Here is a 112540-nt window from a genome sequence, read left to right as displayed (position 1 = left end):
TGCGGACGCGTGCCGCAGACCGAGTTCGGCGAAGATCGCGCCGCTGCTCCAGAGCAGGACGAAGAGCGACGTCGCTCCATGCGCGGCGAGCGCGCGTTTGAACGAAACCATGTGAATCCACCTGTCGAACGGATGAGAACGTTCCATGCGCACGCACGCCGCGCCGTGCGTCACGACGCATGAACGGCAGGCAGGCGAATGGAGGGCGGAACGGCGCCGGCGCTCAGCCGGCGAACGCCGCCGGGGGCGGCGGCGCAGCGCCGACGAGCGGCGGTGCGACAGGGGGAGGAGGCGCGGCCGGATGCGCGCACGCCCGCGGCCGCGCGTCGAGCGGTGGCCGTGAAATCGGAAGGGCGGACGGTTGCGAAGGCATCGCGGGCGAAATGCGCTGGAAAGCGGATGAACGTCAAAGGTACCGCAACAGCGGCCTGAGTGGCAATCGGCGCACGGGCGCCACGCGCCGCCCGGCTCGCCATGCGCGCGACGGAAGCGGCCGCCGGAGCGCCGGCGGCAGGATCGCCGGACAGTCACACTCGACAGGGTATGATGGGGGTGTCGCCCATGCAAGCGCGCGGGCGGCGCAGTGGTTGATTGGAGACATGCGACGAAATCGCGGCGCTTTGCCCGCCACTTCCGCTTTTCGCGCTTCGATAAACCGTGAACAATGGGATAAGCGCGGCCGCCATCGCAGCGGCGGCGCATGTCGTGCATTGGCCGGCCGCGCAGGTTGGCCGGATATCAAGATTCAAGAACGAGTGGGGAAACATCATGCATGTCGGGTCGATTGTCTGCACTACCCATATCGCGGTGCCGAAGGGCGCGCGCGGCATCGTCCAGCGCATTCTGGGCGACATGGCGATGGTGACCTGGTACGCGGGCGTGCCGGGCGAGTCGAAGGAACTCAACACCGAGCCGTTCTTTCTCGAGGACCTGATCGACACCGGCGAATCCGTGCTGCCGGCCGGCGCGGCCGTTCATTGAGCGGGCACGTCGCACCGAACGCTCGTCTTTCGGCCCGGCTGGCGGCACAATGCGGGGCATGAACGAAGTCACTCCCGCTCCTTCCGCCCCGGCCGGGCCGCCGTTTGCCGGCCTCACGCCCGAGTGCGTGCTCGACGCGCTCGACAGCGTGCTGATGCCGGCCGGCCTGCGCACCGACGGGCGCCTGCTCGCCCTCAACAGTTACGAAAACCGTGTCTACCAGGCCGGCATCGAAGACGGCCCGCCGATCGTCGCGAAGTTCTATCGCCCGGCGCGCTGGTCGGACGACGCGATCCTCGAGGAACACGCATTCGTCGCCGAGCTCGCCGCGCGCGAGATTCCGGCGGTGCCGGCGCGCACGTTCGACGGCCGCACGCTGCATGCGTTCGACGGCTTCCGCTTCTCGATCTTCGAGCGGCGCGGCGGCCGCGCGCCCGATCTCGACCGCGCCGATACGCTCGAATGGCTCGGCCGCTTCATCGGCCGCATCCATGCGGTCGGCGCGACCCGGCCGTACGTCGCGCGCCCCACGCTCGACATCCGCACGTTCGGCTACGAGCCGCGCGACTATCTGCTCGCGCACGATTTCATCCCGGATGACGTGCGGCCGGCCTACGAGACGGCGGTCACGCTCGCGCTCGAAGGCGTCGAGGCGGCATTCGAGCGCGCGGGCGAGCTCCGCCTGCTGCGCACGCACGGCGACTGTCATCCGAGCAACGTGCTGTGGACCGACGCGGGGCCGCACTTCGTCGACTTCGACGACAGCCGGATGGCGCCCGCGATCCAGGATCTGTGGCTGCTGCTGCCCGGCGACCGCGCGGGCGCGTCGCGCGCGCTGGCCGACCTGCTCGCCGGCTACGAGGACTTCTGCGAATTCGAGCCGCGCGAGCTGCATCTGGTCGAGGCGCTGCGCACGCTGCGCCTGATCCACTACGCCGCGTGGCTCGCGCGGCGCTGGGACGATCCGGCGTTTCCGGCCGCGTTCCCGTGGTTCAACACGCATCGTTACTGGGAAGCGCGCGTGCTCGAATTGCGCGAGCAGATCGGCGCGATGCAGGAAGGGCCGCTCTGGCCCGTGTGACGGACGCGGGCCGGCATGCGGCCCGCGTCGCTCAAAACTTCAGCATCAGCTTGATCAGCGCGGCGAAGCGCGTGCCGTACGGCGGCGCGAGCAGGTTGCGCGCGTTCAGGCGCGCCTGCGTCAGCACCGGCTTCATCTTCGAGAACGTCACGAAGCCGTCGTAGCCGTGATACGCGCCCATCCCGCTTGCACCGACGCCGCCGAACGGCAGGCTGCCGCACGCGATGTGCATCAGCGTTTCGTTGACCGAGACGCCGCCCGAGATCGTTTCGCGCATCACGCGCTCGACCGTGCCGCCGTCGTCGTCGAACAGGTACAGCGCGAGCGGCCGAGGCCGCGCGTTCACGTAGGCGATCGCCTCGTCGAGCCGTTCGTACGGCACGAGCGGCAGCAGCGGGCCGAAGATCTCCTCCTGCATCAGTTGCGATGCGCCCGGCACCTGCGTGAGCGCGCACGGCACGAAGCGGCGCGATGCCGGATCGGACGACGCGTCCGCGAGCGGGTGCAGTTGCGCGCCGGCCGCCTGCGCGTCGCTCGCGAGCTGCTGCAGCCGCGCGAAATGGCGGTCCGACACGATCGTCGTGTAATCGGCGTTGCGGGAGAAATCCGGATACATCTTCGCGAGCCGCGTGCGCGCGCGCTCGATGAACGCGGCTTCCATCCCGCGCGGCAGCAGCACGTAGTCGGGCGCGATGCAGGTCTGGCCGGCGTTCAGCGTCTTGCCCGCGACGATCGCGTCGACGGCTGCGTCGAAGCGCGCGTTCGGCCCGACGATCGCCGGCGACTTGCCGCCGAGCTCGAGCGTGACGGGCGTGAGGTTCTCGGCCGCCGCGCGCATCACGTGCCGGCCGACCTGCGTCGAGCCGGTGAACAGCAGGTGGTCGAACGGCAACGCGCTGAACGCGGCGCCGATTTCCGCGTCGCCGTTCACGACCGCGACGTGGTCGCGCGCGAAGGCCTTCGCGATCAACTGCTCGAACAGCGCCGAGGTGCGCGGCGTCAGTTCGGACATCTTGACGATCGCGCGGTTGCCGGCCGCGAGCGCGCAGATCAGCGGGCCCGCCGCGAGCAGCACCGGGTAGTTCCACGGCACGACGATGCCGACCACGCCGAGCGGCTGCGGAATCACCTTCGCGCGCGCGGGCCGCAGCCATTTGTTCATCGGCTTGCGGATCGGCTTCATCCAGCGCTTGCCGTGCTTCAGCGCCTCGTCGATCTCTTCCTTCGCCATCCAGATTTCCGACAGCAGCACCTCCTGCTTCGCGCGATGGCCGAAGTCCGCGCTGATCGCGTCGGCGAGCGCGTCGGCATGGTCGATCAGCAGCGTGCGCAGCGTGCGCAGATGCTGCGCGCGGGTGTCCCAGTCGGGATACGGCGTGCGCAGGTAGGCGGCGCGCTGGTCGTGCAGCAGCGACGTCAGTGCGGCGAATTCGGGCAGGTCGTTCTTCATGTCGTCTACTCCGGTTTGGCGTGGTGCAACGGCCGGCAGTCGGGCCGCTGGCGCCCGCGCGACGAGCGCGGCGTGGCGGATCGGGGTGGGGGCGTTGCTGCGAGCGTCGCATCCGCGCGACGGTCGATGCGCATCGACGCGCTGGCGCCGGCGATGCGCGTTGGCTGTTTGCGCTGCGTTGCAGCGTACGAAACCGACGCGTGAACGGCCGCATGCGGCGTCGCCGCATGCGCGGGCGCGATGCATCGCGAGACCGTCGCCGCCAGCTTCGGCAGCCTGTCGAGCGGTGCAGACGCGGTGCGTTCCAAACGCGCCGGCGACAGCCGCGTCGTTCGAACGTCGCGCGTCGTTCGCATCGCGGCGCATGCGCGCGCACCGGGCGTCGTTTGAAATGAAATGCCGGGCAGGGGCGGCGCGGCCGGACCACCTGGTCGGCGCACGGCCTGCACAACGTGTCGCTGCATGACGGTCACTCCCATTTCGCGACAGATCGGCTGCTGGCGGCCGGGGGCGTCGCGCCTAGCGAATCCACGCATCTTAAATTTAGTTCACGCGCGCGTTTAGAGGAATCGCTCTTGAATCCGCGCGCCGCTTGCGCGGCGCCGATTCCTACAATGCGCGAACTACAAGACCCGGGCCGCGCGGCCGCGCCGGGCGCCATTCGTGACACGAAGGAGACGTGCATGCAATACGACTACCTCATCGTCGGGGCGGGTTCCGGCGGCGCGAGCCTCGCGGGCCGGCTCGCCGACGCATGCCCCGACGCAACGATCGCGCTGATCGAAGCGGGCGCGCACACCGAGCGCAACCTGCTCGTGAACATGCCGGTCGGCATCGCGGCGCTCGTGCCGTTCAAGCTCGGCACCAACTACGGCTACGAGACCGTGCCGCAGCCGGGCCTCGGCGGGCGCCGCGGCTACCAGCCGCGCGGGCGCGGGATGGGCGGCTCGAGCGCGATCAACGCGATGATCTATACGCGCGGCCATCCGCTCGACTACGACGAATGGGCGCAGCTCGGCGCGACGGGCTGGGGCTGGCAGGACGTGCTGCCGTATTTCCGGCGCGCGGAAGGCAACCAGCGCGGCGCGAACGCATGGCACGGCGCGGACGGCCCGCTCACGGTGTCCGATCTGCGCTTTCGCAATCCGTTCTCCGAACGATTCATCCAGGCCGCGCACGCGGCCGGCTATCCGCTCAACGACGATTTCAACGGGGCCGCGCAGGAAGGCGTCGGCTTCTACCAGGTCACGCATCGCGACGGCTCGCGCTGCAGCGTCGCGCGCGCGTACGTCTACGGCCGCAACCGTCCGAACCTGCATGTGATCACCGATGCGACGGTGCTGCGCGTCGGCTTCGACGGCAAGCGCGCGGTCGGCGTCACGATCGCGCGCAACGGGCGCGTGGAGACGCTCGGCGCGCGCGCGGAAGTGATCCTGTCGGCCGGCGCGTTCAACTCGCCGCAACTGCTGATGTGCTCGGGCATCGGCCCGGCCGACCAGTTGCGCCGGCACGGCATCGCGGTCGTGCAGGATGCGCCGGACGTCGGCGCGAACCTGATCGATCACATCGACTTCATCATCAACACGCGCGTGAATTCGTCGGAACTGGTCGGCGTGTGCGTGCGCGGGCTCGCGAAGATGGCACCCGCGCTCGCGCGCTACTTCTCGAGCCGCACCGGGATGATGACGAGCAACGTCGCGGAGGCGGGCGGCTTCATCAAGAGCGATCCGTCGCTCGAGCGGCCCGACCTGCAACTGCATTTCTGCACGGCGCTCGTCGACGATCACAACCGCAAGATGCACTGGGGCTTCGGCTATTCGCTGCACGTGTGCGCGCTGCGGCCGTTCAGTCGCGGCACGGTGGCGCTCGCGAGCGGCGACGCGCGCGATGCGCCGCTGATCGATCCGCGCTTCTTCAGCGATGCGCGCGATCTCGACCTGCTGGTGCGCGGCGCGCAGGCGATGCGCCGGATCCTGTCGCAGGCGCCGCTCGCGTCGCAGGGCGGGCGCGAACTGTACACGCGGCCGGACCAGACGGAAGCCGAACTGCGCGCGACGATCGTTCAGCATGCCGACACGATCTATCACCCGGTCGGCACCTGCCGGATGGGCACGGACGCGCGCGCGGTCGTCGATCCGGCGTTGCGCGTGCGCGGCGTCGAGGGGCTGCGGGTGGTGGATGCGTCGGTGATGCCGACGCTGATCGGCGGGAATACGAATGCGCCGTCGGTGATGATCGGCGAGCGCGCGGCGGACTTCATCGTCGCCGCGCGCCGGGCGGGCGCGCCGCACGCGGCTGCGGCGGCGCTGCACGGCCGCTGAGCGGCGCGCGCGGATGCTCAGGCAAACGTATCGACGAGGCCGGCGCGGCTTGCGGTCGCGACCGTCGCCGCGGGTTGCGCGGCGTCGAGCGTTGCATCGGCGCCTGACGGTGCGCCGCCGCCGCGCCGCGCCGCTTGCCCGCCGGCGAACGACTGCTGCGGGTTCTGCTGCTGCGAGGCGAAGCCGCCGTCGCTGACGGTCGCGCTGCCCAGGCCGAGGCCGCCGGCTTCCATCGCGTCACGCAGCTTCGGCAGCGCGGCTTCGACCGCGTCGCGCACCTGCGGGTGCTGCGACACGAACAGCGCGTGCGCGTGATTGTCCGCGACTCGCAGCACGACCTGCAGCGGCCCGAGATCCGGCGGATTGAGCGTCAGCTCGGCGCTCTGCTGGTGCGCGTTCGACAGGAACACGACCTTCTGGCTCAACGCATCCGTCCAGTCGGCGGTGCCGACGTGCGGCGCGAGCACGTGCGCGTTCGCGGCGGCGATGCCGTTCGCGGCCGCCGCCACCGGCGCGTTCGCTTGCGCGGCGGCCGTCGCGGCAGCCAGCGCCGCACCGGCCGGAGCGGCGGCGTCCTGCGTCGCCGCGAGCGCATGGGCCGCATCGGGCTTGACCGCATCGGCCTGGACCGGCTGCGTGGGCGACGGCTGCGCCTGCCCCTGTTGCGAGGCGAGCGCGCCCTTCGCGTCGGTCAGCGTCTTGTCGAACGTCGGTGCTTTCGGCGTCGCGGGCACGGCGGCCGCGGTCGACAGGGCCGGCTGCGTGGCCGCACCCGTGGCCGCGCCCGTGGACGGCGTCGCGGCGGCGTTCGCGTCGCCGGTGAGCTTCGCGAGCGCGGCATGCAGCACGTCGCGGCCCGTCGCCGGTTCGTCGGTCGCGGCTGTCGCCTGCGCGTCGCCCTTCGTCGCGTTCGCGGCCGCCGCGAGGGCGGCCGACGCCGCGTCGCCGGCGCGCGGCAGCGGGTCGGTGGACGGCGCGTCGGCCGCGGCAGGCGTGCCGTCGGGACGCGCCTGCAATTGCGCCTGCACCGCGGCCGCGGCGGCGAGTGCGGCGGCATCGGGGTTGACGGCCGCGGTGGCGTCGTCGCGGGTCTTGTCGTCTGACGAGCCGGACGGCTTCGCGTTGCCGGCGACGGTCGACGGCGCGCTCGACGACGTCGAAGGCGCCGTCGGCGTCGACGACGCATCGGCCTGCGCCGACGACGTGCGCTGCGACGCGACGCTTTGCTGCAGCGTCTGCGCGAACGGCAGCGGCGAACCGGCGGCGTCGGCCGCGTTGGCGGGCGCGGACGCGTCCGCGGCGGCCGCCTTGCGGCCGGCCTTGAGGGCGGAGCCGGCCGTATCGATCAGTGCGCCGAGCAGGGACAGGGAGGGCATGGCGTATCTCTCGTTCGATTGCGTTGGACGGTTACGTCGACTTTGCCGCGTCGGCCCGCATCCGCAGGATCTTCGCGGCATGCTCGTCGGCCTCGCGCTGTTCGCGCTTCGCGGTGCGGACCGCTTCCTGCGCGACGCCGCGCGCCTGCAGGATTTCATACGAGCCGACGGTGCGTTTCTTCAGCTGCCAGTGGGGGCGGGCTTCGTCGATGCGCGCGTCGGCGGCGGCCAGCACGTTGCGCTGCTGGGCGATCGCTGCGTCGAGCGTGTCGAGGAAGGCCTGGAAATTCCGCCAGTTGCCGGCGGGCATCCCGTGCTGCGCGGATTGCGCGAAGCGCGCGTGATATTCGTCGCGGTAGCGCAGCAGCGAGTCGAGCTGGTTGGCCGCGTCGGTGCGCTCGCGCTGCGCGACGCCGAGCTGCCGGGTCGCCGAGTCGAGATCCTCGTTGGCGCGGTCGAGCAGGATCTGCAGGGGAAAGCCTTGTGCCATTTAGCGTCAGCCTCCGTGGGTGAACAGCGCATCGAGGCCGGCCAGGCTCGCGTCGTACGGCGCGCATTCGCGAAAGCCCTGCTGCAGGAACGCTTCGATGTGCGGGTAAAGCGCGATCGCGCGGTCGAGCTGCGCGTCGCGGCCGGGCGCATACGCGCCCACCGCGATCAGGTCGCGGTTGCGCTGGTAGCGCGACAGCATCTGCTTGAACTGGCGGACGTGGTCGAGGTGCGTGTCGTCGATCAGCGCGGTCATCGCGCGGCTGATCGACGCCTCGATGTCGATCGCCGGATAGTGGCCGGCTTCGGCGAGCGCACGCGACAGCACGATGTGGCCGTCGAGGATCGCGCGCGCCGAATCGGCGATCGGGTCCTGCTGGTCGTCGCCTTCCGTCAGCACCGTGTAGAACGCGGTGATCGAGCCGCCGCCTTCCGGCCCGTTGCCGGTGCGCTCGACGAGCGCGGGCAGCTTCGCGAACACCGACGGCGGATAGCCCTTGGTCGCGGGCGGCTCGCCGATCGCGAGCGCGATCTCGCGCTGCGCCATCGCGTAGCGGGTCAGCGAATCCATCAGCAGCAGCACGTGCTTGCCCTGGTCGCGGAACCATTCGGCGAGCGCCGTCGCGTACGCGGCGCCCTGCATCCGCAGCAGCGGCGACACGTCGGCGGGCGCCGCGACCACGACCGAGCGCGCGAGGCCGTCCTCGCCGAGGATCTGCTCGATGAATTCCTTCACTTCGCGGCCCCGTTCTCCGATCAGGCCGATCACGATCACCTCGGCGCTCGTGTAGCGCGCCATCGTGCCGAGCAGCACCGACTTGCCGACGCCGGAGCCCGCGAACAGGCCCATCCGCTGGCCGCGCCCGACGGTGAGCAGCGCGTTGATCGCGCGCACGCCGACGTCGAGCACATGGTGGATCGGCTCGCGATCGAGCGGGTTGATCGACGCCGCGGAGAGCGGCGCGTCGACCTTCGACGTGAGCGGGCCGAGATTGTCGAGCGGGCGGCCCGATGCGTCGACGACGCGCCCGAGCATGTCCCAGCCGACCGGCAGGCGCTTGGCGCCCGCGAGCGGATCGGCGACCGGCGCGCGTTCGAGCGGCCACACGCGCGCGCCGGGCAGCACGCCCGCGACGTCGGTGGTCGGCATCAGGAACAGGCGCTCGCCGGCGAAGCCGACGACTTCCGCCTCCGCCACCGGCAGCGTGCTGCCGGGCGGCAATTCGATCGTGCATTCGGCGCCGACCGACAGGCGCAGCCCGATCGCCTCGAGCACGAGGCCCGCCGCGCGGGTGAGGCGGCCGCACGGGCGCAGCGGCAGCGCGCGGCGGCTGCGCGCCGCGAGGCCGTTCAGGTGCGTGCGCCAGTGCGCGAGGTGCGGGTTGTGCGGCGCGCGCGGCGCGGCGTCGGCGGCCGCGGGGCCGGCGCGGGCTCGTGCGGGGCGTCCGGGCCGAACGACGCGAGCGCGAGTTCGCGCTCGAGCGGCGTCATGCCGTCATGCACGAACGATTCGGGCGTGGGCGTCACCATGCGCTCACCTTGCCGATCGCGGCGGCGACGCGCTGCCAGCGGGTCGGCAGCGTCGCGTCGACTTCGCCCGTCGCGGCGTGCGCGCGGCAGCCGCCGCGCTCGATCGTCGCATCGGTGCGCACGCTCCAGCCGAGCGCGTCGAGTTCTTCCTGCAGGTACGCCTCGACGACCGGCAGGTCGGCGGGATGCACCGTGAGGTGCGGCGCGCCCGACAGCGCCGGCTCGGCCGCGAGCACGTCGCGCACCGCGGCGACGAGGGCGGCCGGGTCATGCTTCACGTGCTGGCGCACGACCTGCTGCGCGATGTCGAGCGCGAGCTGCGCGACGTCGGCGGCGAGATCGTGCTCGGCGGCGGCGAGCGCCTCCCGGAACGACGCGGCGAGCGCCGCGAGCTGCGCGGCCTGCTCGCGCACCTCGGCCTGGCCGGCCTCGAAACCCTGCTGGCGGCCCTGCTCGTAGCCGGCCTGGTAGCCGAGCGCCTGGCCCTCGACGTGACCGGACGACAGGCCTTCCGCGTGCGCGGCGTCGCGCACGCGCTGCAATTCCTCGGCGAGCGCGGCCGCAGCCGCTGCCGCGGTGTCGGCCGGCGGCGGGGGAGGCGGCGGGTCGAACGACGCCATTTCCCACCGCTGGTAGGCGGTGAGGTTGCCCGCGCGGTCGCTCGCCGGATCAGACATACGCGTCTTCCGCCTTGCCGCCGAGCACGATCTGGCCGCCTTCGGCGAGGTTGCGCACGATCTGCAGGATGCGGCGCTGCTGCGTCTCGACTTCGGACACGCGCACCGGGCCGCGCGCGTCGAGATCCTCGGCAAGCAGTTCGGCCGCGCGCTGCGACATGTTCGCCAGGAACTTCTGGCGCAGCGCGGGCGGCGCGCCCTTCAGCGCGATGATCAGCGTTTCCGACTCGACTTCCTTCAGCACCAGCTGGATCGCGCGATCCTCGAGGTCGAGCAGGTTCTCGAACACGAACATCTGGTCGATGATCTTCTGCGCGAGGTCCGGATCGTACTGGCGGACGTTCTCGAGCACGCCTTCCTCGTGCACCGACGTCATGAAGTTCAGGATCTCGGCCGCGGTGCCGATGCCGCCCATCGGGCTGCGCTTCAGGTTGTCGCTGCCGGACAGGAGGCCCGACAGCACGTCGTCGAGCTCGCGCAGCGCGGCCGGCTGGATGCCGTCGAGCGTCGCGATCCGCAGCAGCACGTCGTTGCGCAGCCGCTCGGTGAAGCACGAAGCGATCTCGGACGCCTGGTCGCGGTCGAGATGCACGAGGATCGTCGCGATGATCTGCGGATGCTCGTTCTTGATCAGCTCGGCCACCGCGCTCGAATCCATCCACTTCAGGCCTTCGATGCCGCTCGTGTCGCTGCCTTGCAGGATGCGGTCGATCAGCACGCCGGCCTTGTCCTCGCCTAGCGCCTTGGTCAGCACCGAGCGGATGTAGTCGTTCGAATCGAGCGACAGCGCGGTGTGCTGCTCGGCTTCCTTCGCGAACTCGTTCAGCACGCGCTCGACCTCTTCGCGCGTGACGTTGCGCAGCGCGGCCATCGCGGCGCCGATCTTCTGCACCTCGCGCGGCGCGAGGAATTTGAATACCTGCGCGGCCTCTTCCTCGCCGATCGACATCAGCAGGAGCGCGCTCTTGGTCAAGCCTTCAGCGTTCATCGTTCACCCAGCTCTTCACGACGGTTGCGACGATCTTCGGGTCCTGGCGGGCGATCGTGCGTGCGTAGTCGAGGTTGCGCTCGTAGCGGTGCTTCTCGTTTTCGAAGCCGAGCAGCAGCGCGTCGGCGTCTTCGTTCGCGGCATCCTTCTCCGGCGCGGGCAGGCCGTCCAGCACGACCGCGTCTTCCGGCGCCGGCAGCGCGGGCGCGGCCGGCTCGGGCGGCGGGAACGCGCGGCGCATCGCCGGGCGCACCACCGCGAAATACAGCGCCGCCGCGACCGCCGCGATGCCGAGCCACTTCGCGGCTTCCTTCGCCATGTCGATGATGTCCGGCTGGCGGTACCACGGCAGGTTGGCGTACGGGTCGCCGGCGGCCGTGAACGTGCTGTTGACGACGTTCACCGAGTCGCCGCGCTTCGCGTCGTAGCCCATTGCGTCCTTCACGAGCTGCTCGACCTGCGCGAGCTTCGCGGGCGGCAGCGGCTGCATCGTCACGTGGCCCTTCGAATCGGCGACCGGCTGGTAGTTGACGACGACCGCGACCGACAGCCGCTTCACGCTGCCCATCGGCTGCTCGACGTGGCGGATCGTCTTGTCGAGCTCGTAGTTGGTCGTCGAGTCCTTGCGGTCGCTGACCGGCGTCGCCTGCGGCCCGTTCTGGCCGTTGCCCGCGACGATCGGCGCGGAGGCCGGCTGCGGCGGCGTGTTCGACAGCGCGCCCGGCACGCCCGACGCGCCGCCCTGGGCGAGCTCGGTCGCGGTGCTGGTCTGCTGGCTGCGGATCGCGGCCTGCTGCGGCGTGCCGTTCGGGCCGTAGCTTTCCGAGGTCTGCTCGAGCCGCGAGAAGTCGATGTCGGCGCTCACCTGCGAACGCGCGTTGCCGGTGCCGAAGATCGGCGCGAGGATCGCGTCGATGCGCTTCTGCGTGTTGCGCTCGACCTGCTGCACGTACTTGAGCTGGCTCGCGTCGAGGCCGGTCGCCGACGCCGGTTGCGTCAGCAGGTTGCCGTCCTGGTCGACGATCGTGACGTTCTTCGCGGGCATGTCGGGCACGCCGGACGACACCATCCGCGTGATCGCCAGCACCTGGCCCTCGTCGAGCACGCGGCCCGGGTAGAGATCGACGAATACCGACGCGCTCGGCGCTTCCCTGTCGCGCACGAACACCGACGGCTTCGGGATCGCGAGATGCACGCGCGCCGTTTTCACGGCGTTGATCGATTCGATCGTGCGCTGCAGCTCGCCTTCGAGCGCGCGCTGGTAGTTGATCTGCTCGGCGAACTGGCTGATGCCGAATTTCTGGTTGTCCATCAGCTCGAAGCCGACCGAGCCGCCCTTCGGCAGCCCGAGCGCCGCGAGCTTCAGGCGCGTTTCGTGGACCTGGTTCGCCGGCACGAGGATCGCGCCGCCGGCGTCGGCGAACTTGTAGGGAACGTTTGCCTGCTGGAGCGCGGCGATGATCGCACCGCCGTCGCGGTCCGACAGGTTGCTGTACAGCACGCGGTAGTCGGGCGCGCGGGTCCACAGCACGAGGGCGGCGATCACGGCGACCGCGAAGGCGGCGGCGATGATGAACGGCAGCTTCGGGTTGCCGCGCATCCGCGCGATGCCCGGAATCCGTTCAGCGAAGCCGCCGAGCCCGAAGTCCACGCCCGCGCCGCCGGCCCCCGGCAGCGCCGCGGCCGCGGCGGCGCCGGGCGCCGGGCTGGCGAGGCCAGTGCGGGCGTCGGGATTGATCAGCGAATTGGCCTGCGAATCCATGCGTCGAGGTTCTCCGGAGCGGGACGACTGAGCCGCTCGGGCGAGCGGGCGGACAATGACACGATGCGATTATCGTGACGCCGCCCCCGATCCGATCGCCCGAAAAGAGCCGGGTTTCCCCCGTACTTTCGCGGCTTTGCCGGACGGTGCGCTGCTATGCTTTTTCGCGATCCGGTATGGCGGGCGTGCGATACGCGCCGACGGCCCGCCCGGTCCGGCCCGAACGGGCCCTCTTTTCTGGATGGGGAAACAGCATGACGGCGAGCGTCGGCGGAATCGGTTCGGTATTGCAACAGATGCAGGCGATGGCGGCGCAGGCGGCAAGCGGCGCGGCCAGCCCGAGCGCGGCGGTCGCCGGTTCCGGCGCGGCGACGGCCGGCACCTTCGCGAGCGCGATGAAGGCGTCGCTCGACAAGATCAGCGGCGACCAGCAGCGCGCGCTCGGCGAGGCGCACGCGTTCGAGGTCGGCGCGCCGAACATCTCGCTGAACGACGTGATGGTCGACATGCAGAAGGCGAACATCGGCTTCCAGTTCGGGCTGCAGGTGCGCAACAAGCTCGTGACCGCGTACAACGAAGTCATGCAGATGCCGGTCTGACGGAGCCCTCGGTTTCGTCTAAAGCTTTTAACTTCATTTCCGATAACTCCGGGAGTCAGCCGCGTCGCGGGCGCAGGCTATCCAGATCCAACGCATCAACAAGGAGAAGCGCATGTTTTCCCCAGGACACGCTGGAGCCAATGCGTATGCGCGCGTCGGCGTCGAGACGGGGGTGATGGGCGCGTCCCCGCATCGCCTGATCGCGATGCTCTACCAGGGCGCGCGGCAGGCTGTCGCGCTCGCGCGCATGCATCTGCAGCAGGGCAACATCCCGGCGCGCGGCGAGGCGATCGGCAAGGCGATCAGCATCGTCGAGAGCGGCCTGCAGACGTCGCTGAACCGCGAGGCGGGCGGCGACATCGCGGCGCGCCTCGATGCGCTGTACAGCTACATCGGCAAGCGCCTGCTGCAGGCGAACGCGCAGAGCAGCGATGCGATGCTGGTCGAGGTCGACGGGCTGCTCGCGACGCTCGAGGAAGCGTGGACGGGCATCGGCCCGGAGGTTGCGCGGATGGCTGCCCAGCAGGCCGCCCAGCAGGCCGCGGACCAGCAAAGATGAACCGGAAGGAACAGTACTTCGCGCGCTACGAGGCGATCGCGGCCGTGTCCGGCCGGATGCTGCACGCCGCGCGCGGCGCCGACTGGAACGCGCTGTCGGGGCTGCAGGAGGAATACCTGCAGCTCGTCGACGGGCTGAAGGAGGCCGGGCAGGGCATCGCGCTCGACGAGGCCGAACTCGCCCACAAGCTCGACCTGATTCGCCGCATTCTGGCCGACGACGCCGCGATTCGCGATCTCGCGAGCCCGGAGATCGCGCGGCTGTCCGCGCTGTTCGAGACCCAGCGCTCGACCAAGGTGCTGACCGACCTTTACCAAGCGCGCGCGCGCGGCTGACGGCGCGGGTTGCGCCGCGCCCGGCGCCGCCGGTTTCCGAATTCGCATCGATGTTGCATAGGTGAGCAGGTTCCGATCATGACCGGTATCGACACCGTAGCCGCCGCGTTGCTGGCCAGCCGCCTCGACAGCCTGCTGACCGGCGTCGTGTCGCCCCCGTCCGGCGGCGGGGCGGCGGCGCAGGTCGGCGCGCAGGCCACCGGCGCCTCCGCGGCGCCGGCGCCGCCGGTGCCGCCTGCGGCGTCGATCCCGCAAGCGTCCGCGCAGACGGCGCTGTCCGACGTCGGGCTCGTGCTCGACGCGATCTCCCGTTTCGGCGGCGACGCGACGCCGGCGGTCGTCGGCCGCACGCCGCTGCTCGCCGATCCGACCGTGCTGCTGGCCGATCCGGCGGCGCAGGCGCCAGGCGGCGCGCGCGCGGCCGCGCCACCGGACGCGGCGCGCCAGGCGGCGCTCCCGTCCGGCCAGGCCGCATCGTCCGCGCAGGCGGTGCGCGATGCGTCGGCCGCGCCGCCGGTCGTGGCGCTGCGCGCCGCGCTCGCGCAGGCCGTGAGCGAAAGCGGCCTGTTCTACGAATCCCATCTCGCGCAATGGCTGGCCGGACAGCGGCCGCTCGCGGCGCTCGCACGCGAGCCGCAGGCGCGCCTGCTCGCGCCCGCCGACGCGCATCCGCCGGCGGCCGACAGCGTGCTCGACGACCTGCTCGACGCACGCTTGCCGCTGCCGTCGCCCGCGCCTCGCGCGGCGGCCCAGCAGACGCCGGGGCAGGGCGCGCCGGCCGGCGCGCCGCCGCGCCCGCCGGCGCACGACTTTCTCGGGCCCGACGCGGTGCAGGCGCGCGGCGCCGGCGCAGCCGACGCGCGCCCCGAAACCGCCGATTCCCGCTGGCCCCCCGCGCGCGCCGCGCTGGCCGACGCTGCGTCATCCGACGCGCAGGGCGCGGCGCCGGTGACCGTGCATCCGGCCGCCGTGCCGCTCGTGCGCCAGCAGCTCGACGTGCTCGCGACCGACCAGTTCCGCTGGATCGGCGAAGCGTGGCCGGGCGCGCGGCTCGACTGGACGATCGAGCCCGACGACTCGGGCGGGCACGCGGCGCGCGGCGACGACGCCGGCGACGGCATCGCGTGGCGCACGCGGCTCACGCTCACGCTGCCGTCGCTCGGCACGGTCGATGCGGAGCTGGTGCTGAACGGCGAGCAACTCGTCGCGCGGCTGCGCGCGAACGAGATCGGCGCCGGCCGGCTCGCACGGCACGAAGGCGCGCTGCGGCAGCGGCTGGAGGCGTCGGGGCTGCAGCTCGGCGGGCTGTCGATCCGCGCGGTCGACGGCGCGCCGGACGGCTTCGACGCGGTCGCCGCGAAGGCGGCCGCGGCTGCCTATGGGCGCGGCGGCGGCACCGACGACGGAGGCGCGCGATGAGCGGATCGTCCCGCAAGCGCGCGGCCGCGCTCGTCTACGACGCGAAGGGCGGCGACGCCGCGCCGCGCGTGATCGCGAAGGGCTATGGGGCGGTCGCCGAGATGATCGTCGCCCGCGCCCGCGACGCGGGGCTCTACGTGCACACCGCGCCGGAGATGGTGTCGCTGCTGATGCAGGTCGATCTCGACGATCGGATTCCGCCGCAGCTGTACCAGGCGGTCGCGGACCTGCTCGCGTGGCTCTACGCGCTCGAGCGCGCCGACGCAGGGGCGGGCGGCGCACCGCCTGACTTTCCGCTGCCGCCGCTGCGCTGACGCGGCCTGGCCTGCGCGGGCTCGCCGATTGAGCCCCGCCTCAATTTATGTAATGATATCCATTCTCATTTTCATGTCTCACGGGCGGCGCGCTTTACCGGCGCGCCGCCCGTCGTTTTGAACGAATGGAATTCCCTGCGTGAACGCGCCCGAAACGATCGATACGCACCAAGCGGGTACGCCCCGTGCCGGCGTCACCGTGCTGCCCCACCCGGCGGCGGCCCGCCGGCTGACCGGCGACGAGCTTGCCGCGCGCCGCCAGCGTTCGCGCCGCGCGACCTTCATCAAGTGGCTGCGCAAGGTGCACGGCTGGGTCGGCCTGTGGGGCGCGGTGCTGGGGCTGCTGTTCGGCGTGACGGGCATCGTGCTCAATCACCGCGCGCCGCCGCTCAAGATCCCGACCGGCGAGCCGCAGGTCGAGGAGATGCAGCTCGCGCTGCCGAACCCGGCGCCCGCGACGCCCGGCGCGATGACGAAGTGGCTGGCGCGCGAGCTGCGCTTCGACGGCCGCCCGGGCCGGGTGCGCAAGGACCCCGCGCAGCCCGTCGCATGGGGCGACCGGCGCGTGATGCAGCCCGAGCACTGGCAGTTTGGCCTGTTCGGGCCGCACCAGAACCTGCAGGCCGAATACTGGGTCGGCAACGGCTACGTATCGGTGAAGCGCACGGGCAACTCGTTCCTGACGACACTGAACAACCTGCATCGCGGCGTCGGGATGAACCTCGGCTGGGTGCTGCTGATGGACACGATCGCCGGCTCGCTGATCCTGCTGTCGCTGACGGGCGTGCTGCTGTGGACCGAGCTGAACAAGCGCCGCACGGTCGGCGTCGTGCTGGTGGCCGGCTCGGTCGCCGCAGCGCTCGTCGCGGGGCTCGTCTAGAGGCTCGTTCGGCGCCGCAGGGGCCGCGGCTCAGATGCCGCAGGCCTCGCCGCCGCGCGCCGCGATCTCGCGCGCGGCCTTCGCGCCTTCGACCTGCAGGATCGTCGGCAGCGATACGTGGTTCTTCGCGGCCGTGACCTCGGCGAGGATCGAGATCGCGATTTCCGGCGGCGTCCGGCTGCCGATGTAGATGCCGGCTGGCCCGTGCAGCCGCGCCAGTTCCGTGTCGCTCAAATCGAATTCGCGCAGCCGCTCGCGGCGCGCCGCGTTGTTGCGCCGCGAGCCGAGCGCGCCGACGTAGAACGCGGGCGTCTTCAGCGCTTCCATCAGCGCGAGATCGTCGAGCTTCGGATCGTGCGTGAGCGCGATCACCGCCGAGCGCGCGTCGAGCTTCATGTCGAGCACCGTGTCGTCGGGCATCGTGTGCACGACGCGCGTGCCCGGCACGTCCCAGGCGTCCGTGTATTCGTCGCGCGGATCGCACACCGTCACCTGGTAGTCGAGCCCGACCGCGATCTGGCACAGGTAGCGCGACAGCTGCCCCGCGCCGATCACGAGCATCCGGTAGCGCGGGCCGTGAATCGTCACGAGCCGTTCGCCGTCGAACGCGACGCCGTCGGTCGCCTGCGCGGGCGACAGCGACGCGCGGCCCGTCGCGAGCGTCATCGTGCGGGTGACGAGGCGGCCCGCCTCGACCTGCGCGCACAGCGCGGCGACGCCGCTGTCGCGCGTCAGCGGCTCCAGCACGAGCTGGATCGTGCCGCCGCACGGCAGCCCGAAGCGGTGCGCCTCCTCGGCCGTCACGCCGTACTTCACCGCTTCCGGCCGCGCGTCGGGCGCGATGCCGCTTGCATGCACGCGGGCGATCAGGTCGTCCTCGATGCAGCCGCCCGACACCGAGCCGACGACGAGCCCGTCGTCGCGCACCGCGAGCATCGCGCCTTCGGGGCGCGGCGACGAGCCCCACGTCTTCACGACCGTCACGAGCAGCACGCGGCGGCCTTCTTCGATCCAGCGCGCGCTGGTTTTCAGTACATCGAGATCGACGCTTTCCATCATCCGTTTCCCGTTGCTGGACGGTCCCGCCGGTGCGGGCCGCCGTTCGATGGCGGGATTATGAACCGCACGGCGTGCGCGTGCAGATGGCCACGCCGCTCGGCTGGGCGAATCTGGAGGAATGGGCAAGACATCGCGACGATCGGGCAGGAATCGATCGCGGGAACGGCGCGGCGGGGGATGTGCTGCGGGGGCGCATGCGCGCGGCAGCGGATGGCGGCGGGGAAGGGATGCGCCGCGCGCGGGGCCGGCATCCGGTCCCGCGGGGCGTTGCACCGCTGCGCGCGCAATGCCGGCGCGCGCAGCGGCGGCGCTCAGTGCGCGTCGTGACCGTGCGCGAGCTTCGAATGACGGCGCGAGTACACGAAGTAGATCGCGAGGCCGATCACGAGCCACACGCCGAACGCGGCCCACGTGACGGGCGCCAGGTTCAGCATCAGGAACAGGCACGACGCGACCGCGAGGATCGGCACGACCGGCACGCCGGGGCAGCGGAACGCGCGCGGCAGCTCCGGATGGGTGCGGCGCAGCACCAGCACCGCGATCGACACCATCGAGAACGCGGCGAGCGTGCCGATGTTGATCAGCTCGGCGAGCACGTTGAGCGGCACCAGCGCGGCGATCAGCCCGAAGAACAGGCCGACGAGCCAGGTCGTCAGGAACGGCGTCGCGAAGCGCGGATGCACGCGCGACAGCGCCGCCGGCAGCAGGCCGTCGCGCGACATCGCGAAGATGATGCGGGTCTGGCCGTAGCTCATCACGAGGATCACGGTCAGCATGCCGAGCACGGCGCCGAGGTCGATGAAGCCCGCGACCCATTTCTCGCCGGCGATCTGCAGCGCGTACGAGATCGGGTGCGAGATGCTCGCGTACTGCGCGGACGGGACGATGCCCGTCGCGACCGCCGCGACCGCGACGTACAGGCACGCGCAGACGGCGAGCGACGCGATGATGCCGATCGGCAGGTCGCGCTTCGGGTTCTTCACTTCCTCGGCCGCCGACGACACCGCGTCGAAGCCGATGAACGCGAAGAACATCACGGCCGCGGCGCCGAACACGCCGTTCCAGCCGTGCGGCATGAACGGCTGCCAGTTCGCCGGCGTCACGTGGAAGATGCCGACCGCGATCACGAGCAGCACCACCGACACCTTGATGAACACCATGACGTTGTTGATGCGGGTCGATTCGCGGATGCCGATCGACAGCAGCGTCGTGATCACGATCATCACGAGGAACGCCGGCAGGTTGAACCACGTGACGACGCCCGGCACCGCGCCGGGCGCGGCGGTGAGCACGGTCGGCAGCGTGAGGCCGAAGCCCTGCAGCAGCGACTGCAGGTAGCCGGACCAGCCGACCGACACGGCGGACGCGGCAAGCCCGTATTCGAGCATCAGGTCCCAGCCGATGATCCACGCGACGAGCTCGCCGAGCGTCGCATACGAATACGTGTAGATCGAGCCGGCGACCGGAATCGTCGATGCGAACTCGGCGTACGACAGCGCGGCGAGCCCGCACGCGATCGCGGCGATCACGAACGACAGCATCAGCGCGGGGCCGGCCTGCACGGCGCCGGTGCCGGTCAGCACGAAGATGCCGGTGCCGATGATCGCGCCGATGCCGAGGAAGGTGAGGTCGATCGCGCCGAGCGCTTTCTTGAGCCCGGCGGCGTGCGCGCCGGCGATCATGCGATCGACGTTTTTCTTGCGGAAGAGAGACATTGCGGATGGATCGCCGGCGCGCGCGGGCGCGTCGCGTCGACTGAGTGAAAAACCTAAAATTTTAACCGATCTGGCCGAGACGATTCGCCGCGGTGCAGCACCGGGCGGCGGGATCGTCAGGCAAAACAAGCGCCTGGGCACGCCGGCCGGCGTGCCGGCGCGCGTATCAGGCGCCGGATGCGGGCGCCATGTCGACGAGCTGGTTGCTCATCACGTAGAAGGTCAGTTCCGCGTTGTTCGACAGCCGCATCTTCTCGAGCAGCCGCGTGCGGTAGACGCTCACCGTCTTCACCGACAGCGACAGCGTGTGGGCGATGTCGGTGAGCCGCTTGCCGGACGCGAGCATGCACAGCGTCTGGTATTCGCGGTCCGACAGCTTCTCGTGCGGCAGCGGCTCGTTCTCGAACGACACGTATTCGGCGAGCGCCTCGGCCATCGCCGGGCTCACGTACTTGCGGCCCGCGGCGACCTGCTGGATCGCGGAGATCATCTGCGCGGCGTTGACCGTCTTCGACAGGTAGCCGGCCGCGCCGGCCTTCAGCGCGCGCACCGCGTACTGGTCCTCGCGATACATCGAGAACATCAGCACCGGCGTGCGCGGCAGCTTGCGCTTCAGGCGCTTGAGCACCTCGATGCCGTTCATGTCGGTCAGCGAGATGTCGAGCAGGATCACGTCGAATTCGCGCTTGTCGACGGCCGCCATCGCTTCGCCGCCGGTTTCCGCCTCGGTGACTTCGCGGGCCACGCCGCGGTCGATCAGCAGGTGCCGGATGCCTTGCCGGACGATCGCGTGGTCGTCGACGAGCAGGATGTTCAGACTCATGGCGCCCTCACGAAACCGGGAAGGCGCGGCGCGCCGTTGCCGGCGCCGCGAACAGCGCGTCCCACGCGAACCGCGCGGCGAGCCGGGCGCCGCGGCCGGCGGCCGGCGAGGCCAGTTCGAAGCCGCCGCCGAATGCCTCGCAGCGGGCGCGCATGCCGGCGAGGCCGTAGCCGTGGCGGTGAGCGCGCGCGAAACCGATTCCGTCGTCGGCAACGCTCAGCGACAGATGCGTGCCGTCCGCGTCGATCCGCACGTCGACCGACGTCGCGCGCGCATGCTTCGCGACGTTCGACAGCGCTTCCTGTGCGACGCGGAAGATCGCGAGCGCACCCGGGCCGGCGAGTTGCGGCAGGCGCGCGTCGGCGGCGCACACGAAGCTCGTGCGCAGGCCGGTGCGTTCCGCATGGCTGTCGATCCAGGCCGACAGCGCGCGCACGAGCCCGCCGTCGAGCGCCGGCGTGTCCTGCTCGGCGATCAGCCGGCGGTTCGCGTCCGTCGCGGCGTCGAGCGCGCGCTGCGCGAGATCGAGCGCGCGACGGCAGCCTTCGGGCGCGTCGGCGGGCAGCCAGGTGTCGATGTTCGCGAGCGCGAAGCGCGCGGCGGTGAGTTCGGCGCCGAGCCCGTCGTGCAGCTCGCCGGCCAGATGGCGGCGCGCCGCTTCGTCGGCGGCGAACAGTGCGGCGGACAGTTCGGTGATTCGCGCGGCGAGCGCATCGCGGCCGGCGGCGGTCGTGCAAGGCAACGGGGCGGGGGCGCAGGCCGGCGACGGCTGCTGCGACGGGAACGGGGCGTGGGCGCTCTCAGGCGCATTAAGCGACGTATCCATGACTCTCCCTGCTGTCAGAAAGCGATTCAGACACCGGTCGGCGGCGTGTGCCGGAAGCCGTCGAAAGTGCGGCTCCCTGACGGAATTTGTCACCTGTCAGAGTAACAAAAGTTACATCTTGTAACACATAGGTCCGACCCTTCAATGCGCATCCGAATTGCAACCGCGCGCCGCGCATAATATCTCAAAAATTCTTGAAAAGTCATGACAGGCGGGACATATAAGGGTTTTTGTGAACAATCCGAGCGAACCTGTTGTAGGAAAAACACTGACACACGAGCCGCCACTTGCGCCGTGTCCAAATGTAACTATTTGAGATTGATGGTCGTCGATTGTTACGAATTCGCCAAGCGCGGACGAAAAAAAACCGGAGCTTTCGCTCCGGTTCTTGATCGGGCTCAACTTTCGGGGGCAGATCAGTCCACGAACGCGCGCTCGATCACGTAGTGGCCCGGTGCGCTGTTCTTGCCTTCGACGAGGCCGGCCTGCTTCAGCAGGTCGGTCGTGTCCTTCAGCATCGCGGTGCTGCCGCACAGCATCACGCGGTCGTGTTCCGGCGAGAACGGCGGGACGTCGAGATCGGCGAACAGCTTGCCCGTCGAGATCAGGTCGGTGATCCGGCCTTCGTTCTCGAATTCCTCGCGGGTGACCGTCGGGTAGTAGACGAGCTTTTCCTTGATGATGTCGCCCAGGTACTCGTGGCCAGGCAGGTCGTGCTTGATGTAGTCCATGTACGCGAGCTCGCCCTTCAGGCGGCACGTGTGCGTCAGGATGACCTTGTCGAAGCGTTCGTAGATGTCCGGATCGCGGATGATCGACATGAACGGCGCGAGGCCCGTGCCGGTCGACAGCATCCACAGGGTCTTGCCGGGCAGCAGGTTGTCGGCGACGAGCGTGCCGGTCGGCTTCTTGCCGATCAGCACCGTGTCGCCCACCTTCAGGTGCTGCAGGCGCGACGTCAGCGGGCCGTTCTGGACCTTGATGCTGAAGAACTCGAGATGCTCCTCGTAGTTCGGGCTGACGATGCTGTAGGCGCGCGCGAGCGGCTTGCCGTCGACCTCGAGGCCGACCATCGTGAATTCGCCGTTGTTGAAGCGCAGGCTCGGCTCACGGGTGCAGGTGAAGCTGAAAAGCGTATCGGTCCAGTGGTGGACGGATTGGACGGTGGCGGTGTCGTATTTGCTCATGACTGTGAAAACGGACGCGCGTTGCAGACGCGTGCAATGGGCGAAAAACGAGGGCGTCGACCCGATCCGGGGATCGGCCGGCCGGCGCGCCGAACACGCGCCTTCTCGATGACAGACGTTTGAAGAACTGCTTATTTTACCTTGACTGCGCCAATCGCGCGCTTGCCCCCGGCACAGGCGCGGATTTGGCGCAACGTTGCCTTTCGATTCGCTTTCATCGGTCGGCGGCGAGCTTCGCGCCGAGGCCGACGAGCGCGGGCGCCGCCGCGCCGCTCAGGTTTGCGGCGGATCGAGGCGCAGGCGGGCGATGTACGGCAGGTGGTCGGACAGCCATGCGGTCTCGCCGGACGGCGCGTTCCATTCGAGCGGCGTCATCCCGCGCACGAACATCTTGTCGAGCGCGAGCGCCGGCGAAAACGCGGGGAACGTGCGTCCCGACTCGCCGAGCAGCGTCGCGACCTCGGTCAGGCCGATCTCGCCGAACAGCGGAATCGAATCGTTGCGCCAGTCGTTGAAGTCGCCGGCCAGCACGAGCGGGCCGTCCTTCGCGTGGCGCACGATCCAGTGCGCGATCCAGTGCATCTGGCGCAGCCGCGCGGCGCGCGTGAGCGCGAGATGCGCGCACAGCAGCGTGACGGGGCGCGCGCCGGCCAGCGTCGCGCGCGCGACCAGCAGGCCGCGCCGCTCGAAGCGGTGCGCGGAGATGTCCCAGCGCCCGCCGAGGTCGAGCGGATGCGGCGACAGGATCGCGTTGCCGTGCCGCCACGACGGCTTGAACACGTTTGGGCCAAGCGCGATCTGCCAGTCGAGCGCATGCGCGATTTCGGTGGCCTGGCAATGCCAGACGTCGTCGTACGCATCGTTCATCGGCGCGCCGAAGCCGGGCGCGAGCATGGGCCGCGGCAGCCGCCGCGCCATCGCCTCCTGCAGGAAATACACGTCGGCGTGCGTCGAGCGCATCCAGTCGCGCATCGCGTTCCACGCGGTGAAGCCGAGCGGCGTGCGGCCCTTGTGCAGGTTCCAGCTCACCGCGGTGAGTTCGTCGGGCGCGGCGTGCGGCTCGGCGAACGGGACGGACAGGGCATCGGGCGCTTGCATGTCGGCTCAGTCCTTGCTGACGTGCGCGCGCAGGCGGTACACGAGCTGCGGATGCTGCTCGACGAGCGTCCAGTCGGTCCAGTTGTCGCCGCCGACCGACAGCCCCGGATGGCTCGCGACGATTTGCCGCGGCGAGCTCGGCAGGCATGGATCGCTCGGCTTCGCGTCCGGGTCGTCGAGCGTTTCCTGCACGTCGAGCGCGAGCGAGATCGCGTTCGCGTCGACCGCGAGCGGCGCGACGGTGACGGAGCGCGAACGCTCGGTCGGCACGACGCGCGCCTGGTCGCCGCAGCCGACGGGCACGGCGGACGGATAACGATGGGTGTCGGTGCGGGTCTGACCCACGGTGGTTTTCTGCTGGAACGTGTCGATCGTCTGACCGTCGCGCACCACCTGGATCTCCCATGCGACGGCGGCGGGCGCGGGGCTCTGCGCATGGGCGGCGAGCGCGGCGCTCGCCAGCAGGACGGCCAGGCCGTGTTTCAGCATGAAGCCTCTCCGGAATCGCGGTGTAGCGGGAAACGGACGCACATCTTACGCCCGATCGGCATCGGCCGCGATGCGACCGGAGGCGGCGCGACGCGTGTGTCGCGCGATGCGGTCCTGCTTGAAAGGTAAGTGCGCGTTGCGCGTTTTCAAGCAAAAAAAACGCGTGAACGCCGCGCGTCGATCCTATGTGCCGCCGCGCGAACCTGCCGCGCGCGCCGGCTGTCAGCAGCACACGCGCGCGGCTGCTTGCTTGCACCGGAATTCTGGACCGCTACACTGAAATCGAAGGGGTCTGATGGTGCGGCAAGCAAGCGGGTGCGAGGTTGGTATGACGACGGCGATGGTGAAACAGGAACTGGCGGTGGCGTCCTTCAGCACGGTGTATGACCTCGAGCAGGTCGAGACGGCGCTGAACGACCTGAACGACGGCGCGAGCGACGCGTTGCGCGCCACCTACGAGAGGATGCTCAAGACCGGCAATCTGCGCTTTTGCGTGAAGCCGAACCGGATGCCGTCGTTCGACGCGCTCGGCGAGGCGCTGCCCAATTTCACGGAGCCGCTCGGCGACGTGCGCAAGCAGATCGCGCTGTGCCTCGAAACCGACGACCGGCTCGAACTGATGCCGATCCTGCTGCTCGGCCCGCCGGGCATCGGCAAGACCTATTTCGCGAAGGCGCTCGCGCAACTGCTCGGCACGTCGTATCACTACGTGCCGATGAGTTCGCTGACGGCGGGCTGGATCCTGTCGGGCGCGTCGTCGCAGTGGAAGAACGCGAAGCCGGGCAAGGTGTTCGATGCGCTCGTCAACGGCAGCTACGCGAACCCGGTGATCGCGGTCGACGAGATCGACAAGGCGGGCAGCGACGCGCAATACGATCCGCTCGGCGCGCTTTATGCGTTGCTCGAGCATGACACCGCGCGCGCGTTCGTCGACGAATTCGCCGAGGTGCCGATCGATGCGGGCAGCGTGATCTGGGTCGCGACCGCGAACGACGCGCAGGCGATTCCGGAGCCGCTGCTCAACCGGATGAACGTGTACGAGATCGCGCCGCCCGACGCGGCCGGCGCGCGCCGCATCGCGCAGACGATTTACGACGAGATCCGCACGTCGCACGCGTGGGGCCGGCGCTTTCCGGACACGCTCGGCGACGACGCGCTCGACGTGCTCGCCGCGACGCCGCCGCGCACGATGCGGCGTGCGCTGCTGCACGCGTTCGGCGCCGCGCGCCTCGACGGGCGCGATGCGATCGAGGCGCGCGACATCCGCGCGGACGAAGGCGCGACGAAGCGCCGCCCGATCGGGTTCTGACACTCGGGATCACTCGGGATCACTCGGGATACCAGGGAGAGTCGTTGCCGGCGACGCGGGATCGGCGAGAAACATCCGGCTACACATGTGTCCTGCATGCGTGTGGACCGGGACGTACAATCGTCTTCTCTCCCTCGACGCGACAACGACGCGAAAAGCCATGGAGCAGACGGACTGTGTGGTGATCGGCGCGGGCGTCGTCGGGCTCGCGATCGCTCGCGAGCTCGCCGCGCGCGGCCGCGAGACGCTGGTGCTCGAGGCGGCCGACGCGATCGGCACCGGCGCGAGCGCGCGCAGCAGCGAGGTGATTCACGCAGGTCTCTACTATCCGCGCGGCTCGCTGAAGGCGATATCGTGCGTGCACGGCCGCGACCTGCTGTACGAATTCTGCGAAACGCATCACGTCCCGCATCGCCGCGTCGGCAAGCTGCTCGTCGCGACGTCCGCCGCGCAGGTGAAACAGCTGAAGGCGATCGCCGCGCGCGCCGAGGAGAACGGCGTGCTCGACCTGATGCCGCTCACGCGCGGCGAGGCGCAGACGCTCGAGCCCGCGCTCGAATGCGTCGAGGCGCTGTTCTCGCCGAGCACGGGCATCGTCGACAGCCATCAGCTGATGCTCGCGCTGCTCGGCGACGCCGAACGCAACGGCGCCGTGTGCGCGCTGAAGTCCCCGGTCGAATCGATCGACGTGCTGCGCGGCGCGCGCTTCGTCGTGCGCACCGGCGGCGACACGCCGGCCGAGATCGAGGCGGCGTGCGTGATCAACAGCGCGGGGCTCGGCGCGCAGGCGCTCGCGCGTCGCACGCGCGGCCTCGATCCGCGCTGGGTGCCGCCGCTCTATCTCGCGCGCGGCACCTACTTCAGCCTGTCGGGGCGCGCGCCGTTCTCGCACCTGGTCTACCCGATGCCCGAGCGCGCGGGGCTCGGCATCCATCTGACGCTGGACCTCGCCGGGCAGGCGCGCTTCGGGCCGGACGTCGAGTGGATCGACGCGCCGCGCTACGACGTCGATCCGGCGCGCGCGCAGGCGTTCTACGCACCGATCCGCGCGTACTGGCCGGCGCTGCCCGACGGTGCGCTGCAGCCGGCCTATGCGGGCGTGCGCCCGAAGCTCGCGGGGCCGGGCGAAGCGCCCGCCGACTTCATCGTGCAGGGCGTCGCGCAGCATGGCGTGCGCGGCCTCGTGAACCTGTTCGGCATCGAGTCGCCGGGGTTGACCGCGGCGCTCGCGCTCGCGCAGCGGGTCGGCGAAATGATGGCGCGCGGGTGATTTCGCGCGGCTGATGGCGGCGGTGTCGCGGCAGTGTGGCGGCCGCGTGGCGCGACTTTGCGAAATTTCTTATCTCCGGCATTTCGGGCCGCACATTCGCTGGCGTGAGCGTTATGCTGTCACACGGCTGTCGCTAGAGCAGCTTTCATATCGATAACATTGGAGCGAGTCCCCATGAAAACTTCCCGTCGGAGTTTCCTGATCACGAGCGTCGGCGTCGTCTCGGCCATGGCGCTGTCGCGCGAAGCGCTGGCCGCCGATCTGCCGATGCTGTCCGAAAGCGACCCGGCCGCGCAGGCGCTCGGCTACAAGATGGACGCCACGAAGGTCGACAAGGCGAAATTCCCGAAATACGCGGCGGGCCAGGACTGCGCGGCCTGCATGCTGTACCAGGGCAAGAAGGGCTCGGCATCCGGGCCGTGCGGCGCGTTCCCCGGCAAGCAGGTGTCGGCCAAGGGCTGGTGCAACGCGTTCACGAAGATGGCATAACGCCCGCACTGCCCGAACCGCCCGCGCGGCATCATGCGGTGCCGCAATTTCGCGCGAGCCCCGATACGCCCGCCATCGTTCGATGGCGGGCGTCTTTTATTGCTTGAAATCGGTTCCGCGCCTTTCTACACTCGCTGCAAACCGGCGCGTCGCAGCGGCACCCCGCGTCGCACCTCCGCACCGAACCATTTCACGAGGGCGAGACACGCATGGCGACGATTGCGCGTTCAACGAAAACGGTCGGGCCCGAGCGCGCGCTGAACCGGCGCGCGGTGGCGGCGGCGGTCATCGGCAACGCGCTCGAGTGGTACGACTTCACGGTCTTCAGCTTCATGGTGGTCGTGATCGCCGACCTGTTCTTTCCGACGACCAGCGAATATTCGTCGCTGCTGCTGGCCACCGCGACGTTCGGCGTCGCGTTCTTCATGCGGCCGATCGGCGGCGTCGTGCTCGGGCTGTATGCGGACCGCGCCGGCCGCAAGGCCGCGCTGTCGCTGGTGATCCTGCTGATGACGGCCGGCATCTTCCTGCTCGCGGTCGCGCCGCCGTATGCGGCGATCGGCATCGGCGGCCCGCTGCTGATCGTGTTCGGCCGCCTGCTGCAGGGCTTTTCCGTGGGCGGCGAGTTCGGCAGCGCGACCGCGCTGCTGATCGAAGCCGCGCCGTTTTCGAAGCGAGGCTTCTACGGCAGCTGGCAGATGGCGAGCCAGGCCGCGGCGCTGCTGATCGGCGCGCTCGTCGGCGCGGCCGTCACGCACGGGCTGTCGCAGGACGCGCTGCGCGCGTGGGGCTGGCGCGTGCCGTTCATCGTCGGGCTCGCGATCGGGCCGATCGGCGTCTACGTCCGCAGCCATCTCGCGGACTCGGAAGCCTTCCTGCATGCGCAGCAGAGCGCGCGGCGCGCGACGCTCGGCGAAGTGTTCACGCGCCATTCGCGTGAAGTGCTGTGCGGGCTCGGCGCGGTGATCGCACTGACGGTGACGATCTACGTGCTGATCAGCTATCTGCCGACCTTCGCGGTGAAGCAGCTGAAGCTGCCGTATGCGCAATCGTTCCACGCGGTGATCGTCGGCAACCTGCTGCTTACCGTGCTGTCGCCGCTCGCGGGCGCGTGGTCGGACCGCATCGGCCGCAAGGGGCTGTCGCTGTGGTCGCTCGTGATCACGTTCGCGCTGATGTACCCGCTGTTCGCGTGGCTCGACGCCGCGCCGAGCATCGCGCGGCTGATCGCCGTGCAGGCCGCGCTGTCGGTGACGCTCGCGGGCTACTACGGCCCGTTCGGCGCGATGATCGCCGAGCTGTTTCCGGCCAACGTGCGCTCGACCGGGCTGTCGATCGCGTACAACGTCGCGGTGATGCTGTTCGGCGGCTTCGGGCAGTTCATCGTCACGTGGCTCATCAAGGCCACCGGCTCGCCGCTCGCGCCGACCTGGTACGTGATGGCGGGGCTCGCGCTGTCGATCGTCGCGGTCGCGTTCGTGCCGGCGCGCAGCGCGGATCTCGACGCGCGCCGCTGAGCCGCCGGCCGCCACGCCGTGTCCGCCGCAGCGCGGAGAGTGTTTAGTTGACCAAGGAAACACGCGCTGCATCAGCGGAACCGACGCTCGCGCGCCCCCGGGCCGCCGTCATCCGCCGGCAACACCCGTGAACACCCGCGCCGGCGCGCGGGGACGAGTTTTTTCTCCAGCTTGTTGCGCAATCGCTAGCTCAAGTAATATCCGCGTACGCCGGCCCCTGCTGAAGGGGCGGTTCCGATCTGGAGACCTGGAGGAAACATGGAATACAACCGTCTGTTGCATACCCTGCGTGTTACCGCCATGGCAGGCGTGGCAGCGGCATCGTTCGGCATCGCGGGCTCTGCATTCGCACAGATCCCGAACAAAACGCTCGTCTACTGCTCAGAAGGCAGCCCGGCGGGCTTCGATTCCGCGCAATACACGACCGGCGTCGATTTCACGGCGGCCACGTTCACCGTCTACAACCGCCTCGTCGAATTCGAGCGCGGCGGCACCAAGGTCGAGCCCGGCCTCGCCGAGAAGTGGGACGTGTCGCCCGACGGCAAGGCCTACACGTTCCACCTGCGCCACGGCGTCAAGTTCCACACGACCGACTTCTTCAAGCCGACGCGCGAATTCAACGCGGACGACGTCGTGTTCACGTTCCAGCGCATGCTCGACCCGAACCAGCCGTTCCGCAAGGCCTACCCGGTGTCGTTCCCGTACTTCACCGACATGGGCCTCGACAAGCTGATCACGAAGGTCGAGAAGGTCGATCCGTACACGGTGAAATTCACGCTGTCGGAACCGAACGCGCCGTTCATCCAGAACATGGCGATGGAATTCGCGTCGATCCTGTCGGCCGAATATGCGGACCAGCTGTTGAAGGCCGGCAAGGCCGCCGACATCAACCAGAAGCCGATCGGCACGGGCCCGTTCATCTTCCGCAGCTATACGAAGGACGCGACGATCCGCTTCGACGGCAATCCCGACTACTGGAAGAAGGGCGAAGTGAAGATCGCGAAGCTGATCTTCTCGATCACGCCCGATCCGGGCGTGCGCGTGCAGAAGATCAAGCGCAACGAGTGCCAGGTGATGACCTATCCGCGTCCGGCCGACATCGCGACGCTGAAGGCCGATTCGAACGTCGACATGCCGTCGCAGGCGGGCTTCAATCTCGGCTACCTCGCGTACAACGTCGAGCACAAGCCGATGGACAAGCTCGAGGTGCGCCAGGCGCTCGACATGGCGATCAACAAGAAGGCGATCCTCGAATCGGTGTACCAGGGCGCGGGCCAGGCCGCGAGCGCGCCGATGCCGCCGACGCAATGGTCGTACGACAAGAGCCTGAAGATGCCCGCGTACGACACCGCGAAGGCGAAGGCGCTGCTGTCGAAGGCGGGCTTCCCGAACGGCTTCGAGATCACGCTGTGGGCGATGCCGGTGCAGCGCGCGTACAACCCGAACGGCCGACTGATGGCCGAGATGATCCAGGCCGACTGGGCGAAGATCGGCGTGAAGGCGAAGATCGTCACGTACGAGTGGGGCGAGTACATCAAGCGCGCGCACGGCGGCGAGCAGGACACGATGCTGATCGGCTGGACCGGCGACAACGGCGATCCGGACAACTGGCTCGGCACGCTGCTCGGCTGCGAGGCGATCAAGGGCAACAACTTCTCGCGCTGGTGCTACAAGCCGTTCGACGAACTGGTCCAGAAGGGCCGCACGACGAACGGGCAGGACGCGCGCACGAAGATCTACACGCAGGCGCAGCAGATCTTCGCGCAGCAGGTGCCGTTCTCGCCGATCGCGAACTCGACCGTCTACCAGCCGGTGCGCAAGAACGTCGTCGACATGCGCATCGAGCCGCTCGGCTATGCACGCTTCGACGGCGTGAGCGTGAAGTGACGCGACGAGCGTAAGCTGTCACGAAAACCGGCTTGAAATCACCCGGCGGCGAGGGGCCACGAGCTCCTCGTCGCCGGTCGCACATTTCCCACAAGAAAATACGAGACGCATCATGCTCCGATTCGTATTGCGCCGCGTGGGGATGGTGATCCCGACCTTCATCGGCATCACCATCCTCGCGTTCGCGCTGATTCACCTGATCCCGGGCGACCCCATCGAAGTGATGATGGGCGAGCGCGGCGTCGATCCCGTCATGCACGCGGAGGCGATGAAGCGCCTCGGGCTCGACCAGCCGCTGCCCGTGCAGTACGTCCACTACATCGGCCGTGCGCTGTCGGGCGACCTCGGCACGTCGATCATCACCAACACGAGCGTCGCGGGCGAGTTCTTCGCGCGCTTCCCGGCGACCGTCGAGCTGTCGCTGTGCGCGCTCGTGTTCGCGCTCGTCGTCGGCCTGCCGGCCGGCGTCATCGCGGCGCTGCGGCGCGGCTCGATCGTCGACCACGGCGTGATGGGCACCGCGCTCACCGGCTATTCGATGCCGATCTTCTGGTGGGGGCTGATCCTCATCATGGTGTTTTCGTCGTACCTGGGCTGGACGCCCGTGTCCGGCCGCATCGCGGTCGAATACGAGATTCCGCACGTGACGGGCTTCATGCTGATCGACGCGCTGCTCGCGCCGGACGAAGGCGTGTTCCGCTCGGCGGTCAGCCACCTGATTCTGCCGTCGATCGTGCTCGGCACGATTCCGCTCGCGGTGATCGCACGGATGACCCGTTCGTCGATGCTCGAAGTGCTGCGCGAGGACTACATCCGCACCGCGCGCGCGAAGGGGCTGTCGCCGGTGCGCGTCGTCGTCGTGCATGCGCTGCGCAACGCGCTGATCCCGGTCGTCACCGTGATCGGCCTGCAGATCGGCACGCTGCTCGCCGGCGCGGTGCTGACCGAGACGCTGTTTTCGTGGCCCGGCGTGGGCAAGTGGCTGATCGACGCGATCGGCCGCCGCGACTATCCGGTCGTGCAGGGCGGCATCCTGCTGATCGCGACCCTCGTGATCGTCGTGAACCTGGCCGTCGACCTGCTGTACGGCGTGCTGAACCCGCGCATCCGCCACACGAGGTAAATCATGAGCAACCTGCAAAACACCCTGCCGAGCGAATCGGTGCCGGCCGGCGGCCGCACGCTCGCGCTGCGCGAATTCTGGGCCAACTTCTCGCGCAACCGCGGCGCGGTCGGCGCGGGCATCGTCGTGCTCGCGCTGATCTTCATCGCGCTGTTCGCGCCGCTGATCGCGCCGCACAGCCCGGTCGAGCAATACCGCGACTACGTGAAGATCCCGCCCGCGTGGCTCGACGGCGGCAACTGGAAGTTCGTCCTCGGCACCGACGAAGCCGGCCGCGACATCCTGTCCCGGCTGATGTACGGCGCGCGGATGTCGTTCTGGATCGGCTTCGTGTCGGTCGTGCTCGCGCTGATCCCGGGCATCGTGCTCGGGCTGGTTGCCGCGTTCTTCCAGAAATGGGCCGACACGCCGGTGATGCGCATCATGGACGTGCTGCTCGCGCTGCCGTCGCTGCTGCTCGCGGTCGCGGTCGTCGCGATCATCGGCCCGGGCCTCACCAACACGATGTTCGCGATCGCGATCGTCGCGCTGCCCGCGTACGTGCGCCTGACGCGCGCATCGGCGCTCGGCGAGCTGCAGAAGGAGTACGTGACGGCGTCGCGCGTGGCGGGCGCCGGCACGCTGCGCCTGATGTTCTCGCAGGTGCTGCCGAACTGCACGGCGCCGCTGATCGTGCAGGCGACGCTCGGCTTCTCATCGGCGATCCTCGACGCGGCCGCGCTCGGCTTTCTCGGCCTCGGCGTGCAGCCGCCGACCGCCGAATGGGGCGCGATGCTGGCCTCCGCGCGCGACTACATCGACAACGCATGGTGGATCGTGACGATGCCGGGCCTGTCGATCCTGATCTCGGTGCTCGCGATCAACCTGCTCGGCGACGGGCTGCGCGACGCGCTCGATCCCAAACTGAAACGGATGGCCTGAACATGAGCGAGAACCTTCTGACCATCCGCAATCTCGCGGTGAATTTCAACGGCTTGCCCGCCGTCGACCGGATCAACCTGTCGATCGCGCCGGGCGAGGTGGTGGGCGTCGTCGGCGAATCGGGCTCGGGCAAGAGCGTGACGATGATGGCGCTGATGGGCCTGATCGACGCGCCCGGCAAGGTGACGGCCGACGAAGTCACGTTCAACGGCGTGGACCTGCTGAAGGCGTCGCCGAAGGCGCGGCGCAAGATCATCGGCAAGGACATCGCGATGGTGTTCCAGGACGCGCTGACGAGCCTGAACCCGAGCTACACGGTCGGCTACCAGATCAAGGAAGTGCTGAAGCTGCACGAAGGGCTGCGCGGCGACGCGCTCCATCGCCGCGCGCTCGAGCTGCTCGACCAGGTCGGCATCCCCGACCCGAAGAGCCGCATCGATTCGTTCCCGCACCAGATGTCGGGCGGGATGAACCAGCGCGTGATGATCGCGATGGCCGTCGCGTGCAACCCGAAGCTCCTGATCGCCGACGAGCCGACCACCGCGCTCGACGTGACGATCCAGGCGCAGATCATGGATCTGCTCGTGAAGCTGCAGAAGGAGCGCGGGATGGCGCTCGTGCTGATCTCGCACGATCTCGCCGTGGTGTCCGAAGTCGCGCAGCGCGTCGCGGTGATGTACGCGGGCGAGATCATCGAGACCAATCGCGTGCCGGACATCTTCGCGCAGCCGCATCATCCGTACACCGAAGCATTGCTCGCGGCGATTCCCGAGCACAACAAGGGGGCGCGGCGGCTTGCCGCATTGCCGGGGATGGTGCCGGGCCGCGATGATCGCCCGTCCGGGTGCCTGTTCGCGCCGCGCTGCAAGTACGTCGTCGACGATTGCCGCAAGGCGCGTCCGTCGCTCGACACGCTGGCGGCGGGCAACGACGCGATGCGCGCGCGCTGCATCAAGCCGCTCAATCTGACGAACCTCGACCTGACGGGAGGCGCACGATGAATGCTGTCAACGAAACGCGCCGCACGGCGCACGACGAGGATGCGGTGCTGGTCGCCGACCAGCTCGCGAAGCACTACCAGGTGAAGCGCGGCATGTTCGGCCAGGGCACCGTGAAGGCGCTCAACGGCGTGTCGTTCACGCTGAAGCGCGGCCGCACGCTCGCGGTCGTCGGCGAGTCCGGCTGCGGCAAGTCGACCCTCGCGCGCCAGCTCACGATGATCGAGACGCCGACCTCCGGACACCTGACGATCGACGGCAAGGACGTCGCCGGTGCGGACCGGAAGACGGTCGCCGAGCTGCGCCGCCGCGTGCAGATGGTGTTCCAGAACCCGTTCGCGTCGCTGAACCCGCGCAAGACCGTCGAGCAGACGCTCGCCGAGCCGCTCGAGATCAACACGAACCTGACGGCCGCCGAGCGCGCGCAGCGCGTCGCGCAGATCATGCGCACGGTCGGCCTGCGGCCCGAGCATGCGAAGCGCTATCCGCACATGTTCTCGGGCGGTCAGCGGCAGCGCGTCGCGATCGCGCGCGCAATGATCCTCGATCCGCGGATCGTCGTCGCCGACGAGCCGGTGTCCGCGCTCGACGTGTCAATCCAGGCGCAGATCCTCAACCTGTTCATGGACCTGCAGGAGCAGTTCAAGACCAGCTACGTGTTCATCTCGCACAACCTCGCGGTGGTCGAGCACGTCGCCGACGACGTGATGGTGATGTACTTCGGCAGCGTCGCCGAGCTCGGCGACAAGGCGACGATCTACGCGCGCCCGCGCCATCCGTACACGCGCGCGCTGATGTCGGCGACGCCGGCGATCTTCGAGGAAGACCGCCGCGTGCAGATCAAGCTGCAGGGCGAGCTGCCGTCGCCGCTCAATCCGCCGTCGGGCTGCGCGTTCCATCAGCGCTGCCCGTATGCGGTCGCGCGCTGCCGGGTCGAGGAGCCGCAGCTGCGCGACGTCGATGGCCGGCGCGTTGCGTGCCATCGCGCCGAGGAGGTGGGGGAGGAGGATGCCTGAAGGCCTGGCGGCGCGCGCTTCGACTGCGCGCCGTGAGCGCATCGGCGGTACGCGCGTGCGTCGCGCGTGCCGCAACGCACGCCGCTGGAGCGTGCGCACCGTGACCGGCGCGGCGCTGGCCGGTGCGTGCGCGGTGGCCGGCCTTGCCGCACCCGTCGAACTCGCGCGGGCCGAGGCGCGCGCGTCGGCGACGGCGCCGCTCCATCCTTCGCAGGTGCCGCCGCCCGGCGTGACCCTGCCGGGCTTCCACCCGCCGCCGTCGGCGTCGAACGGCACGGTCGCGAGCGGCGCGGTGCGCGCGCAGCCGGCACGGATGCCGTTTTACGTCGCGACCAAGGGCAAGGTCACGATCTACGTGCTCGGCACGCTGCACGTCGGCGATCCGTCCGACTATCCGGGCGCGCAGCCGTTCCGGCCGCGCATCCTCGCGGCGCTCGCCGCGGCGCCGACGCTCGCGCTCGAGCTGTCGCCGGACGATCTGCTCGAATCGCAGGACGACGTGTCGAAGTACGGCGTCTGCAACTACGCGTGCCTGCCGCGCCTGCTGCCCGAGCCGCTGTGGCAGCAGCTCGCCGGCCGGCTGCGCGGCAATTCGGCCGCGCTCGCCGGAATCCGCAAGATGCGGCCGTGGCTCGCCGCGCTCGTCGTCGAGACCTACGATTCGCTGTCGGCCGGCCTGCAGACCGAGTACGGCACCGAGGCGCAATTGCAGAACGTGTACCTGAAGAAGAAGGGCGGCCGGGTGGTCGGGCTCGAGACGCTCGCCGAGCAGATGCGCGCGTTCACCGGCCTCACGCTCGCCGAGCAGCGCGAGATGCTCGCGCAGGACATGGTGCAGACGCCCGCGCAGAACGCCGCCGACGTGAAGGCGCTGCACCGGCTGTGGCGGATCGGCGACGCCGATGCGCTCGCCGCGTGGGCGGTCGCGAAGAGCGAGCGCCTGTCGCGTTCGAAGGCGCTGTCCGCATCGATGGACAACAAGATCCTGTACCAGCGCAACCGGCGCTTCGTTGCACGGATGACGGCAATCGCCGCGCCGAACCGGCCGCTGTTCGTCGCGATCGGCGCGCTGCATCTGGGCGGCCCGCGCGGCGTGCTCGAACTGTTGCGCCAGCAAGGTTACCGGGTCGACGCGAACTGATCGCGCCGATGCGGCGTGCCGATCCTTCCCCGTTTGATCGACGATTGGCGTGCCGCATGTCGTCTAAGGAAAACCCTCGATTCGTCAGAAAATAGCGTTTCAAACGATTGACATCTCGTTCGGGCAATCTCTATTCTTCATCCCACAAGTTGAAAAATTGAAAAGAACAGATAAGTTCTACGGGGTAGCAAAAAAAGCGCGGGGTGAGCGTCGCCGGCACGCGTATCGCGTGCCGGCCGCGGAGTGTCTGCATGCACGGCGGGGCCAACCATTGTCCGATCTCGATCGCATGCGGGCCGACTTGCGGATAAGCAACGTTCCGTCGTCCAACCGGGGGATGCAGCAACGGGCGGCGGCGGGCGTATTTTGATCCGGAGCGGGTCTTTCCGGTCGCCGTCGACAGACGGCTTCAGCTGGGCGAACCGGCGTCCGACGATGCGGTTCGGCCAACAAAATCTATGGTCAGCCCGATTTTTGCAAGCGAGGCAGTGTTGACCTAAAGTGGACTTGCTCGAATCTATCCGGGGTCGCGGATGGGAATGATCCCGCCCCATGATGGGAGCCGCGCCGGGCAAACCTCAAAAAGCGCTCAGCATCGAGATGCTGTTTTTGTTGTCAGGTTACTTGCCCGGCCGTTGAGTCGTTTATGCCTTCACGTATCTCGCGTCGCAAAACCAGGTGTGACTACTGAAGCCGTAAGCGATCGGAAGCGTCAGGCCGCAAGAGCCGCCGGCGCGCTTCTGTAGTGTGTCCCTTTGGCGAGGATGGCCCACGCGATCCTCGCCAATTTATTGGCCAGCGCGCAAGCCACTACGTTCGAGTGCCGTCGCGCCAACAGGCTGCGGACCCAGGTGCCCAAGGAATCCGTTCGGCGCTCGATACCCAGCATGATGACCCGCGCGCATTGCACCAGCAGCCGTCGCAGTTCCTTGTCGCCGCGCTTGCTGATGCCCAGTAGCGTTGGTTTGCCGCCGGTGCTGTACTGTCGCGGCACCAGACCGATCGAAGCGGCAAACTGCCTTGCCGAACCATATTGATGGGCGTCGCCCAATTCCGACATCAACACGCTGGCGGTGATTGGCCCGATGCCGGGAATCTCCAGCAGCCGTTCGCTGCGCTCGTCCTCGTGCAATTGCGTGAGCAGCTCGTGTTCGAGCTGGCCGATCTGCTCGTCCAGATACTTGAAATGCGCCTGCAGCCGTTCGAGCACGGCCACCAGCCTGGGCGGCAACGCTTGCGTCTCCAGTACGGCCGGCAGTCTGCGGATCACCGCCATGCCACGCGGCAGGCTGATACCGAACTCCAGCAGAAATGCGTGAATCTGGTTGATCGTACCGGTGCGCTCCCGCACCAGCGCCTCGCGCACGCGGTGCAAGGCTGATACGACCTGCTGCGCTTCGTTACGCGGACTCACGAAGCGCATGCTCGGGCGCGAAGCGGCTTCACAGATCGCCTGCGCATCCGCGAAGTCGTTCTTGTTGCCTTGCCGGAACGGCTTGACGAAGTGGGGAGAAATTAGCTTGGCCTCGTGGCCCAGCGCTTGAAGTCGGCGGGCGATCCAGTGAGCACCGGCGCAGGCCTCCATGACCACGGTACAACTCGGAAAATTGCCCAGCAGCGCGAACATCTGGCTGCGCGTGAGCTTCTTGCGGAACACCATCCTGCCTGACGCGTCTTGCGCATGCAGGTGGAAGCAGTGCTTGCCCAGATCGATGCCGACTAGCGATACCGTGTCCATGATGGCCCTCCAGAAGGACAAAATCCTCACTCAGCGTAGTCCGCTGGGTGAGGATCGGGCTGACCATCCTATTAAGCGCCTCCAGGGCGCTTTTTTCTTTCCGGTCCCGCTACGGTGCCGCGTTCTTCATTCTTCGGATATGCCGACTCGGCGGCGCACGTCACGCGCCTTCGTCCGCGTGCAGCGCGCCCGGCGCCACGACGTCGATTCCCGCCTTTTCGAGCGCCGCGCGAATCCGCCGTGCGAAGGCCAGCGCATGCGGCCCGTCGCCATGCAGGCAGACCGTCTGCGCATTGAGCGGCACCCATTCGCCGCTGACCGCGCGCACCCGCCGGTCGCGCACCATGTCGAGCGTGCGGGCGATCACCTCGTCCTCGTCGTCGACGAGCGCGCCCGGCTCGCTGCGCGGCACGAGCGCACCGTCGGCGCGATAGCCGCGATCGGCGAACACCTCCTCGATCGCCGCCAGCCCCGCGTGCCGCGCGGCCGCGACGAACACGCTGTTCGCGAGGCCGAACACCGCGAGCGACGGATCGAAATCGTGAATCGCGGACACCACCGCGTCGGCGATCAGCGGATCGCGCGCGGCCTGGTTGTACAGCGCGCCGTGCGGCTTCACGTGCGCGATGCGGCCGCCTTCGGCCTGCGCGATCGCAGATAGCGCGCCGAGCTGGTAAAGCACGCCCGCGTAGATGTCGGTCGCCGGCAGCTGCATCTCCTTGCGGCCGAAATTCTCGGGATCGAGGAAGCTCGGATGCGCGCCGATCGACACGCCCTTCTGCACGGCCCAGCGCACGCAGTCGCGCATCGCGTTCGCGCCGCCCGCGTGCCAGCCGCACGCGATGTTTGCCGACGTAACGAGGTCGAGCAGCGCCTCGTCCGATCCGTATCCTTCGCCCAGGTCGGCGTTCAGATCGATTTCCATGATGTTCCTCGTCCACCCATTGCGTGGCGCGGCGCCGGTTGCTGCGTCGTCACGCCGCGCGCGACTGCGCGCGCTGGCGCGCCTCCTCGCGCATCGCGATCGCGACGTCGATCTGCCGCAGGTAGGCCCGCTCCGCGGCCAGTGCGTCGCGCGCCGCGTCCGGCGTCGTGCGCACGAAGCGGATCGGCAGGTTCAGCCGCGCCTGCGCAAGCTTCCACAGATCCGCGCGAATCACCGTTCCGATCTTAGGATACCCCCCGGTCGTCTGCGCGTCGTGCATCAGCACGATCGGCTGGCCGTTCGGCGGCACCTGGATCGTGCCGGGGAGCACCGCGTGCGACAGCAGCTCCACCGGCCGTTCGCGGCTCAGCTCGACGCCGGCGAGGCGGTAGCCCATCCGGTTGCTGTTGGCCGTGACGAGCCATTCGTCATCCCAGAATGCCTGCTGCGATTCCGCGCCGAACGACGCGTAGTCCGGGCCGGGCAGCACGCGCACCGGCATCGCCCACGGCGCGTGCGCGTGGGCGGGCCGGTGGCGGCGCGGCGGCTCGTCGACGCGCGCGAAACCGCACCACGCGGGCGCCTTGACGCCGAACTCGGGCGCATCGGCCGCGAGGCAGCCGAGGGTCGCCGGCGGCACGCCGACCGGCAGCCGGTCGCCGTCGCGCAGCGCGCGGCCGCCGAGGCCGCCGAAGCGCGACGCGAGATCGGTGCTGCGCGAGCCGAGCATCGGCAGCACGTCGATGCCGCCCGCGATGCACAGATAGCCGCGCATCCCGCGCTTCGCGGCCGGCATCGTCAGCGTCTGGCCGGCCTCGACGGGCAGGCTCCACCACGAATGGACAGGCCTGCCGTCGAGCGTCGCGCCGAATTCGGTGCCGGTGATCGCGATGCGCGTCGCGCGCGGGAAGCGGAAGGCGGCCGGGCCGATCGTGATCTCGACGGCGGCCGCGTCCGGGCGGTTGCCGACGAGGCGGTTGCCGACCTCGAGCGCGAGGCTGTCGAGCGCGCCGCCCTGCGCGACGCCGAGATGGCGCGCGCCCTGGCGGCCGAGATCCTGCACGGTCGACAGCGGGCCGGCCCGCAACACCTCGATGCTGCCCGGCGCTTTGCTCTGGGTCATGTCGCGTGGACTCCCGCAATGGTGAAGCGCACCCGGTCGCCGGGCAGGAGCAGCGTCGGCGGCTGCCGGGACGGATCGAACAGCACGTGCGCCGTGCGGCCGATCAGTTGCCAGCCGCCGGGCGACGTGGTCGGGTAGATGCCGGTCTGCGCGCCGCCGATGCCGACCGACCCGGCCGGCACCTCGAGGCGCGGCGCCGCGCGGCGCGGCATGTGCAGCGCGGCGTCGAGGCCGCCGAGATAGGCGAAGCCCGGCTGGAAGCCGAGGAAGAACACCACGTATTCGGCGCCCGCATGGCGCGCGACCACCTCGTCGGCCGACAGGCCCGCATGCGCGGCGACCGCCTGCAGGTCGGGGCCGGCCGCGCCGCCGTATTCGACCGGAATCTCGATCTCGCGGCCGGGCGCATGCTCGACGTCGGCGGTTTCCCAGGCGTCGAGCAGCGCGTCCGACAGCGTGCCGGCGGACGCGGCCAGCACGTCGAACACGATCGTCAGGTTGTTCATGCCCGGCACGACGTCGATCACGTGCGGCCACGCGCGCGCGGCCTCGGCAACGGCCCAGACGCGCCGCTGGCAATCGAGCGTGGCGGGAGGCGGCACCTCGCAGACGAGCGCGGCGTCGCCGAGCGGATAGATGCGTGGATGCGTCATCGGTCAGGCCCGGTTCGGGCGGCAATATTAACGTACATTGTCAAGAAGATATCGATAACTTGCCAGTGCGCGTTTTTGCCTAGCTGGTGCGCGCAGGCTTCTGACGTACACTCGGCACACCCTGACATCCTGCGTGCGCCGACTGTCCCATGAAGCGTCATCCGACCAAGATCGTCTCTTCCGAACACCTGGTTTCCGATTCGAGCGCGGAGCTGTCCGAGCTCGAATACGGGCTCATCATGGCAGGCAACGCGTTCAACCGCTGGATGGTGCGGTGCATGTCGGCCGCGGGCGCGAAGGACATGACGGCGGTCGAGGTGTCGCTGCTGCATCACGTCAGCCATCGCGAACGCCAGAAGAAGCTCGCCGACATCTGCTTCGTGCTCAATATCGAGGATACGCACGTCGCGACCTACGCGCTGAAAAAACTGATCGCCCGAGGCTACGTCAAGAGCGAGAAAAGCGGCAAGGAAGTTTTCTTCTTCGCGACCGAGGCCGGGCGCGACCTGTGCCTGAAGTATCGCGAGGTGCGCGAACACTGCCTGATCGAGACGCTCAAGGACAGCGGCCTCACCAACGAGCAGATCGGCGACGCGGCGCAGCTGCTGCGCCACGCGTCCGGGCTGTACGACACGGCCGCGCGGGCGGCGGCGTCGCTGTAGCCGGGCGCGCTTACGCGTCGGCCACGTAGGTTTCCTCGTCCGTCACGACCCAGCGCATCGCGAGATCGTGATCCTCGGCCGGCAGCGCGTCGACCTTGCACGCCTCGTACGCGATGCCGACCGTCACCGGCAGCGACCCGCCCGGCCACGCGGCGAGCGTGCGGTCGTAATACCCGCCGCCATACCCGAGCCGGTACAGCCACGTGTCGAATCCCACGCACGGAATCAGCAGCAGGTCCGGCACCACGACCACGCCGGACGCCGGCTCCGGAATCCGGTGGTGCCCTTCGCGCATCGGCGTCGCGTCGTCCCACGAATGAAACTCGAGCGGCGCGCGCTGCTCGCGGATCACCGGCAGCGCCACCTGCCGGCCGGCCTGCGCCGCGCGCCACGCGAGCACCGCCGCGCGCGCGTCGAATTCCCCCGCCAGCGGCCAGTAGAACCCGACCGTGCGCGGCGCGAGCCGATCGAGCAACGCACGCAGCCGCGCATCGAGCGCGTCGTTCACCGCGGGGCGCGACGCGGCGTCGCGGCGGGCCTCGGACAGCGCCCGGCGCAATGCCTGCTTCCGTTCGGCCAGATGGTTGCGTGCTATGCTTTCGCTCACTCCGTGCTCCATTCAAAACGATGTCGAACAGCCTTTTTCGAGTATATCGCGCGGTCGCGCTGACGCTTTCGGCCGCCGCGGTCGTCGCGGGCACGGCCGCGTGCGCCGCGCCGTCCGGCGACGCGCTCGCCGGGGACGACCAGACCTTCATCCAGCTCCGCGAAGCCGCGCGCCGCAACGACGCCGCGAAGGCCGCGCAGCTCGCCGCGATGATCCCGAACTATCCGGCGCCGTCGTACCTCGAGTATTTCCAGATCAAGCCGCAGCTCTTCGACGCCACGGGCCGCGCGCGCGTCGACGCGCCGGACGCGCCCGTGCTGTCGTTCCTGCAGCGCTACGACGGCCAGGCGATCGCCGACCGCATGCGCAACGACTACCTGCTCGTGCTCGGCGCGCGCCACGACTGGCGCAATTTCGACGAGCAGTACAAGCGCTTCGTGCTCGACGACGACACGCAGGTGAAGTGCTATGCGCTCGAATCGCGGGCCGCGCGCGGCGAGAACGTCGCCGACGCGGCGCGCGCGCTGCTCGTCGAGCCGAAGAACTACGGCGACGCGTGCGTCGACCTGATCACCGCGCTCACCGTCAACCAGCAGTTCTCGAGCGACGACGTGTGGCAGCAGGTGCGGCTCGCGTTCGAGCAGAACTACACGACGCTCGGCGGCAAGATCGTCGATGCGCTCGGCCCGCGCCCGGTCGCGTTCGACCAGGCGACGAGCGCGCCGCCGCTGTTCCTCGCGCGCGGCGTCGGCCCCGACGCGGTGTCGCACCAGCTCGCGCTGATCGCGATCGGCCGCATGGCGCGCAACGATCCGGACCAGGCGGCCGGCATGGTCACGTCGCTCGCGTCGTCGCTGACGAAGCAGGAGCAGGCGATCGCGTGGGGCGCGGTCGGCTACCAGGGCGCGGTGAAGCGCTCGCCGCTCGCGTCGGTCTGGTATGCGAAATCGGCGAACGCGCCGCTGTCGAACGCCGCGTACGAATGGCGCACGCGCAGCGCGCTGCTCGTCGGCAACTGGCCGATGGTGCGCTGGTCGATCGAACAGATGCCGCCGTCGCTGCGCAACGATCCGGCGTGGGTCTACTGGCATGCGCGCGCGCTCAAGCAGAGCGGCGACACGCTGCAGGCGAACCAGGAGTTCGAGCAGATCGCCGGGCAGTTCAACTTCTACGGGCAGCTCGCCGGCGAGGAGCTCGGCCAGCGCACGAAGATCCCGCCGCGCACCACGGTCTCCGACGCCGAGATCGGCGAGATGGCCAAGGTGCCGGGCTTCGCGCTCGCGCAGCGCTTCTATGCGCTGAACCTGCGCCTCGAAGGCAACCGCGAATGGAACTGGCCGCTGCGCGGGATGACCGACCGGCAGCTGCTCGCGGCCGCCGAGTACGGCAAGCGCGTCGACCTGCTCGACCGCACGGTGAACACGGCCGACCGCACGAAGGCCGAGCACGATTTCACGCTGCGCTACCCGTCGCCGTACCGCAGCATCGTCGAGCGCTACGCGCAGACGACGGGCCTCGACGTCGAATGGGCGTACGGGCTGATCCGCCAGGAATCGCGCTTCATCACGAGCGCACGTTCGTCGGTCGGCGCGGGCGGCCTGATGCAGCTGATGCCGGCGACCGCGCAGCTCGTCGCGAAGAAGCTCGGGCTCGGCACGATCTCGCGCGCGCAGATGCACGACATCGACACGAACATCCAGCTCGGCACCTGGTATCTGGCGGACATCTACAACAATTTCGACAGCTCGCCGGTGCTCGCCACCGCCGGCTACAACGCGGGCCCGGGCCGGCCGCGCCAGTGGCGGCAGGTGTTGACGCAGCCGGTCGAAGGCGCGATCTTTGCGGAGACGATTCCGTTCAACGAGACGCGCGACTACGTGAAGAACGTGCTGTCGAACACGACGTATTACGCGGCGCTCTTCGAAGGGAAGCCGCAGTCGCTGAAGAAGCGGCTAGGCATGATCTCGCCCTGATCTGCAACCTGCACACTGCCGCGCGAGACGCGGCAGTGTGCTTTTGGGAGCCACGAACATGGATCAGACCATCGCGCTGCTGGGAGGGACCGGCTTCATCGGCAGCCGGCTCGTGAGTGCGCTGATCGATGCCGGCAAGCACGTGCGGATCGGCACCCGCCGCCGCGAGCATGCGCGCCACCTGATGATGCTGCCGGTCGAGATCGTCGAGCTCGAAAGCCTCGACGAGCGCAGCTTGGCCCGCTTCGTCGCCGGCGCGCACGCGGCCGTGAATCTCGTCGGCGTGCTGCACGGCGGGCACGGCACGCCGTACGGCGCCGGCTTCGAGCGCGCGCACGTCGCGCTGCCGGCCTCGCTCGCGAGCGCGTGCATCGAGGCCGGCGTGCGGCGCCTGCTGCACATGAGCGCGCTCGGCGCGAATTCGCACGGCGCGAGCATGTACCAGCGCTCGAAGGGCGACGGCGAGGCCGCGCTGCACGCGGTCGCGGCCACCGATTCGCTCGCGCTGACGATCTTCCGGCCGTCGGTCGTGTTCGGGCCGGGCGACGCGTTCCTCAACACGTTCGCGCGGCTGCACCGCACGCTGCCGGCGATTCCGCTCGCGATGCCCGACGCGCAGTTCCAGCCGGTGTTCGTCGGCGACGTCGCGCGCGCGTTCGTCAACACGCTCGACCTCGCGGCCGCGCGCGGCAAGACCTACGAGCTCGGCGGCCCGAAGGTCTATACGCTCGAGGCGCTGGTCCGCTATTGCGGCACGCTGGCCGGCCGCGAGGCGCCGATCGTGCGGCTGCCCGACGCGATCGCGCGGCTGCAGGCGGCGTTCTTCGAATGCCTGCCGGGCGAGCCGGTGATCACGCGCGACAACCTCGCGTCGATGTCGGTGCCGAACGTGCTGTCCGGCCCGCTCGCGCCGGAGCTCGGCATCCAGCCCGTGAGCCTCGAGAGCATCGTGCCCGCGTATCTCGGCGACGCGGCGCTGCGGTCCCGCTTCGACTGGTTCCGCTCGCGCCGCTAGGCCGATTTTTTCCCTGCGTTTTCCTGGAATTCCGTCATGAGACTCGTCATTGGAGACAAGAACTACTCGTCGTGGTCGATGCGGCCCTGGCTGCTGCTCGAACATTTCGGCATCCCGTTCGACGAAATCGTCATCGAGCTGCGCCGCGACGACACGAAGGCGCGCATCCTCGAACACTCGCCGTCCGGCAAGGTGCCGTGCCTGATCGACGACCACGGCGTCGCGATCTGGGATTCGCTCGCGATCGCCGAGACGCTCGCCGAGCGCTATCCGCAATACCCGATGTGGCCGGCCGATCCGCTCGAGCGCGTGCATGCGCGCTGCGTGTCGGCGGAGATGCATGCAGGCTTCGCGGCGCTGCGCGAGCAGATGGGGATGAACGTGCGCGCGTCGATGCCGGGCCGCGGCGCGACGCCCGACGCGCTCGCCGACGTCGCGCGCATCGACGCGCTGTGGAGCGAATGCCTCGAAGCGTCGGGCGGGCCGTTCCTGTTCGGCGAATTCGGCATCGCCGACGCGATGTATGCGCCGGTCGTGATGCGCTTCAACACGTATGCGCCGGGCCTGTCGCCGGAAGCGGCCGGCTACGTCGAGCGCGTGAGCTCGCTGCCGGCGGTGCAGCGGTGGATCGACGGCGCGCGTCGCGAGACGCACGTGATCGCCGACTACGAGCCGACGCCGTGAGGGCCTGCGCATGAGGGGCTACGCATGAGGGTCTACGCAGTAGGCGGCGCGATCCGCGACGAGCTGCTCGGCGTGCCGGTGCAGGACCGCGACTACGTGGTGGTCGGCGCGACGCCGGAGCAGATGGTCGCGCAGGGCTTCAAGCCGGTCGGCAAGGATTTTCCGGTGTTCCTGCATCCGCAGACGCACGAGGAGTACGCGCTCGCGCGCACCGAGCGCAAGACGGCGGCCGGCTACCACGGCTTCCAGTTCTACTACGCGCCGGACGTGACGCTCGACGAGGATCTCGCGCGGCGCGACCTGACGATCAACGCGATGGCGCGCGAGGTGAGCCCGGACGGCTCGCTGGCCGGGCCCGTGATCGATCCGTTCGACGGGCAGGCGGACCTGCGCGCGCGCGTGTTCCGGCACGTGAGCGACGCGTTCGTCGAGGACCCGGTGCGGATCCTGCGCATCGCGCGCTTCGCCGCGCGCTTCACCGGCTTCGCCGTCGCCGACGACACGCTCGCGCTGATGCGGCGGATGGTCGACGCGGGCGAAGTCGACGCGCTCGTCGCGGAGCGCGTGTGGCAGGAGCTCGCGCGCGGGCTGATGGAGGCGCGGCCGTCGCGGATGTTCGACGCGCTGCGCGAGTGCGGCGCGCTCGCGCGCATCCTGCCCGAGGTCGATGCGCTGTGGGGCGTGCCGCAGCGCGCCGACTACCATCCGGAAGTCGACACGGGCGTGCACGTGATGATGGTGGTCGACCACGCGGCGAAGCAGGGCTATTCGCTCGCGGTGCGCTTCGCGGCGCTGACCCACGATCTCGGCAAGGCGACGACGCCCGAGGACGTGCTGCCGCGCCACATCGGCCACGAAGGCCGCAGCGTCGACCTGCTGAAGCCGCTGTGCGACCGGCTGCGGGTGCCGAACGAATGCCGCGACCTCGCGCTCGTCGTCGCGCGCGAGCACGGCAACCTGCATCGCGTGATGGAGATGGGCGCGGCGGCGCTGGTGCGGCTGTTCGAGCGCACCGACGCGCTGCGCAAGCCGGCGCGCTTCGCCGAGATGGTGCAGGCGTGCGAAGCCGATGCGCGCGGCCGGCTCGGGCTTCAGACGCAGCCGTATCCGCAGGCCGAGCGCCTGCGCGTGGCGCTCGTGGCGGCGCGCGGCGTCGATGCGGGCGCGATCGCGCGCGGCGTCGGCGCCGACACCGCGAAGATCAAGGACGCGGTGCATCGCGCGCGGATCCAGGCGGTCGCGCACGCGCTCGACATCGGCGAGTAGCGCCGGGGCGCAGGCGGCGAGCGTCGGTTGCCGCGCCCGCGCCAGCGGCGCCGCCTGCTCCGCCCCCCACGCATGCGTGCGCATCGTCGGAGCCGCAGCGGTCCGAGGGGATTATTTCTTCGTGCGTGCGGCGCTCTTGCGGGCCGGAGCGGCGGTGCCCGCCGGCCGCTTGCCGGCGGGCGAGCGCGGCTTCGAGGGCGCAGCCTTGTCCACGCTCCCGGCTTTCGCGGCGGCAGGTCGCACCGCGCCCGACTGCGCCGGGCCCCCGGCGCGGCCGCGCTTCGGCGTCGGCTGGCGTCGGCTCACGCGCGGCTCGCCCGGGAGCGGCCCGGCGCCGCTGCCGGGCTGCCGGATTTCAGTCGATGCAGACACGAACTCGGCATGGCTGTCGTCGAACAGCGGCAGCGTGCCGACCACGATCAGCTCCGCAGGCCCGGCGCCCACGTTGGCGACGCGGTGCTTCTTGTGCGCGTCGAAGTGGATCGAATCGCCGGACGACAGCGGATAGTCCTTCTTGCCGATCGTGTAGCGGATCTGCCCGGACAGGACGTAGACGAATTCGTCGCCGCCGTGCGCGACCCATTCCGAGCAGTAGCCTTCCATCATCTGAACCTTGACGGCGTTGATGAGGCTGCCGTCGAAGGTCGTGGAGAGCCGCTCGTAGCGCTGCGACGCCCTGTCGACCGCATACGACTCCCGGTTGCCCTGATGCGAATCGGGCTGCGGCTGGCGCGGCTGGTCGATCAGCGCGCCGAGCGGCACGTTCAGCGCCTTGGCGACGTTGACGAGCGACGAAATGGAAATGCCGGTGAGATTGCGTTCGACCTGGGACAGGAACCCGACCGACAGTTTTGCCTCGGTCGCGATTTCCAGCAGCGTTTTCTTCGATTCCCGGCGCAGGCGCCGGATGCGCTGGCCGATACGCATGATGTCTGAATCCATGAATCTCTTTCGTGGCAACGGGTGGAAGGCGACCGGAGGCGCAGGTGCAGTCGCCTGGACGTGTCTTTTCCGTGAATCGCACGACGAACGGCCGTTCGGGCGACGATGCCGGCGCATTGTACTCCGCAGCGCCGCACGGGCCGCCGAGTGCGCAGATTTAAGTGGTGCCTCAATTTAAGCTTGACGTAAATTGGGTCGGACGGTAACTTGACGCGCGCTGGCCGCGGGTTCGCGCGCCGCGCGCGCTCCCTCCGACAACAATGAACAATGTGGGCATCCGATGATCGATCGACTGAAATACAGTTTCTCCGGCCTTCCCCCCTACGATGCATCCGTTGACGAGACACACGCAGGCCTGTCGCGCCTGCTCGACGCCGCGCAGCTCGACGCCGTGGTGATCACGTCGCAGGACGAATTCATCTCCGAGTACGTGCCGCGTCGCAACAACCCGCGCTACGCGCTGTCGGGCTTCGACGGCTCGGCAGGCTCCGGCATCTTCCTCGGCGCGGCGGCGGCGCAGGCGCTCGGCGTGCCGCAGTTCGTGCTGTTCGTCGACGGGCGCTATCACCTGCAGGCGGAGCAGCAGTGCAACCCGGCGCGCGTGCACGTCGAGAAGCTCGGGCTGAACGTGTCGATATGGGCGGCGATGGCCGACTGGCTCGTCGCCCATGCGGGCCGGCTCAAGCGGGTCGGCTACGACGGGCTGCGGATCAGCGTCGCGCAGCGCGACCGGCTGCTCGACGGCACGCAGGCGGCGCGGTTCGACTGGACGAGCCTCGTCGGCCGCGAAATCGACCGGGCGATCGCGCTGCCGGGCTGGGTGGTCGAGCGGCCGATCTTCGAGCTGCCGGAATCGATGACCGGCGTGAGCGTCGCGCAGAACCTCGCGACGCTGAGCCAGCGGCTCGCCGCTCACACCGGTGCGGCAAAAGGAAGGACCGCGTTCGTCACCTGCCTGGCGGACGACCTCGGCTATCTGCTGAACAGCCGCGGCTATCACATCCCGAATGCGTCGTCGCACCTGGGCTTCCTGTTCGTGATCGGCGCGCAGGTCGTGCTGTTCCTGCCGGAAGGCTGCGACCGTTGCCCGGTCGACCTCGGATCGTATCCGGTGCTGCAGGTGATCCGGCGCGACTTCGACGAGCTCGAGCGCTTCCTCGCGCAGTTCGTGGCCGAGCATGTGTGCTACGGCTTCGAGGCGGTCAACTGCGCGCTCGTCGAGACGGTGCGCCGCGTGTGGCCGCGGGCCGAGCATGCCGATTTCAGCCCGGTCGAGGCGATGCGGGCCGCGAAGACGCCGGAAGTGCTCGACCAGTTCCGCGACGCGTTCGCGCGCAGCTCCGCGGCGATCGCCGACGCGATGCGCTGGGCGAAGACGGGCGAGCCGGGGCAGCGGCATTCCGAATACGACCTGGCCCGCGTGATCAACGACGCATACGGCGCGCGTTCGGCGGTGGCGCTGACGTTCACGACGATCGCGGCGAACGGCGCCAACAGCGCGTCCGCGCACTACACGGCGGCGAGCCCGGAGGTCGAGCTGACGGAAGGCGAGCTGGTGCTGCTCGACAGCGGCGCGTACTACGAAGGCGGCTTCGCGACGGACTGCACGCGCGTCGTGCTGCGCCGGACCCGCCCGGACACGGTCGCGCAGCCGTGGCAGCGGGAGATCTACACGGTCGCGCTGAAGGCGTGCATCAAGGGGCTCGTCACGCCGTTCCCGAAGGACGCGACGGGCGGCGACGTCGATGCGGCCGTGCGGCAGGTGTGCCGCGATCACGGCCACGATTTCGGCCACGGCACCGGGCACGGCGTCGGGATCCACGTGCACGAAGGCGGGGTGCGGTTCGCGCCGGGGTCGAAGTACGGCCTGGTGCCGAACGCGGTGATCTCGGTCGAGCCGGGCATCTACGTGCCGGGCAAGGGCGGGGTGCGGATCGAGAACATCGTGATCATCCACCCGAGCGAGCAGGAGCCGGACACGATGACGTTCGAGAATATCGTCACGGTCGGGTATGACTGGGACCTGATCGATCTCGACCTGCTGACCGATGACGAGCGCGATTACCTGCGCGACTACGAGCGGCTGTGCGTCGAGCGCGGCACGCAGGTGACGGCGTGCCCGCTGCTGTAAGCGACGCCGGCTATGCCGCCGCGGGCCCGGCCCGGCGGCGGCGACGTCGATGAAGGCGGCTAGCCGCCCGCGTCGATCAATTCAGCAAGCGTGCGCGCACGAACGGCGCGACCTGCTCGGCGAGCCACGCGTGCGTGCGCGTGGTCGGGTGCAGCGTGTCCCAGAACACGAAGCGCGCCGGGTCGCGGCAGTCCGCGCGCGGCGTCTGCGCGGCCATGTAGGTGAACGACGACGGCTTCGGAATGTCGAGGCACGAGCGCTTCGCGTCGTCGAAGCCGTATTTGGCCGGGTGGCTCAGCAGGTCGTCGAACAGCGCGTACGCGTCGAACACCTCGAGCCGCAGCGTCGCGCCGTAGCGGGCGCGCAGCGCGGCGGCCGCGTCGGCGAGGCGCTGGTTGTAGTCCTTCACCTGCGCGGCGACGCTCGCGGCGTCGGTGCGGGTCGCGAACACCGGCGCGCGCGACACGTCCGGCAGCGTGACGAGCATGATCCGCGTCGCGCCGGCCGCGGCGAGCCGGTCGAGGCTGTCGCGCACCGCATTGGCCGCCTGCTCGGGCGAGCGCCCGTAGTTCACCAGATCGTTGCCGCCCGCGAACACCGCGAACAGCGTGTTGCCGGGCCGGTAGTCAGGCGCGCGCTCCATGTATTCGCGCCACGAGTCGATCTGCTGCACGAGGCCCGGCACGACGAGGTGCTGGTCGGTCGCCGCGCCGCCGATCGCCCAGTTGTAGAACGGCAGCCGCAGCGCGTTCGCGAGGTATTCGGCCCACACCGGGCCGTTGCTGAAGCGCCCCGCGTGCCAGCTCGTGCCGTTCGGCAGCTTCCACTGGCTCGCGTTGAACATGTTCTGGGTGTCCGACAGGCTGTCGCCGAACACGATCAGCTTGTTGACGCGCGCGTCCTGCTGCGCGGAATCGATGGTCCACACCGTGTAGTTGAACGACAGCGCATTGTTGGCCGCGACCGCCTGCGTGAGCGCCGACTTGATGCCCTTCGCGGCGAGCGTCTTGCGGCACACGTCGGCGAGCGTGTCCTGCGTGGCCGTGCTGTAGAACATGTTCTTCCACTGCGTGACGCCGTCCGCCCACCAGTAGCCGGACACGCGATACCAGTCGCCGCCGGCGGGGTCGCGCGCCCATTCGTAGGTCGCGGCCGGCTTCAGCGGGTCCGCGTCGATCCGGTACCAGCAGCGCAGGTAGGTGTAGGTGTCCGAGCCGCGGCGCGCGGTGCGCGGCGTCATGCCCGGCGCGGTCGACGCGGCCGGCGGCGCGACGTCGGGGCCGGCCGGCGACAGCGACATGTCGCCGGTCGGCGTGGGCAGCGGCGCGGGGCCGGCGGCGTGCGCGGGGGCGAGCGTCAGCGCGGCGCCCAGCGCCGCGGCGGCGGCGAGGCGGTGTGACAGGGGAATGCGGAAATGTTGCATGAGGCCCTCTTCTGTTTGTTGTGATTGGACGGCCGCGCGGCTGCGCTGCCGTGTATCGGAGGGGACCGTGGGCGCCGGGTTCGAGCCCGGTCTGGTAAAGCGGTGAACTGCGTGGAGATGCGGTGAAACCCGGCGGCGCGGGGCCGCCGCGCCGGTCAGCGCACCAGCGCCGACACGCGGCCGTCGGGGCCGTAGAAGCCGACCCGCGCGGGCGCGTCGCGCAGCACCGCGAGCGCGCGTTCGTTGTAGTCCATCCGGATGCGGATCAGCATGCCGTTGTTCGCGTTCGCGCGGCGCGCGCGATCGGCGGCCTGCTGCAGCAATTGCCAGCTGCCGGACAGGCGCGCGTCGCGCTCGGCGGCCTGGTCCATCCCTTTCTTGCCGCCGGGAAAGCCGAGTGCGGACAGCTGCGTGTCGCGGGTGCGCTCGAGCTGCGCGAGCCGGTCGATCAGCGCGGTTTTCTTCTCGATGATGTCGGGCAGCGCCTCGAGCGGCTCGGGCGTCGTCAGCGCCTTTTCCTCATAGGCGAGCAGCGACGCGAACGCTTCGACCGTCGCGTGTTCGTCGTTGACCGTGGCCAGCAGCTCGTCTCTCATCGCCATTCGCTCTTCAGGCCGGCGCGCGGACGGGCCGCGCGCCGGCAAACCGGTTGGGCCGGCCTTGCGGGCCGGATCAGGCGCCCTGCGGACGCTGCTGCTTCAGCAGCTCGCGGGCGGTATTCAGTACGCCGTCGGCAATCTTGCTCGCGTCGATCGTCAGCGTGCCGTTGCTCAGCGCGTCCTTGATCGACTGGACGAGGCCCGTGTCGATGTCCGCGTTGCCGGACGCCGACAGCGTGCGCAACTGCCCGGACAGGCCCGACAGGTTGACGGTCGCGTCGCCGCCGGCCGTGCCTGCGGCGACCGCTTGCGGGCCGGCCGCGGCGGGCGCGTCGTCCTGCGTGCGGGCTGCGCCGTTGCCGGAAGCGGCAGGCGCGCGGGTATTCGGGGTAGGCGTCGAATCGATTTTCACGATGGCATTCCTGTGCGGTTTGACCCAGATAACGGCATGGCCGGGCCAAACTTTAGCACCTCGCGGACGACGCAAACCTCCGAAGAATCAGAATCTTGTCTCGTCAGAGCGGAATCTCCACCGTGCCGGCGTCCTTGACGATCGCCGTGACGATCTGCCCGGCCGCCATTCGCACCCGTACCGACTGGCCGGGCGCCGCGTTGGCGAGCGCACTGCCTTCGGTCGAGATCGTGAAACCCGGCCCGGCCGCGACGACCCGCACGGTCTGGCCGGCCGACACCGACGCCGCGCTCTTCAGCATGTCCTGCCGCAGCGGCAGCCCCGCGGCGACGCGCGCGAGCGCGGTCGAGCCGACCGCCTGCGACGGATCGGTGATGACCGCGAGCGGCAGCAGGGTCAGGTCGCCGTCGCGCGCGACGAGGTCGGCCGCGGTGAGCACCTCGCCCGGCGCGATCTGCCGCGCGGCCGCGTAATAGGTGGCCTGCACGGTGACCCTCGCCTGCAGGTAGACGGTCCACGGCCGCTCGCCCGCGCAGCGCACGCCGACCGTCGTGCGGCCCCACAGGCGCGCGCCGGTCGGCAGGAACGGCTCGAGCGTCGTGCACGCGGCGAGCCCGCGCGGAAAGGAGGATGCGACGCTCGCCGCCGGCTTGCCGGGCAGGCCGGCGATCTGCTGCTGGAGGAAGGCGAGCGCCGTGCGCCGGATCGTGTCGGGGTCCTGCTGGCCGGGCGGCGTGGCGGCGGTGGCTGCGCCAGCCGCGGCGGATGCGCCGGCAGCGGGGAGGGCGCGCACGGCCGGCGCGGCGGCGGCCGTGTTGGCGCGCCAAGCCGGTTGGCGCGGCGCGAGCGCGGGGCGCATCGCCGCGGCGGGCTCGCCCGCGACGACCGTGGCGATCCGGCCCTGATCGGCGGCCGCCGGCGGAGCCGGACGCGCTGCGCCGTAAGCGGCGTTGGGGTTGCCGGCCGGCATCGGCGCGGCGAGGCGGGCGGGGGCGGGTGCCGGGAGCGGCGCCTGCGGGCGCGCGGCGGGCGCCGCCGGAACGGTGGCCGGGGGCAGGGCCGCCGCGGCGCGCGGCGCGTACGCCGGCGCGCCGGCCGGCATGCCGCCCGCGATCGCCGGCGGGTTCGCTGCAGGATTCGCCGCCGGGTTCGCGCCGGCCGCTTCCACAGCGTTCGTCGCCGGCATCCCGCCCGGATTCGGGTTCCCCGCCGGGCGCGCGGTGCCGGCCGCATTCGCGTTCGCGAGCGCGGTCTCGGCCGACTCGCCGCGACCGGGGATCACGATCATCCCGTCGTCCGCGGCCAGCGCGGTCGCGGCGCACGCCCACAGCGCGGCGGCGAGCGCGAACGCCAGCCGCGCGTGCGGCCGTCGCCCGTTGTCGCTGCGAAGTGCGCTGCCGGTCATCGTCGTGTCCTCGATCCGTTGATCCGATTGGCATTCTAGGGAGCGGAGCCGGCGCGCAAACGATGAATAGAGGGGGGCTTTGCCGCGTTATTCGCCCGATTGCCGGTTGCGGGCGCCGCCTACCATGCGTGTCATGGAAAAAAGCCTCTTTGGCCGCCGTGCGGCGAAAGAGCGGTGCAGCGCTTCAAACGGAGAGACGCACACATGCTGGACAGACTCGATGCCGAATTCGCATTCGGCCGCCAGGCGCTCGACGTGCGCGCCTATCGGCAGGAACTGCTGTCGTCGAACATCGCGAACGCGGACACGCCGGGCTACCAGGCGCGCGACGTCGATTTCTCGTCGACGCTCGCCCGTTCGCTGAAACAGGTGAACGGCGGCGTCGCGCCGAGCAACGCCGCGCAGTTGCCGCTCGCGCAGCCGGCCGGCGTGACGAGCGGGATGACGATGGCGTCGACGGCGCCCGGCCACATGGCCGGCAACGCGAAGCTGATCCCGACCGGCGGGCCGGCCGACGACTACGGCCGCCCGCAATACCGCCAGCCGACGCAGCCGGCGCTCGACGGCAACACGGTCGAGCTCGACGTCGAGCGCGTGCAGTTCGCGAACAACGCGCTGCACTACGAAAGCGGGATGACCGTGATGACCCAGCAGATCAAGGCGATGATCGCCGCGATCACGTCGAACTCGTGATCGCAATCCGCATCGAGCATAAGGAGCCTCCATGCCCTCGTTGATGAACATCTTCGGCGTTGCCGGCTCGGCGCTGTCCGCGCAGTCGCAGCGCCTGAACGTCACCGCGTCGAACATCGCGAACGCCGACAGCGCGACCGGCCCCGACGGCAAGCCGTACAAGGCGAAGCAGGTCGTGTTCGCGGCCGATCCACAGGGCCGCGCGCGCACCGCGTCCGGCCAGGGCGTCGGCGGCGTGCGCGTGGCGAAGGTGATCGACGATCCGTCGCCGATGAAGTCGACCTACGACCCGGCGAACCCGGCCGCCGACGCGAACGGCTACGTGCAGATGCCGAACGTCGATCCGGTGCAGGAAATGGTGAACATGATCTCGGCGTCGCGCTCGTACCAGGCCAACGTCGAGACGCTGAACACGGCGAAGCAGCTGATGCTGAAGACGCTGACGATCGGCACCTGAGCACGCGACTCCCCTTTCACCCGACAGAAGGCACGACCGAATGGCATCCTCCTCCACCACGATCGGCGACAACGGCACGAGCACGTCGACGCTGCCGGTCGACACGATGAACACGAACAAGGTGTCGACCACCGGCACCTTGTCGACCACGTCGGCGAGCGACCTGCAGTCGACGTTCCTGAAGCTGCTCGTCACGCAGTTGAAGAACCAGGACCCGACGAGCCCCGTCGACAGCTCGCAGATGACCTCGCAGCTCGCGCAGATCAACACGGTGAGCGGCATCGCGCAGCTCAACACGTCGCTGACGTCGCTGTCGACGCAGCTCACGGCCGGCCAGCAGACCCAGGCCGCGATGCTGATCGGCACCAACGTGCTCGCGCCGGGCAACGGCGTCGCGGTGAAGGGCGGCGCGGCGTCGCCGTTCGGCGTGCAGCTGTCGAACGACGTGTCGAACCTGACCATCACGGTGAAGAACGACGCGGGCGTCGTCGTCAACTCGATCAACGCGGGCAAGCAGTCGGCCGGCACCGTGCCGTTCAACTGGAAGCCGACCGACGCGGCGGGCAATACGCTGCCGGACGGCAAGTACACGGTCACCGCGCAGTACGTCGGCAGCGACGGCAAGACGTATACGGCGACCTCGCTGACGGCCGCGCAGGTCCAGAGCGTGATCAAGCAGGCGGACGGCACGGCGGGGCTCGTGCTGTCGAACGGCACGACGGTGGGGCTCACCCAGGTCGCGTCGATTTTCCCGAACGCGTCGTCGTCGGCCGGCGGCACCACCACCAACTGATTCAGCTTCCACGAAACGGAGACCGAAATGGGTTATCAACAGGGTTTGAGCGGCCTCTCGGGTGCGTCGAACGCGCTCGACGTGATCGGCAACAACATCGCGAACGCGAACACGGTCGGCTTCAAGTCGAGCACCGCGCAGTTCGCCGACATGTACGCGAACTCGGTCGCGACGTCGGTCAACACCCAGATCGGCATCGGCACGCGGATCTCGTCGGTGCAGCAGAGCTTCGGCCAGGGCACGATCAACACGACGAACAACGCGCTCGACGTCGCGATCAACGGCAACGGCTTCTTCCAGATGTCGAACAACGGCGTGGTCACGTATTCGCGCGACGGCACGTTCCAGCGTGACAAGAACGGCTTCATCGTCGACTCGCAGGGCCGCAACCTGATGGGCTACAACGCGACCGCGGGCGGCGTGATCAACACCGCGGCGACCGTGCCGCTGCAGGCACCGACCGCCAACCTCGCGCCGACCGCGACGACCAAGATCACCGGCCAGTTCAACCTGAACTCGCAGGACGCGGTGCCGGCCACGACGCCGTTCTCCGCGACGGACAGCACGTCGTACAACTACTCGACGTCGATCCAGGTGTACGACACGCTCGGCGGCGCGCAGCAGGTCGACATGTATTTCGTGAAGAGCGCGACGGCCGGCCAGTGGGAAGCCTACGCGGGCGTCAAGGGACAGACGCCGACCGACCTCGGCACGGTGGCGTTCAACACGTCGGGCCAGATCGCGAGCACGACGCCCGTCGCACCCGTCACCGGCACGACCGGCAAGTTCCAGTTCACGATCCCGGCCACCGGCGGCTCCGCGACGCCGCAGCCGCTGACGCTCGACCTGACCGGCACGACCCAGTACGGCGGCAAGGACGGCGTGAACAACCTCGCGCAGGACGGCTACGCGAGCGGCACGCTGACGACCTTCACGATCGGCGCGGACGGCAAGCTGACCGGCAACTACTCGAACGGCCAGACGCAGACGCTCGGCCTGATCGCGCTCGCGAACTTCAACAACCCGAACGGCCTCACGAACCTCGGCGGCAACCAGTACGCCGAGAGCTCCGCGTCGGGCGTGCCGCAGATTTCCGCGCCGGGCAGCACGAACCACGGCGTGCTGCAGGGCAGCGCGCTGGAAAACTCGAACGTCGACCTGACGGCCCAACTCGTCAACCTGATCACCGCGCAGCGCAACTACCAGGCGAACGCGCAGACGATCAAGACGCAGCAGGCCGTCGACCAGGCGGTCATCAACCTCTGACGCGCGGATAACGGGCAGCCATGGACCGACTGATATACACGGCGATGACGGGCGCGTCGCAGGCGCTCGACCAGCAGGCGATCGTCGCGAACAATCTGGCGAACGCGTCGACGACCGGCTTTCGCGCGCAGCTCGCGACCTTTCGCGCGGTGCCGATGAATTTCGGCGACGGCAGCACGATCGACCCGACGACGACGCGCACCTACGTGCTGTCGTCGACGCCCGGCTCGGACTTCGCGCCGGGGCCGATCTCGCGCACCGGCAATCCGCTCGACGTCGCGGTGCAGGGCGCCGGCTGGCTGTCCGTGCAGCTGGCCGACGGCAGCGAGGCGTACACGCGCGACGGCAACCTGCACGTCAACCAGGACGGCCAGCTCGTCAACGCGAGCAACCTGCCGGTGGTCGGCAACGGCGGCCCGATCTCGGTGCCGCCGAATGCCGAGGTGACGATCGGCAAGGACGGCACGGTGTCCGCGCTGATGCCGGGCGACCCGCCGACCGCGGTCGCGATGATCGACCGGATGAAGCTCGTCAATCCCGATCCGGCGACGATCACGCGCGGCAACGACGGCCTGTTCCGCACCGCCGACGGCAACCCGGCGGACGCCGACCCGAACGTCGTCGTCGTGGCGAATTCGCTCGAAGGCAGCAACGTGAACCCGGTGAACGCGATGGTCGCGATGATCGACAACGCGCGTGCGTTCCAGCTGCAGTCGAAGATGATCCAGACCGCCGACCAGAACGAGCAGTCGGCGAACCAGCTGCTCAATTTCAGCTGACGCCAGCCAACGAAGGAGTCAATTCAAAGTGAACCGTTCGCTCTACATCGCCGCTACCGGCATGAACGCGCAGCAAGCGCAGATGGACGTGATCTCGAACAACCTCGCGAACGTCAGCACCAACGGCTACAAGGGCTCGCGCGCGGTGTTCGAGGACCTGCTGTACCAGACGATCCGCCAGCCCGGCGCGAACTCGACGCAGCAGACCGAGCTGCCGTCGGGCCTGCAGCTCGGCACCGGCGTGCAGCAGGTCGCGACCGAGCGCCTGTACACGCAGGGCAGCCTGCAGCAGACCGGCAACTCGAAGGATCTCGCGATCGATGGCGCGGGCTTCTTCCAGGTGCTGATGCCGGACGGCACGAACGCGTACACGCGCGACGGCTCGTTCCAGACCAACGCGCAGGGCCAGCTCGTCACGTCGAGCGGCTACCAGGTCCTGCCGGCGATCACCGTGCCGCAGAACGCGACGGCGCTGACGATCGGCAAGGACGGCGTGGTGTCGGTCAAGCAGGCGGGCTCGAACAACGCGGTGCAGATCGGCTCGATCCAGATCGCGACCTTCATCAACCCGGCCGGCCTCGAGGCGAAGGGCGAGAACCTGTTCGCCGAGACCACGTCGTCGGGCGCGCCGAACGTGTCGCAGCCGGGCCTGAACGGCGCGGGCTCGCTCAACCAGGGCTATGTCGAAGCGTCGAACGTGAACGTCGTGCAGGAGCTCGTCAACATGATCCAGACGCAGCGCGCGTACGAGATCAACAGCAAGGCCGTGACGACTTCCGACCAGATGCTGCAGAACGTCACGCAGATGAAGAGCTAACCGGAATCACTCGTCGCCGCAATGAAGCAGGTTCGTCACTTCCCGTTCGCCACCGCCCGCGCCGCCTGCGTGCTCGCGGCGGCGGCGCTCGCGGGCTGCGCGCAGATTCCCCGCGAGCCGATCATCCAGCAGCCGATGTCGGCGCAGCCGCCGATTCCGCCGTCGATGCAGGCGCCCGGCTCGATCTACAACCCGGGCTATGCGGGCCGACCGCTGTTCGAGGATCAGCGCCCGCGCAACGTCGGCGACATCCTGACGATCGTGATCGCCGAGAACATCAACGCGACGAAGTCGTCCGGCGCGAACACCAACCGCGCGGGCAACACCAACTTCGACGTGCCGACCGCCGGCTTCCTCGGCGGGCTGTTCAACAAGGCGAACCTGTCGGCGACGGGCGGCAACAAGTTCACCGCGACCGGCGGCGCGAGCGCGGCGAACACGTTCAACGGCACGATCACGGTGACCGTGACCAACGTGCTGCCGAACGGCAACCTGATCGTCAGCGGCGAGAAGCAGATGCTGATCAACCAGGGCAACGAGTTCGTGCGCTTCTCGGGCGTCGTGAACCCGAACACGATCTCCGGCGCGAACTCGGTCTTCTCGACCCAGGTCGCCGACGCGAAGATCGAATACTCGGCGAAGGGCTACATCAACGAAGCCGAGACGATGGGCTGGCTGCAGCGCTTCTTCCTCAACCTTGCGCCGTGGTGATGACGATGCGTACCTTGCTCGCGCGCGTGATGCGCCATCTCGCCCGCTCGAACCGCTTGAACCGATTGAACCGGCTGGCCGCCGCGCGCTGCGCGCTCGCCGCCTGCTGCGTGCTGGCGCTCTTGCCGGCGGCCGCGCACGCCGAACGCCTGAAGGATCTCGCGCAGATCCAGGGCGTGCGCGACAACCCGCTGATCGGCTACGGCCTCGTCGTCGGCCTCGACGGCACCGGCGACCAGACGATGCAGACGCCGTTCACGACGCAGACGCTCGCGAACATGCTCGCGAACCTCGGCATCTCGATCAACAACGGCTCGGCCAACGGCGGCGGCTCGTCGCTGTCGAACATGCAGCTGAAGAACGTCGCGGCGGTGATGGTCACCGCGACGCTGCCGCCGTTCGCGCGGCCGGGCGAGGCGCTCGACGTCACCGTGTCGTCGCTCGGCAACGCGAAGAGCCTGCGCGGCGGCACGCTGCTGCTCACGCCGCTCAAGGGCGCGGACGGGCAGGTGTACGCGCTCGCGCAGGGCAACATGGCGGTGGGCGGCGCGGGCGCGAGCGCGAACGGCAGCCGCGTGCAGGTGAACCAGCTCGCGTCGGGCCGCATCGCCGGCGGCGCGATCGTCGAGCGCTCGGTGCCGAACGCGGTCGCGCAGATGAACGGGATGCTGCAACTGCAGTTGAACGACATGGATTACGGCACCGCGCAGCGCATCGTGTCGGCGATCAACGGCAGCTTCGGGCCGAACACCGCGACCGCGCTCGACGGCCGCACGATCCAGCTCGCGGCGCCGGCCGATTCGGCGCAGCAGGTCGCGTTCATGGCGCGCCTGCAGAACCTCGACGTGAGCCCGGACAAGGCCGCCGCGAAGGTGATCCTCAACGCGCGCACGGGCTCGATCGTGATGAACCAGATGGTCACGCTGCAAAGCTGCGCGGTCGCGCACGGCAACCTGTCGGTGGTCGTCAACACGCAGCCGGTCGTGTCGCAGCCGGGGCCGTTCTCGAACGGGCAGACGGTCGCCGCGCAGCAGTCGCAGATCCAGCTGAAGCAGGACAACGGCGCGCTGAAGATGGTGACGGCGGGCGCGAACCTCGCCGACGTCGTGAAGGCGCTCAACTCGCTGGGCGCCACGCCCGCGGACCTGATGTCGATCCTGCAGGCGATGAAGGCGGCCGGGGCGCTGCGCGCAGATCTGGAGATCATCTAAATGGCGAATTCCGCGAACTTCTCCAACGCGAACGACCTGTCGCAGCGCTTCGCGCTCGACGTGCAGGGCTTCGACGCGCTGCGCGCGCAGGTCAAGCAGTCGCCGCAGGCCGGCATGAAGCTCGTCGCGGGCCAGTTCGATGCGATGTTCACGCAGATGATGCTCAAGAGCATGCGCGACGCGACGCCCGACGGCGGGCTGTTCGACTCGAGCACGTCGAAGATGTACACGTCGATGCTCGACCAGCAGCTCGCGCAGCACATGTCGTCGCGCGGGATCGGCGTGGCCGACGCGCTGATGAAGCAGCTGATGCGCAACGCGAACCTCGGCGCGGGCGCGGCCGGGTCGGCCGACGCCGGCGCGGCCGGGCTCGGGATGGCCGGCTCGGGCATCGCCGGCAACGAGGGCGGCATGGCCGCGATGAACGCGATGGCGCGCGCCTACGCGAGCGCGGCCGGCAACAACGGCGCGCTGGCGAGCGGGCGCGGCTATTCGGCGGGCAGCGCGCTGACGCCGCCGGTGAAGGGCGCGGGCGGCTCGCCCGACGCCGACGCATTCGTCGATCGGCTCGCCGGCCCGGCGCAGGCGGCGAGCGCGACGACCGGCGTGCCGGCGCGCTTCATCGTCGGCCAGGCCGCGCTCGAATCGGGCTGGGGCAAGCGCGAGATCCGCGCGGCCGACGGCTCGACGAGCTACAACGTGTTCGGCATCAAGGCGACCAAGGGCTGGACCGGCCGCACGGTGTCGGCGCTGACGACCGAATACGTGAACGGCGAGCCGCGCCGCGTCGTCGCGAAGTTCCGCGCGTACGACTCCTACGAGCACGCGATGACCGACTACGCGAACCTGCTGAAGAACAATCCGCGCTACGCGGGCGTGCTGAGCGCGAGCCGCAGCGTCGAGGGCTTCGCGCACGGGATGCAGAAGGCCGGCTACGCGACCGACCCGAACTACGCGAAGAAGCTCATCTCGATCATGCAGCAGATCGGCTGACCGGGCCGCCGCCGTCCCCCTTGCCGGCTCCTGTTTTCGGACCGCGCCCGGCCCCGCCGCGCGCGGTTTTGAACGTTTGCGCGAAAAAAATCGGAAAATCGATCTAAACTTTCGGGCAGCACTGCCGCTAAGTGTGAGAGACCTGCGACCGGGCCAGCAATCTGGCCCGGTTTTTTGCGCACCGGTTCCCGGGCGCTCATGACAAGAAAGACCGGCAAGCCATGAATATCGAACTGTCGATGGACCCGAGCCAGGACGCGGGGCACTCCGGGCCCGACTACGCCCGCCGCAATCCGCTGGAAATCGGCGTGCAGCTGCGCAACCTCGTGAACCGCGGCGATTTCCTGACCGTCGAGTACCCGGGCGGCCAGCTCGTCACCCGGCTGCTCGAGGTCGACGTCGGCGCGCGCACCTTCACGTTCGACTGGGGCGCGCTCGCCGAGCAGAACAGCGGCATCCTCGCCGCGGCGCACTGCAGGTTCTCGGCCGCGCCGGAGGGCGTGCGCGTCGAGTTCGGCACCGGCGCGCCGCGCGAGACCCGCTACGAGGGGCTGCCCGCGTTCGAGGCCGACTTTCCCGACGTGCTGTACTGCATCCAGCGGCGCGAATATTTCCGGGTCGACGCGCCGATCATCGATCCGTACCTGTGCCGCGGCAAGCTGCCGGACGGCGAGAGCTTCCTGTTCGAGGTGCACAACCTGTCGCTCGGCGGGGTCGGGCTGCGCACGGCCGACGAGCGCGTCGCGGCGCTCGAGCTCGGCACGGTGCTGCCCGACGTCGAGCTGGAGCTGAACGGGCACGGCAAGCTGTCGCTCGACCTGCAGCTCGTGTCGCAGCGCTCGACCGAGGTGCCGAACGGCACGCGGCGCTACCAGCTCGGCTTTCGCTTCATGTCGCTGCCGGGCAGCGCCGAGAACACGCTGCAGCGCCTGATCACCCAGCTCGAGATGAAGCGCCGCCAGCTCGCGCGCGCCTGACGTCGTTCGTCGCGCCCGCCGGTCGGCGGGGCGCGCCCCGGCCGGCCGCTGCGATTGCGCACGGCGGCCCGCATTTTCCCCTCAATTTTTTCGATCCGCGGCCGTTATACCGGGAGTCACGCAACCCGGCGGCCGCAGCGCGGCCGACCCTTCAGGATCGCGCATGTCCAATACACTCATGAACCTCGGTATCAGCGGCCTGAACGCCGCCATCTGGGGCCTGACGACGACCAGCAACAACATCGCCAACTCGGCGACGCCCGGCTACACGATCGAGCGTCCGGTCTACGCGGAGGCGAGCGGCCAGTACACCGGCAGCGGCTACCTGCCGCAGGGCGTGAACACCGTCACCGTCCAGCGCCAGTACAGCCAGTACCTGAGCGACCAGCTGAACAATGCGCAGACCCAGGGCGGCGCGCTGTCGACCTGGAATACGCTCGTCGCGCAGCTGAACAACTACGTCGGCAGCCCGACGGCCGGGATCTCGACCGCGATCACCAACTACTTCACCGGGCTGCAGAACGTCGCGAACAAGGCGGCCGACACGTCGGTGCGGCAGACCGCGATGAGCAACGCGCAGGTGCTGGCCGACCAGCTGAAGGCGGCCGGCGCGCAATACGACGCGCTGCGCCAGAGCGTGAACACGCAGCTGTCCGCCACCGTCGCGCAGATCAATACGTATACGACGCAGATCGCGCAGCTGAACCAGCAGATCGCGACGGCGGGCAGCCAGGGGCAGCCGCCGAACCAGCTGATGGACCAGCGCGACCAGGCGGTGTCGAACCTGTCGAGCCTCGCGGGCATCCAGGTCGTGCGCAACGACCAGGGCTACAGCGTGTTCATGGCCGGCGGCCAGCCGCTCGTCGTCGCCGACAAGAGCTACACGCTCGCGGCCGTCACGTCGTCGTCGGACCCGAGCGAGCTGTCCGTCGTGTCGCAGGGCATCGCCGGCGCGAACCCGCCGGGACCGAACCAGGCGCTGCCGGATGCGTCGCTGTCGGGCGGCACGCTCGGCGGCCTGCTCGCGTTCCGCCGCCAGACGCTCGACCCCGCGCAGGCGCAGCTCGGCGCGATCGCGACCAGCTTCGCCGCGCAGGTCAACGCGCAGAACGCGCTCGGCGTCGACCTGTCGGGCAATCCCGGCGGCAACCTGTTCTCGACCGGCAGCCCGACGGTGTACGCGAACCAGGCGAACACCGGCAACGCGACGCTCAACGTGTCGTTCGCGAACCCTTCGCAGCCGACGACGAGCGACTACTCGCTGTCGTACGACGGCGCCAAGTACACGCTGACGGACCGCGCGAACGGCTCGGTGGTCGGCACGTCGACGTCGATGCCGGGCTCGATCGGCGGGCTGAACTTCTCGTTCTCGTCCGGCACGATGAACGCCGGCGATTCGTTCACGGTGCTGCCGACGCGCGGCGCGCTCGGCGGGTTCTCGCTCGCGACCGCGAACGGCTCGGCGATCGCGGCGGCGTCGCCGGTCGCCGTGTCGGCGTCGGGGACCAACACGGGCACCGGCAAGATCACGCAAGGCGCGGTGACCGCCGGCTATCAGATTCCGGCCGGCGGCACGACGCTGACTTACGACGCGACGACCAACACGCTGTCCGGCTTCCCCGCCGGCACGACGGTGACGATCGCGGGCTCGCCGCCGACCACGGTGCCGATCGCCGGCCCGACGACGACGGTGCCGTACAACCCGGCGACGGGCGCGACGATGACGATGACGGGCGCCGCGCCTGGCGCGATCAACGGCGTGACGATCACGCTGTCGGGCACGCCGAGCACCGGCGACACCTTCAAGATTGGCCCGTACTCGGGCGGCACCAGCGACGGCAGCAACGCGCTCGCGCTCGCGCAGCTCGTGACCGCGAAGACGCTCGGCGGCGGCACGACGACGCTGACCGGCGCGTATGCGAACTACGTGAACGGGATCGGCAACACCGCGAGCCAGTTGAAGTCGTCGAGCGCCGCGCAGACCGCGCTCGTCGGCCAGATCACGAAGGCGCAGCAGGAAGTGTCGGGCGTGAACCAGAACGAGGAAGCGGCCAACCTGATGCAGTACCAGCAGCTCTACCAGGCGAACGCGAAGGTGATCCAGACGGCGTCGACGCTGTTCCAGACCGTGCTTGGCCTGTTCAACTGACCGGATTTCGAGGATTGAAGCGATGCGAATTTCCAGCGCCCAGTTTTTTCAGCTGAACGTCGCCACGATGAACGACCAGCAGGCGCAGCTCGCGCAGCTGTACCAGCAGCTGTCAAGCGGCGTGAGCCTCACGACGCCCGCGGACAACCCGGTCGGCGCCGCGCAGGCGGTGCAGCTGTCGATGACGTCGGCGACGCTGTCGCAGTACACGAGCAACCAGAGCGCGGCGCTGGCGTCGTTGCAGGCCGAGGACCAGGCGCTGTCGAGCGTCAACAACGTGCTGACCAACATCCAGTCGACGCTGGTGCGCGCGGGCGACGGCTCGCTGTCCGACAGCGACCGCTCGGCGCTCGCGACGCAGGTCCAGAGCGCGCGCGACCAGCTGCTGACGATCGCGAACTCGGACGACGGAGCGGGCAACTACCTGTTCGCCGGCTTCAAGAACGGCAGCCAGCCGTTCACGAACAAGGCGGGCGGCGGCGTGAATTACGTCGGGGACACCGGCACGCGCAACGTGCAGATCGCCGATTCCCGCAGCCTGTCGCAGGGCGACAACGGCGCCGCCGTGTTCATGTCGGTGCCGACGTTCGGCAGCCAGCCGGTGCCGGCCGGGAGCGCGTCGAACACCGGCACGGGCACGATCAGCCCCGTCACCGTGACGAGCCCGTCGGCCGCGACCAACAACCACCAGTTCGCGATCGCGTTCAGCGGCCCCGCCGGCGCGCTGACCTACACCGTGACCGACAACACGGTTGTGCCGCCGTCGACGACGGCCGCGCAGCCGTACACGGCCGGCGCGCCGATCGCGCTCGGCGGCGGCATGACGGTCGCGGTGTCCGGCACGCCCGCGAACAACGATTCGTTCACGGTATCGCCCGCGCCGCAGGCCCCCGGCGGCGCCGACGTGTTTTCGACGCTCGATGCGATCGTCGCCGCGCTGAAGACGCCTTCCGTCAACAACCCGGTCGCCATGGCGACGCTCAAGAACGCGATGACGGCCGGCGCGACGAAGCTCGGCAACACGATGCGCAACGTCACGACGATCCAGGCGGACGTCGGCGGCCGCGAGCAGGAAATCAAGGCGATGCAGGCGGTCACGCAGACCAACTCGCTGCAGGTTTCCAGCAATCTCGCGGACCTGACGAGCACCAACATCGTGTCGACGATCAGCCAGTTCACGCAGCTGCAGAACGCGCTGACCGGCGCGCAGAAGGCTTTCGTGCAAATGCAGAACCTGTCGCTGTTCCAGTACATCAATCCGTAATGCAGCCCGCGCCGGACGCGATGCGAGCGCACGCTCGCATCGCGCGGCGCGGCGTCCCGCGTCAGCTGGACAGGAAAAGGCGTGCCGGCGCGCGTTCGGCCATGAAAGCGGTGCTCGTTGGAATCGTCTGATTGGTTGCCCGACCAGTCCATTCCTTCGGGCGCCGCTTTTCTTTTGGGCGCCGCCTTCACGCTCATCTGCAAGGACCCAAAAAAAGGCCGTTCGGGCGGGAAGCGCGAACGGCCAACGGAGAGTGCAGGACACTGCCGCGCCTGGTGCACGGCAGTGCTGCTACTTTAGGGAGCCTGGCCGCCGCCGTGAATGGGACGAGTCAGATTTTGCAGTGGCGAATTGGCTCGAACGCCGTCGTCCGGCCGCTTGCCAGCACCACCCCCGCTCCGTACACTTCGCGCCAGATTCCAGACCGGCGCATCCCCCGCAGCCGGCGACCGACAAGACAGGAGCGTGTCCCGATGTCCGATTCCTATTTCCCGCGCTGGCGGGTGCAACCGCCCGGCGCGGCCGCGCGCGTCGTCGGCCTCGACGAACGCCTGTCGTGGCCGCAGATGATCGCGATGGGCGTGCAGCACGTCGTCGCGATGTTCGGCTCGACCGTGCTCGCGCCGCTCCTGATGGGTTTTGACCCGAACCTGTGCATCTTCATGTCCGGCGTCGGCACGCTGCTGTTCTTCGCGCTGGTCGGCGGCCGGGTGCCGAGCTACCTCGGCTCGAGCTTCGCGTTCATCGGCCTCGTGATCGCGGTGACGGGCTACGGCGGCAGCGGCCCGAACCCGAACATCCCGGTCGCGCTCGGCGGCATCATCGCGTGCGGCGTCGTGTACGTCGCGCTCGGCGCGATCGTGTCGGCGGTCGGCACGCGCTGGATCGAGGCGCTGATGCCGCCCGTCGTCACGGGCGCGATCGTCGCGGTGATCGGCCTGAATCTCGCGCCGATCGCGGTGAAGGGCGTGTCCGCGTCGACCTTCGATTCGGCGATGGCGCTCGTCACCGTGCTGTCGGTCGGCGGCGTCGCGGTGTTCGCGCGGGGGATGATGCAGCGCCTCTTGATCCTCGTCGGGCTCATGATCGCCTACGCGATCTACGCGGTCGCGACCAACGGGATGGGCCTCGGCAAGCCGATCGACTTCTCGATCGTCGCGCATGCCGCGTGGTTCGGCATCCCGACCTTTCATGCGCCGGCGTTCGATCCGCACGCGATGCTGATGCTCGCGCCGATCGCGGTGATCCTCGTCGCGGAGAACCTCGGCCACATCAAGGCCGTGAGCGCGATGACGGGCCAGAACCTCGACCGCTACGTCGGCCGCGCGTTCATCGGCGACGGGCTCGCGACGATCGTGTCGGGCAGCGTCGGCGGCACGGGCGTGACCACCTACGCGGAGAACATCGGCGTGATGGCCGTCACGCGCATCTACTCGACGCTCGTGTTCGTCGTGGCCGCGCTGATCGCGATCGGGCTCGGCTTCTCGCCGAAGTTCGGCGCGGTGATCCAGACGATTCCGGGCCCGGTGCTCGGCGGCGTGTCGATCGTCGTGTTCGGGCTGATCGCGGTGACGGGCGCGCGCATCTGGGTCGTCAACAAGGTCGATTTCTCCGACAACCGCAACCTGATCGTCGCGGCCGTCACGGTGGTGCTCGGCGCGGGCGACTTCTCGCTGAAGTTCGGCGGCTTCGCGCTCGGCGGGATCGGCACCGCGACGTTCGGCGCGATCCTCCTCTACGCGATCCTGCGCAAGGAAAAGGAGCCGGGGCCGGTGGTCTGACGCCCGGCGCTTGCCCGTCATGGACGGGGACGAATCACGGCGCGGGCGGCGCCGCGCCGCCTGCCGCTTCACTCCATTTCACCCCATGTCACGCGCCGGCGTTCGCCTGCGCTTCCAGCCACGCGCAGAACTGCGCGACGACCGGCTCGCCGGCGTGCTCGCGCGGCGTGATCCACCAATAGCTGCGCGTCGCGATGCGCGGGCCGGAGAGCGGCATCACGAGCCGGCCGCTCGCGAGCTCGTCGTCGATCAGCGGCAGCGGGCCGAGCGCGACGCCGAGCCCGTCGACCGCCGCCTGCAGCGCCAGGTAGAAATGGTCGAACGACTGCCGCTTGCGGCCCTTCATCGTCGCGCCGGCGGCCGCGAACCAGTCGCGCCAGCCTTCCGGGCGCGTATCCGAATGCAGCAGCACGTGCCGCGCCAGGTCGTCGGCGCGCGCGATCGGCAGGCGCTTCGCCAGCGCGGGGCTGCAGACCGGGATCACGCTTTCGTCGAGAAAGCGGCCGCTCGCGCAGTTCGGCCAGTGGCCCGGGCCGCGGCGGATCGCGACGTCGAAGCCGTCGAGCATGTCGAGCGGCGCGTTCGACGTCGACAGCTTCAGCTCCACGTTCGGCACGTCGCGCTGGAAGCGCGACAGGCGCGGCAGCAGCCATTTCATCGCGAAGGTCGGCAGCGCGTTGATGCGCAGCACGCGCGCGGCGCCGGTGCGCCGCAGCCGCTCGGTCGCGAGCGCGATGCTGTCGAACGCGGCGCGCACGGTGTCCAGGTACTGGCGGCCTTCGTCGGTGAGCTTCACGCGCTTGCCGATGCGGTGGAACACCGGCCGGCCGAGCCACGCCTCGAACCCGGCGATCTGCCGGCTGATGGCACCATGAGTCACATGCAGCTCGTCGCCGGCGGCGCTGAAGCTTTCGTGTCGTGCCGCGGCTTCAAAGGCCCGAAGCGCGGAAAAGGGTGGGAGGTCGCGTGCCATGCTTGTGATTCTAGATCACAAGCGAGCGCCGATAAAATCGTTTTGCGGGCGGGCCGCGCGGCGGTAATCTCGACTTGTCGTTTATCGAGGACTCCCATGCAATCCGTTTCCCCGCTGCCCGCCGGCGCGCCGCGCGACGTTGGCCTCGCCGAGCTGTTCACCGGCTTCCTGTCCCTCGGCCTCATGTCGTTCGGCGGCGCGCTGCCGTTCGCGCGCCGCACGATCGTCGAGGAGCGCAAGTGGCTCTCCGCCGACGAGTTCACCGATCTGCTCGGCCTGTGCCAGTTCCTGCCCGGCGGCAACGTGATCAACCTGTCGGTCGCGGTCGGGATGCGCTTTCGCGGCGTGCCGGGCGCGTTCGCCGGCATATTCGGGCTGATCGCGGGGCCGACGCTCGTCGTCGTCGCGCTCGGCGTGCTGTATGCGAAAACCGCGAACGAGCCGGCCGTCCGGCACCTGTTCGCCGGGTTGTCGGCCGCCGCGGCCGGCCTGCTCGCGGCGATGGCGGTGAAGGCCGCGAAGCCGCTGCGGCATGCGCGCGCGGCGGCGGGCATCGCGGCGCTGGCGTTCGTCGCGATCGCGGTGCTGCGCATTCCGCTGCTGACGACGATGCTGGTGCTGACGCCGCTCAGCGTGTGGCTCGCCGCGCGGCGCGGTGCCGCATCGGCCGCGGCACCGGCCGCCGCGCCCGCTGCGCCGCACGACGCGCAGCAGCGCGGCCCGCATGACGGAGGCGCGCGATGAACGACACGCTGCTCGCGCTCGCGACCATCTTCACGCAACTGTCGCTGCTCGCGTTCGGCGGCGGCAATACGATCCTGCCGGAGATGCAGCGGCAGGTCGTCGACGTGCACCACTGGATGAGCGCGCCCGAGTTCACCGCGCTGTTCGCGCTCGCGCAGGCGGCGCCGGGGCCGAACATGATGATCGTGTCGCTCGTCGGCTGGCACGTGGCCGGCTGGCCGGGGCTGCTCGTTGCGACGCTCGCGAAGTTCGGGCCGTCGTCGGTGGTCACGGTGCTCGCGCTGCATGCGTGGGAGCGCTTCCGCAACCGGCCGTGGCGGCGCTACGTGCAGCAGGGCATGGTGCCCGTCACGGCGGGGCTCGTCGTCGCGAGCGCGGTGCTGATCGCCGACGCGTCGAACCATACGGCCGTGCAGTGGGGCATCACCGCCGCGTGTGCGGTGCTCGCTTACCGCACGCGCATCCATCCGCTGTGGCTGCTCGCGGCCGGCGCGCTGATCGGGCTGACGGGCTTCGGGCAGTGAGCGCCCCGGCCTGCAGGCGACATTCGGCTCCGCATTGAGACAGACAGGGTAGGGCCGCGCAACGGGCCGGTATACTGCCGGCTTTCAATCAGCAGGACCCAGCATCATGTCGACGATTCCCGCCTGTCCGCAATGCGCGATGGAAAACACCTACCCCGACGGCGAGCTCTTCATTTGCCCCGACTGCGGCCACGAGTGGTCGAGCGCCGCACCGGCGGCGACCGATGACGACGCGGCGCGCGTCATTCGCGACGCGAACGGCAACGTGCTGGCCGACGGCGATTCGGTCGTGCTGATCAAGGACCTGAAGCTGAAGGGCTCGTCGGTCACGCTGAAGATGGGCACGAAGGTGAAGAGCATCCGCCTCGTCGACGGCGATCACGAGGTCGACTGCAAGGTCGACGGAATGAGCGTGATGCTCAAGGCCTGCTATCTGAAGAAGAATTGAGCCTCCCCGCGCGCCACGCAACTGGACGATCGATGGATCTCGACGGCGCCAGCCGCAATCTGACGGTCGCCGCGCTGCTGACGCTGTCCGGCGGCTATCTCGACGCGTACACGTACGTCGGCCACGGCCACGTGTTCGCGAACACGATGACGGGCAACGTCGCGCTGCTCGGCATCAACCTGTCGGCCGGCGAGTGGGCCGCGGCGCTGCACCACGTGCCGCCGCTCGTCGGCTTCGTGATCGCCGTGTTCGTCGCGCACCTGCTCGGGCTCGCCGCGCAGCGCGGCTGGATGCGGCACACCGCGTTCGCGAGCCTGGTCGTCGAGATCGCGTTTCTCGGCATCGCCGCGAGCGGCGTCGTCGGCGCGTCGAGCGCGTGGCTGATTCCCGGCATCTCGTTCGTCGCGACGCTGCAGACGCTGTCGTTCACGCACCTCGAGGCGCTGTCGTACACGTCCGTGATGACGACCGGCAACCTGCGGCGCGCCGCGCAGAAGCTGTTCGTCGGGCTGATTCCGCGCTACGACGCCGGTGCGCTGCATGATTCGGCGCTGCTCGCGACGATCAGCTTCTGCTTTCTCGCGGGCGCCGTGGCCGGCGGCCTCGTCACGCGGCTCGTGCCGGACGTCGCGCTGTGGGGCGCGGTGCTGCTGCTCGCGGGCGCGTTCGCCGAAATCGTGCGGCGCGCGTGGCGGCGCGCCGACGCGGGCGCCGGCGCGGCCGGCTGACGGCGCCGCGCGGGCGGGGCCGTGCTGCGGCGCGGCATCCGGTGCCGGAGTGGAACCGGTCCGCGCCCGTCACGTCGCCGCGTCATTGGCTTGCCGTCTCGTTCGCCGTGTCGCGGCCTGTCTGCTGCGCTGCGTCAATCGCATTCCCGCTCGCTCCCATCGATCTCCCCGCCGACTGCCCGAATCGTGACGGATTCCTGCGGAATGGCCGGCCCGTCGCGCAAGCCCCGCGCGCCGGGGCGTTGTGCGCTGACGACAATCGAACCGTTACCACGCATTTCAATTTCTTTCGCGATTCGGACTCATCTTATGATTCTCGCCACGTCGCGCGCGCCAAGAGCGCGCGCGACCGTCACCCGGCTGCGCACGCGGCCGGCAATGTACGGAGACACCAACAAATAAGGGATCGCTCATGAAGCAGACCACCAGACTCGCAGCACTCGCAGGGGGCGCCGCGCTGGCCTTCGCCAGCCAATACGCGGCAGCACAAAGTTCGGTCACGCTGTGGGGCGTCGCCGACGTCAGCGTCCGCTACCTGACCAACGCGAACGCCAAGAACGACGGCCTGCTGTCGATGACGAACGGCGCGATCACGAACAGCCGCTTCGGCATCTACGGCACGGAAGACCTCGGCGGCGGAATGAAGGCGCTGTTCAAGCTCGAGAGCGGCGTGAACCTGCAGAACGGCGCGTTCGCGGATAGTGGTCGCATCTTCAACCGTGCCGCGTACGTCGGCCTGTCGAGCCCGTACGGCACCGTGACCCTCGGCCGCCAGAAGACGCCGCTGTTCGACCTGCTGTCGGACACCTACGATCCGCTGACCGTCGGTAACTACCTCGAGAACGCGTGGCTGCCGGTCGCGCTCGGCGGCGGGCTGTACGCGGACAACCAGATCAAGTACACGGGCACGTTCAGCGGCCTGACCGCGACCGCGATGTACTCGACCGGCATCAACTATAAGGACAACTCGGCGACCGGCTTCTCCGGCCAGATCCCCGGCTCGCTCGGCAAGGGCAATGCGTGGGGCTTCTCGCTGTCGTACGTGATGGGCCCGCTCAGCATCGCGGCCGGCGCGCAGCAGAACAGCAACAACTCGGCGCGCAAGCAGACGATCTATCACGCGAACGTCGTCTACGCGTTCAGCAAGGTGAAGGTCTACGCGGGCTACCTGCGTTCGAAGGACGACACGGGCTTCGTCGACGGCCTGCTCGCGCAGCAGAATATTACGGTCGCGCAAGGCACGGGCCGGATCGACGACGGTCCGTTCGCGGGCGTGAGCTGGCAGGTCAGCGCGCCGCTGACGCTGACGGGCGCGTTCTACTACGACCACATGCGCAACGCGATGACCGCGAACGGCACGCTCGCGAGCGGCAACCGCTACGCGATCGTCGGCATCGCCGAGTACGCGCTGAGCAAGCGCACGGAAGTCTACGGCACGGTCGACTTCAACAAGACGAACGGCGCGGCCAACGTCCAGCTGCCGGGCCGCAGCAACCAGACCGGCATCGCGATCGGCCTGCGCAATATTTTCTGACGAATCGCCTGCGCCGGATCAACGTCCGGCTCGCGACGAAGAGATCCCTGCGGGGGTCTCTTTTTTTTCGTCCGCACGAAGCGCCCGACGCACCCGACTCGCGACCCGTAAGCCGTTCGTCGGCATTCCGGAACAGTCTTTTACAGTGCGCGCGCAGGCGTTCCGCTAAGCTGCATGCATCGCTCGCCGCCTGCCGGCGCGCTCGGTAAATTGTGTATCCGGTGATGACAAACGCTGTCAGCCGGATTTTTTTCGTGGAACGATGCGCTTCACGAGTTTCCTGAAAGGAGAAGGCGATGGGTATCCTGAACACCGTTGGCGAAATCGCGGGCGCCGTGGCAGCCGTCGAGGCGGCCGAGAAAGTCGATCCGGATGCGGGTCTCCTGACCAAGGCGGCGGCGGCCGTCGCGGGCTTCAAGGGCGCGGAAGCGCTCGAAGGCATGCTCGAGAAGAAGGAAGAGAAGCCCGAGCAAGCGGCAGACGACACGCAGGCGACCGACGGCGGCGACACGTCGCAGGCATGAGCATGGCGGCCGGCTCGGCCGCGCCGGCGCAAGCCGCGCGGACGGGCGAGCCGGCGTCGCGCAGCCGGCGGGCCGGGCATGCGGTCGATCGGTGACGCATGGCGAACCCGGCAGCCGGATTGATCGGCGAGAGGCAAGGTCTCTCGCCGTTTTTTTATGCGCGGGCGCCGCGCGCCGCAGGAAAACCGGAATCTTGCTATCGTGCCGTCATCCGAACTCGATGAGGGCATGCGATGGAATTCGACTACGACCTGTTCGTGATCGGCGCCGGCTCGGGCGGCGTCAGGCTGGCGCGGATGTCGGCGCAATACGGCGCGCGCGTGGGCATTGCGGAAGAAGAGCAGATCGGCGGCACCTGCGTGCTGCGCGGCTGCATTCCGAAGAAGCTGCTCGTCTACGCATCGCATTACCCGCATGAAGTCGAGGACGCGCAGGGCTTCGGCTGGACCTTCGGCGCCGGCACGCTCGACTGGCCCGCGCTGATCGCCGCGAAGGATCGCGAGATCAACCGGCTGAGCGGCATCTACGTGAACCTGCTGCGGCAGTCCGGCGTCGAGATGCACGCGGCGCGCGCGACGCTCGTCGATGCGCACACGGTCGCGCTCGGCGAGCGCCGCGTCACCGCGCGCCACATCGCGATCGCGACGGGTTCGCGCCCGTCGCTGCCGCCGCTGCCCGGCATCGAGCATGCGATCACGTCGCGCGAGGCGCTGTCGCTCGCGACGCTGCCGGCGCGCGTCGCGGTGGTCGGCGGCGGCTACATCGCGGTCGAGTTCGCGGGCATCTTCAACGGGCTCGGCAGCCGCGTCGACCTGTTCTATCGCGGCGCGCAGATCCTGCGCGGCTTCGACGACGACGTCCGGCAGTTCCTCGCCGACGAAATGACGAAGCAGGGCGTGACGATCCACACCGGCGCGCAGGTGGACGCGATCGAGCGCGCGGACGACGGCACGCTCGCGGTGCGCGTCGGCGGCGCGCACCACGGGCCGTACGACGCGGTGCTCTACGCGACCGGCCGCGTGCCGAACGTCGAGCGCCTCGGGCTCGAGCAGGCGGGCGTCGCGCTCGATGCGCGCGGCGCGATCGCGGTCGATGCGTATTCGGCGACGTCGGTCGCGTCGATCCACGCGATCGGCGACGTGACGTCGCGGCCGCAGCTTACGCCGGTCGCGACGCGCGACGCCGGCCTGCTCGCGCTGACGCTGTTCGGCGGGCGGCGCGTCGCGGCCGATCACGAATGGGTGCCGTCGGCGGTGTTCAGCCAGCCCGAGGTCGCGACGGTCGGCCTCACCGAGGCGCGCGCGCGGGACGTGCACGGCGCGCTCGACGTCTACCGCACGTCGTTCAAGGCGCTGCGCCACACGCTGTCCGGGCGCGACGAGCGCACCCTGATGAAGCTCGTCGTCGCGCGCGACAGCCAGCGCGTGGTCGGCGCGCACATGGTCGGCCGCGACGCGGGCGAGATCATCCAGGGCATCGCGATCGCGATCCGCGCGGGCGCGACGAAGGCGCAGTTCGACGACACGATCGGCATCCACCCGACCGCGGCCGAGGAATTCGTCACGATGCGGCAGAAGGCGGCGGACTGACCGGCGGCGCGCGCCGGTGCTCGATCCGTGCGCGCCGCGACTGCACGGCCCCTACAGAATGCGACCCGGCTGCCGATATAACGAGCAGCAAGGTTCCGAACGACGGCTTTCGATTCACGATGGAGCGTATTCGACAACGCGTTTGGTACCATCCGCCAAAAAACCAAATACGGGGCCGACCATGCGCGATCAACAGCGCAGCATTCAGAACAACGGGGTAACCACGCCGCGCGCGAATCGTGACGATTGCGCCGCCTGCCCGCCATTCGCCGTGACGCATCCGTCACGCGCGCATCCGCATTCATTTCCCGCATAGCGCCCAAGGCGACGCCTGCCGCGTTGCGTGACGCCCGTCGCGTCGAGCGACGCATCGGCGCGCGCGTGCGCGCGTGTGCGTCGCCGCCGCGTTGAAGTCCGGCTCGCCTGCGAGCCGGCGCGCCCGTCACGGGCATTCTTTCCACGCAAGGAGATCAGCAGTGAACATCCAGACACGACGCAACGTCCTCGTCGCCGCGGCGCTCGTCGCGGCGCTGACCGGCTGCGCGACCGAATCGTCGCGCACGCTCGACGTGCCGGCCGTCAGCAGCGCGCAGCGCCCGTACTCGGGCAAGCCGGTCGCGATCGCGGTCGGCAAGTTCGACAACCGGTCGAGCTACATGCGCGGCATCTTCTCGGACGGTATCGACCGCCTCGGCGGCCAGGCGAAGACGATCCTCGTCACGCGCCTGCAGCAGAGCCGCCGCTTCAACGTGCTCGATCGCGAGAACCTCGAGGAGATCAAGCAGGAAGCGGGCTTCATGAAGAAGGCGCAGGCGGTGAAGGGCGCGAACTACGTGGTGACGGGCGACGTGACCGAATTCGGCCGCAAGGAAGTCGGCGATCACCAGCTGTTCGGCATCCTGGGCAACGGCAAGACGCAGGTCGCGTACGCGAAGGTCAACCTGAACATCGTCGACACGACGACGTCGGAAGTGATCGCATCGAGCCAGGGCGCGGGCGAATTCAGCCTGTCCAACCGCGAAATCATCGGCTTCGGCGGCACCGCGAGCTACGACTCGACGCTCAACGGCAAGGTGCTCGACCTCGCGATCCAGGAGGCCGTCAACCATCTCGTCGACCAGGTCGACGCCGGCGCGCTGAAGCCGGCGAAGTAAGCATCACGGCTTCACCGATTCACCACATCAACCAGAAGAGAAACGACCATGAAACGGGGTATCTGGCTGCCGGCAACGGCCGCCGCATTGCTGCTCGCGGGCTGCGCGGCGCCGACCACGCCGCCGCTCTATCAATGGAACGGCTACCAGCCGCAGGTGTACGAGTACTTCAAGGGCAAGACGTCGCCGCAGCAGCAGATCGACGCGCTCGAAAAGGCGCTGCAGCAGATCCGCGCAAAGGGCAACACGCCGCCGCCGGGCTTCCATGCGCATCTCGGGATGCTGTACGCGAGCATCGGCAGCGAACAGCAGGCCGAACAGGAACTGCAGGCGGAGAAACAGCTGTTTCCGGAATCGTCGCCGTTCATGGACTTCCTGATGAAGCACAAGCCGGCGGCGAAGAAGCCGGCCGAGCAGAAAACGGCCGAGCAGAAACCGGCCGATCAGAACACCGCCAAACAGTGACGCACCTGCCATGTTCAAGACCATTTCATTCAAGCTGCTGTCCGTGCTGTCGATCGTCGCGCTGCTGAGCGCCTGCGCGCAGCCGGTGAAGCACGCCGACTACACGGCGTTCAAGAAGAGCCAGCCGCGCTCGATCCTCGTGCTGCCGCCGGTCAACGAAACCAGCGACGTCGCGGCGACCTACGGGATGCTGTCGCAGATGACGCTGCCGCTCGCCGAGGCCGGCTATTACGTGGTGCCGGTCGCGGTGATGGACGAGGCCTTCAAGCAGAACGGCCTGACCAACGCCGCCGAGATCCAGGACGTGCCGCCGGCCAAGCTGCGCGAAATCTTCGGCGCGGATGCCGTGCTGTATTCGAAGGTCTCGAAGTACGGCTCGGTGTACCAGGTCATCGACAGCACGACGGTGGTGACCGCGTCGGCCAAGCTCGTCGACCTGAAAACGGGCGACGTGCTGTGGCAGGGGAAAGGCAGCGCGAGCGGCAAGGAACTCGGCAACAACGTGAACGTCGGCGGGTTCGGGATCGTCGGCATGCTCGTGCAGGCCGCCGTCAAGCAGATCGCGCATTCGCTGACCGACGAGGCCCACGACGTGGCCGCGCTGACCAGCAATCGCCTGTTGTCGGCCGGCCCGCCGACCGGGCTGCTGTACGGCCCGCGTTCGCGCAAGTACGGCACCGACTGACGGGCTGCCCTACGCGAAAGCCACGGCGCGCGCCATGCGCGACGTGGCGTTTCAATGCACGCCGAACGCATCCAGCAGCCGATACCAGCTCATCGCGAGCACCAGCGCCGGCGTGCGCAACAGCGCGCCGCCCGGGAAATCGCGATGCGGAACCTTGCCGAACAGGTCGAAGCGGCTCGCCTGCCCGTCGATTGCCTCGGCGATCAGCTTGCCCGCCAGCGCGGTCGTGTTCACGCCGTGCCCCGAGAATCCCTGAGCGAAATACAGCGTCGGCGCGACCCGCCCGAAATGCGGCGCGCGGTTCATCGTGATGTCGACGAAGCCGCCCCACGCGTATTCCACCTTCACGTCCGCGAGCTGCGGGAACGTCTTCAGCATGTCGGCGCGCATCGCTTGCGCGAGATGGCGCGGCTGCCGCGTCGAGTAGCTGACCTTGCCGCCCCACACGAGCCGCGTGTCCGGCGCCGGCCGGAAATAGTCGAGCACGAAGCGGCTGTCACAGACCGCCGCGCGCGCCGGCATCAGCGCGGCGGCGCGTGATTCGCCGAGCGGCTCGGTCGCGATCACGTAGGTGCCGACCGGCATGATCTTCCTCGCGAGCGCCGGCGCGAGCGCGCCCAGATACGCGTTGCACGCGAGCACGACGAAGCGCGCGCGCACGTGGCCCTGCGCCGTCTCGACGAGATGGCCGGCCGGGATGTCGCGCACGCGCGTCACGCAGCTCTGCTCGTGGATGCGCACGCCGGCCCCGGTCGCCGCGCGCGCGAGGCCGAGCGTGTAGTTCAGCGGATGCAGGTGGCCGCTGTCGGGGTCGTACAGGCCGCCGCGGTAGCGTGACGACTGCACGTAGCCGCCGATGTCGTCCGCTTCGACGAACCGCAGGCGGTCGTAGCCGAAGCGCGTCGCGGCTTCGTCGCGCCAGCGCTTGAGCGCATCGGCGTCGCGCGCGGTGTTCGCGGCCGTCAGGTAGCCGGGCACCAGCGCGCAATCGATGTCGTGCTGCGCGATGCGCGACTTCACGAGCGACAGCGTTTCGAGCCCCATCTCCCAGATGCGCTTCACGTCGGCGTCCGGCAGGTAGCGCGCGAACGTGTCGATGTCGCACGCGTAGCCGCCGATCAACTGCCCGCCGTTGCGGCCGCTCGCGGCCCAGCCGACCCGCGACGCCTCGAGCACGACGACCGAATGGCCGCGCTCGGCGAGATTGAGCGCGGCCGACAGGCCGGTCAGGCCCGCGCCGATCACGCACACGTCGGCGTCGACGGCGCCGGCGAGCGGCGGATGACGCGTCGCATCGTTGGCGGTGGCCGCGTAATACGACGCGGCATGCGGTTGGTTCGCGAAATTCTGCATGGTCAGGAACACGAATGAATGGCTCAGAACAATTCCCGGACGCGGTGATACAGCATCCCGAGTTCGAGCGCGGGCTGCCGCCACACGTCGCCGCCCGGGAAGCGGCGATGGCGCAGGCGCGCGAACAGGTCGAACGCGCGCGCGTCGCCCGCGATCGCGCCGGCGACCGCGCGCCCGGCGATGCCGGTGAGCGCGACGCCATGCCCGCTGAAGCCCTGGACGTAGAAGAAGTTCGGGTCGATCGCGCCGAAGTCCGGCGCGCGGTTGCGCGTGACGTCGACGAAGCCGCCCCATGCGTAGTCGACGCGCACGTCGGCCAACTGCGGGAACACGCCGGTCATGCGCCGCCGGATCGCGCCCGCGAGCGCGGCGGGCGATGCGCCCGCGGAACTCGCGCGGCCGCCGAACAGCATCCGGTGGTCGGCGGACAGCCGGAAGTAGTCGAGAAAGAAGTTGTTGTCGCACACCGCTTCGCGCCGTGCGATCAGCGCGTCGGCGCGCGTCTTGCCGAGCGGCTCGGTCGCGATGATGTACGACGCGATCGGCGCGATGCGCGCGGCCGTCGCCGCGGGCAGCACGCCGCCCGGCCCCGCGTTGCAGCACGACACGACGAAGCGGCAGCGGATCTCGCCGGACGGCGTGCGCACGACGGGCCGCGCGCCGCGCGCGACGTCGAGCGCCGGCGTGTGCGCGAACAGCGCGACGCCTTCGCGGCGCGCCGCGTCGGCGAGGCCGAGGCAGTACTTGAGCGGATGCAGGTGGCCGGACAGCGGATCGTGGACGCCTGCGAGATAGCGCGTCGATGCGATGCGCGCGCGGATCGCGTCGGCGTCGAGCCACGATAGCGACGGATGGCCCCAGCGCGAGCTCGCCGCGTCCATCCACGCGCGCAGGTCGCCGACGCGGCGCGGCCGGGTCGCGACGGTCAGGTAGCCGCGCGTGAAGTCGCAGTCGATCCCGTAGCGCGCGATCCGCTCGGCGATCAGCGCGACGCCGTCGAGCGACAGCGCCCACGCCGCGCGCGCGCCGTCGGCGCCGAGCTGATGCTCGATCGCGTCGTCCTTCGCGAAGCCGGCGATCGCCTGCCCGCCGTTGCGGCCCGACGCGCCCCAGCCGGGCCGGTGCGCGTCGATCACGGCGACGGACAAGCCGCGCGCGCGGCAGTCGAGCGCGGTCGACAGGCCCGCGAAGCCGGCGCCGATCACGCAGACGTCGACGTCGAGCGCGCCGTCGAGCGACGGGTCGTCGCCCTCGGGGCGAGCGGCGCTCGCTTCGTAGTACGAGTCGCGCGCGAGCGCGTCGGCGCGGCGGGTGAAAGACTGGCTCATGAAACCGATTTCCTCCATGCGGCGCGCGAGGCGCCGGAATCCTGCCCGATGCATCGCGCGGGACGCCGCGCGTGCTGCACGGCGCCCCGCGCGGCCGGCATCAGAACGAGTAGATGAACTGCGTCGCGAGCAGGTCGTTGGACTTGCCGTACGACCCGTCGTGGCGCAGGAACACCTTGTTGTTCGCCCAGTCGTGCCGGTATTCGACCTTCACGGTGATCTGCTGGGTCGGATAGAACAGCAGGTCGAGCGCGACGTCCTGGCGCACCGCGCCCTTGCACTCGAAGCCGAGCCCGCCGCCGGCCTTCGACATCGCGAGGCAGTCCGCGTCGACGCCGAAGCCGTTGTTCGGGTCCATCCCGTTGCCGTTCAGCGCGATGCCGCCGCCGCCGCCGCCGTTCTTGCTGTTCGCGAGCAGATCGTAGCGCAGCGTCACGCCCATGCGGCCGACCACCGGTGCGTTGAACTTGCGGTGCGCGAGCAGCGACAGCCCGTACCACTGCGCGAGCCCGCCGTTGTAGGCCGCATGCTCCTGTCGGCCGTAATCGACTTCGGCGTTGTACTGCACGTCGGCGAGCGTGTAGGTCGCGTCGAGCTCGCCGAAGAAGAACGTGCCGTACGCGCTCGGCGCGTTGCCGCCGGGGCCGTAGTGGACCACGCCGTTCGAGTCGATCGCGCTCGCGAGCGTCTGCCGCCCGATGTTGAACGAACCGCCGAGGTCGAGCGCGCTCGACCACGTGTAGTCCGCGCGCGCGGTGAAGGTCGGCACCTTGTTGCTGGTCGTGATCGGGTCGCCGAGCGCGTTGGTGCCGGTCTGCGTGACCGAGCCATACGTGCGGTACTGCTCGTTGCCGACGAAGAACTTCCACGCCCAGCTGCCCTTCGTGTAGTTCGCGCCGACGCCGACGTAGCTGCCCGGGTCGGAGAAGTCGTACAGCAGGTTGTGCGTGAGCGTGAGCATCTGGTTCGACTGCTGCACCTCGTAGCCGCCGAAGCTCGGGATCAGGCCGGCGACGAGCGTCGTCGACGCGGTGATCGGCACGTTGACGACCGCCGTGTTCAGCAGGTTGTCGGTGATCGAGCCGCGCGAGTTCTGCAGCAGCGTGATGCCGTTGCCGCGGTTCGGCATCAGCGTGATCTCGGCCGACGGCGCCATCGGGCCGACGCCGAAGGTCTTCTTGATGTCGAGGTACAGGTCGCCGAACGTGCTGTTGAAGTAGTTGTACGCGTTCTCGTGGTTCGCGAACAGGAACGAGGACGTGCCCGGCGCGCGGTTGTAGATGTAGGTCGGATCGATGTAGCCCGTCACCGACAGGCCCGCGATCGGCCCGGTGCTGGCCGCGTCCGTCAGCGAGTCGACCTTCAGCTGCTGGTTCGCGATCTGCTGCTTCATCTCGGTCACGTCGTCGTTGGTCAGCAGCGCCTGCGACTTGCCGTAGTCGGGCGACGCCGGATCGGCGGCCGCGACGGCGGCCGGCCTGCCGCCTTGTGCGATCGCAGTCGCACCGCCGCCCGGCTGCGCGGCGAGCTGCGCCTGCATCGCCTTCATCTGCTTCTGCAGCGCGGCGACCTGCGCCTGCAGCGCCTTGATCTGGGCGGACGTCGAGTCAGCCAGCGCGATGCCCGGCAGCGCGCCGGCCACCAGCAGGCAGATCAGTTTCTTCTTCATCACGGATTCTCCTAGCGGTCGTATGTCGGCAAAAGTGCGATGAGCGCAGCGCGGCGCCCGTGCGGCGCATCAGTCGGAACGCACGGGGCCGCGTCATTGTTTTGATGGATGAGCGGTGAGCGGGGCCGTCAGGAAAACGCGAGCCGCAGGTCGGCCACGCGCCGTCGTTCGCGCGCGATCATCATCTGGTTCACGGCGATCACGCCGATCGTGACGGCCGTGATGAACAGCGTCGCGAGCGCGTTCATCTCCGGATTCAGGCCGAGCCGCACGCGCGAGAACACGACGAGCGGCAGCGTCGTCGAGCCGGGGCCCGACAGGAACGCCGACAGCACGAGGTCGTCGATCGACAGCGTGAACGACAGCAGCCACCCCGACAGCAGCGCCTGCGAGATCAGCGGCAGCGTGACCACGAAGAACACCTTCAGCGGCGTCGCGCCGAGATCGAGCGCGGCTTCTTCCAGCGACCTGTTCAGCTCCTTCACGCGCGACTGCACGATGATTGCGACGTACGACACGCACAGCATCACGTGGCCGATCCAGATCGTGACCATCCCGCGCCCCTTCGGCCAGCCGAACATCTGCTCCAGCGCGACGAACAGCAGCAGCAGCGAGATGCCCTGGATCACCTCGGGAATCACGAGCGGCGCGTTGATCATCCCCGTGTACAGCGTGAAGCCGCGAAAGCGCCCGAAGCGCGCGAGCACGAAGCCCGCCCACGTGCCGATCACGACCGACGCGGTGGCGGTCATGAGGCCGATCTTCAGCGACAGCCACGCGGCCGTCAGCAGCTCGTCGTCGTCCAGCAGCGCCGCGTACCACTTCAGCGAGAAGCCCGACCACACGGTGACGAGCTTCGACTCGTTGAACGAATAGACGATCAGGCTGATGATCGGGATGTACAGGAACAGGAATCCGAATGCGAGGACACCCGTCGACAGCGGTTTGCTCGGCTTGATCATTTCGCGTCCTCCAGTTCCTTGACCTGGTAGTACTGGAACAGCGCCATCGGCACGAGCAGCAGCACCACCATCGCCACCGTCACCGCGGACGCCATCGGCCAGTCCATGTTGTTGAAGAACTCGTCCCACATCACGCGACCGATCATCAGCGTGTCCGCGCCGCCGAGCAGTTCGGGGATCACGTACTCGCCGACGGCCGGAATGAACACCAGCAGGCTGCCGGCGATGATCCCGTTCTTCGACAGCGGCAGCGTGATCCGCGTGAACGCGACCCACGGCTTCGCGCCCAGGTCGTACGCGGCTTCGAGCAGCGTGAGGTCCATCTTCACGAGGTGCGCGTAGAGCGGCATCACCATGAACGGCAGGTACGAATAGACCATCCCGATGTAGACGCCCGCGTCGCTGTGATAGAGCCGCAGCGGCGTATGGATGATGCCGAGCGCGATCAGCGCGTGGTTCAGCAGGCCGTCGTCCTTCAGGATGCCGATCCATGCGTACACGCGGATCAGGAACGACGTCCAGAACGGCAGCATCACGGCCATCATCAGCACGTTGCGCGTGCCCGGCTCCGAGCGCGCGATGTAGTACGCCATCGGATAGCCGATCAGCAGGCAGAACAGCGTCGACACGCCGGCCATCTTCAGCGAGCTGAGGTAGGTCGCGACGTACAGGTCGTCCTTCAGCAGGAACGCGTAGTGGCCGAGCTGGATCGCGAAGTGCACGACGCCGTCCTGGATCTGCATCAGCGCCGAATACGGCGGAATGCCCATCACCTGGTCGGCGAAGCTGATCTTGAGCACCAGCACGAACGGCAGCGCGAAGAACAGCGCGAGCCACGCGAACGGCACGCCGATCGCGACGCTGCGGCCGGACGGCAGGGCGCGCGACAGCGCGGCGAAGCGGCGCTTGCGCGCGGGGGCCGCTGCCGCGGCCACGGCGCCGGACGACACCGGCGCGGAGGAGGAGGGGGCGGAAGTTCTCATTGCGTCAGCACCACGCCGCTGGCGGGCGACCAGGAGACGAACACGTCGTCGTTATAGGCGGGCGCACCGTCGTGCATCAGGTGCGAGCTGGACAGGTTCGACACGACGGTCTTGCCGCTCGGCAGGCGCACGTGGTACAGCGAGTAGCTGCCCATGTACGCGATGTCGGTGACGACGCCGCGCGCCCAGTTGTGCGGCGAGCGCGGCTTCTCGCGCGACACGTGGATGCGCTCCGGCCGCACCGAGATGCCGACCGGCATCCCGAGCGGGCCCGTCACGCCGTGGCTCACGTACATGCGCGCCTCGAGGTCGTCGCTCTCGACGAAGATATGGTCGGGTTCGTCCTCGACCACGCGGCCCTCGAACAGGTTGGTCGAGCCGATGAATTCGGCCGAGAAGCGGCTGTTCGGGTATTCGTACACTTCGCCGGGCGAGCCGATCTGCACGATCTTGCCTTCGCTCATCACCGCGAGGCGGCTCGCCATCGTCATCGCTTCTTCCTGGTCGTGCGTGACCATCACGCAGGTCACGTCGACCTTCTCGATGATGTTCACGAGCTCGAGCTGGGTCTTCTGGCGGATCTTCTTGTCGAGCGCGGACATCGGCTCGTCGAGCAGCAGCAGCTTCGGGCGCTTGACGAGCGAGCGCGCGAGCGCGACGCGCTGCTGCTGGCCGCCGGAAAGCTGGTGCGGCTTGCGCTTCGCGTACTTGCTCATCTGCACCAGCGCGAGCGCGTCGGCGACGCGCTCCTTGATTTCGTGCTTCGGCGTGCCTTCCTGCTTCAGGCCGAACGCGACGTTCGACTCGACCGTCATGTGCGGGAACAGCGCATACGACTGGAACATCATGTTCACCGGGCGGCGGTACGGCGGCAGCGACGCGAGGTCCTCGCCGTCGACGTAGATCTTGCCGGCGGTCGCGGTTTCGAGCCCGGCGAGCATGCGCAGCAACGTCGACTTGCCGCAGCCCGAGCTGCCGAGCAGCGCGAACAGCTCGTTTTTCGCGATCGTCAGGTTCACGTTGTCGACGGCCGTGCTGTCGCCGAACTTCTTCACGACGTTTTCGATGCGCACGAACGCGTCGTGCTTCGTGCGGGCCGCGGTGGCCGGCTGCGCATGGCGCGCAGCCGCGGAAGAGGGAATCGATTGCATGGGGTTCACCATTCGTTCGTCACGGATTGCAGGCGTGAGCGTTCCCGCGCGAGGCGCACGACGCGACTCGCGGAAAACGGCTCGTGCCGGTGGAGCGGGGCGCGCGGGCGGACGGTCAGTACGCGGCGCGCAGGGCGATCAGTGGCCGGTCTTCAATTGCGCCCACAGCCGGTTCTCGAGACGCAGGATGTCGGCCGGCATCGGCTTCATCAGCGTCATCTTCTTCAGCACGTCCTCGGCCGGATACACGGTCGGGTCCTGTGCGACGGCCGGCGTCACGAACGCGTGCGCGGCCTTGTTCGCGGTCGGGTAGAACACCGTGTTGGTGATCGCCGCGTTGACCTTCGCATCGGAGATGTAGTTGATCCACTTCAGCGCGGCCTCCGGGTGCGGCGCATCCTTCGGGATCACCATCACGTCGAACCACAGCAGCCCGCCTTCCTTCGGGTTCGCGAACCTGATGTCGTACGAACGCTTCGCCTCGGACGCGCGGCGGTGCGCGATGCCGACGTCGCCCGACCAGCCGAGCGCGACGCAGATGTCGTTGTTCGCGAGGTCGTTGATGTAGCCGGACGAGTTGAACTGGGTGATGTACGGGCGGACTTTCTTCAGGACCTCGAACGCCGCCTGGTAGTCGGCGGGGTTCGTGCTGTTCGGGTTCTTGCCCATGTACTGCAGCGTCGCGGCGAACACGTCGACCGCCTGGTCGAGGAACGACACGCCGCAGCTCTTGAGCTTCGACATGTTCGCCGGGTCGAACACCAGCGCCCAGCTGTCCACCGGCGCGTTCTCGCCGAGCGCCTTCTTCACCGCCTGCACGTTGTAGCCGAGGCCGTCCGTGCCGTACGCCCACGGCACGCCGTACTGGTTGCCGGGGTCGGCGTCCGAGATCATCTTCATCAGCAACGGATCGAGGTTCGCGAGGTTCGGCAGCTTCGACTTGTCGAGCTTCTGGTAGACGCCGGCCTGGATCTGCTTGGCCATGTAGTTCGACGTCGGCACGACGATGTCGTAGCCCGAGCTGCCGGCGAGCAGCTTCGCCTGCAGCGTGTCGTCGCTGTCGTAGTTGTCGTACTTGACGTGGATGCCGGTCTGCTTCTGGAAGTTCGGGATCGTGTCGGGCGCGATGTAGTCGGACCAGTTGTAGACGTTCAGCTCGTCGGCGGCTTGCGCCGGCGGGCTGGCGACCGACGTGAACGCGGCCGCGGCGGCGAGGGCGGCGGCGGAACAGGCTTGGCGAAGAGTGCGAGCACGCATGGTGGAGTTCCCCTGGTAAGGTGAGCCGCGGCGCGCACGCCGCGGCCCGTAGGCAAAGCCGTTACGAAAGGCCCAGCTGCTGGGCGGTCGCATCGACGGCCTGCTTCGCCTTCGACACGAGTTCATCGATTTCCTGGCGCGAGATCACGAGCGGCGGCGACAGCAGCATCCGGTCGCCGGTCGCGCGCATGATCAGGTTGCCGTTGAAGCAGAAGTCGCGGCAGATCGTGCCGACGTCGCCGCCGTTCGCGAAGCGCTCGCGCTTGCCCGGATCGCGCGCGAGCTGCAGGCTCGCGACGAGGCCGGCGCCGTGCACTTCGCCGACGATCGGATGGCGCGCGAAGGTCTCGCGCATCAGCGCCTGGAAGTACGGGCCCGTGTCGGTCTTCACGCGCGCGACGATGCCTTCGTCGCGCAGCAGCTTCAGGTTCGCGACCGCGACCGCCGCCGCGACCGGATGGCCCGAGTAGGTGAGGCCGTGGTTGAATTCGCCGTTGTCGATGATCGGCCGCGCGACGCGCTCGTGGATGCCCACCGCGCCCATCGGCACGTAGCCGCTCGTCAGCCCCTTCGCCATCGTGATCAGGTCCGGCTCGAAGCCGAAGTGCTGGTGCGCGAACCATTCGCCGGTGCGCCCGAAGCCGCCGATCACCTCGTCGGCGACGAGCAGGATGTCGTACTTGCGGCAGATCCGCTGGATCTCCGGCCAGTACGTCGACGGCGGGAAAATCACGCCGCCCGCGCCCTGGAACGGCTCGCCGATGAACGCGGCGACGTTCTCCGCGCCGAGCTCGAGAATCTTCGCTTCGAGCTGCTGCGCACGCGCGAGGCCGAACGCCTCGGGCGTCTCGCCGGCTTGCGCTTCGCCGAAGAAGTACGGCTGGTCGATGTGCACGATGTGCTCGACCTTCGACGGCATCTGCTCGTGCATGTAGCCCATCCCGCCGAGCGTGCCGCCCGCGATCGTCGAGCCGTGATAGCCGTTGCGACGCGAGATCACGTACTTCTTCTGCGGTTGGCCCTGCACGCGCCAGTATTGATGGACGACGCGCAGCACGGTGTCGTTGCCTTCCGAGCCGCTGTTGCAGTAGAAGAAGTGGTTGAACCCTTGCGGCGTGACTTCGGCGAGCATGGCCGACAGTTCGATCACCGGCGGGTGCGTGGTCTTGAAGAACGTGTTGTAGAACGGCAGTTCCTGCAGCTGGCGGTAGGCGGCGTCGGCGAGTTCCTTGCGGCCGTAGCCGACGTTCACGCACCACAGGCCGGCCATCCCGTCGATGATCTTGTTGCCGTCCGAATCCCACAGGTAGACGCCGTCCGCCTTCACGATCACGCGGCTGCCCGCGCGATTGAGCGCGCCCATGTCGGAGAACGGGTGGATGTGGTGCGCGGCGTCGAGCGCGCGGTATTCGGCGGTGGTGCGGGCCTGCGTGGTGCGGGCCGCGGGCGCGGCCGGCTGGATCCAGGCCGATTCGTTGCGATAGGTCATGTTTCCTCCGGAGTGCGGTGGCGCATGCTCACACGTGCAGCAGCAGATGCTTGCGTTCCCACGAGCTGATCACGCGGAAGAACGCTTCGTATTCGGTTTCCTTCAGCGCGAAGTACGCCTTCAGGAACTTGTGGCCGAGGATCTCGCCGATCGGCTCGCACGCGGCCATCAGCGTCAGCCCTTCCTCGAGGTTGCGCGGCAGCTGGTACGGCAGGTCGTAGCCGTCGCTGACGAGCGGCTCGGTCGGCTCGAGCCGCTGCGTCATCCCGAGATAGCCGGCCGCGAGCGTCGCGGCGAGCGCGAGGTACGGGTTGCAGTCGACGCCCGGGATGCGGTTCTCGATGCGGCGCGCGGCCGGGCCCGAGTGCGGAATGCGGAAGCCGACCGTGCGGTTGTCGTAGCCCCATTGCACGTTGATCGGCGCGGCCATGAAGCGCGACAGCCGGCGGTACGAGTTGATGTACGGCGCGAAGATCGGCATCAGCGCCGGCGTATATTTCTGCAGGCCCGCGAGGAAGTTGTAGAACATCGACGTCGCGCCGCCGGTCTCCTTCGACGTGAACAGGTTGTGGCCCGTTTCCTCGTCGACGATGCTCTGGTGCACGTGCATCGCCGAACCGGGCTCGCCTTCCATCGGCTTCGCCATGAACGTCGCGTACATGTTGTGCCGCAGCGCCGCTTCGCGCACCGTGCGCTTGAACAGGAACACCTGGTCCGCGAGCGACAGCGCGTCGCCGTGCATGAAGTTGATCTCCATCTGCGCGGCGCCGACTTCGTGGATCAGCGTGTCGATGTCGAGGCTTTGCGATTCGCAGTACTCGTAGATGTCCTCGAACAGCGGATCGAATTCGTTGACCGCCTCGATCGAGTACGACTGGCGGCCCGTTTCCGGGCGGCCCGTGCGGCCGACGGGCGGGCGCAGCGGCAGGTCCGGGTCCTTGTTCATGTCGACCAGGTAGAACTCGAGCTCGGGCGCGACCACCGGCTTCCAGCCCTTCGCCTTGTACAGGTCGAGCACGCGGCGCAGCACGTAGCGCGGCGAGATCTCGACCGGCGAGCCGTCGAAGTGCACGCAGTCGTGGATCACCTGCGCGGTCGGGTCGACCGCCCACGGGATCAGGCGGATCGTCGACATGTCGGGCACGCACACCATGTCGGGGTCGGTCACGCCGGTCAGCGAGCCGTCTTCCGGATATTCGCCGGTGACGGTCTGCACCATCACGGCCTGCGGCAGGCGCATCGATTCGCCGGACGTGAACTTGTTGCGCGGCGTGATCTTGCCGCGCGCGATGCCGGCCATGTCGGGGATGATCGCCTCGATCTCGGTGATCCGGTGTTTCTTCAGGAATTCGTCGATGTCTTGCATGATTGTTCTCGTTGGTTGGTCGGCGCGCTCACGCGAGCGCGGCGGCGGCCCCGGCGCGTGCGCGGGCGTCCCGGCGGGCGCGGCACGCGTCGCCGAACGCGCGAAAGATCGCGGTCGACAGCGGGTCGTGCGCATGCCGCCATTCCGGATGCCATTGCACGGCGAGCGCGAACGCGGCGGTGCCGGCGACGCTCACGGCCTCGATCAGGCCGTCCGGCGCGACCGCCTCGATCGCGAGGCCGGCGCCGAGCTGCGCGATGCCCTGCTTGTGCAGCGAATTCACGCGCACTTCGTCGCGGCCGTCCGCGAGTGCGTGCAGCACGCCGCCGGGCGTCAGGCGCACCGCGTGCGCGGGGCCGTATTGCGTGTCGAGCGGCGCGTCGTCGTCCTCGCGGTGATCGGCGAGGCCCGGCACTTCGTGCACGCGCTGATGCAGCGTGCCGCCGAACACGACGTTCAGCTCCTGGAAGCCGCGGCACAACGCGAGCACGGGCACGCCGGCCGCGATGGCCGCGCGCAGCAGCGGCAGCGTCGTCGCGTCGCGCGCGGCGTCGTGCTTCGTGCCGGGCGCGCTCGGTTCGCCGCCGTAGCGATGCGGCTCGACGTTCGAATAGCTGCCGGTGAACAGCAGCCCGTCGACCGCATCGACGATGTCGTCGACCGACTGGCGCTCACCGAGCGCGGGCAGCACCATCGCGAGCGCATGGGCGCCGTCGACGACGGCGGCGACATACTTGTCGCCGACCGTATGCGACGGATGCGAGCCGATTTGCGTCATGTCGGCGGTGATGCCGACGAGGGGTTTCCTTTCCATGGCGTCGATCAGGTTACCTAAGCAGGCCGTGACGCGCGGCGCTCGGCGCGGCAAGCATGGCTTGCGCAAATCGCAGGCGCGGCACGGCCCCGCAGCCGTGCGCGGGGCGCATGGCCGCTGACGAAGGAGCGCAGCAGAAGATCAGTGCTGCGCGCGACGATCAGGCCGACGTCCGTTTCGTTGTGCGGCGCGGTGCGCGGCAATGCGTGAGGCAACGCATGCGCGAGCGCCGTCCGTCACCGGTCAAGCGACGCGGCGGACGGGATGCGGGCGAAACGGACGACGTGAAAGGGAGAGAGGCGCTATGGCAGCAGCGACGCCACTTCGTCGGTATCGACGGCGACGAACGCGCGTGCGGAGACGGCGTTGTGACGCCGGACGGAACGACGGGACAGGATGGTGTAGATGGACAGATGCAGCAGGCGAGGACTATGCCAGCCGCAACTGCCATCGGCGATGGTGGACGCCGCGCTGCGCTTACTTCGCGCATCGCCACGATCCCACCTCACCAGAGGGCCACGGACTCTCACGATTACACTCGACTGGTTCGTTGAAAGTATTGAACACCTGATTGCCAGAACGCGCGGGGCGTTTAAATAATCGAGGCGCCGGCCGGGCGTCGTGAGCATCGGCGCGCATCGCATTCTTGCGTTGCAATAACGCGTTTTGATGCGCGTGACGGTTCAATGACGCTGACCTGAGAGCCAGCATATACGAGCCAAAAACGGCGTCAAATGTTTTTTTATGGTCCCGGATCAGGGCTTACCCGAAGCACTGCGAATAAAATATGCGTAAATGGAATGGCGGGTAAGTGTTGATTATTTCGGACGCCTTTCAGGGTTTTCCCCGCCAATACGCGACATAAAGTGATTAGAATATTCAACGGCCGTTCCACGCGTCGCGTCCTTCTTTCCTCGCACTCATCGTGTCCGAAACCGAATCGATGTCCACCGAAGTCGCCGAGCGCCTGCGTTTCGTGCGCAACAAGCATGGCCTGTCGCAGCGTGAACTCGCGAAGCGGGCCGGCGTGACCAACGGCACGATCTCGCTGATCGAGCAGGGCCGCGTGAGCCCGTCGGTCGGCTCGCTGAAGAAGCTGCTCGAATGCATCCCGATGAGCCTCGCCGAGTTCTTCACGTTCGAGCTCGTCGAATCGCGCACCGTGGTGTCGCGCCGCGACGAGATGCCGAACCTCGGCAACGACGCGCTCGCGTTTCATCTGGTCGGCGCGGGCGTGAAGGACCGCAACATGTGCATCATGCGCGAGGTCTACCAGCCGCACGCCGACACCGGGCCCGAGATGCTCGCGCATGCCGGGCACGAAGGCGGCGTCGTCGTGTCGGGCCGGCTCGAGCTCACCGTCGACGGCGCAACGTGGCTGCTCGATCCCGGAGACGGCTACTACTTCGAAAGCCGTTTGCCGCACCGTTTTCGCAATCCCAGCGCGGAGCAAGTCTGCGAGGTCGTCTCGGCCAACTCGCCGCCGACCTTCTGACCCGCCTTCCGGCCGCGCTTCACCGCCGCATTCGCCGTATTCACTGCCGGCTGCGCGACGTGCGCTGCCGCTCGTACGCGGCGAATGCCACAACCATTGAGGCATCCTGATGAACCAGTTGACTTTGAAGGATTGGCAGGACAAGGCAGCGTCGCTCGCGATCGAAGGGCGCGCGTTCATCGACGGCGCGCCGCGCGATGCGCAGTCAGGCAGGACCTTCGACTGCGTGAGCCCGATCGATGGCCGCGTGCTCGCGAAGGTCGCCGATTGCGGCGACGCGGACGTGAACGCGGCCGTCGCGGCCGCGCGCCGCGCGTTCGACGCGCAGGTGTGGGCGGGGCTGAACCCGCGGGCGCGCAAGGCCGTGCTGCTGCGCTGGGCCGCGCTGATGCGCACGCATCTCGACGAGCTCGCGCTGCTCGAGACGCTCGACGCGGGCAAGCCGATCGACGACACGACGACGGTCGACGTGCCGGGCGCCGCGTATTGCGTCGAATGGTTCGCCGAAGCGATCGACAAGGTCGGCGGCGAAGTCGTGCCGGCCGATCATCATCTGGTCGGGCTCGTCACGCGCGAGCCGGTCGGCGTCGTCGCGGCGGTCGTGCCGTGGAATTTCCCGATCCTGATGGCCGCATGGAAGTTCGGCCCCGCGCTCGCCGCCGGCAACAGCGTCGTGCTGAAGCCGTCGGAAAAGTCGCCGCTCACGGCGATCAGGGTCGCGCAGCTCGCGCACGAGGCCGGCATACCGGCCGGCGTGTTCAACGTCGTGCCGGGCGCGGGCGAGCCGGGCAAGCTGCTCGCGCTGCATCGCGACGTCGATTGCATCGCGTTCACCGGCTCGACCGCGGTCGGCAAGCTGATCATGCAGTACGCGGCGCAATCGAACCTGAAGCGCGTGTGGCTGGAGCTCGGCGGCAAGTCGCCGAACATCGTGCTGCCGGACTGCCCGGACCTCGATCGCGCGGCGCAGGCCGCGGCCGGTGCGATCTTCTACAACATGGGCGAGATGTGCACCGCGGGCTCGCGCCTGCTCGTGCATCGCGACATCAAGGACGTGTTCGTCGAGAAGCTCGTCGCGGCCGCGCGCGCGTACGTGCCCGGCAATCCGCTCGACCCGTCGGTGTCGATGGGCGCGATCGTCGACGGCATCCAGCTCGAGCGCGTGCTCGGCTACATCGACGCGGGGCGCAGCGAAGGCCGCCTCGTGACGGGCGGTGCGCGCGTGTTGCGGGAGACGGGCGGCTTCTACGTCGAGCCGACGGTGTTCGAGGTGAAGCCCGACGCGAAGATCGCGCGCGAGGAGATCTTCGGGCCGGTGCTGTCGGTGATCGCGTTCGACGACGTCGACGAAGCGGTGCGCATCGCCAACGATTCCGAGTACGGCCTCGCCGCGGCGCTGTGGACGTCGAACCTGACGACCGCGCACGAGGTGTCGCGACGCCTGCGCGCGGGCACCGTGTGGGTGAACTGCTACGACGAGGGCGGCGACATGAACTTCCCGTTCGGCGGCTACCGGCAGTCGGGCAACGGCCGCGACAAGTCGCTGCACGCGCTCGAGAAGTACACGGAGCTGAAGTCGACGCTCGTGCGCTTGCGGTGACGCCGCCCGCGCCGCCGGCTCCGCCGCTGCGCGGGAGCCGGCGGCGCGCGTTACGCGGCGCGCAGCGAAGGATGGAAGCCCGCGGCTTCGATGATCGACTGCACGCGCTCGGCCGGCTGCGTCGACTGCACGGTCACGCGCTTCGCGGCGACGTCGATGTCGAGCTTCGCGCCGGGATCGGCCGCGGTCACCGCGCGGGTGATCGCGTTCGCGCAGCCGCCGCAGGTCATGTCCTGAACTTCGAATTCCATGATTCTCTCCAGAGTTGACGAACCCGCACAGCATGAAGCTTGCCACCGTGGGAAGGTCAAGCGTGCGACAGCCATTCGTCAGTGTGTAATCAGACGAATAACGGCGTCGATCGAAACGTCAGTCGGTATTTAGCCCGATTGACCGCTCAGGGTCGGACGCGGCGATGGAAAAAATCATTTCAATACAAAGGCTTGCTGAACGGCATGGCGCCCGATTCCCATTCGGCGATCAAGGGTAATCAATGCGGAAATGCGAATCGCTCTTAGTATCAATTCTTCTTCCGCATTTCTTTCCACTCCTGATCATGAATCGTTTCGCTTTCGGCTTTGCGCTGGCCCTGCTGGGTGCGTCGGCCACCTCCGCATTCGCGGCCGACGACGTCGTCAACCTGACCCTGAAGGACCACAAGTTCTCGCCCGAAGGCGTGACGATTCCCGCCGGCAAGAAGGTGAAGTTCGTCGTGAAGAACCTCGACGCGACGCCCGCCGAATTCGAAAGCGACGACTTCAAGGCGGAGAAGGTCGTTCCCGCCGGCAAGTCGGTCGAGATCCTGGTCGGGCCGCTGAAGGCCGGCACCTACGAGTTCCACGACGAGTACCACGAAGCTCAGTCGAAGACGAAGCTCACCGTCAAGTAAGCGCGAACCGCCATGTTGTCTACCGCCCTGATCGTCTTTCGTGAAGTGCTCGAGGCCGCGCTGGTGGTCTCGATCGTGATGGCCGCCACGAAGGGCGTGCCGCGGCGCGGCTGGTGGGTCGGCAGCGGGCTGGCTGGCGGCGTGGTCGGCGCGGGCCTGATCGCCGCGTTCGCCGACGCGATCTCGCAGTGGGCGTCCGGGATGGGCCAGGAGGTGTTCAACGCGGGCGTGATGTTCGTCGCGACGCTGATGCTCGCGTGGCACAGCATCTGGATGAGCAAGCATGGCCGCGAGATGGCGCTGCACATGACCGCGGTCGGCCGGGCCGTCGCAGCCGGCAGCAGGCCGCTGACCGGGCTCGCGATCGTCGTCGGCGTCGCGGTGCTGCGCGAAGGCTCGGAAGCCGTGCTGTTCCTGTACGGCATCGCGGCGGGCGATCCGGGGCAGACGCCGCAGATGGTCGCCGGCGGGCTGCTCGGCGTGCTCGGCGGCGCGGGGCTCGGCTATGCGATGTATGCGGGCCTGCTGCGGATTCCGCTGAAGCGCCTGTTCTCCGTCACCAACGGGCTGATCGTGCTGCTCGCGGCCGGGATGGCGAGCCAGTGCGTCGGCTTCCTGCTGGCGGCCGGTCTCGTGCCGTCGTGGGGCGACGCGGTGTGGGATACGTCGTGGCTGCTCAAGGATTCGAGCCTCGTCGGCAAGGCGCTGCATACGCTGGTCGGCTATACCGCGCGTCCGGCGGGCATCCAGATCGTCGTGTACGTCGCGACGCTGGCGACGATCGTCGTGCTCGCGCGGTTCGTCGGCCGGCCGCAGGGGGCGATGCGGCCGCCGCGGCCGGTTGCGTGAACGATCGAGCCGGGTTCGAATGCACGAAGGGGCGTCATGGACGCCCCTTCGTTCGTTTACTGGCTGCGCTGCGCTCAGCGGTGGTTATCGATCCACGCGCGCGCCCATTCGAGCCCCGCGACGCGCGCCTCGTCCTCGGTATCGAATACGCCGAGCACGCCCGATGCCTCGACGAGCTTGTTGTGCTGCGTGATCGTGCCGCTTGCCGCGAAGCGCTCGGGCTGCATGATCTCGTCCTGCTGCAGGATCGCGTGGCCCCAGATCTGGTAGCCGTGGTAGGTTTCCGCTTCCATTATCGTGTCACCTTGGCGGGGCCGTTGCGGGTGCCGACGCGCAGCACGTTGCCGTCCGGCGTGTATTGCCGCGGGATGTCGGTGAAGGCGAGGCCATGCGGCGAATCCTGCGCGTCCGGCTGCATCACCGTGAGCCGGCCCGGCGCGGGCTGGGCGACCGGGCGCGCGGCGGGCGCGGTGGGTGTGGCGGGCGCGGTGCCGGGCGCCGGCATGCGATGCGCGCCCGTCTTCAGCGTCTGCGTGGCGGGCGCGACGTGGCGCTTGTGCGCCTTCGCGGCCGTCTTCTGCTGGGCGGCGGCATGCTTCGCGGGGGCGGCCGCGTGCGCGTCGGGCGCGTGCGCCGCCGGCGGACGCGGCGTAGCCGTGCGCGCCTCGGGCGGATTCCACACCTCGACGTAATGGTCGGCGGCCATGCCGGGCGTCGCACACGCCAGCGCCAGCAAGCCGCATCCGATCAGTCTCACCATGCTTTCTCCGTCTGTCTCGTCGGCGGCGCGCTGCGCCGCTTATTCCACCGTCACCGATTTCGCGAGATTGCGCGGCTTGTCGACGTCGGTGCCGCGCGCGCAGGCCGTGTGATACGCGAGCAGCTGCAGCGGCACGACGTGCAGGATCGGCGACAACTGGCCATAGTGCTCCGGCATCCGGATCACGTGCAGGCCGTCGTCGTTGACGATCTGCGTGTCCGCGTCCGCGAACACGTACAGCTCGCCGCCGCGCGCGCGCACTTCCTGCATGTTCGACTTCAGCTTCTCGAGCAGCGTGTCGTTCGGCGCGACCGTGACGACCGGCATCGCTTCCGTGACGAGCGCGAGCGGCCCGTGCTTCAGTTCACCCGCCGGATACGCCTCGGCGTGGATGTACGAGATTTCCTTCAGCTTAAGCGCCCCTTCGAGCGCGATCGGGTAGTGCAGCCCGCGGCCGAGGAACAGCGCGTTTTCCTTGCGCGCGAATTCCTCCGACCACGCGATGATCTGCGGCTCGAGCGCGAGCACGCTGTTCAGCGCGGCCGGCAGGTGGCGCAGCTGCTTCAGGTATTCGGCTTCCTGCGCGGCGTCGACGTGCCCGCGCAGCTTGCCGAGCGTCGCGGCCAGCACGAACAGCCCGACGAGCTGGGTCGTGAACGCCTTCGTCGACGCGACGCCGATCTCGGTGCCCGCGTGCGTGAGGAACTGCAGCTCGGTGAGGCGCACCATCGCGCTCGTCGCGACGTTGCACACCGCGAGCGTGTGCGCATGGCCGAGCGACTGCGCGTGCTTGAGCGCCGCGAGCGTGTCGGCCGTCTCGCCCGACTGCGAGATCACGACGACGAGCTGGCGCGGGTTCGGCACCGATTCGCGGTAGCGGTATTCGCTCGCGATCTCGACCTGGGTCGGGATCTTCGCGATCGATTCGAGCCAGTATTTCGCGGTCAGGCCCGAGTAGTAGCTGGTGCCGCACGCGAGGATCAGCAGGCTGTCGATCTCGCCGAACGCGGCGGCCGCGGCGTCGCCGAACAGCGCGGCGTCGAACGCGTCGGCCTGCGGGATCGTGTCGCTGATCGCGCGCGGCTGCTCGAAGATTTCCTTCTGCATGAAGTGCCGGTACGGCCCGAGCTCGACCGCGCCGCCGTACGCGCTGACGACGCGCACTTCGCGCTGCGCCGCCGCGCCGTGGCGGTCGACGATCTTCACGCCGTCGAGCGACAGCTCGCACACGTCGCCTTCCTCGAGGAACGTGAAGTGGTCGGTGCTGCCTGCCAGCGCGAGCGCGTCGGACGCGAGGAAGTTCTCGCCGTCGCCGTAGCCGACGACGAGCGGCGAGCCCTGGCGCGCGCCGACGACCGTGTGCGGCTGATCCTTGTGGATCACCGCGATCGCATACGCGCCGTGCAGCCGCTGCACCGCCTCGCGCACCGCGGCGAACAGGTCGCCGCGATACAGGCTGTGCACGAGGTGCGCGATCACCTCGGTGTCGGTCTGCGACACGAATTCGTAGCCTTTCGCACGCAGCGCGTCGCGCAGCGGCTCGAAGTTCTCGATGATGCCGTTGTGGACGAGCGCGAGCGCGTTCGACGAGAAGATCGGGTGCGCGTTGTGGGTGACCGGCGCGCCGTGCGTGGCCCAGCGCGTGTGCGCGATGCCCGTGACGCCTTCGAGATGCGACTCGCGCACCTGCGCGTCGAGGTCGGCGACGCGCGCGACGCTGCGCGCGCGCTTCGGGGCACCCGGCGTAGGGGCACCCGGCGTAGGGGCGCCCGACGTAGGGGCGCCCGGCTCGAGCACGGCGACGCCGCACGAATCGTAGCCACGGTATTCGAGGCGCCGCAGACCTTCGATCAGCACCGGAACGATATTACGCTTTGCAACTGCGCCGACAATGCCGCACATGGAAACAGTCCTGTAAGTCGAAGCGGGCGCAACGACGGCGCCCGCGGGGTGTTCAGCCTTTCTTCTTGACCGGGCGCACGTAGCCGCTCTTCGCGGTCTGCGTCTTGTCGTTCAACGCGAGCATGCCTTCGGCCACGTCCTTCCAGATCGTCGTGCCCGCGGCGATCGTCACGCCGCGCCCGACGCGCACCGGCGCGACCAGCTGCGTGTCCGAGCCGACGAACACGTCGTCCTCGATCACGGTGCGGAACTTGTTCGCGCCGTCGTAGTTGCAGGTGATCGTGCCGGCACCGATGTTCACGCGCGCGCCGATGTCGGCGTCGCCGATGTACGTGAGGTGGTTCGCCTTCGAGCCGTGGCCGATCACCGCGTTCTTCACCTCGACGAAGTTGCCGACGTGCGCTTCGTCCGCGAGCTGCGCGCCCGGGCGCAGCCGCGCGTACGGGCCGATCACCGTGTGCGCGCCGAGCTCGGCGCCGTCGATGTGCGTGAACGCGTCGATGCGCGCGCCCGCGCCGATCGACGCGTTGCGGATCACGCAGTTCGCGCCGATCGTCACGTCGTCGGCGAGCGTCACGTTGCCTTCGAACACGCAGTTCACGTCGATCGACACGTCGCGGCCGCAGCGCAGCGTGCCGCGCACGTCGAGCCGCGCCGGGTCGGCGAGCGTCACGCCGTCGACGAGCAGCGCGTCGGCGAGATTGCGCTGGTGCACGCGCTCGAGCTCCGCGAGCTGCGCCTTGCTGTTCACGCCGAGCGTTTCCCATTCGGCGTCCGGCTGCGCGGTGACGACCTCGAAGCCGGCGTCGATCGCCAGCTCGACGACGTCGGTCAGGTAGTACTCGCCCTGCGCGTTGTCGTTGTTCAGCGCGCCGAGCCACATCGCGAGCTGCGCGGTGGGCGTGACGACGATGCCGGTGTTGATCTCGGCGATCTTCTGCTCTTCGGGCGACGCGTCCTTCTGCTCGACGATGCGCGTGACGAAGCCGGCCGGGTCGCGCACGATGCGGCCGTAGCCGGTCGGATCGTCGAGCGTGACGGTCAGGATGCCGTAGCGGCCGTCGCGCGCGGCGGCGACGAGGCGCTCGAGCGTGGACACGCGGGTGAGCGGCACGTCGCCGTACAGCACGAGGGTCGGCTGCGCGGGATCGAGCAGCGGCAGCGCCTGGCGCACCGCGTGGCCGGTGCCGAGCTGCTCGGCCTGCACCGCGAACTGCACGTCGGGCGCGGCGACGGCTGCCTGCACCTGCTCCGCGCCGTGGCCGACGACGACCACGAGCCGGGACGGCTGCAGCGCGCGCGCGGTGGCGATGACGTGGGAGAGGAGGGGCCTGCCGGCCAGAGGATGAAGCACTTTCGGCAGCGCGGAACGCATGCGCTTGCCGGTGCCTGCCGCCAAAATCACGATATTCATGGCGCCAGCTTGTCTGAAGAGTTCGAAGCTAGTCATTTTAGCATGGGCCCCACCCGCCGAGCGGGGCTGGCGGGCCCGCCCGGCGGGCGTCGCCGGGCCCTGCGCGGCGCTTACAGATCGTCGAACCGGACGAGCGAGATCGGTTGGCCCGCGCCCGGCGCAGCCGCGTCGTCGCCCGTCGAGCACGGTTCCTCGTCGAACGCGATGTCGCCCTGCGGATCGGCCTCGCCGGTCGCTCGCAGCGACGTGAACGGGAACAGCGTGGTGTCCATCAGGTGCGACGGCACGACCTTCGCGAGCGCGTTGAACATGTTGTCGACGCGGCCCGGGAAGCGCTTGTCCCACTCGCGGATCAGCGCCTTCATTTCCGCGCGCTTCAGGTTCGGCTGGCTGCCGCACAGGTTGCACGGGATGATCGGGAATTCGCGCAGCTCCGCATACTTCTCGAGGTCGGTTTCCTTCACGTACGCGAGCGGGCGGATCACGACGTTCTTGCCGTCGTCCGACTGCAGCTTCGGCGGCATCCCCTTCAGCTTGCCGCCGTAGAACATGTTCAGGAGCAGCGTCTGCACGATGTCGTCGCGGTGATGGCCGAGCGCGATCTTGGTCGCGCCGAGCTCGCCCGCGACGCGGTACAGGATCCCGCGGCGCAGCCGCGAGCACAGCGAGCAGGTGGTCTTGCCCTCGGGCACGAGGCGCTTGACGATGCTGTAGGTGTCCTGGTTCTCGATGTGGAACGGCACGCCGATCCGCGTCAGGTACTCGGGCAGCACGTGCTCCGGGAAGCCCGGCTGCTTCTGGTCGAGGTTCACGGCGACGATGTCGAAGTCGATCGGCGCGCGCTCGCGCAGGCGCAACAGCACGTCGAGCATCGCGTAGCTGTCCTTGCCGCCCGACAGGCAGACCATCACCTTGTCGCCGTGCTCGATCATGTTGTAGTCGCCGATCGCCTGGCCGACCTGGCGCACGATGCGCTTGAACAGCTTGTTGTTCTCGTACGCTTCCTTCTGCTCGCGGCGCGTCAGCGCCGGGCGGCCGGCGTCGGCCGCGCCGCCTTCGACGGGGGCGGCGCCGGCCGCCTGCTCATTCAGGTTGGGGGTATGGGGGGCGTTCATGCGCGCTCCTCGTCCTTGATGCGAAAGACTTCGACGCCGACGGCGTCGCAGTCCGGATAGGCGTCCGGTTTCTCGGTACGGACGCGTACCGCGCGCACGGCGTCGTGCGCCAGCAGGCGCGCGGCGATCGCGTCGCACAGCGTTTCCTGCAGGTGGATGTGGCCGCGCGCCACGCACTGCGCGACGCTCTGCTTCATCAGGTCGTAGTCGACGACTTCATGCAGCCGGTCGTCGACGGGGGTGGACAGCGCAAGCGGCACGAACAGGTCGACATTGATGACGACGCGCTGCTCGCCGCGCTTCTCGTGCTCGAATGCCCCGATGTTGATGTGCACCTCGTAGTCGCGCAGGTAGAGCCTGCGGCAATCCGCGAGGCGGGGGTGCAGGAGGGCGGAATGCATGGTCGTTCCAGTCAAATTGGCGTGCGCGCACGCAAAGCGGCGCGGGCGGCGGCCGTCATGGCGCGCGCCCGCGCGGTTGATTCGGGCCGGCGGCAGGCGGCACCAGGTGCTCGCCGCCGTCGACGGTCAGCGTCGCGCCGGTGATGCCGGGCGCGTCCGCCAGGTAGCAGGCCGCCGCCGCGATGTCGTCCGCGCGCGGCGCGCGCCCGCGCACGAGCGCCGCGATGCGCACCTTCGGCGCGAGCGTCAGCGCCAGCGCGGCGGTCGCGCGGTTCAGCGCGGCCTGCATCAGCGCGTGCGACAGCCGTTCGGGCGCCGGGTGGAACAGCGCCTGGTCCAGCACGTGGATCGCGCACGCGCGCAGCGCTTCGTCGGCGCGCGCGGCGTCGGGCGTCGCGGCGTCGAGCGCGCGGGCCAGCGCGAGCGGCGCGGCGACGTTGCGGGCCAGCGCGGCGGCGAGCGACGCCTGGCGCACCGAGCGCGCGTCGTCGGTACCGGTCGGCGTGCTGTGGAACACGACGCACGCCGGCCGGCCGAGCGCCGCGCCGCAGGCCGCGACGAGCCCGGCCGCCTCGGCTTCGAGGGCCAGATCGGCATCGAGCACGGCCGCGCGGCGCCCGAGCGCCCCGACCTCGGCGACGAGCGCGTCGGCCACGGCGGGCGGCGCGTCGCGGCCGCGCTGCAGCGCGACGTCCCAGCCGCGCCGGGCGAACCCCGTGGCGAGCGCGCGGCCGATCGACGCGGCGTCGGCCGCGCTGTTCAGGGCGCCCGCGACGAGCACCACGCGCGCGGTCGACGTATCGGCTGAAACGGTCATTTACAATGCCGGGATGAACCCGAAAGCTCACGAACCCGCTAGTCTACCTGCTCCCGGCCCCGACGCGCTCGCGCAGTCCGAAACCCTCGCCGCGCAGCTGCGCGACGAGATCGCGGCGGCCGGCGGCTGGCTGCCGTTCGACCGCTTCATGGAGCGCGCGCTGTACGCGCCCGGCCTCGGCTACTACAGCGGCGGCGCCCGCAAGTTCGGCCGCCGCGCCGACGACGGCAGCGACTTCGTCACCGCGCCCGAGCTGTCGCCGCTGTTCGCGCAGACGCTCGCGCGGCCCGTCGCGCAGGCGCTCGCGGCGAGCGGCACGCGCCGCGTGATGGAATTCGGCGCGGGCACTGGCAAGCTGGCGGCGGGGCTGCTCGCGGCGCTCGACGCGCTGGCGGCCGAGCTCGACGAATACCTGATTGTCGACCTGTCCGGCGAGTTGCGCGAGCGGCAACGCGACACGATCGCCGCTGCTGCCCCCGGCCTCGCGTCGAAGGTGCGCTGGCTCGACGCGCTGCCCGAGCGCTTCGAGGGCGTCGTGGTCGGCAACGAGGTGCTCGACGCGATGCCGGTGCGGCTGTTCGCGAAGGCGGACGGCGCGTGGCGCGAGCGCGGCGTCGCGCTCGACGCGCGGCAGGCGTTCGTGTTCGAGGACCGGCCGGCCGCGCCGGCCGACGTGCCGCCGGCGCTCGCCGCGCTCGATGCCGACACCGGCGACGGCTACGTGACCGAGACGCACGAGGCGGCGCTCGCGTTCACCCGCACCGTCTGCACGATGCTCGCGCGCGGTGCGGTGCTGCTGATCGATTACGGTTTCCCCGCGCACGAGTACTACCATCCGCAGCGCGACCGCGGCACGCTGATGTGCCACTACCGGCACCGCGCGCACGATGATCCGTTCCTCTATCCGGGCCTGCAGGACATCACCGCGCACGTCGAATTCTCGGGGATCTACGCGGCCGGCGTCGCGACCGGCGCGGACCTGCTCGGCTACACGTCGCAGGCGCGCTTCCTGCTCAATGCGGGCATCACCGATGTGCTCGCCGCGATCGATCCGTCCGACGTCCACGCGTTCCTGCCCGCCGCGAACGCGGTGCAGAAGCTGATCTCGGAAGCGGAGATGGGCGAGCTGTTCAAGGTGATCGCGTTCTCGCGCGGCCTCGACGGCACGCTCGACGCGTTCGCGCGCGGCGACCGCTCGCACGCGCTCTGACGGCTCTGACGGGAACGGCCGATGCTGCGCTGGCTGATGGCGTCGTTCGTCGCAGTGATGATCCTCACGCGCTGCTGGCCGTGGCTCGGCAAGCTGGGCGTCGGGCGGCTGCCCGGCGACGTGACGCTGACGCTCGGCGGGCGGCGCTACCCGTTTCCGTTCATGTCGACGCTGGTGATCACGATGCTGGTGTCGATGGCGGCGCGGCTCGTCTGACGCGCGGCGCGCGTCACAGCTCGATCTCGCCGAGGATGCGATGGGCGAGCGCCTTCGCTTCGTTGAACGCCTCTTCCTCGTTCGGGCTCGTGCTGCCGACGTCGTACACCGTGTTGTCGGGGGCCTCCCCTTCGTCCCGGCTCAGGATCACGTAGCCCTGGAACTGGCCGTGGCCGGCGTGCCGGGTATGCGCCTTGGCCGTGTAGATGCCCTTCGTGAACGTGTTGGTGTCCATGATGCCTCTCCCGCAAAAGGACACTTCATCGTAGCACCGCGCCGCAACATGTACAGCACCGCGTCGTGCCGGGTCGTGCAGGCCCTAGCCCTCCAGCAACGCAACCACCTCGTCGAGCGTCGGCGCGTGCGCGCCGGTGTGGCGGCACGCGGCGGCGCCCGCGGCGAGCGCGAACGCGAGGTGCTCCGGCCACGCCCGCTGCGGCGCCGCCATCAGGCTGAACAGCATCCCGCCGATCGACGCGTCGCCCGCGCCGACCGTGTCGGCCACCTCGACGCGCGGCGGGCGCGCTTCGTGCGCGTCGCCGTCCGCGTACAGCGTCGCGGCGTCCGCGCCGCGCGTCACCAGCAGCGCCGCGCGCGGATTCAGCGCGCGCAGCGCTGCGATCGCAGCGGCCTCGCTGCCGCCGAACAGGTGCCGCAGGTCTTCGTCGGACGCCTTGATCAGGTCCGCGAGGCCCGCCATCTTCTCGAGCGTCGGCCGGTACGCGGCCGTCATCAGGTTCCGGTAATTCGGATCGAAGCTGATCTTCACGCCGCGCGCGTGCAGGTCGGCGGCGAGCGCGATCAGCGTGCCGGCGAGCGGCTCGCGCACGAGGCTGATGCAGCCGAAGTGCGCCCATTTCACGTGATCGGCCCAGCCGGCCGGCAGCCGCGCCGGGTCGAACGCGAGATCGGCGCTCGCTTCGCCGATGAAGAAATAGGCAGGCGGCCGCGTCTCGTGGACGATCGCGAGCAGCGGCGCTCGTGCGACGCGCTGCAGGAACCGCAGGTCGAGCCCGGCCGCGTCGCTCGCGCGCCACAGCGTGTCGGAAAAGCAGTCCTCGCCGATCGCGCCGGCGAGCGCGCTCGGCACGCCGAGCCGCGCGACCGCGCGCGCGACGTTCCAGCCGGCGCCGCCCGGCACCGAGGTCCAGCGCGCGTCGCCCGCGCGCACCATGTCGGTCAGGATGTCGCCGGCGGACACGAACGCCGGAAAGCCGCCGCCGCTCATTGCGTGGGTTCGCTGCGCGCCGCGCGCGCGAGCGTCGCGAGCACGTCGTAGCACGCGCCCATCGTGTGGTAGTCGGTCTTGCCGGCGGGGCTCTTCTCGTCGCCGTACTTGCGGTTGTCGCAGGTCAGGATCCGGTACCACGCGCCGTAGCGGTGATCGACGAAATGCGCCCAGCAGTAGCGCCAGATCTCGTCGTACCAGTCCCAGTAGCGTTCGGCGCCGGTGCGCGCGCCGAGCATCGCGGCCGCCGCGAACGATTCCGCCTGCACCCAGAAATACTTGTTGTGGTCGCAGATCGTGAAGTCGGGGCCGAAGCCGTAGCAGAGCCCGCCGTGATCGGCGTCCCACGCGTGCGTGAGCGCCGCGTCGAACAGCTCGGCCGCGCGCGGCGCCAGCCAGTCGAGCGGGCGGTGCCGCTCGAGGATCAGCAGGAGCTTCGCCCACTCGGTCTGGTGCCCCGGCTGGAAGCCCCACGGCCGGAAGATGTTCGAGCTGTCTTCCTTGTTGTAGTCCCAGTCGACCGACCAGTCCGCGTGATAGTGCTCCCACACGAGGCCGCCCGACAGCGCCGCCTGGCGCCGCGTGACGTGCGTCGCGAGCTTTTCCGCGCGGTCGAGGTAGGTGAGGTGGCCGGTCGCCTCGTACGCGGCGAGCAGCGCCTCGGTCATGTGCATGTTCGCGTTCTGGCCGCGGTAGCTCGACACGATCCAGTTCGGCGACGCATCGTCCGCGTAGAGGCCCGCGGCGGCGTCCCAGAAGCGATGCTCGGCGAGCTCGTAGGTCGCGGCGATCAGCGGCCGCGCCTCGTCGACGCCCGCCATCGTCGCGTGCGCGGCGGCGAGCAGCACGAACGCGAGGCCGTAGCAGTGGCGCGTGCCGTCGAGCGTCGCGCGCTTCGCGCCGTCGCGCCAGTCGAGCTCCCAGTCGTAGCCTTGCAGCGCGTCGTCCCAGTGCGCGTCGCGCAGGAAGCGCAGCCCGTGGCGCGTGTAGTCGAGATGGCGCGGATCGCCGAAATGCCGGTACGCCATCGCGTAGTTGAAGACGAACCGGCAGCTGCTGACGAGGTGCCGCGACGTGCGGTTGTACACGCTGCCGTCGTCGCGGAAGTAGTGGTAGAAGCCGCCCGTCGAGTCGAGCGCGTTCGGCGCATAGAAGCGCAGCGTGTCCTCGACGTGCGACAGCAGGAACGACGGATCGCGGAAGCTCGCGACGAACGGGGCCGGATGGCCATGCGCGGCCGGCGTCGCCGGGGCGGGTTGGACCGGGGGCGTAGTCATGGTTCGGTGCTCGTGGCGGTGACGGGCGCCCGCGTCGCGGCGGGCCGGCTGCTGGCCCGCACGATCAGCTCGACGGGCAGGCAGATCTCGGTGTGCTCGGGCGCTTCGGCCAGCAGCAGCTCGACGCCGCGGCGGCCGAGCGCTTCCTTGTCGACGGCGAGCGTCGTGAGCGGCGGGCTCGCGTGCGCGGCGGCGGGGATGTCGTCGAAGCCGACGATCGCGATGTCGTCCGGCACCCGCAGCCCGCGCGCGAGGCACACGCGCTGCGCGGCGAGCGCGGCCGCGTCGTTGTACGCGAACACCGCGTCCGGGCGCGGGCCCGGCGCGTCGAGCAGCTGCTGCATCGCGCGCGCGGCGCCGGCGTCCGGGTCGAGTCCGGCGTCGATCGTCACTTCGTAGGCCGGGTCGAACAGCCGCCCGGCCTCGAAGAACGCGCGCCGGTAGCCGATCGCGCGCTGCGTGATGCTGTAGTGCGCGGGCGAGCCGCCGATGAAAGCGATGCGCGTGCGGCCGGTGGCCAGCAGGTGACGCATCGCGAGCGCCGCGCCGGTCGCGTTGTCGATGTTGACCGAGCGCAGCCCGGGCGCCCACAGGTCGATCAGCACGAGCGGGCGGCCGGTCGCGGCGAGCGCCTCGATCGTCTCCGGCTCCATGAAGCCGGCCACCGCGATCGCGTCGGGCGCGTGCGGGCGCATCTGGCGCAGCACGTCGTCGTTCGGGCCGACGGTCAGGAGCGTCGGCACGATGCCGCGCTCGCGGCACGCGTCCTCGACGCCGTGCAGCACGTGCGAGAAGAACGGGCTGGCGGGAAAGCGGTTGTGCTGGCGGTGCAGCAGGAACGTCAGCCGGCGGATGCGCGGCCGCAGTTGCGCGGGATCGTAGCCGAGGCGCTGCGCGATCTCGACGATGCGCGCGCGCGTGGCTTCGGACAGGCCGGGCTGGTTCTTCAGCGCGCGGGACACGGTGCCGATCGAGACCTCTGCCGCCCGCGCCACGTCGCGAATGGTGGTGCCCATCGTTCGGAAATCCGGTTTGTTTAGGGTGACGGCGATTGTATAGTAAACCGCATCGATAAAATCGCGCCATATCCCCGGGGAATACCCGTAAATACGCGAATTTAAAGCACTAATCTGCGCCGGCGCTTTTACTAAAAATACTAAACAGGCGCCGCAAAAGGCAAGGTGTCCGCGCGTGGTCAGTGCGGCGTCGCGGGCGGCTCGCCGCGCGCGAGCAGCGCCGCGCGGCCCGCGTCGAGATCGACGACCGCGAGCCCGTCGGGCTGCTGCTTCGCGCGCCGTTTCGCGAGCGCCGCGACCGACGCGATCTCGTCGCTGCCGTAGCGCATCGCGCGGTGCGCGCCCGCCGGCACGCCGACCGCGCCGATCGCCATCGTCACGAAGCCGAAGAACGCCGGGTTGCCGTGGCGGTCCTCGCCGTGCAGGCCGCCCGCGCGCTGGTCGACCAGCGTGTAGAAGCGCTGCGCGCCGTCGTTGAAGCGGCCGATCGCGGCGGCCGCGCGCGCGTGCCAGTCGTCGCTCTGGAACAGCACCAGGAAATCGTCGCCGCCGACGTGGCCGAGGAAGTCCCGCTGCGGATCGCAGATGCCGGCCAGCACGGTCGCGGCGTACTTCAGCACCTCGTCGCCCTGCCAGTAGCCGTACTGGTCGTTGAACGGCTTGAACTGGTTCAGGTCGACGTAGCACGCGTGGAACCCGGCGTCGCGCGCGAGCAGCCGGTCGATGTGCGCGCTGATCGGGATGTTGCCGGGCAGGAACGTCAGCGGGTTCGCGTAGCGCGCGGCCTCGATGCGCATCTCGGTCACCGCGCGCACGAGGCTCTCGCCGGTGCCGAGGCCGACATAGCGGCCGTGCTCGGTGATCACGAAGCCGTCCGCGAGATAGCGCTGGTCGTTGTTGGCGAGCAGCAGCGCGAGCTGTTCGACCGTCGTCGCGTTCTCGATCATCAGCGGCGCATCGTTCGCGAACTGCAGGCACGGCTTCCTGCCGAACACCTCGCGGTGGTACGGCAGCGCGAAGCGGTCCATGAAGCTGCGGCGGTTCACCAGCGCGACGGGCCGCTCGTGCTCGACGAGCGCAACCGCGTGCAGCTCGGGCATCCGGTTGAACAGCGCGAGCACGTCGTTGCTGGTCACGTCGCGCGGCAGCGCGGGCGCGGCGACGAGCATCTTCGCGGCGACCGTGCCGCTCGGGCGGGCTGCGCGCGACGCGTCCGGAAACACCGCGATGTGCGGCGCGCGGATCGCGTCGCGCGCGGCGGGCGCGACGACGCGTTCCGGCTGCGCGTGCGGGCGGCCCAGCAGGAAGCCCTGCACGCAGCAGATGCCCATGTCGCGCACGACGATCAGGTCGCGCTCGTGCTCGATGCCTTCGGCGATCAGCTTCGCGCCGCTCGCGTGCGCGAAGTGCTGCATGGCCCTGACCGCCTCGAACTTCAGCGGATCGAGGGCGATGTCGTGGATGAAGAAGCGGTCGATCTTCACGACGTCGGGATGCAGGCGCAGCCACAGGTTCATGCTCGCGTTCGCGGTGCCGTAGTCGTCGAGCGCGAACTGGATGCCCGCGTCGCGCAGCGACGCGACGGCCGGCGCGACCTGCGCGAGATCGGTCGACGCATTCTGCTCGGTCAGCTCGATCACGATGCGCTCGGCGGCGATCTGCGCGCGCTCGAGCAGCATGCGCGCGTGCTCGCGTTCGCGCGCGAGCGCCAGGATCGCGCCCGCGCTGAAGTTGAGGAACAGCTTGCCGTCGCAGCCGAGCGCCGCGAACGCGTCGAGGCAGGTGATGGCGGCCGCGTGTTCGAGCGCGATGGTCGCGCCTTCGCGCGCCGCCTGCGCGAACAGCGCGGCGGGCGTCTCCAGGTCCGTGCCGCGCGGGCCGCGGATCAGGCCTTCATAGGCGATGACCGTGCCGGAGCCGAGGTCGACGATCGGCTGGAACACGGCGGCGAGCGCGCGATCCGCGATCAATCGCGCGGTGCGGGCGGCATCGGGAGCGGCGGGGATGGCGGACATGGCGGGACGGCCGAAACGTCGGGACGACCGGCATAACGGCACCGCGCAGGAAGAGTTGAGTGAATTTTTCGTGACGCGATGCGCCGTCGTGGTGCATCGCCGCGGGTCATGGCCGCCGCATTGCGCGGCGCGGGCCGGGGGCCGGCGTCGGGCAATGCGACGGCTGGCGTGTCAGCGCTTGCCGGCGCTCAGTGCGCGCGGCGCACCCGCGGCCCGGCCCTGCGCGGCGCCCTCGTCGCCTGGTTCGCCCAGCCTGCGTGCGCCCCAGCGCTGCGCGAGCGCCGCGCAGGCCATCAGCTGGATCTGGTGGAACAGCATCAGCGGCAGCACGACCGCGCCGACCGCGTGCGCGGAGAAGATCACCTTCGCCATCGGCACGCCGGCGGCGAGGCTTTTCTTCGAGCCGCAGAAGATGATCGTGATCTGGTCGGCGCGGTTGAAGCCGAGCCGCTTGCTGACGAACGCGGTCAGCAGCAGCGCGAGCGCGAGCAGCAGCAGGTTGACGGCCAGCAGCCCGGCGAGCGCGCGCGGCGGAATCTGGTGCCAGAGGCCCTGGTCCACGGCCTCGCTGAACGCGACGTAGACGACGAGCAGGATCGAGCCCTGATCGACGAAGCGCAGCACCGCGCGGTTGCGCTCGATCCAGCCGCCGATCACGGGCCGCAGCAACTGGCCGGCGACGAACGGCACGAGCAGCTGCATCACGATGCTGCCGACGGTGCTCCACGGCGACGCGCTCGCCGCCGACTGCGTCGTGATCATCAGCCCGACGAGCGCCGGCGTGACGAAGATGCCGAGCAGGCTCGACGCGGACGCCGCGCAGACCGCGGCCGGCACGTTGCCTTTCGCGATCGACGTGAACGCGATCGACGACTGGACCGTCGAGGGCAGCGTGCAGAGGAACAGCACGCCCGCATACAGCGCCGGCGTGACGAGCGGCTGCAGCACCGGCTTCAGCGCGAGGCCGAGCAGCGGGAACAGCGCGAAGGTGCTGAGCAGCACGACCGCGTGCAGCCGCCAGTGCGTCGCGCCCGCGACGATCGCCTCGCGCGACAGCTTCGCGCCGTGCAGGAAGAACAGCAGGCCGACCGCGATGTTGGTCGCCCAGTTGAACGCGTGCGCGGCCGGGCCGCGGCACGGCAGCAGGCTCGCGAGCACGACGGTGCCGACGAGGGCGAGCGTGAAGTTGTCGGGGAGGTAACGGGGGCGGGCCATCGGGATCTCGATCGGGACGATAGGAAGGCGTGCCGCGCACGCGCGGACGCCGCACGCGCGGATGCCGGTATTTTCCCGGTTGCCGATTCAAACCACAAATTCATTGTATGAATCGATTGATGAATCAAGCGAATGCCGGGCGGCCGGCCCCGCCTGTCGCGCAGGTGACGAAAACAGCAGAAGAATGTGCCGCGGCGATCCGTCCCTGACGTGAAAAACCCAGCAGTAACATGGTGTTACACCGATGCCCCGGACCTAACACTTTTTGGCTCGACACGATTTCGCCTCGCTCATAAATTACTGCTGAAAGGCTTGCGCTCGCCCTGGACGGGCGTTCGCGGCCGGTAAAACCAGGCTCTGAACAATGACGGATCGGGTGAAACGGAAGATCGGACGATGGGCGGCAGGCGTGCTCGGCGCGCTGCTGGTGCCCTTTGCGCTCGCGCAGCCCCCGCACGGCGGACACGAGTTCGGCGGCGGCGACCGCGGCCTGCGCGCGTCCGGTGGCCCGCCCGTGTGGCGCCATGCACCGCAGTGGGGCGGCAACCCCGGGGCGCGGATGGGCGCAGGCGTCAACGGCTCCGGCCCTCGCTGGGGCCTGCGGCCGACGCCGTCGTACGGCCACTACGCCGCGCAGAGCCCGTACCGCCCGATCAGCGCCGACGCGCGCCAGGTGCCGCGCCCGCCGGGCGGCGGCAACGTGCCGCTGCGCGCCGGGTCGATCCGCGCCGACGTCGCCCGCTACAACGAGGAGCGCGGCGGCCGCCCGCTGCCGCCGCCGCGCGCGCAGGAAGAGCCCGCGCATTCGCCGTATTTCTCGCCGTTTTACCGAAACTGAGCGAAACTGAACGCGCCCGCGTTCCGTCCCCCGCCGACTGATGCGAATTCGCCACAGTCGCGCATCGATTTCCGCTGATTTTCCCGCCGCATTGCGCTATCTTTCGCGCCCGGTTCGCGCGTGATGCGCCGCCGTGCCGCCGCGTGACGAGCTCGCGCGTTGCCGCCGCGCCCCGTCTGCCCCCGAACCGCCGCCGCGAAGTTAATGCCGCCGCTATACCCGCAATAAGCACACGCATTTTTGACCGGAAAAATGATCCGCAAAGATGGCTGCGCCCCAGCACGACGCAAGCAGCGGCCCCTATAACAACGCTCGCGCCGCCCGGTTTCTTATCGACAATCCCTGGAGATCCCATGAAAGCATTTGCCCGCCGTGCGTCGAGCACGTCCGCCGCGCTGGTCGCGGCCGCCGCCTGCGTCGCCGCCGCGCCCGCCCACGCGCAATCGAGCGTCTCGCTGTACGGCCAGGTCGACGAGTGGGTCGGCGCGACGAAATTCCCGGGCGGCGATCGCGCATGGAACGTGTCGGGCGGCGGGATGTCGACGTCGTACTGGGGCATGCACGGCACCGAGGATCTCGGCGGCGGCTACAAGGCGATCTTCACGCTGGAAAGCTTCTTCCGCGCGCAGAACGGCAAGTTTGGCCGCTTCGACGGCGACACCTTCTTCGCGCGCAACGCGTACGTCGGCATCAGCTCGCCGTACGGCACGGTGACCGCCGGCCGCCTGACCACGCACCTGTTCCTGTCGACGATCCTGTTCAACCCGTTCTTCGACTCGTACGTGTTCTCGCCGATGGTCTATCACACGTTCCTCGGCCTCGGCACGTTCCCGACCTATCCGAGCGACCAGGGCGCGGTCGGCGATTCGGGCTGGAACAACGCGGTGTCGTATACGTCGCCGGCGTTCGGCGGCGCGAACTTCGGCGTGATGTACGGGCTCGGCAACCAGGCGGGCGACAACGGCGCGAAGAAGTGGAGTGCTCAGTTCAACTACGCGAACGGGCCGTTCGCGGCGACCGCGGTGTACCAGTACGTGAACTTCAACAACGCCCCGCGCGACCTGGGCACGCTTCCCAGCGTCACCGGCATGAAGAGCCAGGGCATCGCGCAGGTCGGCGCGACCTACGACCTGAAATACGTGAAGCTGTTCGGCCAGTACATGTATACGAAGAACGACCAGGTCGCGGGCAGCTGGCACGTGAACACCGGGCAGGGCGGCGTGACGGTGCCGCTCGGCACCGGCACCGCGATGGCGTCGTACGCCTACTCGCGCGACGCGGGCGGCCTGAACCAGACACGCCAGACGTGGGCCGTCGGCTATGACTATCCGCTGTCGAAGCGCACCGACGTCTACGCGGCATACATGAACGACCACATCAGCAGCCTGTCGAACGGCAACACGTTCGGCGCCGGCATTCGCGCGAAGTTCTGACCCCGCGGGCACGCCGCCGCGCGAGCCGCGCCGGATTCGTGCCCTGTTTCGTTTTGTTGAACGGCGCCGCCCATTGCGGCGCCGTTTTGCGTTTGTTGACCTTTCTGTTTCCTCTCTTTTGCTACTCTATCTCGTAATTTCTCGATTCTCTGGGATTGCGAGCTAGTTCGATGGATACCCTCGTCAGCATGAATGTGTTTCGCTACGTCGTCGAAGTGGGCAGCTTCGTCGGCGCGGCGGAGCGCATGCAGATGTCGGCGGCGATGGCGAGCAAGCACGTGATGCATCTCGAGCAGCAGCTCGGCGCGCGGCTGCTGCATCGCACGACCCGACGCGTCGCGCCCACCGAAGCGGGGCGCGAATACTACGAGCGCCTCGTGCAGGCGCTGTCCGAACTCGACGAAGCCGGGCAGGCGGTCGGCGCCGCGAGCGTCGTGCCGCAGGGCCGGCTGCGCGTGACGTCGCTGTCCGCGTTCGGGCTGCGCCACGTGATGCGGGCGGTGACCGACTACGCGGACCGCTACCCCGACGTGACGGTCGAGATCACGCTGTCCGACCGCGTCGTCGAGCTGATCGACGAAGGCTACGACGTCGCGGTGCGCGCGGCGCCGAGCGGGCTGAAGTCGTCGTCGCTGGTCGCGCGGCAGATCGCGACCGCGCACATCATGCTCGTCGCGTCGCCCGACTATCTGGAGAAGCGCGGCACGCCGCAGACGATCGCGGACCTCGCGCACCACAACTACCTGCGGCGCGACACGAACGCGACGATGCTCGATGCGATGGTGACCGACGCGGCCGCCGCGTTGCGCGTGAATCTCAACGGCAACCTGATCGTCAACCACCTCGAAGGGCTGCGCGCGGCCGTGCTCGGCGGCGCGGGCATCGCGCTGCTCGGCACCGAAGTGGTTGGCGACGACCTCGAGGCCGGGCGTCTCGTGCCGGTGCTGCTCGATGCGGTGCCGCCGCGCGAGCTGCCGATCTATGCGGTGTACGCGAGCCGCCGCCATGTGTCGGCGAAAGTGCGCTCGTTCGTCGATTTCCTCGCCGCGCGGTTCGAGAACGAATCGCTGTGCCCGTCGATCGAGGCCCGCCTGCGCGTGCTGCCGATTACGCGGATCAAGCGCGCGGGCTGAGCGGCGCGACAATCGTCGCAGGAAAGCCGCAGCAAACAAAATCTATGGTCAGCCCGATTTTTGCAAGCGAGGCAGTGTTGACCTAAAGTGGACTTGCTCGAATCTATCCGGGGTCGCGGATGGGAATGATCCCGCCCCATGATGGGAGCCGCGCCGGGCAAACCTCAAAAAGCGCTCAGCATCGAGATGCTGTTTTTGTTGTCAGGTTACTTGCCCGGCCGTTGAGTCGTTTATGCCTTCACGTATCTCGCGTCGCAAAACCAGGTGTGACTACTGAAGCCGTAAGCGATCGGAAGCGTCAGGCCGCAAGAGCCGCCGGCGCGCTTCTGTAGTGTGTCCCTTTGGCGAGGATGGCCCACGCGATCCTCGCCAATTTATTGGCCAGCGCGCAAGCCACTACGTTCGAGTGCCGTCGCGCCAACAGGCTGCGGACCCAGGTGCCCAAGGAATCCGTTCGGCGCTCGATACCCAGCATGATGACCCGCGCGCATTGCACCAGCAGCCGTCGCAGTTCCTTGTCGCCGCGCTTGCTGATGCCCAGTAGCGTTGGTTTGCCGCCGGTGCTGTACTGTCGCGGCACCAGACCGATCGAAGCGGCAAACTGCCTTGCCGAACCATATTGATGGGCGTCGCCCAATTCCGACATCAACACGCTGGCGGTGATTGGCCCGATGCCGGGAATCTCCAGCAGCCGTTCGCTGCGCTCGTCCTCGTGCAATTGCGTGAGCAGCTCGTGTTCGAGCTGGCCGATCTGCTCGTCCAGATACTTGAAATGCGCCTGCAGCCGTTCGAGCACGGCCACCAGCCTGGGCGGCAACGCTTGCGTCTCCAGTACGGCCGGCAGTCTGCGGATCACCGCCATGCCACGCGGCAGGCTGATACCGAACTCCAGCAGAAAT

108 protein-coding genes and 1 pseudogene (2 of these 109 only partly in view) are annotated in these 112540 nt (G+C 69.1%); 57 read left to right on the top strand and 52 right to left on the bottom strand.

From position 1 onward, the window contains the following. Positions 1-111: the beginning of a DMT family transporter gene (locus KY49_RS21690; protein ID WP_042586550.1), read on the bottom strand. 756 nt of this gene lie to the left of the window's left edge; only the first 111 of its 867 coding nucleotides appear in the window; its start codon is at positions 109-111; the stop codon falls past the left edge of the window. 657 nt (positions 112-768) lie between these two features. On the opposite strand from KY49_RS21690, the gene KY49_RS21685 reads away from it, so the two are divergent. Together KY49_RS21685 and KY49_RS21680 are read left to right on the top strand one after the other, a co-directional pair. After that, the gene (locus KY49_RS21685) at positions 769-981 is read left to right on the top strand and encodes a hypothetical protein (RefSeq protein WP_029226305.1); all 213 of its coding nucleotides are present in this window, start codon (positions 769-771) and stop codon (positions 979-981) included. Between the two features lie 49 nt (positions 982-1030). Next, entirely contained in the window at positions 1031-2062 is a 1032-nt protein-coding gene (locus tag KY49_RS21680; protein ID WP_042586549.1) for a serine/threonine protein kinase, read from the top strand. 31 nt (positions 2063-2093) lie between these two features. Here KY49_RS21680 and KY49_RS21675 read toward each other — a convergent pair whose 3' ends face one another. Next, positions 2094-3512, bottom strand: coding sequence for a coniferyl aldehyde dehydrogenase (locus KY49_RS21675; protein ID WP_042586548.1), 1419 nt, complete (start codon positions 3510-3512; stop codon positions 2094-2096). Between the two features lie 683 nt (positions 3513-4195). Between KY49_RS21675 and KY49_RS21665 the strand changes: the two genes are divergently transcribed. Next, positions 4196-5833 carry a GMC family oxidoreductase gene (locus KY49_RS21665; protein ID WP_042586546.1) on the top strand — a complete coding sequence of 546 codons (1638 nt, stop codon included), beginning with the start codon at positions 4196-4198 and terminating at the stop codon, positions 5831-5833. A gap of 17 nt (positions 5834-5850) precedes the next feature. Here KY49_RS21665 and KY49_RS21660 read toward each other — a convergent pair whose 3' ends face one another. From KY49_RS21660 to fliF, 6 genes and pseudogenes are all read right to left on the bottom strand, one after another. After that, a complete protein-coding gene (locus KY49_RS21660) occupies positions 5851-7209 on the bottom strand; it encodes a flagellar hook-length control protein FliK (RefSeq protein WP_042586545.1) in 1359 nt (452 codons plus the stop codon). A 31-nt stretch (positions 7210-7240) separates the two neighbouring features. Further along, on the bottom strand, positions 7241-7699 hold the full coding sequence (gene fliJ, locus KY49_RS21655; RefSeq protein ID WP_010093724.1) for a flagellar export protein FliJ: 459 nt from the start codon (positions 7697-7699) through the stop codon (positions 7241-7243). A gap of 6 nt (positions 7700-7705) precedes the next feature. Then, positions 7706-9228, bottom strand: a pseudogene (gene fliI, locus KY49_RS21650) (flagellar protein export ATPase FliI). Continuing rightward, the gene (gene fliH, locus KY49_RS21645; protein ID WP_042586544.1) at positions 9222-9905 is read right to left on the bottom strand and encodes a flagellar assembly protein FliH; all 684 of its coding nucleotides are present in this window, start codon (positions 9903-9905) and stop codon (positions 9222-9224) included. Before fliH ends, fliI begins: the two are co-directional and overlap by 7 nt. After that, positions 9898-10893 (bottom strand): flagellar motor switch protein FliG, encoded by a 996-nt coding sequence (gene fliG, locus KY49_RS21640; protein WP_042586543.1) that lies wholly within the window; start codon positions 10891-10893, stop codon positions 9898-9900. The genes fliH and fliG overlap by 8 nt, the downstream gene beginning before the upstream one ends. Continuing rightward, positions 10883-12655 (bottom strand): flagellar basal-body MS-ring/collar protein FliF, encoded by a 1773-nt coding sequence (gene fliF / locus KY49_RS21635; protein ID WP_042586542.1) that lies wholly within the window; start codon positions 12653-12655, stop codon positions 10883-10885. Before fliF ends, fliG begins: the two co-directional genes overlap by 11 nt. Positions 12656-12909: 254 nt before the next feature. Between fliF and fliE the strand changes: the two genes are divergently transcribed. The 6 genes from fliE (at position 12910) to KY49_RS21605 (ending at position 16761) form a co-directional block, all read left to right on the top strand. Continuing rightward, complete coding sequence (gene fliE, locus KY49_RS21630; protein ID WP_042586541.1) at positions 12910-13254, top strand: flagellar hook-basal body complex protein FliE; 345 nt, start codon at positions 12910-12912, stop codon at positions 13252-13254. A gap of 112 nt (positions 13255-13366) precedes the next feature. Further along, entirely contained in the window at positions 13367-13813 is a 447-nt protein-coding gene (fliS, locus tag KY49_RS21625) for a flagellar export chaperone FliS (RefSeq protein WP_029226789.1), read from the top strand. Continuing rightward, positions 13810-14148 carry a flagellar protein FliT gene (locus KY49_RS21620; RefSeq protein WP_042586540.1) on the top strand — a complete coding sequence of 113 codons (339 nt, stop codon included), beginning with the start codon at positions 13810-13812 and terminating at the stop codon, positions 14146-14148. The genes fliS and KY49_RS21620 overlap by 4 nt, the downstream gene beginning before the upstream one ends. A 78-nt stretch (positions 14149-14226) precedes the next feature. Next, the gene (fliK, locus tag KY49_RS21615) at positions 14227-15567 is read left to right on the top strand and encodes a flagellar hook-length control protein FliK (protein ID WP_042586539.1); all 1341 of its coding nucleotides are present in this window, start codon (positions 14227-14229) and stop codon (positions 15565-15567) included. Then, the gene (locus KY49_RS21610; RefSeq protein WP_010090390.1) at positions 15564-15881 is read left to right on the top strand and encodes an EscU/YscU/HrcU family type III secretion system export apparatus switch protein; all 318 of its coding nucleotides are present in this window, start codon (positions 15564-15566) and stop codon (positions 15879-15881) included. Before fliK ends, KY49_RS21610 begins: the two co-directional genes overlap by 4 nt. A 139-nt stretch (positions 15882-16020) precedes the next feature. Beyond that, positions 16021-16761: a PepSY-associated TM helix domain-containing protein gene (locus tag KY49_RS21605; RefSeq protein ID WP_042586538.1), complete on the top strand. Its 741-nt coding sequence runs from the start codon at positions 16021-16023 to the stop codon at positions 16759-16761. Positions 16762-16791: 30 nt separating this feature from the next. On the opposite strand, the gene KY49_RS21600 is transcribed toward KY49_RS21605, so the two are convergent. The 7 genes from KY49_RS21600 to KY49_RS21570 all read right to left on the bottom strand — a co-directional run bounded on the left by KY49_RS21600 (position 16792) and on the right by KY49_RS21570 (position 23958). After that, complete coding sequence (locus tag KY49_RS21600; protein ID WP_010090392.1) at positions 16792-17817, bottom strand: XdhC family protein; 1026 nt, start codon at positions 17815-17817, stop codon at positions 16792-16794. Positions 17818-18131: 314 nt separating this feature from the next. Next, the gene (locus KY49_RS21595) at positions 18132-19535 is read right to left on the bottom strand and encodes an amino acid permease (RefSeq protein WP_042586537.1); all 1404 of its coding nucleotides are present in this window, start codon (positions 19533-19535) and stop codon (positions 18132-18134) included. Positions 19536-19701: 166 nt separating this feature from the next. Beyond that, positions 19702-20358: a response regulator transcription factor RqpR gene (rqpR, locus tag KY49_RS21590; protein ID WP_042586536.1), complete on the bottom strand. Its 657-nt coding sequence runs from the start codon at positions 20356-20358 to the stop codon at positions 19702-19704. 7 nt (positions 20359-20365) lie between these two features. Further along, complete coding sequence (gene rqpS, locus KY49_RS21585; RefSeq protein ID WP_042586535.1) at positions 20366-21184, bottom strand: quorum system sensor histidine kinase RqpS; 819 nt, start codon at positions 21182-21184, stop codon at positions 20366-20368. A gap of 416 nt (positions 21185-21600) precedes the next feature. Next, positions 21601-22371, bottom strand: coding sequence for a ferredoxin--NADP reductase (locus tag KY49_RS21580; protein WP_010090397.1), 771 nt, complete (start codon positions 22369-22371; stop codon positions 21601-21603). A 273-nt stretch (positions 22372-22644) separates the two neighbouring features. Continuing rightward, on the bottom strand, positions 22645-23469 hold the full coding sequence (locus KY49_RS21575; RefSeq protein ID WP_010090398.1) for an endonuclease/exonuclease/phosphatase family protein: 825 nt from the start codon (positions 23467-23469) through the stop codon (positions 22645-22647). A 6-nt stretch (positions 23470-23475) separates the two neighbouring features. Continuing rightward, complete coding sequence (locus KY49_RS21570; RefSeq protein ID WP_042586534.1) at positions 23476-23958, bottom strand: hypothetical protein; 483 nt, start codon at positions 23956-23958, stop codon at positions 23476-23478. 328 nt (positions 23959-24286) lie between these two features. On the opposite strand from KY49_RS21570, the gene KY49_RS21565 reads away from it, so the two are divergent. From KY49_RS21565 to KY49_RS21520, 10 genes are all read left to right on the top strand, one after another. Then, positions 24287-25267, top strand: coding sequence for an AAA family ATPase (locus KY49_RS21565; RefSeq protein ID WP_042586533.1), 981 nt, complete (start codon positions 24287-24289; stop codon positions 25265-25267). 160 nt (positions 25268-25427) lie between these two features. Next, entirely contained in the window at positions 25428-26537 is a 1110-nt protein-coding gene (locus KY49_RS21560) for an NAD(P)/FAD-dependent oxidoreductase (protein WP_042586532.1), read from the top strand. 174 nt (positions 26538-26711) lie between these two features. After that, complete coding sequence (locus tag KY49_RS21555) at positions 26712-27026, top strand: high-potential iron-sulfur protein (RefSeq protein WP_042586531.1); 315 nt, start codon at positions 26712-26714, stop codon at positions 27024-27026. Between the two features lie 209 nt (positions 27027-27235). Beyond that, a complete protein-coding gene (locus KY49_RS21550) occupies positions 27236-28543 on the top strand; it encodes an MFS transporter (protein ID WP_042586530.1) in 1308 nt (435 codons plus the stop codon). A 258-nt stretch (positions 28544-28801) separates the two neighbouring features. Continuing rightward, a complete protein-coding gene (locus tag KY49_RS21545; protein ID WP_042586529.1) occupies positions 28802-30430 on the top strand; it encodes an ABC transporter substrate-binding protein in 1629 nt (542 codons plus the stop codon). Positions 30431-30542: 112 nt separating this feature from the next. Next, positions 30543-31553 carry an ABC transporter permease subunit gene (locus tag KY49_RS21540; protein ID WP_042586528.1) on the top strand — a complete coding sequence of 337 codons (1011 nt, stop codon included), beginning with the start codon at positions 30543-30545 and terminating at the stop codon, positions 31551-31553. A gap of 3 nt (positions 31554-31556) precedes the next feature. Beyond that, a complete protein-coding gene (locus KY49_RS21535) occupies positions 31557-32474 on the top strand; it encodes an ABC transporter permease subunit (protein WP_042586527.1) in 918 nt (305 codons plus the stop codon). Positions 32475-32476: 2 nt separating this feature from the next. Beyond that, positions 32477-33475, top strand: coding sequence for an ABC transporter ATP-binding protein (locus tag KY49_RS21530; protein ID WP_042586526.1), 999 nt, complete (start codon positions 32477-32479; stop codon positions 33473-33475). After that, positions 33472-34488, top strand: coding sequence for a peptide ABC transporter ATP-binding protein (locus tag KY49_RS21525; RefSeq protein ID WP_042586525.1), 1017 nt, complete (start codon positions 33472-33474; stop codon positions 34486-34488). The genes KY49_RS21530 and KY49_RS21525 overlap by 4 nt, the downstream gene beginning before the upstream one ends. Next, entirely contained in the window at positions 34481-35629 is a 1149-nt protein-coding gene (locus KY49_RS21520; RefSeq protein ID WP_042586524.1) for a TraB/GumN family protein, read from the top strand. Before KY49_RS21525 ends, KY49_RS21520 begins: the two co-directional genes overlap by 8 nt. A 712-nt stretch (positions 35630-36341) precedes the next feature. Here the strand turns inward: KY49_RS21520 and KY49_RS21515 are convergent. The 4 genes from KY49_RS21515 to pxpB all read right to left on the bottom strand — a co-directional run bounded on the left by KY49_RS21515 (position 36342) and on the right by pxpB (position 40068). Then, a complete protein-coding gene (locus KY49_RS21515; protein ID WP_042584526.1) occupies positions 36342-37367 on the bottom strand; it encodes an IS110 family transposase in 1026 nt (341 codons plus the stop codon). A 160-nt stretch (positions 37368-37527) separates the two neighbouring features. Beyond that, positions 37528-38292, bottom strand: coding sequence for a 5-oxoprolinase subunit PxpA (gene pxpA, locus KY49_RS21510; protein ID WP_042586523.1), 765 nt, complete (start codon positions 38290-38292; stop codon positions 37528-37530). A gap of 49 nt (positions 38293-38341) precedes the next feature. Next, positions 38342-39415, bottom strand: coding sequence for a biotin-dependent carboxyltransferase family protein (locus KY49_RS21505; RefSeq protein WP_042586522.1), 1074 nt, complete (start codon positions 39413-39415; stop codon positions 38342-38344). Then, positions 39412-40068: a 5-oxoprolinase subunit PxpB gene (gene pxpB, locus KY49_RS21500; RefSeq protein ID WP_042586521.1), complete on the bottom strand. Its 657-nt coding sequence runs from the start codon at positions 40066-40068 to the stop codon at positions 39412-39414. The genes KY49_RS21505 and pxpB overlap by 4 nt, the downstream gene beginning before the upstream one ends. A gap of 149 nt (positions 40069-40217) precedes the next feature. On the opposite strand from pxpB, the gene KY49_RS21495 reads away from it, so the two are divergent. Further along, positions 40218-40730 (top strand): winged helix DNA-binding protein, encoded by a 513-nt coding sequence (locus tag KY49_RS21495; protein ID WP_042586520.1) that lies wholly within the window; start codon positions 40218-40220, stop codon positions 40728-40730. Positions 40731-40740: 10 nt separating this feature from the next. On the opposite strand, the gene KY49_RS21490 is transcribed toward KY49_RS21495, so the two are convergent. After that, positions 40741-41349: a 5-formyltetrahydrofolate cyclo-ligase gene (locus tag KY49_RS21490; RefSeq protein ID WP_042586519.1), complete on the bottom strand. Its 609-nt coding sequence runs from the start codon at positions 41347-41349 to the stop codon at positions 40741-40743. An 8-nt stretch (positions 41350-41357) separates the two neighbouring features. On the opposite strand from KY49_RS21490, the gene KY49_RS21485 reads away from it, so the two are divergent. From KY49_RS21485 to KY49_RS21470, 4 genes are read left to right on the top strand one after another with little or no spacing between them, the layout of a single operon-like run. Beyond that, positions 41358-43310 (top strand): lytic transglycosylase domain-containing protein, encoded by a 1953-nt coding sequence (locus KY49_RS21485; protein ID WP_042586518.1) that lies wholly within the window; start codon positions 41358-41360, stop codon positions 43308-43310. A 58-nt stretch (positions 43311-43368) separates the two neighbouring features. Continuing rightward, positions 43369-44325 carry a complex I NDUFA9 subunit family protein gene (locus KY49_RS21480; RefSeq protein WP_042586517.1) on the top strand — a complete coding sequence of 319 codons (957 nt, stop codon included), beginning with the start codon at positions 43369-43371 and terminating at the stop codon, positions 44323-44325. 36 nt (positions 44326-44361) lie between these two features. After that, complete coding sequence (locus KY49_RS21475; protein ID WP_042586516.1) at positions 44362-45009, top strand: glutathione S-transferase family protein; 648 nt, start codon at positions 44362-44364, stop codon at positions 45007-45009. A 24-nt stretch (positions 45010-45033) separates the two neighbouring features. Then, positions 45034-46275 carry a multifunctional CCA addition/repair protein gene (locus KY49_RS21470; RefSeq protein WP_042586515.1) on the top strand — a complete coding sequence of 414 codons (1242 nt, stop codon included), beginning with the start codon at positions 45034-45036 and terminating at the stop codon, positions 46273-46275. A gap of 111 nt (positions 46276-46386) precedes the next feature. Here the strand turns inward: KY49_RS21470 and KY49_RS21465 are convergent, their stop codons facing one another. Beyond that, positions 46387-47217 carry a helix-turn-helix domain-containing protein gene (locus KY49_RS21465; RefSeq protein ID WP_042586514.1) on the bottom strand — a complete coding sequence of 277 codons (831 nt, stop codon included), beginning with the start codon at positions 47215-47217 and terminating at the stop codon, positions 46387-46389. A gap of 280 nt (positions 47218-47497) precedes the next feature. Between KY49_RS21465 and KY49_RS21460 the strand changes: the two genes are divergently transcribed. Further along, positions 47498-49348 (top strand): M24 family metallopeptidase, encoded by a 1851-nt coding sequence (locus KY49_RS21460; RefSeq protein ID WP_042586513.1) that lies wholly within the window; start codon positions 47498-47500, stop codon positions 49346-49348. A 76-nt stretch (positions 49349-49424) separates the two neighbouring features. On the opposite strand, the gene KY49_RS21455 is transcribed toward KY49_RS21460, so the two are convergent. From KY49_RS21455 to flgA, 4 genes are all read right to left on the bottom strand, one after another. Continuing rightward, on the bottom strand, positions 49425-50771 hold the full coding sequence (locus tag KY49_RS21455; protein ID WP_052495757.1) for an SGNH/GDSL hydrolase family protein: 1347 nt from the start codon (positions 50769-50771) through the stop codon (positions 49425-49427). Positions 50772-50926: 155 nt separating this feature from the next. After that, complete coding sequence (locus KY49_RS21450) at positions 50927-51367, bottom strand: flagella synthesis protein FlgN (protein ID WP_042586904.1); 441 nt, start codon at positions 51365-51367, stop codon at positions 50927-50929. A 76-nt stretch (positions 51368-51443) separates the two neighbouring features. Beyond that, complete coding sequence (flgM, locus tag KY49_RS21445; RefSeq protein ID WP_042586512.1) at positions 51444-51782, bottom strand: flagellar biosynthesis anti-sigma factor FlgM; 339 nt, start codon at positions 51780-51782, stop codon at positions 51444-51446. A gap of 103 nt (positions 51783-51885) precedes the next feature. Further along, entirely contained in the window at positions 51886-53187 is a 1302-nt protein-coding gene (flgA, locus tag KY49_RS21440; protein WP_042586511.1) for a flagellar basal body P-ring formation chaperone FlgA, read from the bottom strand. A 204-nt stretch (positions 53188-53391) separates the two neighbouring features. On the opposite strand from flgA, the gene flgB reads away from it, so the two are divergent. From flgB to KY49_RS21375, 13 genes are all read left to right on the top strand, one after another. Continuing rightward, positions 53392-53880: a flagellar basal body rod protein FlgB gene (gene flgB, locus KY49_RS21435; protein WP_010090424.1), complete on the top strand. Its 489-nt coding sequence runs from the start codon at positions 53392-53394 to the stop codon at positions 53878-53880. Between the two features lie 31 nt (positions 53881-53911). Beyond that, on the top strand, positions 53912-54337 hold the full coding sequence (gene flgC / locus KY49_RS21430) for a flagellar basal body rod protein FlgC (RefSeq protein WP_010090425.1): 426 nt from the start codon (positions 53912-53914) through the stop codon (positions 54335-54337). A 40-nt stretch (positions 54338-54377) separates the two neighbouring features. Next, the gene (locus KY49_RS21425; RefSeq protein ID WP_042586510.1) at positions 54378-55130 is read left to right on the top strand and encodes a flagellar hook assembly protein FlgD; all 753 of its coding nucleotides are present in this window, start codon (positions 54378-54380) and stop codon (positions 55128-55130) included. 27 nt (positions 55131-55157) lie between these two features. Next, a complete protein-coding gene (gene flgE, locus KY49_RS21420) occupies positions 55158-56396 on the top strand; it encodes a flagellar hook protein FlgE (protein ID WP_042586509.1) in 1239 nt (412 codons plus the stop codon). 20 nt (positions 56397-56416) lie between these two features. Continuing rightward, complete coding sequence (gene flgF, locus KY49_RS21415) at positions 56417-57175, top strand: flagellar basal-body rod protein FlgF (RefSeq protein ID WP_042586508.1); 759 nt, start codon at positions 56417-56419, stop codon at positions 57173-57175. Between the two features lie 28 nt (positions 57176-57203). Further along, on the top strand, positions 57204-57992 hold the full coding sequence (flgG, locus tag KY49_RS21410; protein ID WP_010090429.1) for a flagellar basal-body rod protein FlgG: 789 nt from the start codon (positions 57204-57206) through the stop codon (positions 57990-57992). 21 nt (positions 57993-58013) lie between these two features. Then, positions 58014-58703 carry a flagellar basal body L-ring protein FlgH gene (gene flgH / locus KY49_RS21405; protein ID WP_042586507.1) on the top strand — a complete coding sequence of 230 codons (690 nt, stop codon included), beginning with the start codon at positions 58014-58016 and terminating at the stop codon, positions 58701-58703. After that, on the top strand, positions 58697-59914 hold the full coding sequence (locus KY49_RS21400) for a flagellar basal body P-ring protein FlgI (RefSeq protein ID WP_412674031.1): 1218 nt from the start codon (positions 58697-58699) through the stop codon (positions 59912-59914). The genes flgH and KY49_RS21400 overlap by 7 nt, the downstream gene beginning before the upstream one ends. Then, positions 59915-60907, top strand: a complete 993-nt coding sequence (flgJ, locus tag KY49_RS21395) for a flagellar assembly peptidoglycan hydrolase FlgJ (protein WP_042586505.1) — start codon at positions 59915-59917, stop codon at positions 60905-60907. A 221-nt stretch (positions 60908-61128) separates the two neighbouring features. After that, a complete protein-coding gene (locus tag KY49_RS21390; protein WP_042586504.1) occupies positions 61129-61884 on the top strand; it encodes a flagellar brake protein in 756 nt (251 codons plus the stop codon). Positions 61885-62047: 163 nt separating this feature from the next. After that, positions 62048-64033: a flagellar hook-associated protein FlgK gene (gene flgK / locus KY49_RS21385; protein ID WP_042586503.1), complete on the top strand. Its 1986-nt coding sequence runs from the start codon at positions 62048-62050 to the stop codon at positions 64031-64033. Between the two features lie 22 nt (positions 64034-64055). Beyond that, a complete protein-coding gene (gene flgL / locus KY49_RS21380; RefSeq protein ID WP_042586502.1) occupies positions 64056-65297 on the top strand; it encodes a flagellar hook-associated protein FlgL in 1242 nt (413 codons plus the stop codon). A 473-nt stretch (positions 65298-65770) separates the two neighbouring features. Beyond that, positions 65771-67078 (top strand): solute carrier family 23 protein, encoded by a 1308-nt coding sequence (locus KY49_RS21375; RefSeq protein ID WP_042586501.1) that lies wholly within the window; start codon positions 65771-65773, stop codon positions 67076-67078. An 88-nt stretch (positions 67079-67166) separates the two neighbouring features. Here the strand turns inward: KY49_RS21375 and KY49_RS21370 are convergent, their stop codons facing one another. Further along, a complete protein-coding gene (locus KY49_RS21370) occupies positions 67167-68051 on the bottom strand; it encodes a transcriptional regulator GcvA (protein WP_042586500.1) in 885 nt (294 codons plus the stop codon). Between the two features lie 96 nt (positions 68052-68147). Here KY49_RS21370 and KY49_RS21365 point away from each other — a divergent pair, with 96 nt between their 5' ends. The 10 genes from KY49_RS21365 (at position 68148) to KY49_RS21320 (ending at position 76446) form a co-directional block, all read left to right on the top strand. Then, a complete protein-coding gene (locus KY49_RS21365) occupies positions 68148-68795 on the top strand; it encodes a chromate transporter (RefSeq protein WP_042586499.1) in 648 nt (215 codons plus the stop codon). After that, positions 68792-69319, top strand: coding sequence for a chromate transporter (locus tag KY49_RS21360; RefSeq protein WP_042586498.1), 528 nt, complete (start codon positions 68792-68794; stop codon positions 69317-69319). The genes KY49_RS21365 and KY49_RS21360 overlap by 4 nt, the downstream gene beginning before the upstream one ends. Positions 69320-69425: 106 nt before the next feature. Beyond that, positions 69426-69767, top strand: a complete 342-nt coding sequence (locus tag KY49_RS21355; protein WP_042586497.1) for a zinc ribbon domain-containing protein YjdM — start codon at positions 69426-69428, stop codon at positions 69765-69767. A gap of 32 nt (positions 69768-69799) precedes the next feature. After that, entirely contained in the window at positions 69800-70495 is a 696-nt protein-coding gene (locus tag KY49_RS21350; RefSeq protein WP_042586496.1) for a YoaK family protein, read from the top strand. Between the two features lie 412 nt (positions 70496-70907). Next, positions 70908-72029, top strand: a complete 1122-nt coding sequence (locus tag KY49_RS21345) for a porin (RefSeq protein WP_042586495.1) — start codon at positions 70908-70910, stop codon at positions 72027-72029. 296 nt (positions 72030-72325) lie between these two features. Next, positions 72326-72553, top strand: coding sequence for a hypothetical protein (locus tag KY49_RS21340; RefSeq protein WP_042586494.1), 228 nt, complete (start codon positions 72326-72328; stop codon positions 72551-72553). A gap of 233 nt (positions 72554-72786) precedes the next feature. After that, positions 72787-74142 (top strand): glutathione-disulfide reductase, encoded by a 1356-nt coding sequence (gor, locus tag KY49_RS21335; protein WP_042586493.1) that lies wholly within the window; start codon positions 72787-72789, stop codon positions 74140-74142. Between the two features lie 476 nt (positions 74143-74618). Next, the gene (locus KY49_RS21330; RefSeq protein ID WP_042586492.1) at positions 74619-75296 is read left to right on the top strand and encodes a CsgG/HfaB family protein; all 678 of its coding nucleotides are present in this window, start codon (positions 74619-74621) and stop codon (positions 75294-75296) included. Between the two features lie 48 nt (positions 75297-75344). Continuing rightward, a complete protein-coding gene (locus KY49_RS21325) occupies positions 75345-75761 on the top strand; it encodes a DUF4810 domain-containing protein (protein ID WP_042586491.1) in 417 nt (138 codons plus the stop codon). 10 nt (positions 75762-75771) lie between these two features. Continuing rightward, positions 75772-76446 (top strand): DUF799 domain-containing protein, encoded by a 675-nt coding sequence (locus KY49_RS21320; RefSeq protein ID WP_042586490.1) that lies wholly within the window; start codon positions 75772-75774, stop codon positions 76444-76446. A gap of 51 nt (positions 76447-76497) precedes the next feature. Here the strand turns inward: KY49_RS21320 and KY49_RS21315 are convergent, their stop codons facing one another. The 11 genes from KY49_RS21315 to KY49_RS38675 form a co-directional block, all read right to left on the bottom strand. Further along, positions 76498-77799 carry an NAD(P)/FAD-dependent oxidoreductase gene (locus tag KY49_RS21315; protein WP_042586489.1) on the bottom strand — a complete coding sequence of 434 codons (1302 nt, stop codon included), beginning with the start codon at positions 77797-77799 and terminating at the stop codon, positions 76498-76500. 23 nt (positions 77800-77822) lie between these two features. Beyond that, positions 77823-79127 carry an NAD(P)/FAD-dependent oxidoreductase gene (locus KY49_RS21310; protein WP_042586903.1) on the bottom strand — a complete coding sequence of 435 codons (1305 nt, stop codon included), beginning with the start codon at positions 79125-79127 and terminating at the stop codon, positions 77823-77825. A 100-nt stretch (positions 79128-79227) separates the two neighbouring features. Next, on the bottom strand, positions 79228-80796 hold the full coding sequence (locus tag KY49_RS21305; protein WP_042586488.1) for a DUF3138 family protein: 1569 nt from the start codon (positions 80794-80796) through the stop codon (positions 79228-79230). A 128-nt stretch (positions 80797-80924) separates the two neighbouring features. Beyond that, positions 80925-81758 (bottom strand): ABC transporter permease subunit, encoded by an 834-nt coding sequence (locus KY49_RS21300; RefSeq protein WP_042586487.1) that lies wholly within the window; start codon positions 81756-81758, stop codon positions 80925-80927. Beyond that, a complete protein-coding gene (locus KY49_RS21295; RefSeq protein WP_042586486.1) occupies positions 81755-82741 on the bottom strand; it encodes an ABC transporter permease subunit in 987 nt (328 codons plus the stop codon). The genes KY49_RS21300 and KY49_RS21295 overlap by 4 nt, the downstream gene beginning before the upstream one ends. Beyond that, positions 82738-83892 carry an ABC transporter ATP-binding protein gene (locus tag KY49_RS21290; protein WP_042586902.1) on the bottom strand — a complete coding sequence of 385 codons (1155 nt, stop codon included), beginning with the start codon at positions 83890-83892 and terminating at the stop codon, positions 82738-82740. The genes KY49_RS21295 and KY49_RS21290 overlap by 4 nt, the downstream gene beginning before the upstream one ends. 138 nt (positions 83893-84030) lie before the next feature. Next, complete coding sequence (locus KY49_RS21285; protein ID WP_010096904.1) at positions 84031-85149, bottom strand: polyamine ABC transporter substrate-binding protein; 1119 nt, start codon at positions 85147-85149, stop codon at positions 84031-84033. 61 nt (positions 85150-85210) lie between these two features. Then, a complete protein-coding gene (locus KY49_RS21280) occupies positions 85211-86638 on the bottom strand; it encodes an aspartate aminotransferase family protein (RefSeq protein WP_042586485.1) in 1428 nt (475 codons plus the stop codon). A gap of 28 nt (positions 86639-86666) precedes the next feature. After that, a complete protein-coding gene (locus tag KY49_RS21275; protein WP_042586484.1) occupies positions 86667-88004 on the bottom strand; it encodes a glutamine synthetase family protein in 1338 nt (445 codons plus the stop codon). Between the two features lie 28 nt (positions 88005-88032). Next, positions 88033-88818 (bottom strand): gamma-glutamyl-gamma-aminobutyrate hydrolase family protein, encoded by a 786-nt coding sequence (locus KY49_RS21270; RefSeq protein WP_042586483.1) that lies wholly within the window; start codon positions 88816-88818, stop codon positions 88033-88035. Between the two features lie 302 nt (positions 88819-89120). Next, entirely contained in the window at positions 89121-89348 is a 228-nt protein-coding gene (locus tag KY49_RS38675) for a hypothetical protein (protein ID WP_010095686.1), read from the bottom strand. A 413-nt stretch (positions 89349-89761) separates the two neighbouring features. Here KY49_RS38675 and KY49_RS21265 point away from each other — a divergent pair, with 413 nt between their 5' ends. Further along, positions 89762-90313 (top strand): cupin domain-containing protein, encoded by a 552-nt coding sequence (locus KY49_RS21265; RefSeq protein ID WP_042586901.1) that lies wholly within the window; start codon positions 89762-89764, stop codon positions 90311-90313. Between the two features lie 109 nt (positions 90314-90422). Further along, positions 90423-91913 (top strand): aldehyde dehydrogenase, encoded by a 1491-nt coding sequence (locus KY49_RS21260; protein WP_042586482.1) that lies wholly within the window; start codon positions 90423-90425, stop codon positions 91911-91913. Between the two features lie 50 nt (positions 91914-91963). On the opposite strand, the gene KY49_RS21255 is transcribed toward KY49_RS21260, so the two are convergent. Next, the gene (locus KY49_RS21255; RefSeq protein ID WP_042586481.1) at positions 91964-92164 is read right to left on the bottom strand and encodes a heavy-metal-associated domain-containing protein; all 201 of its coding nucleotides are present in this window, start codon (positions 92162-92164) and stop codon (positions 91964-91966) included. A 305-nt stretch (positions 92165-92469) separates the two neighbouring features. Between KY49_RS21255 and KY49_RS21250 the strand changes: the two genes are divergently transcribed. After that, entirely contained in the window at positions 92470-92802 is a 333-nt protein-coding gene (locus KY49_RS21250; RefSeq protein WP_042586480.1) for a cupredoxin domain-containing protein, read from the top strand. Positions 92803-92814: 12 nt separating this feature from the next. After that, positions 92815-93651: an FTR1 family iron permease gene (locus KY49_RS21245; RefSeq protein WP_042586479.1), complete on the top strand. Its 837-nt coding sequence runs from the start codon at positions 92815-92817 to the stop codon at positions 93649-93651. A gap of 74 nt (positions 93652-93725) precedes the next feature. Here the strand turns inward: KY49_RS21245 and KY49_RS21240 are convergent, their stop codons facing one another. From KY49_RS21240 to KY49_RS21210, 7 genes are all read right to left on the bottom strand, one after another. Beyond that, positions 93726-93944, bottom strand: coding sequence for a hypothetical protein (locus tag KY49_RS21240; RefSeq protein WP_042586478.1), 219 nt, complete (start codon positions 93942-93944; stop codon positions 93726-93728). Then, entirely contained in the window at positions 93944-94411 is a 468-nt protein-coding gene (locus KY49_RS21235; protein WP_042586477.1) for a hypothetical protein, read from the bottom strand. The genes KY49_RS21240 and KY49_RS21235 overlap by 1 nt, the downstream gene beginning before the upstream one ends. Before the next feature lie 39 nt (positions 94412-94450). Beyond that, complete coding sequence (gene glmS / locus KY49_RS21230) at positions 94451-96313, bottom strand: glutamine--fructose-6-phosphate transaminase (isomerizing) (protein ID WP_042586476.1); 1863 nt, start codon at positions 96311-96313, stop codon at positions 94451-94453. Between the two features lie 52 nt (positions 96314-96365). Next, positions 96366-97727, bottom strand: a complete 1362-nt coding sequence (gene glmU, locus KY49_RS21225) for a bifunctional UDP-N-acetylglucosamine diphosphorylase/glucosamine-1-phosphate N-acetyltransferase GlmU (protein WP_010090454.1) — start codon at positions 97725-97727, stop codon at positions 96366-96368. A 110-nt stretch (positions 97728-97837) separates the two neighbouring features. Continuing rightward, positions 97838-98842: a tRNA 2-thiocytidine(32) synthetase TtcA gene (ttcA, locus tag KY49_RS21220; protein WP_042586475.1), complete on the bottom strand. Its 1005-nt coding sequence runs from the start codon at positions 98840-98842 to the stop codon at positions 97838-97840. Then, positions 98839-99243 carry a dihydroneopterin aldolase gene (locus KY49_RS21215; RefSeq protein ID WP_010090456.1) on the bottom strand — a complete coding sequence of 135 codons (405 nt, stop codon included), beginning with the start codon at positions 99241-99243 and terminating at the stop codon, positions 98839-98841. Before KY49_RS21215 ends, ttcA begins: the two co-directional genes overlap by 4 nt. A gap of 55 nt (positions 99244-99298) precedes the next feature. Then, entirely contained in the window at positions 99299-100060 is a 762-nt protein-coding gene (locus KY49_RS21210; RefSeq protein WP_042586474.1) for an SDR family oxidoreductase, read from the bottom strand. A 13-nt stretch (positions 100061-100073) separates the two neighbouring features. On the opposite strand from KY49_RS21210, the gene KY49_RS21205 reads away from it, so the two are divergent. After that, positions 100074-101270: a class I SAM-dependent methyltransferase gene (locus KY49_RS21205; RefSeq protein ID WP_042586900.1), complete on the top strand. Its 1197-nt coding sequence runs from the start codon at positions 100074-100076 to the stop codon at positions 101268-101270. A 21-nt stretch (positions 101271-101291) separates the two neighbouring features. Then, positions 101292-101486, top strand: coding sequence for a DUF2905 domain-containing protein (locus tag KY49_RS21200; RefSeq protein ID WP_010090459.1), 195 nt, complete (start codon positions 101292-101294; stop codon positions 101484-101486). Between the two features lie 13 nt (positions 101487-101499). Here the strand turns inward: KY49_RS21200 and KY49_RS21195 are convergent, their stop codons facing one another. The 6 genes from KY49_RS21195 to KY49_RS21170 all read right to left on the bottom strand — a co-directional run bounded on the left by KY49_RS21195 (position 101500) and on the right by KY49_RS21170 (position 108237). Continuing rightward, entirely contained in the window at positions 101500-101721 is a 222-nt protein-coding gene (locus KY49_RS21195) for a hypothetical protein (RefSeq protein WP_010090460.1), read from the bottom strand. Positions 101722-101805: 84 nt separating this feature from the next. Then, a complete protein-coding gene (locus tag KY49_RS21190) occupies positions 101806-102714 on the bottom strand; it encodes a carbohydrate kinase family protein (RefSeq protein WP_042586473.1) in 909 nt (302 codons plus the stop codon). Further along, complete coding sequence (locus KY49_RS21185) at positions 102711-103991, bottom strand: AGE family epimerase/isomerase (RefSeq protein ID WP_042586472.1); 1281 nt, start codon at positions 103989-103991, stop codon at positions 102711-102713. Before KY49_RS21185 ends, KY49_RS21190 begins: the two co-directional genes overlap by 4 nt. Further along, positions 103988-105007 (bottom strand): LacI family DNA-binding transcriptional regulator, encoded by a 1020-nt coding sequence (locus KY49_RS21180; protein WP_042586471.1) that lies wholly within the window; start codon positions 105005-105007, stop codon positions 103988-103990. The genes KY49_RS21185 and KY49_RS21180 overlap by 4 nt, the downstream gene beginning before the upstream one ends. A gap of 179 nt (positions 105008-105186) precedes the next feature. Beyond that, the gene (locus tag KY49_RS21175) at positions 105187-107022 is read right to left on the bottom strand and encodes an EAL domain-containing protein (RefSeq protein ID WP_042586470.1); all 1836 of its coding nucleotides are present in this window, start codon (positions 107020-107022) and stop codon (positions 105187-105189) included. Positions 107023-107193: 171 nt separating this feature from the next. Further along, complete coding sequence (locus KY49_RS21170) at positions 107194-108237, bottom strand: bile acid:sodium symporter family protein (RefSeq protein WP_042586469.1); 1044 nt, start codon at positions 108235-108237, stop codon at positions 107194-107196. Between the two features lie 364 nt (positions 108238-108601). On the opposite strand from KY49_RS21170, the gene KY49_RS21165 reads away from it, so the two are divergent. From KY49_RS21165 to KY49_RS21155, 3 genes are all read left to right on the top strand, one after another. Beyond that, positions 108602-109075, top strand: a complete 474-nt coding sequence (locus KY49_RS21165; protein WP_042586468.1) for a hypothetical protein — start codon at positions 108602-108604, stop codon at positions 109073-109075. A 353-nt stretch (positions 109076-109428) separates the two neighbouring features. Further along, positions 109429-110508 carry a porin gene (locus KY49_RS21160; RefSeq protein ID WP_042586467.1) on the top strand — a complete coding sequence of 360 codons (1080 nt, stop codon included), beginning with the start codon at positions 109429-109431 and terminating at the stop codon, positions 110506-110508. A 170-nt stretch (positions 110509-110678) separates the two neighbouring features. After that, positions 110679-111641, top strand: a complete 963-nt coding sequence (locus tag KY49_RS21155; protein WP_042586466.1) for a LysR family transcriptional regulator — start codon at positions 110679-110681, stop codon at positions 111639-111641. Positions 111642-111939: 298 nt separating this feature from the next. Here KY49_RS21155 and KY49_RS21150 read toward each other — a convergent pair whose 3' ends face one another. Continuing rightward, positions 111940-112540 carry the 3' portion of an IS110 family transposase gene (locus tag KY49_RS21150; RefSeq protein WP_042584526.1) on the bottom strand. 425 nt of this gene lie beyond the right edge of the window, so the window shows 601 of its 1026 coding nt (coding positions 426-1026); the start codon falls outside the window, past its right edge — the gene reads right to left on this strand; the stop codon is at positions 111940-111942.

The sequence above is a fragment of the Burkholderia sp. MSHR3999 genome (assembly GCF_000833595.1).
Lineage (GTDB): Bacteria > Pseudomonadota > Gammaproteobacteria > Burkholderiales > Burkholderiaceae > Burkholderia > Burkholderia ubonensis.
The sequence above is the reverse complement of the archived record's forward strand: the minus strand, read 5'-3'. Positions and strand labels throughout refer to the sequence as shown.

Bases quoted from the DNA above. Each gene is read 5' to 3' on its own strand.
- fliH (WP_042586544.1), bottom strand. From the start codon at position 9,905: ATGTCTGATCCGGCGAGCGACCGCGCGGGCAACCTCACCGCCTACCAG.
- KY49_RS21485 (WP_042586518.1), top strand. From the start codon at position 41,358: ATGTCGAACAGCCTTTTTCGAGTATATCGCGCGGTCGCGCTGACGCTT.
- KY49_RS21570 (WP_042586534.1), bottom strand. From the start codon at position 23,958: ATGCTGAAACACGGCCTGGCCGTCCTGCTGGCGAGCGCCGCGCTCGCC.
- KY49_RS21425 (WP_042586510.1), top strand. From the start codon at position 54,378: ATGGCATCCTCCTCCACCACGATCGGCGACAACGGCACGAGCACGTCG.
- KY49_RS21595 (WP_042586537.1), bottom strand. From the start codon at position 19,535: ATGTCTCTCTTCCGCAAGAAAAACGTCGATCGCATGATCGCCGGCGCG.
- flgH (WP_042586507.1), top strand. From the start codon at position 58,014: ATGAAGCAGGTTCGTCACTTCCCGTTCGCCACCGCCCGCGCCGCCTGC.
- KY49_RS21210 (WP_042586474.1), bottom strand. From the start codon at position 100,060: ATGACCGTTTCAGCCGATACGTCGACCGCGCGCGTGGTGCTCGTCGCG.
- flgL (WP_042586502.1), top strand. From the start codon at position 64,056: ATGCGAATTTCCAGCGCCCAGTTTTTTCAGCTGAACGTCGCCACGATG.
- KY49_RS21465 (WP_042586514.1), bottom strand. From the start codon at position 47,217: ATGGATTCAGACATCATGCGTATCGGCCAGCGCATCCGGCGCCTGCGC.
- KY49_RS21235 (WP_042586477.1), bottom strand. From the start codon at position 94,411: ATGGTGAGACTGATCGGATGCGGCTTGCTGGCGCTGGCGTGTGCGACG.
- KY49_RS21300 (WP_042586487.1), bottom strand. From the start codon at position 81,758: ATGATCAAGCCGAGCAAACCGCTGTCGACGGGTGTCCTCGCATTCGGA.
- KY49_RS21360 (WP_042586498.1), top strand. From the start codon at position 68,792: ATGAACGACACGCTGCTCGCGCTCGCGACCATCTTCACGCAACTGTCG.
- KY49_RS21365 (WP_042586499.1), top strand. From the start codon at position 68,148: ATGCAATCCGTTTCCCCGCTGCCCGCCGGCGCGCCGCGCGACGTTGGC.
- KY49_RS21370 (WP_042586500.1), bottom strand. From the start codon at position 68,051: ATGGCACGCGACCTCCCACCCTTTTCCGCGCTTCGGGCCTTTGAAGCC.
- KY49_RS21200 (WP_010090459.1), top strand. From the start codon at position 101,292: ATGCTGCGCTGGCTGATGGCGTCGTTCGTCGCAGTGATGATCCTCACG.
- flgA (WP_042586511.1), bottom strand. From the start codon at position 53,187: ATGACCGGCAGCGCACTTCGCAGCGACAACGGGCGACGGCCGCACGCG.
- gor (WP_042586493.1), top strand. From the start codon at position 72,787: ATGGAATTCGACTACGACCTGTTCGTGATCGGCGCCGGCTCGGGCGGC.
- KY49_RS21660 (WP_042586545.1), bottom strand. From the start codon at position 7,209: ATGCCCTCCCTGTCCCTGCTCGGCGCACTGATCGATACGGCCGGCTCC.
- KY49_RS21265 (WP_042586901.1), top strand. From the start codon at position 89,762: ATGTCCACCGAAGTCGCCGAGCGCCTGCGTTTCGTGCGCAACAAGCAT.
- KY49_RS21175 (WP_042586470.1), bottom strand. From the start codon at position 107,022: ATGTCCGCCATCCCCGCCGCTCCCGATGCCGCCCGCACCGCGCGATTG.
- KY49_RS21250 (WP_042586480.1), top strand. From the start codon at position 92,470: ATGAATCGTTTCGCTTTCGGCTTTGCGCTGGCCCTGCTGGGTGCGTCG.
- KY49_RS21525 (WP_042586525.1), top strand. From the start codon at position 33,472: ATGAATGCTGTCAACGAAACGCGCCGCACGGCGCACGACGAGGATGCG.
- KY49_RS21495 (WP_042586520.1), top strand. From the start codon at position 40,218: ATGAAGCGTCATCCGACCAAGATCGTCTCTTCCGAACACCTGGTTTCC.
- KY49_RS21290 (WP_042586902.1), bottom strand. From the start codon at position 83,892: ATGCAATCGATTCCCTCTTCCGCGGCTGCGCGCCATGCGCAGCCGGCC.
- flgK (WP_042586503.1), top strand. From the start codon at position 62,048: ATGTCCAATACACTCATGAACCTCGGTATCAGCGGCCTGAACGCCGCC.
- KY49_RS21215 (WP_010090456.1), bottom strand. From the start codon at position 99,243: ATGCATTCCGCCCTCCTGCACCCCCGCCTCGCGGATTGCCGCAGGCTC.
- KY49_RS21675 (WP_042586548.1), bottom strand. From the start codon at position 3,512: ATGAAGAACGACCTGCCCGAATTCGCCGCACTGACGTCGCTGCTGCAC.
- flgF (WP_042586508.1), top strand. From the start codon at position 56,417: ATGGACCGACTGATATACACGGCGATGACGGGCGCGTCGCAGGCGCTC.
- flgE (WP_042586509.1), top strand. From the start codon at position 55,158: ATGGGTTATCAACAGGGTTTGAGCGGCCTCTCGGGTGCGTCGAACGCG.
- KY49_RS21455 (WP_052495757.1), bottom strand. From the start codon at position 50,771: ATGCAACATTTCCGCATTCCCCTGTCACACCGCCTCGCCGCCGCCGCG.
- pxpB (WP_042586521.1), bottom strand. From the start codon at position 40,068: ATGACGCATCCACGCATCTATCCGCTCGGCGACGCCGCGCTCGTCTGC.
- KY49_RS21555 (WP_042586531.1), top strand. From the start codon at position 26,712: ATGAAAACTTCCCGTCGGAGTTTCCTGATCACGAGCGTCGGCGTCGTC.
- KY49_RS21460 (WP_042586513.1), top strand. From the start codon at position 47,498: ATGATCGATCGACTGAAATACAGTTTCTCCGGCCTTCCCCCCTACGAT.
- KY49_RS21540 (WP_042586528.1), top strand. From the start codon at position 30,543: ATGCTCCGATTCGTATTGCGCCGCGTGGGGATGGTGATCCCGACCTTC.
- KY49_RS21610 (WP_010090390.1), top strand. From the start codon at position 15,564: ATGAGCGGATCGTCCCGCAAGCGCGCGGCCGCGCTCGTCTACGACGCG.
- KY49_RS21375 (WP_042586501.1), top strand. From the start codon at position 65,771: ATGTCCGATTCCTATTTCCCGCGCTGGCGGGTGCAACCGCCCGGCGCG.
- pxpA (WP_042586523.1), bottom strand. From the start codon at position 38,292: ATGGAAATCGATCTGAACGCCGACCTGGGCGAAGGATACGGATCGGAC.
- KY49_RS21350 (WP_042586496.1), top strand. From the start codon at position 69,800: ATGGATCTCGACGGCGCCAGCCGCAATCTGACGGTCGCCGCGCTGCTG.
- KY49_RS21685 (WP_029226305.1), top strand. From the start codon at position 769: ATGCATGTCGGGTCGATTGTCTGCACTACCCATATCGCGGTGCCGAAG.
- rqpS (WP_042586535.1), bottom strand. From the start codon at position 21,184: ATGGATACGTCGCTTAATGCGCCTGAGAGCGCCCACGCCCCGTTCCCG.
- flgC (WP_010090425.1), top strand. From the start codon at position 53,912: ATGCCCTCGTTGATGAACATCTTCGGCGTTGCCGGCTCGGCGCTGTCC.
- KY49_RS21620 (WP_042586540.1), top strand. From the start codon at position 13,810: ATGAACCGGAAGGAACAGTACTTCGCGCGCTACGAGGCGATCGCGGCC.
- KY49_RS21390 (WP_042586504.1), top strand. From the start codon at position 61,129: ATGAATATCGAACTGTCGATGGACCCGAGCCAGGACGCGGGGCACTCC.
- KY49_RS21480 (WP_042586517.1), top strand. From the start codon at position 43,369: ATGGATCAGACCATCGCGCTGCTGGGAGGGACCGGCTTCATCGGCAGC.
- KY49_RS21345 (WP_042586495.1), top strand. From the start codon at position 70,908: ATGAAGCAGACCACCAGACTCGCAGCACTCGCAGGGGGCGCCGCGCTG.
- KY49_RS21320 (WP_042586490.1), top strand. From the start codon at position 75,772: ATGTTCAAGACCATTTCATTCAAGCTGCTGTCCGTGCTGTCGATCGTC.
- KY49_RS21160 (WP_042586467.1), top strand. From the start codon at position 109,429: ATGAAAGCATTTGCCCGCCGTGCGTCGAGCACGTCCGCCGCGCTGGTC.
- KY49_RS21475 (WP_042586516.1), top strand. From the start codon at position 44,362: ATGAGACTCGTCATTGGAGACAAGAACTACTCGTCGTGGTCGATGCGG.
- KY49_RS21170 (WP_042586469.1), bottom strand. From the start codon at position 108,237: ATGGCCCGCCCCCGTTACCTCCCCGACAACTTCACGCTCGCCCTCGTC.
- glmU (WP_010090454.1), bottom strand. From the start codon at position 97,727: ATGAATATCGTGATTTTGGCGGCAGGCACCGGCAAGCGCATGCGTTCC.
- KY49_RS21680 (WP_042586549.1), top strand. From the start codon at position 1,031: ATGCGGGGCATGAACGAAGTCACTCCCGCTCCTTCCGCCCCGGCCGGG.
- flgB (WP_010090424.1), top strand. From the start codon at position 53,392: ATGCTGGACAGACTCGATGCCGAATTCGCATTCGGCCGCCAGGCGCTC.
- KY49_RS21470 (WP_042586515.1), top strand. From the start codon at position 45,034: ATGAGGGTCTACGCAGTAGGCGGCGCGATCCGCGACGAGCTGCTCGGC.
- KY49_RS21535 (WP_042586527.1), top strand. From the start codon at position 31,557: ATGAGCAACCTGCAAAACACCCTGCCGAGCGAATCGGTGCCGGCCGGC.
- KY49_RS21565 (WP_042586533.1), top strand. From the start codon at position 24,287: ATGACGACGGCGATGGTGAAACAGGAACTGGCGGTGGCGTCCTTCAGC.
- KY49_RS21165 (WP_042586468.1), top strand. From the start codon at position 108,602: ATGACGGATCGGGTGAAACGGAAGATCGGACGATGGGCGGCAGGCGTG.
- KY49_RS21310 (WP_042586903.1), bottom strand. From the start codon at position 79,127: ATGAGCCAGTCTTTCACCCGCCGCGCCGACGCGCTCGCGCGCGACTCG.
- fliF (WP_042586542.1), bottom strand. From the start codon at position 12,655: ATGGATTCGCAGGCCAATTCGCTGATCAATCCCGACGCCCGCACTGGC.
- fliS (WP_029226789.1), top strand. From the start codon at position 13,367: ATGTTTTCCCCAGGACACGCTGGAGCCAATGCGTATGCGCGCGTCGGC.
- KY49_RS21575 (WP_010090398.1), bottom strand. From the start codon at position 23,469: ATGCAAGCGCCCGATGCCCTGTCCGTCCCGTTCGCCGAGCCGCACGCC.
- KY49_RS21520 (WP_042586524.1), top strand. From the start codon at position 34,481: ATGCCTGAAGGCCTGGCGGCGCGCGCTTCGACTGCGCGCCGTGAGCGC.
- KY49_RS21600 (WP_010090392.1), bottom strand. From the start codon at position 17,817: ATGGAAAGCGTCGATCTCGATGTACTGAAAACCAGCGCGCGCTGGATC.
- KY49_RS21285 (WP_010096904.1), bottom strand. From the start codon at position 85,149: ATGCGTGCTCGCACTCTTCGCCAAGCCTGTTCCGCCGCCGCCCTCGCC.
- KY49_RS21245 (WP_042586479.1), top strand. From the start codon at position 92,815: ATGTTGTCTACCGCCCTGATCGTCTTTCGTGAAGTGCTCGAGGCCGCG.
- fliK (WP_042586539.1), top strand. From the start codon at position 14,227: ATGACCGGTATCGACACCGTAGCCGCCGCGTTGCTGGCCAGCCGCCTC.
- KY49_RS21490 (WP_042586519.1), bottom strand. From the start codon at position 41,349: ATGGAGCACGGAGTGAGCGAAAGCATAGCACGCAACCATCTGGCCGAA.
- KY49_RS21450 (WP_042586904.1), bottom strand. From the start codon at position 51,367: ATGAGAGACGAGCTGCTGGCCACGGTCAACGACGAACACGCGACGGTC.
- KY49_RS21205 (WP_042586900.1), top strand. From the start codon at position 100,074: ATGAACCCGAAAGCTCACGAACCCGCTAGTCTACCTGCTCCCGGCCCC.
- KY49_RS21305 (WP_042586488.1), bottom strand. From the start codon at position 80,796: ATGAAGAAGAAACTGATCTGCCTGCTGGTGGCCGGCGCGCTGCCGGGC.
- KY49_RS21560 (WP_042586532.1), top strand. From the start codon at position 25,428: ATGGAGCAGACGGACTGTGTGGTGATCGGCGCGGGCGTCGTCGGGCTC.
- KY49_RS21315 (WP_042586489.1), bottom strand. From the start codon at position 77,799: ATGCAGAATTTCGCGAACCAACCGCATGCCGCGTCGTATTACGCGGCC.
- KY49_RS21240 (WP_042586478.1), bottom strand. From the start codon at position 93,944: ATGGAAGCGGAAACCTACCACGGCTACCAGATCTGGGGCCACGCGATC.
- KY49_RS21545 (WP_042586529.1), top strand. From the start codon at position 28,802: ATGGAATACAACCGTCTGTTGCATACCCTGCGTGTTACCGCCATGGCA.
- KY49_RS21195 (WP_010090460.1), bottom strand. From the start codon at position 101,721: ATGGACACCAACACGTTCACGAAGGGCATCTACACGGCCAAGGCGCAT.
- fliJ (WP_010093724.1), bottom strand. From the start codon at position 7,699: ATGGCACAAGGCTTTCCCCTGCAGATCCTGCTCGACCGCGCCAACGAG.
- KY49_RS21295 (WP_042586486.1), bottom strand. From the start codon at position 82,741: ATGAGAACTTCCGCCCCCTCCTCCTCCGCGCCGGTGTCGTCCGGCGCC.
- KY49_RS21270 (WP_042586483.1), bottom strand. From the start codon at position 88,818: ATGGAAAGGAAACCCCTCGTCGGCATCACCGCCGACATGACGCAAATC.
- KY49_RS21185 (WP_042586472.1), bottom strand. From the start codon at position 103,991: ATGACTACGCCCCCGGTCCAACCCGCCCCGGCGACGCCGGCCGCGCAT.
- KY49_RS21530 (WP_042586526.1), top strand. From the start codon at position 32,477: ATGAGCGAGAACCTTCTGACCATCCGCAATCTCGCGGTGAATTTCAAC.
- KY49_RS21180 (WP_042586471.1), bottom strand. From the start codon at position 105,007: ATGGGCACCACCATTCGCGACGTGGCGCGGGCGGCAGAGGTCTCGATC.
- KY49_RS21280 (WP_042586485.1), bottom strand. From the start codon at position 86,638: ATGACCTATCGCAACGAATCGGCCTGGATCCAGCCGGCCGCGCCCGCG.
- KY49_RS21665 (WP_042586546.1), top strand. From the start codon at position 4,196: ATGCAATACGACTACCTCATCGTCGGGGCGGGTTCCGGCGGCGCGAGC.
- KY49_RS21340 (WP_042586494.1), top strand. From the start codon at position 72,326: ATGGGTATCCTGAACACCGTTGGCGAAATCGCGGGCGCCGTGGCAGCC.
- KY49_RS21355 (WP_042586497.1), top strand. From the start codon at position 69,426: ATGTCGACGATTCCCGCCTGTCCGCAATGCGCGATGGAAAACACCTAC.
- flgJ (WP_042586505.1), top strand. From the start codon at position 59,915: ATGGCGAATTCCGCGAACTTCTCCAACGCGAACGACCTGTCGCAGCGC.
- rqpR (WP_042586536.1), bottom strand. From the start codon at position 20,358: ATGAGTCTGAACATCCTGCTCGTCGACGACCACGCGATCGTCCGGCAA.
- KY49_RS21580 (WP_010090397.1), bottom strand. From the start codon at position 22,371: ATGAGCAAATACGACACCGCCACCGTCCAATCCGTCCACCACTGGACC.
- KY49_RS21190 (WP_042586473.1), bottom strand. From the start codon at position 102,714: ATGAGCGGCGGCGGCTTTCCGGCGTTCGTGTCCGCCGGCGACATCCTG.
- KY49_RS21260 (WP_042586482.1), top strand. From the start codon at position 90,423: ATGAACCAGTTGACTTTGAAGGATTGGCAGGACAAGGCAGCGTCGCTC.
- fliE (WP_042586541.1), top strand. From the start codon at position 12,910: ATGACGGCGAGCGTCGGCGGAATCGGTTCGGTATTGCAACAGATGCAG.
- KY49_RS21515 (WP_042584526.1), bottom strand. From the start codon at position 37,367: ATGGACACGGTATCGCTAGTCGGCATCGATCTGGGCAAGCACTGCTTC.
- KY49_RS21155 (WP_042586466.1), top strand. From the start codon at position 110,679: ATGGATACCCTCGTCAGCATGAATGTGTTTCGCTACGTCGTCGAAGTG.
- KY49_RS21325 (WP_042586491.1), top strand. From the start codon at position 75,345: ATGAAACGGGGTATCTGGCTGCCGGCAACGGCCGCCGCATTGCTGCTC.
- KY49_RS21275 (WP_042586484.1), bottom strand. From the start codon at position 88,004: ATGCAAGACATCGACGAATTCCTGAAGAAACACCGGATCACCGAGATC.
- KY49_RS21255 (WP_042586481.1), bottom strand. From the start codon at position 92,164: ATGGAATTCGAAGTTCAGGACATGACCTGCGGCGGCTGCGCGAACGCG.
- glmS (WP_042586476.1), bottom strand. From the start codon at position 96,313: ATGTGCGGCATTGTCGGCGCAGTTGCAAAGCGTAATATCGTTCCGGTG.
- KY49_RS21505 (WP_042586522.1), bottom strand. From the start codon at position 39,415: ATGACCCAGAGCAAAGCGCCGGGCAGCATCGAGGTGTTGCGGGCCGGC.
- fliG (WP_042586543.1), bottom strand. From the start codon at position 10,893: ATGAACGCTGAAGGCTTGACCAAGAGCGCGCTCCTGCTGATGTCGATC.
- ttcA (WP_042586475.1), bottom strand. From the start codon at position 98,842: ATGAACGCCCCCCATACCCCCAACCTGAATGAGCAGGCGGCCGGCGCC.
- KY49_RS21550 (WP_042586530.1), top strand. From the start codon at position 27,236: ATGGCGACGATTGCGCGTTCAACGAAAACGGTCGGGCCCGAGCGCGCG.